Annotated in this window: 92 protein-coding genes and 3 tRNA genes; 24 read left to right on the forward strand and 71 right to left on the reverse strand. The window is 51.7% G+C overall.

Annotated elements, in window-relative coordinates:
* Positions 1 to 172 precede the first annotated feature (172 nt).
* The 4 genes from ACYVIY_RS26030 to parS all read right to left on the reverse strand — a co-directional run bounded on the left by ACYVIY_RS26030 (position 173) and on the right by parS (position 5,425).
* Entirely contained in the window at positions 173 to 1,642 is a 1,470-nt protein-coding gene (locus ACYVIY_RS26030) for a tetratricopeptide repeat protein (protein ID WP_460979487.1), read from the reverse strand.
* Between the two features lie 146 nt (positions 1,643 to 1,788).
* Positions 1,789 to 4,302 (reverse strand): DNA gyrase subunit A, encoded by a 2,514-nt coding sequence (gene gyrA, locus ACYVIY_RS26035; RefSeq protein ID WP_460979488.1) that lies wholly within the window; start codon positions 4,300 to 4,302, stop codon positions 1,789 to 1,791.
* A gap of 263 nt (positions 4,303 to 4,565) precedes the next feature.
* Complete coding sequence (locus ACYVIY_RS26040; protein WP_460979489.1) at positions 4,566 to 5,015, reverse strand: RES family NAD+ phosphorylase; 450 nt, start codon at positions 5,013 to 5,015, stop codon at positions 4,566 to 4,568.
* A gap of 29 nt (positions 5,016 to 5,044) precedes the next feature.
* Positions 5,045 to 5,425, reverse strand: a complete 381-nt coding sequence (gene parS / locus ACYVIY_RS26045; protein WP_460979490.1) for a type II RES/Xre toxin-antitoxin system antitoxin — start codon at positions 5,423 to 5,425, stop codon at positions 5,045 to 5,047.
* Positions 5,426 to 5,578: 153 nt separating this feature from the next.
* On the opposite strand from parS, the gene ACYVIY_RS26050 reads away from it, so the two are divergent.
* Entirely contained in the window at positions 5,579 to 5,935 is a 357-nt protein-coding gene (locus tag ACYVIY_RS26050; protein ID WP_460979491.1) for a hypothetical protein, read from the forward strand.
* A gap of 81 nt (positions 5,936 to 6,016) precedes the next feature.
* A complete protein-coding gene (locus tag ACYVIY_RS26055; RefSeq protein ID WP_460979492.1) occupies positions 6,017 to 6,592 on the forward strand; it encodes a DUF4142 domain-containing protein in 576 nt (191 codons plus the stop codon).
* A gap of 72 nt (positions 6,593 to 6,664) precedes the next feature.
* Here the strand turns inward: ACYVIY_RS26055 and ACYVIY_RS26060 are convergent, their stop codons facing one another.
* The 4 genes from ACYVIY_RS26060 to ACYVIY_RS26075 all read right to left on the reverse strand — a co-directional run bounded on the left by ACYVIY_RS26060 (position 6,665) and on the right by ACYVIY_RS26075 (position 11,908).
* The gene (locus ACYVIY_RS26060; protein ID WP_460979493.1) at positions 6,665 to 7,714 is read right to left on the reverse strand and encodes an SDR family NAD(P)-dependent oxidoreductase; all 1,050 of its coding nucleotides are present in this window, start codon (positions 7,712 to 7,714) and stop codon (positions 6,665 to 6,667) included.
* 56 nt (positions 7,715 to 7,770) lie between these two features.
* Positions 7,771 to 8,931 carry a zinc-dependent alcohol dehydrogenase gene (locus tag ACYVIY_RS26065; RefSeq protein ID WP_460979494.1) on the reverse strand — a complete coding sequence of 387 codons (1,161 nt, stop codon included), beginning with the start codon at positions 8,929 to 8,931 and terminating at the stop codon, positions 7,771 to 7,773.
* Between the two features lie 209 nt (positions 8,932 to 9,140).
* Entirely contained in the window at positions 9,141 to 11,069 is a 1,929-nt protein-coding gene (gene dnaK / locus ACYVIY_RS26070) for a molecular chaperone DnaK (RefSeq protein WP_460979495.1), read from the reverse strand.
* Positions 11,070 to 11,356: 287 nt separating this feature from the next.
* Positions 11,357 to 11,908 (reverse strand): hypothetical protein, encoded by a 552-nt coding sequence (locus ACYVIY_RS26075; RefSeq protein WP_460979496.1) that lies wholly within the window; start codon positions 11,906 to 11,908, stop codon positions 11,357 to 11,359.
* A 142-nt stretch (positions 11,909 to 12,050) separates the two neighbouring features.
* Here ACYVIY_RS26075 and ACYVIY_RS26080 point away from each other — a divergent pair, with 142 nt between their 5' ends.
* Positions 12,051 to 12,491, forward strand: a complete 441-nt coding sequence (locus tag ACYVIY_RS26080; RefSeq protein WP_460979497.1) for a nuclease A inhibitor family protein — start codon at positions 12,051 to 12,053, stop codon at positions 12,489 to 12,491.
* Between the two features lie 113 nt (positions 12,492 to 12,604).
* On the opposite strand, the gene rplT is transcribed toward ACYVIY_RS26080, so the two are convergent.
* The 8 genes from rplT to ACYVIY_RS26120 all read right to left on the reverse strand — a co-directional run bounded on the left by rplT (position 12,605) and on the right by ACYVIY_RS26120 (position 19,698).
* The gene (gene rplT / locus ACYVIY_RS26085; RefSeq protein WP_176567490.1) at positions 12,605 to 12,949 is read right to left on the reverse strand and encodes a 50S ribosomal protein L20; all 345 of its coding nucleotides are present in this window, start codon (positions 12,947 to 12,949) and stop codon (positions 12,605 to 12,607) included.
* 104 nt (positions 12,950 to 13,053) lie between these two features.
* Positions 13,054 to 13,248 (reverse strand): 50S ribosomal protein L35, encoded by a 195-nt coding sequence (gene rpmI / locus ACYVIY_RS26090; protein WP_381524364.1) that lies wholly within the window; start codon positions 13,246 to 13,248, stop codon positions 13,054 to 13,056.
* Between the two features lie 260 nt (positions 13,249 to 13,508).
* Positions 13,509 to 14,066: a translation initiation factor IF-3 gene (gene infC, locus ACYVIY_RS26095; protein ID WP_460979498.1), complete on the reverse strand. Its 558-nt coding sequence runs from the start codon at positions 14,064 to 14,066 to the stop codon at positions 13,509 to 13,511.
* A 194-nt stretch (positions 14,067 to 14,260) separates the two neighbouring features.
* Complete coding sequence (thrS, locus tag ACYVIY_RS26100) at positions 14,261 to 16,204, reverse strand: threonine--tRNA ligase (RefSeq protein ID WP_460979499.1); 1,944 nt, start codon at positions 16,202 to 16,204, stop codon at positions 14,261 to 14,263.
* 136 nt (positions 16,205 to 16,340) lie between these two features.
* Positions 16,341 to 17,660, reverse strand: a complete 1,320-nt coding sequence (locus ACYVIY_RS26105) for a tetratricopeptide repeat protein (RefSeq protein WP_460979501.1) — start codon at positions 17,658 to 17,660, stop codon at positions 16,341 to 16,343.
* 20 nt (positions 17,661 to 17,680) lie between these two features.
* Positions 17,681 to 18,577 carry a class I SAM-dependent methyltransferase gene (locus ACYVIY_RS26110; protein ID WP_460979503.1) on the reverse strand — a complete coding sequence of 299 codons (897 nt, stop codon included), beginning with the start codon at positions 18,575 to 18,577 and terminating at the stop codon, positions 17,681 to 17,683.
* A gap of 56 nt (positions 18,578 to 18,633) precedes the next feature.
* Positions 18,634 to 19,044 (reverse strand): EVE domain-containing protein, encoded by a 411-nt coding sequence (locus ACYVIY_RS26115; protein ID WP_460979504.1) that lies wholly within the window; start codon positions 19,042 to 19,044, stop codon positions 18,634 to 18,636.
* Between the two features lie 78 nt (positions 19,045 to 19,122).
* A complete protein-coding gene (locus ACYVIY_RS26120) occupies positions 19,123 to 19,698 on the reverse strand; it encodes a DinB family protein (protein WP_460979505.1) in 576 nt (191 codons plus the stop codon).
* A 528-nt stretch (positions 19,699 to 20,226) separates the two neighbouring features.
* On the opposite strand from ACYVIY_RS26120, the gene ACYVIY_RS26125 reads away from it, so the two are divergent.
* Positions 20,227 to 21,717, forward strand: coding sequence for a capsule assembly Wzi family protein (locus ACYVIY_RS26125; protein WP_460979506.1), 1,491 nt, complete (start codon positions 20,227 to 20,229; stop codon positions 21,715 to 21,717).
* A 302-nt stretch (positions 21,718 to 22,019) separates the two neighbouring features.
* Entirely contained in the window at positions 22,020 to 22,574 is a 555-nt protein-coding gene (locus tag ACYVIY_RS26130; protein ID WP_460979507.1) for an RNA polymerase sigma factor, read from the forward strand.
* 138 nt (positions 22,575 to 22,712) lie between these two features.
* Here the strand turns inward: ACYVIY_RS26130 and ACYVIY_RS26135 are convergent, their stop codons facing one another.
* From ACYVIY_RS26135 to ACYVIY_RS26175, 9 genes are all read right to left on the reverse strand, one after another.
* On the reverse strand, positions 22,713 to 23,312 hold the full coding sequence (locus tag ACYVIY_RS26135; RefSeq protein WP_460979509.1) for a CAP domain-containing protein: 600 nt from the start codon (positions 23,310 to 23,312) through the stop codon (positions 22,713 to 22,715).
* Between the two features lie 195 nt (positions 23,313 to 23,507).
* The gene (locus ACYVIY_RS26140; RefSeq protein WP_460979510.1) at positions 23,508 to 24,203 is read right to left on the reverse strand and encodes a SanA/YdcF family protein; all 696 of its coding nucleotides are present in this window, start codon (positions 24,201 to 24,203) and stop codon (positions 23,508 to 23,510) included.
* Between the two features lies 1 nt (position 24,204).
* On the reverse strand, positions 24,205 to 24,570 hold the full coding sequence (locus tag ACYVIY_RS26145) for a VOC family protein (RefSeq protein WP_460979511.1): 366 nt from the start codon (positions 24,568 to 24,570) through the stop codon (positions 24,205 to 24,207).
* A gap of 51 nt (positions 24,571 to 24,621) precedes the next feature.
* Positions 24,622 to 27,336: a DNA gyrase/topoisomerase IV subunit A gene (locus tag ACYVIY_RS26150; RefSeq protein WP_460979512.1), complete on the reverse strand. Its 2,715-nt coding sequence runs from the start codon at positions 27,334 to 27,336 to the stop codon at positions 24,622 to 24,624.
* Positions 27,337 to 27,482: 146 nt separating this feature from the next.
* Positions 27,483 to 28,415, reverse strand: a complete 933-nt coding sequence (locus tag ACYVIY_RS26155; protein WP_460979513.1) for a D-2-hydroxyacid dehydrogenase — start codon at positions 28,413 to 28,415, stop codon at positions 27,483 to 27,485.
* Positions 28,416 to 28,456: 41 nt separating this feature from the next.
* Positions 28,457 to 29,761 (reverse strand): acetylxylan esterase, encoded by a 1,305-nt coding sequence (locus ACYVIY_RS26160; RefSeq protein ID WP_460979514.1) that lies wholly within the window; start codon positions 29,759 to 29,761, stop codon positions 28,457 to 28,459.
* A gap of 73 nt (positions 29,762 to 29,834) precedes the next feature.
* Complete coding sequence (locus tag ACYVIY_RS26165) at positions 29,835 to 31,055, reverse strand: lipoprotein N-acyltransferase Lnb domain-containing protein (protein WP_460979515.1); 1,221 nt, start codon at positions 31,053 to 31,055, stop codon at positions 29,835 to 29,837.
* Entirely contained in the window at positions 31,042 to 31,764 is a 723-nt protein-coding gene (gene rsmI / locus ACYVIY_RS26170; RefSeq protein ID WP_460979516.1) for a 16S rRNA (cytidine(1402)-2'-O)-methyltransferase, read from the reverse strand. Before rsmI ends, ACYVIY_RS26165 begins: the two co-directional genes overlap by 14 nt.
* Positions 31,765 to 31,833: 69 nt before the next feature.
* Positions 31,834 to 32,085: a 4a-hydroxytetrahydrobiopterin dehydratase gene (locus tag ACYVIY_RS26175; protein WP_460979517.1), complete on the reverse strand. Its 252-nt coding sequence runs from the start codon at positions 32,083 to 32,085 to the stop codon at positions 31,834 to 31,836.
* A gap of 266 nt (positions 32,086 to 32,351) precedes the next feature.
* Between ACYVIY_RS26175 and ACYVIY_RS26180 the strand changes: the two genes are divergently transcribed.
* Complete coding sequence (locus ACYVIY_RS26180; RefSeq protein WP_460979519.1) at positions 32,352 to 33,581, forward strand: multidrug effflux MFS transporter; 1,230 nt, start codon at positions 32,352 to 32,354, stop codon at positions 33,579 to 33,581.
* A gap of 34 nt (positions 33,582 to 33,615) precedes the next feature.
* Here the strand turns inward: ACYVIY_RS26180 and ACYVIY_RS26185 are convergent, their stop codons facing one another.
* The 3 genes from ACYVIY_RS26185 to ACYVIY_RS26195 are packed head-to-tail and all read right to left on the reverse strand — an operon-like array spanning position 33,616 to position 35,846.
* Complete coding sequence (locus ACYVIY_RS26185) at positions 33,616 to 33,999, reverse strand: nuclear transport factor 2 family protein (RefSeq protein WP_460979521.1); 384 nt, start codon at positions 33,997 to 33,999, stop codon at positions 33,616 to 33,618.
* A gap of 10 nt (positions 34,000 to 34,009) precedes the next feature.
* The gene (locus tag ACYVIY_RS26190) at positions 34,010 to 34,600 is read right to left on the reverse strand and encodes a DUF1572 family protein (RefSeq protein ID WP_460979522.1); all 591 of its coding nucleotides are present in this window, start codon (positions 34,598 to 34,600) and stop codon (positions 34,010 to 34,012) included.
* 46 nt (positions 34,601 to 34,646) lie between these two features.
* Positions 34,647 to 35,846 (reverse strand): aminotransferase class V-fold PLP-dependent enzyme, encoded by a 1,200-nt coding sequence (locus tag ACYVIY_RS26195; protein ID WP_460979523.1) that lies wholly within the window; start codon positions 35,844 to 35,846, stop codon positions 34,647 to 34,649.
* A gap of 195 nt (positions 35,847 to 36,041) precedes the next feature.
* Between ACYVIY_RS26195 and ACYVIY_RS26200 the strand changes: the two genes are divergently transcribed.
* From ACYVIY_RS26200 to ACYVIY_RS26215, 4 genes are all read left to right on the forward strand, one after another.
* Positions 36,042 to 37,481 (forward strand): aminotransferase-like domain-containing protein, encoded by a 1,440-nt coding sequence (locus tag ACYVIY_RS26200; RefSeq protein ID WP_460979524.1) that lies wholly within the window; start codon positions 36,042 to 36,044, stop codon positions 37,479 to 37,481.
* On the forward strand, positions 37,478 to 39,376 hold the full coding sequence (locus ACYVIY_RS26205) for a CocE/NonD family hydrolase (RefSeq protein WP_460979525.1): 1,899 nt from the start codon (positions 37,478 to 37,480) through the stop codon (positions 39,374 to 39,376). Before ACYVIY_RS26200 ends, ACYVIY_RS26205 begins: the two co-directional genes overlap by 4 nt.
* Positions 39,377 to 39,458: 82 nt before the next feature.
* Positions 39,459 to 40,238 carry a class I SAM-dependent methyltransferase gene (locus ACYVIY_RS26210; protein WP_460979526.1) on the forward strand — a complete coding sequence of 260 codons (780 nt, stop codon included), beginning with the start codon at positions 39,459 to 39,461 and terminating at the stop codon, positions 40,236 to 40,238.
* Positions 40,239 to 40,333: 95 nt separating this feature from the next.
* Entirely contained in the window at positions 40,334 to 41,278 is a 945-nt protein-coding gene (locus ACYVIY_RS26215; protein WP_460979527.1) for a ketopantoate reductase family protein, read from the forward strand.
* Here ACYVIY_RS26215 and ACYVIY_RS26220 read toward each other — a convergent pair.
* A complete protein-coding gene (locus tag ACYVIY_RS26220) occupies positions 41,275 to 41,709 on the reverse strand; it encodes a response regulator (protein WP_460979528.1) in 435 nt (144 codons plus the stop codon). The genes ACYVIY_RS26215 and ACYVIY_RS26220 overlap by 4 nt on opposite strands.
* A gap of 105 nt (positions 41,710 to 41,814) precedes the next feature.
* Between ACYVIY_RS26220 and ACYVIY_RS26225 the strand changes: the two genes are divergently transcribed.
* Positions 41,815 to 42,270, forward strand: coding sequence for a response regulator (locus ACYVIY_RS26225; protein ID WP_460979529.1), 456 nt, complete (start codon positions 41,815 to 41,817; stop codon positions 42,268 to 42,270).
* A 237-nt stretch (positions 42,271 to 42,507) separates the two neighbouring features.
* On the opposite strand, the gene ACYVIY_RS26230 is transcribed toward ACYVIY_RS26225, so the two are convergent.
* The 8 genes from ACYVIY_RS26230 to ACYVIY_RS26265 form a co-directional block, all read right to left on the reverse strand.
* Positions 42,508 to 42,594 (reverse strand) — tRNA-Ser (locus ACYVIY_RS26230).
* Positions 42,595 to 42,688: 94 nt separating this feature from the next.
* A tRNA-Ser gene (locus tag ACYVIY_RS26235) sits at positions 42,689 to 42,775 on the reverse strand.
* 67 nt (positions 42,776 to 42,842) lie between these two features.
* Complete coding sequence (locus tag ACYVIY_RS26240) at positions 42,843 to 43,943, reverse strand: asparaginase (RefSeq protein ID WP_460979530.1); 1,101 nt, start codon at positions 43,941 to 43,943, stop codon at positions 42,843 to 42,845.
* A gap of 48 nt (positions 43,944 to 43,991) precedes the next feature.
* On the reverse strand, positions 43,992 to 44,798 hold the full coding sequence (locus ACYVIY_RS26245; RefSeq protein WP_460979531.1) for a TatD family hydrolase: 807 nt from the start codon (positions 44,796 to 44,798) through the stop codon (positions 43,992 to 43,994).
* 66 nt (positions 44,799 to 44,864) lie between these two features.
* A complete protein-coding gene (locus tag ACYVIY_RS26250) occupies positions 44,865 to 45,866 on the reverse strand; it encodes a glycosyltransferase (RefSeq protein ID WP_460979532.1) in 1,002 nt (333 codons plus the stop codon).
* Entirely contained in the window at positions 45,853 to 46,500 is a 648-nt protein-coding gene (locus ACYVIY_RS26255) for a polysaccharide deacetylase family protein (RefSeq protein ID WP_460979533.1), read from the reverse strand. The genes ACYVIY_RS26250 and ACYVIY_RS26255 overlap by 14 nt, the downstream gene beginning before the upstream one ends.
* Positions 46,501 to 46,577: 77 nt before the next feature.
* On the reverse strand, positions 46,578 to 47,699 hold the full coding sequence (locus ACYVIY_RS26260) for a glycosyltransferase (RefSeq protein WP_460979534.1): 1,122 nt from the start codon (positions 47,697 to 47,699) through the stop codon (positions 46,578 to 46,580).
* The gene (locus ACYVIY_RS26265; RefSeq protein ID WP_460979535.1) at positions 47,696 to 48,709 is read right to left on the reverse strand and encodes a lysylphosphatidylglycerol synthase domain-containing protein; all 1,014 of its coding nucleotides are present in this window, start codon (positions 48,707 to 48,709) and stop codon (positions 47,696 to 47,698) included. The genes ACYVIY_RS26260 and ACYVIY_RS26265 overlap by 4 nt, the downstream gene beginning before the upstream one ends.
* On the opposite strand from ACYVIY_RS26265, the gene ruvC reads away from it, so the two are divergent.
* The gene (ruvC, locus tag ACYVIY_RS26270; protein WP_460979536.1) at positions 48,708 to 49,298 is read left to right on the forward strand and encodes a crossover junction endodeoxyribonuclease RuvC; all 591 of its coding nucleotides are present in this window, start codon (positions 48,708 to 48,710) and stop codon (positions 49,296 to 49,298) included. The genes ACYVIY_RS26265 and ruvC overlap by 2 nt on opposite strands.
* Positions 49,299 to 49,370: 72 nt before the next feature.
* On the opposite strand, the gene ACYVIY_RS26275 is transcribed toward ruvC, so the two are convergent.
* Positions 49,371 to 50,201, reverse strand: coding sequence for a toxin-antitoxin system YwqK family antitoxin (locus ACYVIY_RS26275; RefSeq protein ID WP_460979538.1), 831 nt, complete (start codon positions 50,199 to 50,201; stop codon positions 49,371 to 49,373).
* A gap of 69 nt (positions 50,202 to 50,270) precedes the next feature.
* Here ACYVIY_RS26275 and ACYVIY_RS26280 point away from each other — a divergent pair, with 69 nt between their 5' ends.
* The gene (locus tag ACYVIY_RS26280) at positions 50,271 to 50,693 is read left to right on the forward strand and encodes a secondary thiamine-phosphate synthase enzyme YjbQ (protein ID WP_460979540.1); all 423 of its coding nucleotides are present in this window, start codon (positions 50,271 to 50,273) and stop codon (positions 50,691 to 50,693) included.
* A gap of 69 nt (positions 50,694 to 50,762) precedes the next feature.
* On the opposite strand, the gene ACYVIY_RS26285 is transcribed toward ACYVIY_RS26280, so the two are convergent.
* The 17 genes from ACYVIY_RS26285 to ACYVIY_RS26365 form a co-directional block, all read right to left on the reverse strand.
* Entirely contained in the window at positions 50,763 to 51,620 is an 858-nt protein-coding gene (locus ACYVIY_RS26285; protein ID WP_460979541.1) for a hypothetical protein, read from the reverse strand.
* Positions 51,621 to 51,833: 213 nt separating this feature from the next.
* Complete coding sequence (locus tag ACYVIY_RS26290; protein ID WP_460979542.1) at positions 51,834 to 53,993, reverse strand: thioredoxin domain-containing protein; 2,160 nt, start codon at positions 53,991 to 53,993, stop codon at positions 51,834 to 51,836.
* Positions 53,994 to 54,053: 60 nt separating this feature from the next.
* Positions 54,054 to 55,700, reverse strand: a complete 1,647-nt coding sequence (locus ACYVIY_RS26295; protein WP_460979543.1) for a T9SS type A sorting domain-containing protein — start codon at positions 55,698 to 55,700, stop codon at positions 54,054 to 54,056.
* Between the two features lie 228 nt (positions 55,701 to 55,928).
* Positions 55,929 to 56,324: a DUF983 domain-containing protein gene (locus ACYVIY_RS26300; protein ID WP_460979544.1), complete on the reverse strand. Its 396-nt coding sequence runs from the start codon at positions 56,322 to 56,324 to the stop codon at positions 55,929 to 55,931.
* Between the two features lie 291 nt (positions 56,325 to 56,615).
* Complete coding sequence (locus ACYVIY_RS26305; RefSeq protein WP_460979545.1) at positions 56,616 to 57,728, reverse strand: FAD-dependent monooxygenase; 1,113 nt, start codon at positions 57,726 to 57,728, stop codon at positions 56,616 to 56,618.
* Between the two features lie 78 nt (positions 57,729 to 57,806).
* Positions 57,807 to 58,646 carry an AraC family transcriptional regulator gene (locus ACYVIY_RS26310; protein ID WP_460979547.1) on the reverse strand — a complete coding sequence of 280 codons (840 nt, stop codon included), beginning with the start codon at positions 58,644 to 58,646 and terminating at the stop codon, positions 57,807 to 57,809.
* Positions 58,647 to 58,815: 169 nt separating this feature from the next.
* Positions 58,816 to 59,784: a nitrilase family protein gene (locus ACYVIY_RS26315; RefSeq protein ID WP_460979549.1), complete on the reverse strand. Its 969-nt coding sequence runs from the start codon at positions 59,782 to 59,784 to the stop codon at positions 58,816 to 58,818.
* An 83-nt stretch (positions 59,785 to 59,867) separates the two neighbouring features.
* Positions 59,868 to 60,674, reverse strand: a complete 807-nt coding sequence (locus ACYVIY_RS26320; protein ID WP_460979550.1) for an AraC family transcriptional regulator — start codon at positions 60,672 to 60,674, stop codon at positions 59,868 to 59,870.
* 161 nt (positions 60,675 to 60,835) lie between these two features.
* Complete coding sequence (locus ACYVIY_RS26325; RefSeq protein WP_460979551.1) at positions 60,836 to 61,372, reverse strand: GrpB family protein; 537 nt, start codon at positions 61,370 to 61,372, stop codon at positions 60,836 to 60,838.
* 175 nt (positions 61,373 to 61,547) lie between these two features.
* Positions 61,548 to 61,913, reverse strand: a complete 366-nt coding sequence (locus ACYVIY_RS26330) for a DUF4406 domain-containing protein (RefSeq protein WP_460979552.1) — start codon at positions 61,911 to 61,913, stop codon at positions 61,548 to 61,550.
* Between the two features lie 156 nt (positions 61,914 to 62,069).
* Complete coding sequence (locus ACYVIY_RS26335; protein ID WP_460979553.1) at positions 62,070 to 62,447, reverse strand: hypothetical protein; 378 nt, start codon at positions 62,445 to 62,447, stop codon at positions 62,070 to 62,072.
* 445 nt (positions 62,448 to 62,892) lie between these two features.
* Positions 62,893 to 63,450: a DinB family protein gene (locus ACYVIY_RS26340; protein WP_460979554.1), complete on the reverse strand. Its 558-nt coding sequence runs from the start codon at positions 63,448 to 63,450 to the stop codon at positions 62,893 to 62,895.
* Positions 63,437 to 63,871 (reverse strand): DUF4345 domain-containing protein, encoded by a 435-nt coding sequence (locus ACYVIY_RS26345; protein WP_460979556.1) that lies wholly within the window; start codon positions 63,869 to 63,871, stop codon positions 63,437 to 63,439. Before ACYVIY_RS26345 ends, ACYVIY_RS26340 begins: the two co-directional genes overlap by 14 nt.
* 71 nt (positions 63,872 to 63,942) lie before the next feature.
* Entirely contained in the window at positions 63,943 to 64,527 is a 585-nt protein-coding gene (locus tag ACYVIY_RS26350) for a Crp/Fnr family transcriptional regulator (protein WP_460979557.1), read from the reverse strand.
* A 221-nt stretch (positions 64,528 to 64,748) separates the two neighbouring features.
* Positions 64,749 to 65,150 (reverse strand): cupin domain-containing protein, encoded by a 402-nt coding sequence (locus ACYVIY_RS26355; RefSeq protein ID WP_460979558.1) that lies wholly within the window; start codon positions 65,148 to 65,150, stop codon positions 64,749 to 64,751.
* A gap of 84 nt (positions 65,151 to 65,234) precedes the next feature.
* A complete protein-coding gene (locus tag ACYVIY_RS26360) occupies positions 65,235 to 65,489 on the reverse strand; it encodes a cupin domain-containing protein (RefSeq protein ID WP_460979559.1) in 255 nt (84 codons plus the stop codon).
* A gap of 161 nt (positions 65,490 to 65,650) precedes the next feature.
* On the reverse strand, positions 65,651 to 66,184 hold the full coding sequence (locus ACYVIY_RS26365) for a Crp/Fnr family transcriptional regulator (protein ID WP_460979560.1): 534 nt from the start codon (positions 66,182 to 66,184) through the stop codon (positions 65,651 to 65,653).
* 786 nt (positions 66,185 to 66,970) lie between these two features.
* On the opposite strand from ACYVIY_RS26365, the gene ACYVIY_RS26370 reads away from it, so the two are divergent.
* From ACYVIY_RS26370 to ACYVIY_RS26385, 4 genes are all read left to right on the forward strand, one after another.
* Positions 66,971 to 67,423, forward strand: coding sequence for a hypothetical protein (locus ACYVIY_RS26370; protein ID WP_460979562.1), 453 nt, complete (start codon positions 66,971 to 66,973; stop codon positions 67,421 to 67,423).
* A 93-nt stretch (positions 67,424 to 67,516) separates the two neighbouring features.
* Positions 67,517 to 68,392, forward strand: coding sequence for an alpha/beta fold hydrolase (locus ACYVIY_RS26375; RefSeq protein WP_460979563.1), 876 nt, complete (start codon positions 67,517 to 67,519; stop codon positions 68,390 to 68,392).
* 84 nt (positions 68,393 to 68,476) lie between these two features.
* Complete coding sequence (locus ACYVIY_RS26380) at positions 68,477 to 69,787, forward strand: MFS transporter (protein WP_460979565.1); 1,311 nt, start codon at positions 68,477 to 68,479, stop codon at positions 69,785 to 69,787.
* Between the two features lie 17 nt (positions 69,788 to 69,804).
* Positions 69,805 to 69,879, forward strand: a tRNA-Val gene (locus ACYVIY_RS26385).
* Positions 69,880 to 69,944: 65 nt separating this feature from the next.
* Here the strand turns inward: ACYVIY_RS26385 and ACYVIY_RS26390 are convergent.
* The 5 genes from ACYVIY_RS26390 to ACYVIY_RS26410 form a co-directional block, all read right to left on the reverse strand.
* Positions 69,945 to 71,039, reverse strand: a complete 1,095-nt coding sequence (locus ACYVIY_RS26390; protein ID WP_460979567.1) for a lactonase family protein — start codon at positions 71,037 to 71,039, stop codon at positions 69,945 to 69,947.
* Positions 71,040 to 71,201: 162 nt separating this feature from the next.
* Positions 71,202 to 72,542 (reverse strand): transposase, encoded by a 1,341-nt coding sequence (locus tag ACYVIY_RS26395; protein ID WP_460979568.1) that lies wholly within the window; start codon positions 72,540 to 72,542, stop codon positions 71,202 to 71,204.
* Between the two features lie 125 nt (positions 72,543 to 72,667).
* Positions 72,668 to 74,575 (reverse strand): YgiQ family radical SAM protein, encoded by a 1,908-nt coding sequence (locus ACYVIY_RS26400; RefSeq protein ID WP_460979569.1) that lies wholly within the window; start codon positions 74,573 to 74,575, stop codon positions 72,668 to 72,670.
* 194 nt (positions 74,576 to 74,769) lie between these two features.
* Positions 74,770 to 75,489: an outer membrane lipoprotein-sorting protein gene (locus tag ACYVIY_RS26405; RefSeq protein WP_460979570.1), complete on the reverse strand. Its 720-nt coding sequence runs from the start codon at positions 75,487 to 75,489 to the stop codon at positions 74,770 to 74,772.
* A gap of 76 nt (positions 75,490 to 75,565) precedes the next feature.
* Complete coding sequence (locus ACYVIY_RS26410) at positions 75,566 to 78,133, reverse strand: TonB-dependent receptor (RefSeq protein ID WP_460979571.1); 2,568 nt, start codon at positions 78,131 to 78,133, stop codon at positions 75,566 to 75,568.
* 268 nt (positions 78,134 to 78,401) lie between these two features.
* On the opposite strand from ACYVIY_RS26410, the gene ACYVIY_RS26415 reads away from it, so the two are divergent.
* Positions 78,402 to 78,761 (forward strand): DUF4180 domain-containing protein, encoded by a 360-nt coding sequence (locus ACYVIY_RS26415; RefSeq protein ID WP_460979572.1) that lies wholly within the window; start codon positions 78,402 to 78,404, stop codon positions 78,759 to 78,761.
* Positions 78,762 to 78,871: 110 nt separating this feature from the next.
* Here ACYVIY_RS26415 and ACYVIY_RS26420 read toward each other — a convergent pair whose 3' ends face one another.
* The 6 genes from ACYVIY_RS26420 to ACYVIY_RS26445 all read right to left on the reverse strand — a co-directional run bounded on the left by ACYVIY_RS26420 (position 78,872) and on the right by ACYVIY_RS26445 (position 82,984).
* Positions 78,872 to 79,411, reverse strand: coding sequence for a dihydrofolate reductase family protein (locus ACYVIY_RS26420; protein WP_460979573.1), 540 nt, complete (start codon positions 79,409 to 79,411; stop codon positions 78,872 to 78,874).
* A gap of 64 nt (positions 79,412 to 79,475) precedes the next feature.
* Positions 79,476 to 79,925, reverse strand: coding sequence for an acetyltransferase (locus tag ACYVIY_RS26425; RefSeq protein ID WP_460979574.1), 450 nt, complete (start codon positions 79,923 to 79,925; stop codon positions 79,476 to 79,478).
* Between the two features lie 24 nt (positions 79,926 to 79,949).
* The gene (locus ACYVIY_RS26430; protein ID WP_460979576.1) at positions 79,950 to 80,747 is read right to left on the reverse strand and encodes an SDR family oxidoreductase; all 798 of its coding nucleotides are present in this window, start codon (positions 80,745 to 80,747) and stop codon (positions 79,950 to 79,952) included.
* Between the two features lie 262 nt (positions 80,748 to 81,009).
* Entirely contained in the window at positions 81,010 to 81,435 is a 426-nt protein-coding gene (locus ACYVIY_RS26435; RefSeq protein WP_460979578.1) for a hypothetical protein, read from the reverse strand.
* A 66-nt stretch (positions 81,436 to 81,501) separates the two neighbouring features.
* Positions 81,502 to 82,206: a GNAT family N-acetyltransferase gene (locus ACYVIY_RS26440; protein WP_460979579.1), complete on the reverse strand. Its 705-nt coding sequence runs from the start codon at positions 82,204 to 82,206 to the stop codon at positions 81,502 to 81,504.
* Between the two features lie 124 nt (positions 82,207 to 82,330).
* Positions 82,331 to 82,984 carry a deoxynucleoside kinase gene (locus ACYVIY_RS26445; protein ID WP_460979580.1) on the reverse strand — a complete coding sequence of 218 codons (654 nt, stop codon included), beginning with the start codon at positions 82,982 to 82,984 and terminating at the stop codon, positions 82,331 to 82,333.
* 159 nt (positions 82,985 to 83,143) lie between these two features.
* Here ACYVIY_RS26445 and trhO point away from each other — a divergent pair, with 159 nt between their 5' ends.
* Positions 83,144 to 84,130, forward strand: a complete 987-nt coding sequence (gene trhO / locus ACYVIY_RS26450; protein WP_460979581.1) for an oxygen-dependent tRNA uridine(34) hydroxylase TrhO — start codon at positions 83,144 to 83,146, stop codon at positions 84,128 to 84,130.
* Here trhO and ACYVIY_RS26455 read toward each other — a convergent pair.
* A complete protein-coding gene (locus tag ACYVIY_RS26455) occupies positions 84,127 to 85,326 on the reverse strand; it encodes a threonine synthase (RefSeq protein ID WP_460979582.1) in 1,200 nt (399 codons plus the stop codon). The genes trhO and ACYVIY_RS26455 overlap by 4 nt on opposite strands.
* Before the next feature lie 68 nt (positions 85,327 to 85,394).
* Positions 85,395 to 86,300 (reverse strand): LysR substrate-binding domain-containing protein, encoded by a 906-nt coding sequence (locus tag ACYVIY_RS26460; RefSeq protein WP_460979583.1) that lies wholly within the window; start codon positions 86,298 to 86,300, stop codon positions 85,395 to 85,397.
* Between ACYVIY_RS26460 and ACYVIY_RS26465 the strand changes: the two genes are divergently transcribed.
* From ACYVIY_RS26465 to ACYVIY_RS26475, 3 genes are all read left to right on the forward strand, one after another.
* Positions 86,291 to 86,509, forward strand: coding sequence for a hypothetical protein (locus tag ACYVIY_RS26465; RefSeq protein WP_460979585.1), 219 nt, complete (start codon positions 86,291 to 86,293; stop codon positions 86,507 to 86,509). The two genes, ACYVIY_RS26460 and ACYVIY_RS26465, sit on opposite strands and share 10 nt — an antisense overlap.
* A gap of 118 nt (positions 86,510 to 86,627) precedes the next feature.
* Positions 86,628 to 87,404 carry a 5'/3'-nucleotidase SurE gene (gene surE / locus ACYVIY_RS26470; protein WP_460979586.1) on the forward strand — a complete coding sequence of 259 codons (777 nt, stop codon included), beginning with the start codon at positions 86,628 to 86,630 and terminating at the stop codon, positions 87,402 to 87,404.
* Positions 87,405 to 87,507: 103 nt separating this feature from the next.
* Positions 87,508 to 89,073 (forward strand): GH3 auxin-responsive promoter family protein, encoded by a 1,566-nt coding sequence (locus tag ACYVIY_RS26475; protein ID WP_460979587.1) that lies wholly within the window; start codon positions 87,508 to 87,510, stop codon positions 89,071 to 89,073.
* A 77-nt stretch (positions 89,074 to 89,150) separates the two neighbouring features.
* On the opposite strand, the gene ACYVIY_RS26480 is transcribed toward ACYVIY_RS26475, so the two are convergent.
* On the reverse strand, positions 89,151 to 89,792 hold the full coding sequence (locus ACYVIY_RS26480) for a LysE family translocator (protein WP_460979588.1): 642 nt from the start codon (positions 89,790 to 89,792) through the stop codon (positions 89,151 to 89,153).
* Positions 89,793 to 89,921: 129 nt separating this feature from the next.
* Positions 89,922 to 90,470 (reverse strand): NUDIX domain-containing protein, encoded by a 549-nt coding sequence (locus ACYVIY_RS26485; RefSeq protein ID WP_460979590.1) that lies wholly within the window; start codon positions 90,468 to 90,470, stop codon positions 89,922 to 89,924.
* 184 nt (positions 90,471 to 90,654) lie between these two features.
* Here ACYVIY_RS26485 and ACYVIY_RS26490 point away from each other — a divergent pair, with 184 nt between their 5' ends.
* Entirely contained in the window at positions 90,655 to 91,671 is a 1,017-nt protein-coding gene (locus ACYVIY_RS26490; RefSeq protein ID WP_460979591.1) for a cation diffusion facilitator family transporter, read from the forward strand.
* 18 nt (positions 91,672 to 91,689) lie between these two features.
* On the opposite strand, the gene ACYVIY_RS26495 is transcribed toward ACYVIY_RS26490, so the two are convergent.
* Positions 91,690 to 95,193: a carboxypeptidase regulatory-like domain-containing protein gene (locus ACYVIY_RS26495; RefSeq protein WP_460979592.1), complete on the reverse strand. Its 3,504-nt coding sequence runs from the start codon at positions 95,191 to 95,193 to the stop codon at positions 91,690 to 91,692.
* A gap of 398 nt (positions 95,194 to 95,591) precedes the next feature.
* On the opposite strand from ACYVIY_RS26495, the gene ACYVIY_RS26500 reads away from it, so the two are divergent.
* Complete coding sequence (locus tag ACYVIY_RS26500; protein ID WP_460979593.1) at positions 95,592 to 97,769, forward strand: PAS domain-containing protein; 2,178 nt, start codon at positions 95,592 to 95,594, stop codon at positions 97,767 to 97,769.
* Positions 97,770 to 98,616 lie beyond the last annotated feature (847 nt).

Below are 98,616 nucleotides of genomic sequence, written 5' to 3' on the forward strand. Positions count from 1 at the left end.
GGAATAGAGCCGTTTTGTAATTTTTCCGGTTGTTGGTCAATCGACTCACTGCCATAACTTTACACAGTTGGTGTCAAGCTATTTCAGGGTGCTACAATTTGTTGTATAATTTATATTATGTTAAGTAAAGTTTTTAAGTAGAAGGCCGATGGTTTTCCACCGGCCCCTACTATTATGACTTAGGCTCTACGCAGACCACTTTGCGTTCTTCGTATTGCTTCAGAATGTTTTGCAGATTTGTCAGGTTCTCATTCAAATCCGCTTCATCTTTCACCGACTTCGCTTTGGTAAAATAAGGCAGCGACTGCTTGAACTTACCACAAACCTGTCCGTCCACTTCTTTTCCGCGCTTGTTGTATTCCGCCATATCCATTGCATCAACGGATTTCTTCATATCAACCGCTTCGTTGAAATAATAAACACCCAGGTTGAAGTTAGCGTCGTAATTGTTCGGATCAATGGCTAACGCTTTGTTCAGATAATCTTTCTCCTGAGTCTTTTGCGCTGCGTACTTCTCCTTCAATTCAGCTAACCGCTTTTCTTTGTCAGCATTCCCCGAAGCACTGGCCGCAGCTTCCTTGGCATCATTCTCGAGTTTAGCAATCGTCGCTTTCTGATCCGTAGCTTTTTTCTGAACGTCGGCGAGCTGGCGCTTCAAATCAGCATTTTTAGGCTGCTTCTTAATCAAACCACCTAACCGAGTTACTTCTCCGTTGTACGTATCCAGCAGACCTTTTGCATCGGCAAGTTGCTTCCCAGTACTGCTACCTTTTTTGGTCTCGGCTTCCAGTTTACGAAGTTCTTCCAGATCCTTCTGCGCGATGTTGTTATACACAATCGACAGGTTTACCAGATTCTGTACGTTGTTAGGATCTTTTTCGACCATCTGCTTCATACCAGCGATGGCCTCATCCATCCGGTTAGTACGTAGCATAATGTTGATCTTCTCATTGGACAGATCCTTGTTGCCCGGAGCTAGAGCAATACCTTTGTCCAGAGCGGCCAGTGCTTTGTCAACCTCATTGTCGGAGCTGTACAGCATAGCCAGCGATCCATAGATCGAAGCATCTTTACCACCCGCAGCGATATATTTTTCTAACTGGGTTTTCGCGGTCGGATTGTCTTTAACCTGCTGGGCAGCGATTGCCGTGTACAGAGGGGCTAACGTATCTTTCGGATTTATGTCACCCGCTATAGCCATTGACTTGATGGCATCCTGGTAGTTTTTGCTTTGGAATTTAGCCACCCCCTGTTGCATGAATGCGCCATACATGCCAGGACTCTTCAACGCTTCCTGCGCTTCCTTAGCCAATTTGCCAGGACCACCTTTTTTATCCTTATCTAATTCAATGACCTTATTATAGGCTTCGTACGCCGTCGTTGCGGCTGCCGAATCGAGCCGGATGGCCTGCGATGCAATATCCTGATAGGTTTTGGCCCGATCCATCCAGGTACTTGCTTTCGCTGACGCTTTGGCATCCGCAATATCCTTATCGCTCTTTTCTTTATTCTTCTTGTACCCCTCTATGATGAGTGCATCTGCTCCTCCAGCAGCTCCTGCCTGGCCTTGCCCCTGTTGGTTCTGAGCATGTGCACCCGCGGACAGGCAACATGCCACAAGAACTAAGAAAACTGGTTTCATGTGTTAAATGGGATTATGTTAATTATTTTCAAAAACGAAATTACGGAATCAATCCGTATAAGCATGACCGACCTTAAATTGTTTGAGCCGCCGGCCTGATTTGTAAAATCAGAACCAACGGCTCAAACTACTCATTGTCAACTAATTTATTCGGCAGCGGGTTCCTCCCCTACCAAGGTATCCTCTTCGCCTTCTTCGCGCTTAATCTTAGTTACTGACGAGATTTCATCCCCCTCGCGCAGGCTGATTAGCCGTACGCCCTGCGTATTACGTCCAATCACGTTGATGGCATCAACCGGGGTCCGGATAGCAATCCCCGATTTGTTGATGATCATCAGGTCGTCGTTGTCCGCAACGTCAAGCACGGCGACCAGTCGACCGACTTTCTCAGTCACTTTCAACGTACCGACGCCTTTTGCGCCCCGATTCGTGATCCGATAGCCATCGATGTCCGAACGTTTGCCGTATCCTTTCTCGGAGACTACCAGCAGTTGAGCATCGGCCGAGGCAATACACACCATACCGACTACGTGGTCGGTTGAATCGTCCTCATCCAGCGAGATACCCCGAACACCAGCTGCCGTACGTCCCATCGGCCGCACCCGGCTCTCATGGAACCGAACCGCTTTACCAGCGCTCGACGCAATCACAATATCGTTATCCCCGTTGGTCAGGCAAACGCCGATCAACTGATCGTCTTCGTCGATCGTAATGGCGATGATACCATTTTGCCGCGGCCGTGAGAACGCTTCCAGCATGGTTTTCTTGATCGTCCCCTGACGCGTACACATCACAATGTAGTTATTGTTGATGTAGTCCTCGTTCTTGAGGTCCGATACGTTGATAACCGCCCGGACTTTATCGTCCGACTCAATGTTGATGAAGTTGGCCAGCGGCCGACCTTTCGCCGTCCGTGATCCTTCGGGCAACTCATACACCGGCAACCAGTACAATCGTCCTTTTTGCGTGAAGGCCAGCAACGTATTGTGCATGGTCGCCGTAAAGAGGTGCTCGGTAAAGTCTTCCTCTTTGGTAGCGGCTGCTTTGGCCCCAACCCCTCCCCGACTCTGTGACCGGTATTCGGTGGTTGGTGTCCGTTTGATGTAGCCTTCGTGCGAAATGGTAATAACCATGTCCTCGTCGGCAATCAACGACAAATCACTGATGTTACCGTCCCCAAGAGCGTTGATCTGCGTCCGACGCGCATCCCCGTAACGCGCCCGAATATCGACCAGCTCGTCTTTGATTACCTGCCGCTTGCGGTCTTCGCTCGCCAGAATTTCCTTGTAATCAGCGATTTCACGCATCAGCTCGTCGTACTCGGCCTGCAGCTTATCCCGCTCCAGACCCGTCAGCCGTTGCAGACGCATCTCCAGAATAGCTTTAGCCTGGAGATCGCTCAGCGAAAACCGCTCCATTAAGCCGGTACGGGCAACTTCAGGATCGCGCGACGACCGGATCAGTTCAATCACGGCATCAATATTGTCAAGCGCAATCAGCAGTCCTTCTAAGATATGCGCCCGTTTCTCGGCTTCGCGAAGTTCATACTGCGTCCGACGGGTTACTACCTCGAACCGGTGCTCGACGTAGTACTTCATCATATCTTTCAGGTTCAGCAGCATCGGACGCCCTTTCACGAGCGCTACGTTGTTGATGCTGAACGACGACTGCAACGCCGTGTGCTTGTATAAATTATTGAGCACTACGTTCGCAATGGCATCTTTACGCAGATCGTACACCACCCGCAGGCCATCCCGGTCCGACTCGTCGCGGAAGGCCGTAATGCCTTCGATCTTCTTGTCGTTGATCAACTCGGCCGTCTTTTCAAGCATAACGGCTTTGTTCACCATGTACGGTACGTCCGTTACAATGATCTGCGTTTTTCCCCGGTTCTCTTCGATGGTCGCGTTGGCCCGCATCACCACCCGGCCACGACCAGTCTTGAACGCCGACTTAACGCCTTCCATGCCGTAGATGGTAGCCCCCGTAGGAAAGTCGGGTGCTTTCACGTACTGCATCAGTTCCTCTACCGTAATGTCGTTGTTGTCGAGATAAGCGATGATCCCGTCTACAACTTCGGTCAGGTTATGCGGAGCCATGTTGGTCGCCATACCGACCGCAATCCCCGACGAACCGTTTAACAGCAAGTTAGGAAGCTTGGCGGGCATCACGCTCGGCTCTTCAAGCGAGTCGTCAAAGTTGGGCTGGAAATCAACCGTTTCTTTGTAGATGTCGGTCAGCAGTTCCTCGGCAATCCGTTTCAGCCGGGCTTCCGTATACCGCATAGCCGCCGGCGAGTCGCCATCGATGGATCCGAAGTTTCCCTGCCCGTCCACCAGCGGATACCGCAGCGACCAGTCCTGAGCCATACGGACCATTGTATCGTAAACCGACGAGTCACCGTGAGGGTGGTATTTACCAAGTACCTCCCCAACGATACGGGCCGATTTTTTATGAGGTTTATTATAGTTAACCCCTAGTTCAGCCATTCCGAACAATACCCGCCGGTGCACTGGCTTAAGGCCGTCGCGGACGTCGGGCAAGGCGCGGGAGATAATAACCGACATTGAATAGTCAATGTAGGCACCGCGCATTTCGTCCTCAATGTTGATGGGAATAATGTTACTAGGAGTTTCGAGGTCGGGATTTTCTTCCGCCATGTGATAAGTGAGTTTCGCAGAAAATTACTATTCCGGCGCGCACAGTATGCGCAGATCGCCGTATAGACAAATATACAAAATTTTCAGGAGAAATAGAAATAATACCGTAAATACACGCGTACAAGGCGTAAAACGGGCTCTACATCCCTATTTATAGCAACGTCAGTAGCTGTCTGAATTCGCCCTATATCATCTAAATGAAATACAATTCTATTTCAAAAAAAATATACTCCTGAAACCGGGGTTAATTATCGGCGAAACGTTTAGGATTTAATGCGTGGGTCGAAGGTAAAGGGCTCATTTCCCTTGAGCCGGATACGTCCAAAATCCGGATGGGCCGGATTGAGTAAGAAATTCCATTCATGGCGGATAATGGCAGAAGGTACCCGAAGCACGGCCGTGCGACCAGTCCGCAGCCACTCCCCTCCTATCCGCTGGCAGACGTCGTACTGACGGAAATCAACCCAGTCGGCGGGTAACGAATCAGGCTCTATGGTTTCGAATCCAAGTTCATCAGGAACGTCAATAAGCATTACCCGGAACGTATCGAGCAACCCCTCCCCACTCCGGTGTACTACGTTCTCTAAACAGGCCAGCGCCCGCGTCGCGGCTGTATAAATCACAAACTGCCCCCGGCTATTCCAGCGCGCAGCACCGCCCGAAGCCACTAGTCGATCCGCGTAGATGGCCTTTGTAATCCGATAAACCAGCATGAAAATAAAGATTCCGTAGTAAGCGATTGCTAAGCCAGATCACCGTATTCGATCCGGGTGACCTCATCCATTACCAGGTCAATCCCGCCCGAGGTATGCAGCAGGTCAAACGGAATCTGATTGCCTAGTCCATACGCGGGTTTGTCCATCCAGCGCCGAAAGGCATCCGCCGAACCGAATACAAACTCACCCGTTCGGAATAGCGCCATGATCTTAAGCACTTTTTCACTATCCTGCGGATTCAGTTTTTTCTGTTCGCGCTCGTAGCGCTGAAAGGTCTTGAGCGACGTATCGAACACTTCGGCCAGCTGCTCACGCTTATAGCCGGTCAAGTCGGCGATATCAAAGAATGACGTGGCCGGAATCCCTTTAAGGGCGGAGAGAACGATAGCGGTACGGTCCTGAATCATAGCATCACAAACATACGACTTTTGTCTGTAATACAAAGAAATTTGTCTTATGGTTCAATCTGATTTCTCCTCCCGTTCTATCAGATTCTGTGATGATCACACCCCCTGTCGACTTTTGGTAGTTAGTGTAATTAAACTCAACGTCTATATACTATGAAACCAACAGTCTTTTTTCTGGTCACTTTTTTAGCCGCAGTAGTGTTTACCAACGTTCAGGCTCAGTCGACCACCGGCGGAAAAAGCGGTGGGTCTACAGCCTCAACGGGCTCAGGCTATTTAACCGGCGGTAAACGGAAAGCGGCCAGTAACCCCCAAAGCATGACCATTGCGGACGAAGGTGCTTCCCGCGATTACATGTACGTACCGCCAACACCTGCAAAGAACCGATCGGCTTCACCCGATGGCTCATCCACCCGAACCGAATCAAATTCCAGCACGACCTCAACCCGTTCCTCTTCGCAAAAAACCAGTCGTTCAGGGAAACGAACATCGACAAAAAGCAACTCGTAAGCCGGATTGTCGGCATCCGGTCTAAACCTTACCGACAGCTGATTGTTTAGTTAGTTATTGTTCAACCAGTTAATCTACGTTATGAAACGAATAACCTTAGCAATTTGCCTTGCCGTCAGCACATTAAGCTTTCAGGCCTGCAACGAAAACAAAAAAGCAAGCGACGACAGTGTCGAAAATGCCCATGATGCGAATGATCTGAAAGAGCAGGACGACACCGGTCAGGACGACGACACGAACGATTTTGCGGTAAAAGCCGCCAACGGGGGTATGCTTGAGATTGAACTGGCCCGGCTGGCCCGTGACAAAGCGCAAAGCAGTGAGGTGAAAGAGTTTGCGGCCATGATGATAGCCGATCACTCAAAAGCCAACGAGGAACTGAAAACGATTGCGGCCGGTAAAAACATCACCCTACCCACCACACTGGGTAAAGAAGGCCAGGAGCATGTCGATGAGTTAAGTAAACTATCCGGTGCTGAGTTCGACAAGAAGTACGTAGATATGATGGTCGATGACCACGAAGAAGACGTCAAACTATTTAAGGAAGCGGCCGACGATGCCGACGAGCCAGCCGTAAAAGCCTTTGCGGTGAAGACCCTGCCAACGCTGCAAAAGCATCTGGAACGGATCACCACCATTGATAAAAACATGAAATAAGCCAAGCGCTTATAGACAGCAAAGCCCCGGCGCGAGTCGGGGCTTTGTTGTGTCTGGAGTATTGATATTTGTTTACGTTAACGCCCCTTCAACGGTAGCTTTGGCGTCGTGATACGCCCCCTTGACCGAGTCAGTGACCGAAGCTAGTGCATGCTTCGCCGACATCCCGGCTTTGTGCGCCTTGTACCGGTATTTCACCTTGTCATACTTACTAACCGGGATGACCGACGAGCGATTGCGCGACAGCAGCCACAGCCCACCGAGTACGGCCGCCCCAACGGCAAGAGCCATGACCATGGTCTGCTTTTGTTGCCGTTCAGCCTCTTCTTTCGGAGTCATATCCTTCCGAACGTTGGCCGCAATCAGCGGATCAGGCAACACGTGCGCCATGGCCACGGTCAGCTTATTTTTCCAGCCCGCTACTACATGGTCTTTGCCACTCATTAAGGCCTGATACCCTTCTTTTGCCACCGCTGCCGGATCGGCCGTTTTGTTGGGGTCCGCTCCTTTTGCCTCCGTGGCTCCGGCGACTTTAAAGAAATTCGTGTTGGTAGCCCCCGGCATCAGAACCGTAATGGTAATATTCGTTCCCTTCAGCTCATTACGTATAGCCTCCGAAAACGATTTTATAAATGCTTTCGTGGCTCCGTAAACGGCCATCATGGGGTTAGGTGCAACGGATACTTCGGAACCGAGCATCAGGATTTTCCCTTCGTTGCGGCTGGTCATGTCTTTCAGATACAGCTTGGTCAGGTGCATGAGCGCTACGGCATTTACCTGCACAATATCCAGTTCCTTCTGCAGATCGGTTTCGGTGGCAAACATGCCGTACTCTCCAAATCCCGCATCGTTCACCAGCACATCAATCTGTATGCCCTGCTGGCTGGTCTCGGCGTAGATTTCGTCGGGCGCTTTCGGGTCCGACAGGTCTTTGCCGATGATCGTTGTCTGAGTACCGTACTGATTCTGAAAATTATAAGCCGACTGTTGCAGGGCTTCTTCATCGCGCCCCACCAGCACCAAGTTATAGCCGTCTTTGGCGAATAGCCGGGTAAGCTCACGACCAATGCCGCTGCTGGCTCCGGTAATCAAGGCCGTTTTTCCATTCTGTTTGGTTTCCATAGTTGAGTTGTTTAATTCATTCGTTAGGTCAGATCAAACCGGGCAATTGAGATGATCTAAAATGGTTTCAGGATCACTTTTGTACAGTCGTCTTCTTTCTTCTTGAAAATATCGTAGGCCCGCGAGATTTCTTCCAGAGGTAATACGTGCGAAATAATATCGTCAAGCACAACTTTGCCGTCAACGACCAGGTTCAGCAGGTGATCAATATTTTTGTGTACCTGCGACTGCCCGTAGCGCACGGTCAGCCCTTTGTCGAAGATCCGGCCAATTGGGTAGTTGTCGGTGGGGGCACCGTACACTCCGACAACGGACACAATACCGCCCCGACGCACCGCCCGGAAACATTGTTCGAGTACGCTGGTCGTTCCTTTTTCCAGATTGATAACGGCTTTGGCTTTATCGAGAACGGACCGGTGGGCTTCCATACCCACAGCATCCACGCAGAGGTCAGCACCCCGGCCTTCAGTCATGCTCCGGATCACCTCCACTACGTCTACCTCATTGGGGTTGAGCGTTTCCACATTGTTGACCCGCTTGGCCCGCTCCAACCGATAATTAACCGGATCAATGGCGATCACGCGTCCGGCTCCCTGCAGCCAGGCCGATTTCTGCGCCATCAGGCCAACCGGCCCTGACCCAAAAATGGCTACGGTCTCGCCCCCGCGCAGTTCACCCCACTCGATGGAACTCCAGCCGGTCGGGAAGATGTCTGACAGAAACAGCACCTGCTCGTCTTTGAGTTGCTCGGGTACGTGCCGAAGGCCGTAATCGGCAAACGGCACCCGGGCGTACTGCGCCTGTCCGCCATTGTAGCCGCCGTACAGGTCAGAGTAGCCAAACAGCCCCCCTCCTTTTTCGGAGAGCAAGCCGCCATCGGGTCCGTATGCTTCAGGGTTTGAATTTTCGCAGTGCATCTGCAGCTGATGCTGGCAGAAATAGCACTTGCCACAGGCAATGGTAAAGGGCACAACGACCCGGTCTCCTTTTTTGAGATTGGTTACCTCCGAGCCGACCTCCTCTACGATGCCCATAAACTCGTGGCCAAGCACCTCGTTACGTAACTGGGGTAAGAAGCCGTCGTAAATGTGCAGGTCGGAGCCGCAGATGGCGGTAGACGTAACGCGCAGGATCACATCCCGCGACTGTTCAATTTTGGGGTCATCCATTGTTTCGTAACGGATGTCGCCAACTTTGTGAAACACTGCTGCTTTCATACGAAGCGATGAAGAAGTTGCGTGAACTGGTCTGTCAAGGATACCTCAGGACATGCTACCAGCATCTATCCGTAACTCCACTCGCTTCGCTTGGTTTAATTTACCAACTATGTGGGATACATAGAGGTATTGTTATTAATGCGATTTCTACGCAAAAGCAAAAAGCCCCCGCCGTTACCAGCAGGGGCTTTCGTATAGAATCTATTCGATTACTTCACTTCTTCGTAGGGAACGTCGGATACGTTATCGCCGGTTGGCTGGCCCTGGTTAGGGTTCGTATTGCCACCGTCGAAACCGGCCGCGCCATCCGCTGGGTTCGCACCCGCGCCGTTTGTCGCGTTATACAGTTCCTGCGAAGCCGTAGCCCAGGCCGCGTTCAGACCTTCGAGGGCTGAATCGATAGCCGCTACGTCACGCGAACCGTGCGCCGTACGTAATTGACCAAGCGCGGCTTCGATCGCCGACTTGTTGCCTTCCGACAGTTTGTCGCCGTAATCTTTCAGCTGCTTCTCCGTCTGGAAGATCATCGAGTCCGCCTGGTTCACTTTCTCGATTTTTTCGCGTTCGGCTTTATCGGCGGCTTCGTTCGCTTTGGCTTCTTCACGCATTCGGTTGATTTCCGTTTCGGTCAGGCCGCTCGACGCTTCAATCCGGATCTTCTGCTCTTTACCGGTCCCCTTATCTTTAGCCGTTACGTTCAGAATACCGTTGGCATCCACGTCGAAGGTTACTTCAATTTGTGGAACACCGCGTGGTGCTGGTGGAATATCGGACAGGATAAACCGGCCTAGCTGACGGTTCTGAGCCGCCATCGGCCGCTCCCCTTGCAGGATGTTGATCTCTACACTCGGCTGGTTGTCCGAAGCCGTCGAGTACACTTCCACTTTCTTGCTCGGGATGGTCGTATTCGCTTCGACCATTTTGGTGAACACGCCACCCATCGTTTCGATACCCAGCGAGAGCGGGATCACGTCGAGTAGCAATACGTCCTTCACTTCACCGGTCAACACGCCCCCTTGCACAGCAGCCCCAATGGCTACGGCTTCGTCGGGGTTAACGGCTTTCGATGGCTTCCGACCAAACAGTTTTTCAACCTCTTCCTGCACTTTCGGAATCCGGGTCGAACCACCCACCAGAATCACCTCATCGATTTGGCTGGCCGACAAACCTGCATTTTTAAGGGCACGGCGGCAAGGCTCCAGACTGCGCTGAATCAGCGAATCGGCCAGTTGCTCAAACTTCGCCCGACTCAGGGTACGTACCAAGTGCTTCGGGATACCGTTCACCGGCATGATGTACGGCAGGTTGACCTCCGTCGAGTTCGAGCTCGACAGCTCAATCTTTGCTTTTTCGGCGGCTTCTTTCAGGCGTTGCAGAGCCATTGGGTCCTGACGCAGATCGATGGCTTCATCTTTTTTAAACTCGTCGGCGAGCCAGTCAATGATTACCTGGTCAAAGTCATCACCACCGAGGTGCGTATCGCCATCGGTCGATTTCACTTCGAATACGCCATCACCCAGTTCCAGAATCGAAATATCGAACGTACCGCCACCAAGGTCGAATACGGCGATTTTCTGATCGTTATTTGTTTTGTCTAAACCGTAGGCCAGCGCGGCTGCGGTCGGTTCGTTGATGATCCGTTTTACGTCGAGACCCGCAATCTGACCAGCCTCTTTGGTGGCCTGACGCTCGGCATCGTTGAAGTAAGCCGGTACCGTAATAACAGCTTCGGTTACGGTTTGGCCCAGGTAGTCTTCGGCTGTCTGCTTCATTTTTTGCAGAATCAGGGCCGAAATTTCCTGAGGAGTATATTGACGGTCGCCAATGCGCACGCGGGGCGTAGCGTTCGGGCCGTTCTCTACGTCATAAGCGACGTTTTTAGTCTCGTTCGTTACTTCATTAAAGCGTTTACCCATGAAACGCTTGATCGAAGAAATCGTGTTTTTCGGGTTGGTGATGGCCTGGCGTTTTGCTGGAGCACCCACTTTACGTTCGCCGTTGCCATTATCCATAAATGCCACGACCGACGGGGTCGTCCGGGCACCTTCACTGTTTGGAATAACGACCGGCTCGTTCCCTTCCATGACGGCCACGCACGAGTTCGTGGTTCCTAAGTCAATACCAATAATCTTTCCCATAGTTACTAATTCTATAGTGGTTTAGCTTCTTGTTGCAGCGGTTGTTAACTGACAGACATCACCTATCTATCAATACAAATGCCAGCAACCTAATTTGTTTGATTTGCTGTCAGATTGGCAGAATAACCTGACTGGATGGGCCATAATGACGTTTAGAGACATAATCAAGTCCTAATACGTGGCAGAAAACATGTACCGATAACCCCAATTCCCTCAAAAGCAGAACTCCCGCTGAGTCGGGCCCAACGGGAGTCTGTTCACTGCGTACTGGTAACTATCTTTATGGGTTATCGACCACCGAACAGACCGCCCAGCATACCACCAAGGCCACCGCCAGACTGTTGGTTGCCGCCACCACCTATTGTCCGCATTAAATCATTCATGTCCAGTTTTCCATCGGCCATCGCCGACGAGGCCATGCCCATCCAGTCGGTACCCTGCTGACCGGTTGCGGCACTCATGATGCTATTTCCGTCTACGCTGTTGTCGTTCGGGTCAGACGCTTTGTGCATGAGTTTGCTCAACACGATCGGCACCACTGCAGAAGCTATCGACATAGCCACCTGGGGCGAAATACCCAGCTTCTGCATCAGGTTTTGTTCGACATGCTGCTGAACACCACTTGTCACTGGACTCTCGTGCACGTTACTGCCTCCATTGACAACCATACCGAGCAAATTACCCAGGCCGCCCCCCTGCGCCTGCTGACCCAGGCCGCTCAGGATGCTGCTGGTCACGGTTTGCATTACGTTATCGTTTTGTTCGTTCGGAATGGCCGGATTATTAACGACCGCCTGGCCCGCATTCTGCTTCACCAGGTTCATAAGGGTTTCAAACATAATCGTACTGTTTTTATTAAGTTAAGTAGAAAGCAAACCGAATTGTTTAATCATCCAGAGATTAAGCGTCGTTAACAACGCTGTTGGACGAAATTGATAAGTTTGCAGTCAACTGGCCTTTCTTGCCATCTAAAGCCACCCTATGACGAACGAAGCCGACGAACGTACCGATCAACCCGAAACCAATCAGCCGTTCGAGGAGCAGGTCGCCCCGTTGCTGGTTGATCTGTATTACCCCAGTGAATCGGATGAGCCGGTTGACGTAGTGACGTGCTACCTGCAACAACCCGAACCTTTAACGATCAGCCAGATCAAAGACTGGCAGATGCTGCCCCCGTCGATTTATGTAGAAGAAATACCGGAAGCGGAGTTCTGGGAGCCGGTTATCACCGACGAAGACTGGTATGGCGACGAAGAAAAAGCGCGCACGGCTACCTTTCAGCAGCTAAAACAGGTTGTGGAAAGACAATTGAGCGTTCGACAGGTTTTTCGCGTTGGCGAAACAGAGATCGACCTGTATCTGCTCGGCCGACAAGCCAACGGTGAGCGGGTCGGTCTTAAAACCCGGATTGTGCAGACGTAGGCTAGGCATAAAAAAAAGGAGCGAGGAGTTGGAAGTGAGAACGGCTGGCGCATCTTTGCAGATACCGGCCGTCTTCTCACTTCCAACTCCTCGCTCCTAATTACTTGTTCTGTTTACTTTACTTGTTCCACAACGGCGGCAAATGCTTCCGGGTGGTTCATAGCCAGATCGGCCAGGACTTTGCGGTTGAGTTCGATGCCTGATTTGTTCAGCGCACCCATCAGAGCCGAATACGACATGCCGTTGATCCGGGCACCTGCGTTGATCCGTTGAATCCAGAGACCCCGGAAATCCCGCTTCTTGGCCCGACGGTCGCGGTACGCGTATCCTAAGCCTTTTTCGACGGCGTTCTTAGCAACCGTCCAAACATTTTTACGCCGACCAAAATACCCTTTGGCCAGCTTCATAACTTTTTTCCGACGCGCCCGTGAGGCAACGTGATTGACGGAACGTGGCATACATTAATTGTTTTTTGACGACTGGCGACCGGTTGACAGGTGCTTACAAGCCAGTAATCGGGTGAAACGTGAAACCAAGACGCAACCGCGTCTTTTCTTTGTCCTTAGACGTTCAGCAACGCTTTGATGCGACGCTCGTCAGAACCATTAACCAGCGTATCGTGCACAAGATTGCGCTTCTGCTTGGTCGTTTTTTTCGTCAGGATGTGACTATGGAAGGCGTGCTTCCGCTTAATTTTTCCGGTGCCGGTCAGCTTAAAACGCTTCTTGGCAGCCGAGTTGGTTTTTACTTTAGGCATTATCGTAACCCGCTTTTGTGAAAAATTTAAGTAAACAGGCCGCAAAGATACGAAAAAACAGCAGAAAAACGGTACGTCATCCGGCCTTCTTCGCACGAATAAAGGGCTTACGTCAACTGTTCGCAAACGGACCAGTTGACGTAACAGCAAATCCCAGCCCGAACAACTTTGATAGCTATTCAGGCTGGGATTTACTACGTTATGCTATACGGATAAGGACACAGAAGTAGACTGCTGCCAGCGCTGCCAAGAAAAGAAGCTTATTTCTTTGCCGTAACGACCTTCGGCGTTAAAAATATCGTCATCCGTTTGCCTTCCAGCTTCGGCTCCGCTTCAATTTTACCATATTCTTCCAGTCCCTTCGAGAACCGCTCCAACAGTTGAAATCCGCGGTCTTTGAATACAATGGCCCGGCCTACGAACTGTACATATGCTTTCACCTTAGCCCCTTCTTTCAGGAAGTTGATGGCGTGCTTTAGCTTGAACTCGAAATCGTGGTCATCGGTATTCGGTCCGAATCGGATTTCCTTGATGACAACCTTGGTGGCGTTCGCCTTGATTTCTTTCTGTTTCTTTTTCTGCTCGTATTTGAACTTCGAATAATCGACAATACGGCAGACGGGCGGCACGGCGTTGGGCGATACCTCGACGAGGTCGAGATTCTGCGCCTTAGCCAGGGCCTGCGCCTTGTTAATGTCGTAGATTCCCTGCTCTACATTTTCACCGACCACCCGCACTTCGCGGGCCAGGATGCGCTCATTGACTTTGTAAGGTTCTTCAACCACGCGACGGGGTGGTCTGCGCTGGGGTAATGCCATAGATTATGTTTAGTGTAACTGAAAATCGCTTGGATAACGTACAGGCTGTTAAAAAGTTCGGGAAGCTATTGAAAATACAGATTCAGTGCAAGTTTGCCTGCGGTTTACCAGCAGGATTCTAGTTCAGATGGGCTGACACCCGGATCTTGCCGTTGCGTCAGCCCATCCTGCACCAAAAATGTGATCCCTATCTATTATATCTTCACTTCGGCCTGGAAGGTTTTAACAAACTCCTCAACGCTCATACTGCCCAGGTCCCCCTGGCCTTTGCGCCGAACAGAAACCTTGCCTTCGGCGGCTTCTTTTTCGCCCACGATGAGCATATACGGTACTTTGTTGACCTCAGCATCGCGGATCTTGCGGCCGATTTTTTCGTCGCGCAGATCGACCAGCCCACGAATGTCGTGCTCCTGTAAGGTGAAAAACAAATCGTTGGCGTAGGCTTCGTATTTCTCTGAAATTGGCAAAATCGCGATCTGTTCGGGCGACAGCCAAAGCGGGAAATTACCGGCCGTGTTCTCGATCAGAATCGCAATAAACCGCTCCATCGACCCGAAGGGCGCCCGGTGAATCATTACAGGGCGGTGCTTCTGGTTGTCAGCGCCAATGTATTCAAGCTCAAACCGATTCGGTAAGTTATAATCGACCTGAATGGTACCGAGCTGCCACTTCCTGCCCAGCGCATCGCGAACCATAAAGTCGAGCTTAGGCCCGTAGAAAGCCGCTTCACCCAACTCGGTTACCGTACGGAGCCCTTTCTCGGCGGCCGCTTCCACAATGGCCGATTCTGCTTTTTCCCACAGATCGTCGGAGCCAATGTACTTGGTTTTATTTTCCGGATCACGTAACGATACCTGTGCGCTATAATCACTGAAACCAAGCGACTTAAATACGTATAGCACGAGGTCGATCACCTTCATAAACTCGTCTTTCACCTGGTCGGGCCGGCAGAAGATGTGCGCATCGTCCTGCGTAAACCCACGTACCCTCGTCAGGCCGTGCAGCTCGCCCGACTGTTCGTAGCGATATACCGTACCGAACTCGGCCAGCCGAAGCGGCAGATCCCGGTACGAACGGGGCTTAGTCTTGTAAATTTCGCAGTGATGCGGGCAGTTCATGGGCTTAAGGAGGAACTCCTCGTTCGGGTCGGGCGTCTTGATCGGCTGGAACGAATCCTCTCCGTATTTCTCCCAGTGACCCGACGTTACGTACAACTGCTTGCTACCGATATGAGGTGTCACGACCGGTGAGTACCCTGCCCGAACCTGGGCGCGTCGTAAGAAATTCTCCAGCCGTTCGCGCAGCATGGTTCCTTTAGGCAGCCAAAGAGGCAACCCCTGCCCTACCCGCTCCGAAAACGCGAACAGTTCCAGTTCCTTACCGAGCTTGCGGTGGTCCCGTTTTTTGGCTTCCTCGAGCAGATACAGGTACTCGTCGAGTTCTTTCTGCTTCGGATACGTAACGGCGTAAATCCGCGTAAGCTGTTTATTTTTTTCGTTGCCGCGCCAGTAGGCTCCGGCTACGTTCATGATCTTGGCCGCTTTAATAAACCCCGTATTCGGAATATGGGGACCCCGACACAGGTCCGTGAAATCGCCCTGGGTATAAAACGTAATCGTCCCATCTTCGAGTCCTTCGAGCAGGTCGAGCTTGTATGGATCGTCTTTTTGTTCAAAATAAGCGACGGCGTCAGCCTTGCTCATTGGTTTCCGGACATACTGCTGTTTCTGGCGAGCCAACTCCAGCATTTTGTCTTCCACTTTTTTGAAGTCTTCCTGCGAGAACGATTGGCCATTCAGATCGACGTCGTAATAGAAACCCGTTTCAATCGCCGGACCGATACCAAACTTAACGCCCGGATACAGGGCTTCGAGCGCTTCGGCCAGCAAGTGCGCCGACGAGTGCCAGAACGTGGCCTTCCCCTCGGCATCGTTCCATGTCAGAAGTTGCACATTGGCATCTTCCTCGATCGGCAACGTAGCATCCTGTACCTTACCGTTTACTTTTGCAGCCAGCACATTACGCGCCAGACCTTCACTGATTTGGGTGGCAATATCGATCCCGGTACTTCCTTTGGGATATTGCCGCACGCTCCCGTCGGGCAGCGTTACGCGGATTTGTTCGTCCTGCGCAATCATTTGTGTATTGGTTATTTGTGGGCACCCGCAGCTTACCTACAACTGTAAGCTACTTTATTTACGAGTTACGATGCGCTGATTTTGGGATAAAGCCACTGCCTTTCCCGCGAGAAGCCCTGATCGTATACATCACAAATCAGTTTATTGGTTTAATGGTTCGACGTAATGAATCGCTCTCGCTGGTCACGACGCGCGTTTTGGGTTGAATGGTTGAGATTCGCACCCGGGTGGTATCAAGAACCGGTCGACTCGCCGTTGAGGGCAGTGGCTGAACGGACTCATTCGGCAAAAATAAGGGGTTATACGAATTTTGAGCATACTGCCGTCGCTGCGAACGCCATAAGCCCGCCGTGGCCTGCCGGTCGGCCGCGTTTTGCTGGCTGGCTTTGGTATAGGCTGCAATCGCTAAGTCGAACTGCCCCATCTGCTCGTGGCAGTAGCCAATGTACGTATCGATACGCGGAAACTGCGGCCGTAGCTGCTGCACCCGCTGGTAATTAATGAGGGCTGCGTAATAATTCCGGTATTTCTGATTGATCAGCCCGGCCTGGAAATATGCCTGGTAATACGTCGGCTGCCGCTTAATGGTTTGCTGGTAGCACGTCATAGCGCTATCGAGCTGCCCCCAGGCATGATAGATTAAGCCCCGGCCGAAATAAAGCTTTGCGTTGTTCGGAAAATAAGCCAGCGCCTGCCCGTTATACGTCATTGCCGCGTTCAGATCACCCAGCGATCGGTAGATCGACGCCAATTGGTTATAGGTTTCCAGGTAGCGGGGTTTGAGCCGTAACGATTGCTGGTAGAGCGTTAAGGCCTGCGCCGTATCGCCTTGCCGGGCGGCCATCAGTCCGTTGAAAAAATACGCTTCTCCGTCATAAGGGGCCATTTGCAGAGCCTTGGCGACGTACAGCCGCGCTTTGTCGAACTGGTTCTGCTGTTGGAGTAAATCCCCTAGTAAGGTATACAGCTCCGGCGTTTCAACCCCCAATATCTCAGCGCGCTGGGCATTTTCAAGCGCTTTGGCGGGCTGCTGCAAGGCGCGCAGGATTTGCGCGCGGGTTAAATAATACGAACCGGCGTTGTCGTTCCGGTCGATGGCTTCTTCGATGTCGGCCAGTGCTTCGGCGTACCGACCCATGGTCAGTAAGAGTATAGCTCGCTTGGCGTAGGCCGACGCGGGCGACGACTGATTGATGGCCTGCGTTAAGGCCCGCAAAGCGCCCTCCGTGCGGCTGCTGTCGCCGGGCTTGGGAAAATCCGGAATCCGCGCGGTTTGCCGATTGTCGTCTCCGCAACTCGACAAGAAAAACAAAATAAAGAGTGAAACAGTGAATCGGAACGCCGAATCGGAGCGAAAGATCGATATCATCAGGTTTACACCAATCCGGTGCCCGGACTCAATCTTTCGCTCCGATTCGGCGTTCCGATTCACTGTTTCAGCCTTGCGCTCGTTCATATACTCACAAAGATACGGTTTCAAGCCGATGCAAACCGATAAAATACGCCCAGGGGCAAGCGTTTTCGCGCCGAATCGTTCATGACCAATTCGCCCCACTCCGCGTTTGGCACGTGACCGAAGGTTTGCTGCATCAGGTTTTCCAGGATAAGCGACGAGAAACCCAGCGAATACAGATTGATTACGAAGAAGAAGTGATCCTGTTCCAGGATATCCGCGCAGGATTTCAGCAGATCGTTCAGGTGTTCATCGAGCACCCACTTTTCCCCGTCCGGCCCCCGGCCATAGGCGGGCGGGTCGAGAATGAGGCCGTTGTAGCGATTGCCCCGGCGCACCTCCCGCCGAACGAACTTCACCGCATCTTCCACCATCCAGCGAATGTTGTCCAACTTACTCTGCTCCATGTTTTCCCGCGCCCAGCTGATCACGGGTTTCACCGCATCGACGTGCGTTACGTCCGCTCCGGCCTGACGAGCGGCCAGCGAGGCTCCCCCGGTATAGGCGAATAAGTTCAGCACTTTCGGCCGCGGCAGATGGGCCTTGATGGCGTTAATTTTCTCGTCGATATACATCCAGTTGTTGGCTTGTTCGGGAAACAGGCCAACGTGTTTGAACGTGGTCAGCGCAAGCTTGAACGTCAGGTTTAAGTTACCCTGCTGAAACGATACAAACCACGGATCACGCATGGTTGGCTTGGTTTGCCAGTCACCCCGCTCGGGCGACTGGCGGTCGCGCCGGAAGATGGCGTGTGCCTGCCGCTCCCACTCCTGTTCGGGTAACGACTTATCCCAGATTGCCTGGGGTTCCGGCCGGGACAATACGTACTCGCCGAACCGCTCCAGTTTCTGGAAACCACCCGTATCAATCAGCTCGTACTGGGTCCAGGGAGCAGGGGTAATCAATTGAATGTCAGTCATAAGTAAAACGCTAAAGCCTCCCCGCATGAGGAGGCTTTAGCCCAATAAAAATACGATTAATCCTGCCCCATTTGCAGGATCAACTCAAATTCAAGGGGGCGAACCGGCATTACCGATAAACGCGATTGTTTGATCAGGCCGATACTAGCCAACATCGGCTCCGCTTTGATTTTAGCTAACGCAACCGGATTCGGCAGAGCCAGAACCGGTTCGAGTTCGACCACAACCCAACGGGCATCATCGGGTACGGTAGGGTCCTGGTAGGCTTCCCGCACAACGGTAGCCAGGCCCACCACGGCCGGGTTTGTTACGCTATGATAGAACAAAACCTGGTCGCCAGCCTGCATAGCCTTCAGGTTATTACGTGCCTGGTAGTTGCGAACGCCATCCCAGACCGCCCGGCCCTGTTTCACAAAATGATGCCACCCGTATGCGTCGGGTTCGGATTTAACCAGCCAATAGTTCATCGTCATTCAATACGTGTCCTACAAGAAAGAGTCAGTCTGTCTGCCTGAGTCTTGCCGACACGTATCTCCCTGATTTGCTCAATAATAATCGTCGTGTTCCTGGCTGCTTCCGAACGGCGAACCGTATTGGTCCTCGTCATCTTCGGCATAGCGGGAACCGGCCCGGTTGAAGGTCAGCGCTTTTTTGATTAGCATAATCTGCCCGGTATGATACAGGTCGTGATTAATGATCCCGTGGAGCATGTCGTAGTACGTGTAGTCGCGCCCCGGTACAATGTCTTCCAGGAATTCGTCGTCGTCTCGTTTGTCGAGTTCATTAATCAGTTCTTCCTGACTCAGACTAAGCTCCATCTCCAGAGCCTCCCACTCAAAATCGTCGATCTTATCCGGGAGTGCACCAAAGTTTTTCTCGGGCGTTGTAATATCGAACGTAGCGTCGCCCTGCATCTTTTTGACACAAAAAATCCGCCAGCTCGTCATATGAAAAACTAGTTCGGCAATTGTATGGGTATTTGGCGTGATCCGGCGTCCGGCCATGTCGGGCGTAACGCCCCGTAACGCTTCCACCACCGAGGGACCGTGCCAGGCCTCCTCGCTTTCATAGGTCGTGTTGAGCAGATCGATGATGCGTATTAGCTCGTCGTTAGAAATCATAGTCAATGAATTAGTCATACAGCCCTGACGTTCCAGGCGAAGGAACTACGTAGCTTACAGGACTATACGGTTTATACGTTTAAACAGAAGACTGGTTAGCGGTTAATCTCCCATCTGGCCTTGATTCGGTTACAGCTTTACCCGTAATGAACCGCCAGACCCGTTTATACTCATGCTACTGCGAAAATTTACGGAACAGCCCCATCCCGTTACCAGAAATCCTTCGCAAAGTTACGGTTTATAATTAATGAGGCTCCCAAAAATTTATCGGCCTGGCTTGTCGACGAGCCGGTATGAATTGCTGGCACATTATTAGCAGTCATCCCCAGCCGGTTCAGTTTTAAAAAAGTGAGAGACAGGCATACCGGTATTTTGTCCACTTCGGTGGTATATCTACCTAATTTTATCGGCGTGGCATATTTTATGCAGTGAATTCCAGTTACTTCTCTTTGCGGTAGGAAGTAACAAAATTCCCGGTTTAACGACTCAGGTAGTACATCCATGTGTACTACTTCCCCACTCGATCTCATGCGGCTGTTGCTTTTATACGTATTGCTGGCATCCACCTGCTTCGGACAGACGCTCAAGCCTCTTCGGTACCAGACCGAAGTTGGCAGTTACTTTTCAACTTCCGGGCAAACGCCGTTCTGGCTCCGGGCAAATCAGTACGGTATAGTCCCGCACGAACACGCGATCATGACCCTCCGGCACGCCATGCGCGTAGATTACCACGATACACCGGTTAGCAAACTCGATAGCTTACGGGCCGCAAACCGGCGGGTTGACTGGGGCTGGGGTGCCGAAGCGGTACTCAATGCGGGCTATACGTATCGCCTGCTCATTCCGGAGGCTTACGTTAAAGTGAAACTAGGGTCGGTAGAAATCTGGACTGGGCGTCGGCGGGAAATAGCGGGCCTGGTGGATACGAGTCTTACGTCGGGAGCGTACGCCATGTCGGGCAACGCCTTACCCCTGCTTAAATTTCAGGTAGCCATTCCCGAGTTTACGCCCCGCTTAGGCTTGTTCAGCTTCAAAGGATTTTACGCGCATGGCTGGTTTGAGTCGGATCAGTTTGTAAAAAACACCATGCTGCATCAAAAAGCGTTGTACATACGGATAGGTAAGCCTAAGTGGCGGGCAAAGTTTTACGGCGGCATTAACCACCAGGTCATGTGGGGCGGCAATACCGAACGCCTGCCAGGTTCGCTCATTAAAAATAACCAGCTACCCGCCACTTTTCAGGATTACCTCGACATCGTGATGGGCAATACGCTGGGCGACCGAAGCGATGTCGATACCAATCGGGTAAGCAAATTTGACCGGGAGAACCGAATCGGTAACCACCTCGGCTCCGTTGACCTCGCTTTTGAGTATACCGCCCGCTCATTTTCAATTCTCGCCTACCGGCAAAGCGTTTACGACGACGGTTCCCTGTTTTACCTGACGAATATACAGGATGGTCTGAATGGCCTGCGCATCCGTAACCGTCGGCCGATCAACCCCAACGGCTTACAGATTCAGAACGTACTCATCGAATATTTATATACGAAAAGCCAGGGCGGGAGTTTATTTCTGGATGATCAGGCGCACCGGGGCCGGGACAATTACTTTAATCATTCACAGTACCAGGATGGCTGGTCCCGCTACGGTATGACCATTGGTACCCCATTCATTACGCCTTCCAGCGACAGTCGGAGTGATTTGCCCCGTTATGCGTTTACGAATAACAATCGGGTAGCGGTGTTACACCTGGGGCTGTCGGGGCACCTTTACGATTTCTTCCGTTTTCAGCTTAAAGCCTCATATAGCGAAAACTTTGGCACCTACGAAAAACCGTTCCCCACGGCGGTTCCCCAATTTTCATCCAGCTTCAGGATGTCGGCTCCTCTCTCTATTCTCAACGGCGTTACCGGCAGTCTGGCCGTAGCTACCGATTTCGGGCAGCTGTACACGAACAGTATTGGATTTTTTGTAGGAATCCGCAAAGAAGGACAAAGCCGCAAGCGAACACTAGATTGACTTCACAACAATTCCAATAGTGTTTAGTCTCTTTAGCGTTTGTCCCCTTCTTAAGTTGTACTATCTAGTCTATAAAGAAAAGCTACCGAATAGTAAATCCTCAAAAATTGTTTTTTTTGAGTAACTGCTATTTTACTTACTCTTAGTATTTTTCCATCTACGTAATAGTTCTAGATCGTAACATAATCAACTATTAGCTTTGGTAACATTTGATTTTTGCATATTAAAATCTAGTAATAATTACTTACCAATGCCTTTGTTTTAGCCTCAATAACCTCAACTATAAATAGTACTTAACTTATATGGCTACCCATCCCCAACTGAAAGATGAAGAATTAATTCGTATGCATTTGCGCAGCGAACAGAACAACTATTTTGAAACGCTGTACAACCGTTACGTCAGCAAAGTGTACCGCCGGTGTCTGTCGCTGACCAAGGATTCGGCCCAGGCCGAAGATTTCACGCACGACATCTTTCTGCGGGTACACGGGAATCTAGGAAACTTCAAAGAGAATTCGGCGTTTTCGACCTGGTTGTATTCGATCTCTTACAACTACTGCATGGATCAGCTTCGGTACGCGAATCGAACCAGTACCGTTTCCATTGAGCAGGATCAGGAATACAACTGGAGTGATTCTTCGGAACAGGAAACCACAGAATTTCGGCTGCAGCACCTCGCGCAAGTTATGGGTACTATATCGCCCGAAGAAACGCTTATGCTCCGGCTAAAATACGAGCAAGGTCTGGATATCAGAGAGATCGCCGAGCAGTTCGGACTCAAAGACAGCGCGGTGAAAATGCGGTTGAAACGCACCCGCGACAAGATCCGCCGAATGTATGGTGAACAATCTTATTAACTAATTACCCTATCGATCAATTCTACGTTTTTACCTATTCTAATCTATCTTTAACTAGTCATCTAAGGCTAATAGTCCATAGCTATACACTGAATCGGGCCGGTTTCATAACCGGCCCGATTCAGTGTATACAGGGAATTACCGTCGGGTGCCGAAGTCGGTTACCCAGTAGTGTTTGTAGGTGCTGCTGCCCCCATAGGCATAACCGACACCTACATGTTTGAAGTTGGCACTCATAATATTTGCGCAGTGGCCAGGCGATTTAAGCCAGCCATCCACAACAGCGCGGGTGGTTGTATAGCCAGCGGCAATGTTCTCTCCAGCGGCCCGCCAGCTGTACCCTTCCCGCGTCATCCGATCCCAGGGCTGTGAACCGTCGCGACCCGTATGACTAAAATAATTATACGTAGCCATATCCTGAGCGTGTTTATCCGAGGCAGCGTTCAATTGCGTGTCGAGCGTAAGCGCGGGTACTGCCGGATACGTTGTGGTTCCGCACTGGCAGAGCTTCGACCGGGCCTGGTTCAGATACGTTAAGACTTCCTGCTGCTGAGCGGTAGTCGCGGCTGCGGCTCGGGCACCGGCTAAATTCGGCTGGGTGGTTGTCTCTTTTCCTGCCCCACCATCCTTGTAAATGGATGACATTACCGGCGCGGGCGTTTGCGATTCCCGATCGGATTGACAGGCAGCAGTTGCCCATAATAGAGCAGATACACCCAGGAGATACGTAGATTTCATCAGTTGATATGGCTATGTTTGTTGATTAAACGGTATATTTAATATGATTATTATACACAAAGACAATAACGGCAACATTAAATTTACGTATTAATATAGCTGGTAATAAATAGTACGAGCTATGCTATAAAGACATAGCTGTATGTCCAAACAGGCATTTGAACTACTTACTACTTACCGGGAAACAAGCTGCTTTTATTTGCGCTGAAAGTTGCCTTTTTCGGGCTGTGGACGAATGATGTACACGTCGAGTAACGCATACGGGCGCGCTAAATATTCGCGGATAAGCGTGCGGAATGAATAGCCATCGGGCACATCCTGAGCTGCGAAGGCAATCGCTTCAATGCCCTCGTGATTGCCAATGTATAAGGCGCGGGCATTGTGAAAGTTTTGGGAGATAATCGTAATCTTTTCCTGGTTAAATACGTCTTTGCAACGTACCACGGAATCAAACGTCCGGTAGCCGGCGTAATCCAGCGTCATTACCGATTGGGGTACGCCTAGTTTAATTAAAGCCCGTTGCATATCGACGGGTTCGTTGTAGTATTCGGAATCGTTATTTCCGCTTAAGATCAGATATTTTACCTTACCTTCTTTCCAAAGCCGGGCGGTAGCCTCCATCCTGTACCGGAAAAATAAGTTCTCTTTTCCCGTCCGGACAAACTTGCTGGTACCCAGCACGAGCCCGACATCGTTCGTCGGTAATTCCTGAATGTCAAAGTAAATCTGGTCGCGGGTGTTGTAAACCACCCACCAGTTGCAGATCAGGATCACTACCGAGGCCGTAAACACCGCAGCCACCACGAATTTTATGGACCACTTGACCACACGAACCGCCACCGTCTCCGGAGGCATATCACTATTGTATTCGGTGGCCAATAGGGTATTCATGTCATAAACTGAAATGCGGATTTTCAATTAAACCAATTACGTTGCCAAACGGGTCATTGACGGCGGCTGTTTTTATACCTTCGCCCACATCCTGAATGTCTTCGTGCGTTGTAGCCCCTAATCTAAGCAGACGGTCCAGTGCCGTCTGAATGTCAGCAACGCCCCAATACGTAATGGTGCTTCCGGCAACCGGCTCCCGGTCAGGGTCGAGACCAAGCTCGTAGCCACCTACCGAATAGCCAACGTAAAAGGGCTCGTCAAAGTACGGCGTAACGCCAAATGCGCTGGTGTACCAGGCTTTGGCTTCGGAAAGAGCGGGCGCTGCATAAATTACTGTTCGCAACCCCAAAAAAGGTTTTTCCAGCATGATTTTAGGTACCCTTGCAGAACATTAGCTGACGTTCCGCAAGGGCTCTATTTATGAAAACAATCCCAACTGCATGGGTTCTGCTGACTCAGCCTCAGCCGCTTCAACGGCAACCTGATCAACGGCCTCCGTTTGTTTTACGGTTTCTCTGACCGCTCTGGGGGCCAGCAGCTTTACATCTTTCACTTTAGCGAAAGGCAAGGGCTTTCCTAATGCCTTCCAGCCCCGAATATCAATAAATCCTTCGGGTTCCAACACCATCTTCTCAACGGGACCACGCTCTTTAACCTGATGGACAACTTCGATACGTGGATATTTATCAGCCGTAACAATTAACGACTTCGATCCTTTGGCATCTCCAATAAAGCTAAATTTCTTATCCAACGTGGTGGTTTCAACTTTAAACCGTTTTACGTACCACGACTTCTGATTCGCTTCGTAATACACGGAGGACAAAACCGTCTCGGGATCAAACTTGGTCAGGATGGCCACTTCGTTCGGTTCGTATCGGTTGGTCAGATCAAAACTAGTCAGTTCATATTGACCCTCTTTGTAAACAACGAGAATACTATCCTTAGCGTCGAAGTTACCGAGCAGTCTGCCCCGCTCATCGCGGTTGAGCCGTCCCAGATGCTCGTCGTACCAGATGTCTACCCCGCCGAGCGTCGACACCCCACCGGTTTTCTGAGTGATCTTCCGTACCGGATACTTCGTCAGGATATTGCCCTGGGCCGACCGGTTCTTAATACCAACCGAAGCAAAGTCATAATCAAACTGCTTGATCTTGGCTGAGCTCTGGGCGGTCAGATTCACCGTAATCACTTCGGCCTCGCCGTTATCGTTGGCGCTGAAGTAGGTAATCTTCGACTTCGGATTGCCCATCGTCAGGTCGTACTCCCGATCGCGGGTAACGCCGGTAACCGGGAATCGCTTCGCCATTGAAATACCCGACTTGGCGTCTAAGTACACCAGGTTATAGATCTTGCGTTCGTCGTTTTTCTTGAAAACCGATACGTACAGAATATCCTTGCCGACAAAGACTTTCTCCTGAATTTTGGTGACCAGGCATTTGCCGTCGCGCCGAAACACAATAATGTCGTCAATGTCCGAACAGTCGCTTACGTACTCGTCTTTCTTCAGGCCATACCCAATAAAACCACCTTCCCGATCAACGTACAGTTTCTGGTTGGCGGCTGCCACTACACTCGCGGCAATGGTATTGAACGCCCGGATTTCGGTTTTACGCTCGCGGCCTTTGCCGTATTTCTTTTGCAGATCCTTGTAATACGCAATGGCATAGCGGGTGATGTTGGCCAGGTGATCTTCCGTTTCAGCGAGCTCCTGTTCCAGGCGTCGCATCAGTTCATCCGCCTTAAAGCCATCGTACTTCGAGATCCGTTTGATTTTTATCTCGGTGAGACGAATCAAATCATCTTCATTGATCTCCCGATAGAACTGCTTCTTAAAGGGTTTCAGCGCTTTGTCGATCGTCGTCAGCACCGCTTCGAACGTTTCGCACTCCTCGATTTTCCGATAAATTCGGTTCTCTATAAAAATCTTTTCGAGTGAGCTGTACAGCAGCCGCTCCAGTAGCTCACTACGCCGAATCTCCAGTTCGCGTTGCAGGAGCTGAACGGTCTGGTGCGTATTTACCCGCAGGATGTCAGTTACACTAACGAAATGGGGTTTGTCGCCAATGATGACACAGGCGTTCGGCGAAATCGACACTTCGCAGTCGGTAAAGGCGTAGAGCGCATCGATGGTCACATCCGGCGACACGCCCGGCTGCAGGTGCACCAGAATCTCAACGTCTCTGGCGGTGTTGTCAACGACAGCTGCTACGTTGCGGCTCGGGGCTTTAATCCGAATCTTGCCGAGTTCGGCGGCTTTGACAATGGAGTCGATCAGCTGCGAGGTGGTTACCCCAAACGGTACATCCCGAATGGCCAGGGTCTTTTTATCAACTTCTTCGATGCGAGCGCGTACCCGAACTTTGCCGCCCCTGTGGCCATCGTTGTAGTTGCTGACATCAATCAGCCCACCGGTCTGGAAATCGGGGAACAACTGAACCGGCTTGTCTTTCAGAATCTGAATCGACGCTTCGACCAGTTCGTTGAAGTTGTGGGGCAGAATCTTGGTTGACAGCCCGACGGCAATCCCCTCAACGCCCTGCGCCAGCAGCAGTGGGAATTTTACGGGCAAGGTTACCGGCTCTTTTTTACGACCATCGTACGACAGTTGCCACTCAGTGGTTTTGTCGTTGTAAATAGTGTCAATGGCAAACTTCGAGAGCCGGACTTCAATGTAACGGGGCGCAGCCGCGCCATCGCCCGTGCGGACATCGCCCCAGCTTCCCTGCGTATCGAAGAGCAGTTCTTTCTGGCCGATATTGACCAGCGCTTCGCCGATGGAGGCATCGCCGTGCGGGTGGAACTGCATGGTCTGCCCAATTACGTTCGCCACCTTGTTGAAGCGCCCATCGTCCATTTCTTTGAGGGCGTGCAGAATCCGGCGCTGAACCGGCTTCAGCCCATCTTCTACGGCCGGAACCGCCCGTTCGAGAATAACGTAGGATGCGTAATCGAGAAAATAGTTTTCGTAAAGTCCTGACACAACCGTCTGGTCGTGCAGCACATCGGCACCTGTATCAATGGGTTGTTCATTAGCTCCGCTGGCATCGCTTAGCTCCGCTTCGTCCGCCGAAAACTCTGACGGGAGCGGCTGCGTATCATCGGCCATCGGTTCCTGATCTTCGTTGTCTATCATGAATTGGTCTGGAACTATTTCAGTTGAAAATTGGCGGGCAATTCCGAGCGGTCATGTGCCGTTCGGCTCCTTAAATATACGAAGAAAAATCGAGGAAATAGCCTTAATCTGCCTAAAAAGGCAATTTAAGGCGCTTCCCCAACGGGTTAATAACCCCGCCCAAGTTCTACCTTATTCTCTACGCTGTCGCCCTTAAGGTAGCGTTGGAGGTTCTCTAAAAACAAGGCAACTTTACCCGCATCCTCAGTCGGTTGTCCCCCGCCCGTATGCTGAGTCAGCAAAACGTTTGGCAACGTCCACAGCGGACTGTTGGCAGGCAAAGGTTCCGTTCCGGTTACGTCGAGCACCGCGCCCCCCAGCGCCCCAGCCTGGAGGGCTTCGATTAAGGCGGGTTCATCGGTCGTGCTGCCCCGGCCCACATTAGCGTACAGGCTCCCGGGTTTCATTGCCGCGATCAGTTCGGCCGAAAAGAATCCGACCGCCGTACCGGGCAGGCAATTGACCACAATGTCGGTTTGCGGTAGAACAGCTTTCAACTCATCGACCGAATGCAGTTCAGCCTGTGGGTCAGTGCGGGCCAGCATCTTGATCCCGCAGTCAAAGCCGGTTAACATTTGCCGCACGGCCTGCCCGATCGTTCCCGTCCCAAGAATAACCACCTGTTTCGCACGGAGCAATCCCGTCCGGGCCCGGATGGGAGCACCGATCCATTCGCTCCGGCTCTGCAGCAAGGCCAATTCCGGAATACGCCGGTACAACCCCAGAATACCCGCTACCATGGTCTCGGCGCAGGGCCAGGCGAAGTAGTCGCCCATATTCGCTACGACAGCATCAAGTTGGGTGGCCCGGTATCCGTCAAAGCCAGCCGAGTCGAGTTGCCAGAATTTCAGATTGGGCAAGGGTTCCGTGAACCAGGCGGCCGGGGGATTACCAAGCAGGAAATCCGCCGACTGCAGAGACGTCTGCTGTTCGGATTGAGGCAAATCATGCCGGAACCGGACAGTAATATCCTGGGGCAGTTCACGCAGGAGTGTTTCTTTAAGCGCAGTGTCGAGGGCGGTGTTTACAAAAAGTATCATACTAGTTCTACGAAAATTCCGCCTAAATGGTTGCGCATTGGCTATCGCTTCCCGACTTCACCGCCGGTCAGCTGACTCAATAGCCAATTTGTCATTTTTTCGGTTTGTTCAGGAAAGGTCCAATGGCCGGTTTCTTTATACAGTTCCAGTTGCTTGGTGCCGGGGATCACGTTGTAAGCCGCATACATGGACGTAGGCGGGCAGGTTTCGTCATTGAATCCCCAGGAATAATAGCCGGGTACGTTCACCAGGCGGGCAAAGTTAACGACGTCGTAATAGCCGGTGGTTTTAATGCGGTCAGGTTTGTTGTTGTACGCGAGATTATCGCCCGTGAACAGATGCGGCCAGCCGCCCGCCCGGCCGTGCAGATAGCCCGTTACGTCGCTCAGGGCCGGATAATACGCACCCAACCACTTTATCCGGGAGTCAAGACCGGCCGTAACAATCGATAACGCGCCACCCTGGCTACCGCCCGTTACGGCCAGGTTCTGCCCATCGTACTGGGGTAAACTCGTCAGGAAATCGACGGCACGCACGCAGCCTAAATACACCCGCTTGTAGTAGTACCGATCGCGATCGTCGAGGTTCGCTGCCTGGTACCCACTGAGCGGTCCCCGGCTCAGATTATCATACACACTAGGGTCCATGGTGACCGGTACGCCGTGGATACCAACTTCCAACGTAATGAAGCCTTTTTCGGCTTCGGCAATCATACCGTTGTAGGGACGCACACCAGCACCGGGTACACGCAGAATAGCCGGATATTTCCCTTCTTTCTTGGGCACGCACAAAATTCCGTAGAAGCGCGAATTATTGATATTCTGCAGGTTGAGCTGATACACATTGGTCCGCTCCGTACAGCGTTCGGGCAGCAGGGTCATCCGGGCATCGATGGGTACCTTAGCCAGATCCGCTTTCGCCTTGTCCCAGAACGCCCGGAAGTCGGTGGGATTCTCGACCGTCGGCTTGATCGCCTGGGGTTCGAAGCCCACCGTGGTCAGGCCCCGGTATTCTTTTCCATCCAGCTCAACCGTGGCGGTACAGCGCAGAAAGCCAGCGGTACGCAGGGTACCCCCATCCAGGGTAAGGGTTCCGTCTTTCAACGTAACAGTCTGCTTTTTAACGGGCTCCATCTTTTCCGGGCCGACCTCATAGCGGAGCGTTGCAGCCTTGAGCGGTACATTGTCCCGGTAAACAGCGATGGTAAACGAAACGGGTTCGCCAATCTTATAAAGCCAGTCGGCATGATTGGGCGTAACGATGACTTTAACGAGCCGTTCGGCGGGCTGGGCCAGGGCCGTGCTGACCCAGATCAGGAATAAACCAGAAAGTAAACGCGTTTTCATGAAATTCGGAATGAATACAGAGTCCTATCATCCTGACAAAGCAGCTACGTTCCGAATTATAACTGAAAACCGGTCAGGCCACCCGCATTGGCGTTTGCTTTCCGCGCCGAACGGGCTGAACATTGACCAGGCAACGCACTAACAGCATCAGCGGATACACGACATCGACCCCACCCGGCACATTGGACAAGATCATGCCGAGCAAGATCAGGACGGCCGTCAGACCGAAATACGTAGTCCGGCGACGCGAAGTCGAATTGCGGCCAGTAGCCCAGTAGATTAGGGGCAGATGCAGCGGCATCAGGTAAAGCAGCGTAGGATTCCAGGCCGTAACGCCATGATCGGTGCCGACCCATAGCAGAAACAGAAACCAGCCCAGAAAACCGGAAACGCCAAATAGCAGCCGATCGAGCCACCGATCAACCCGCCCCTGCTGGTACCGGCGAACAGTAACCAACACAACGACGACGCCCAGGATAGTAAAAACCACGTTGGGGTCGAAAAAGAAAGGAATCTGCTGCCGGATTGTTGTCGTCGCCGTATACAGAGCCTGATCCCGGGTCACCAGGGGTCTGATCTGGCCGGTCGGACTACGAAGCATTGCCTGAGCCATCTGATCGTGGACGTTGCCAGGCAGGTACATGGCGTGCCAGCCGTCGGTTTGTTCGTCGGCGGGCTGACCAATGGCCAGGTTCATGCCCAGTTTAGCCCAGGGTTTCTCGCCCAGATGATCATTCATCCAGTCGCGGTACGACTTACCGGTCTTCTTTAATCTGGTAGGTACGTTCAGGCTATCGCCACAGGCCCTGGCGATCACATCACGCGGCCGGGTCGCACAATTGTCGTAGAAAAATTTGTATTGATACGTCCGGTTTTCGGGCCGGTAATTTTCCTGAATCTGGCTCCACAACCGATTTTTCTGCGCACTGGTTAGATTCAGGAGTTGCTCGCGGACGGTTCGGTTATCGGCCTGGTAGGCATACAGAAACGGATACATATCGTACCCATCGATGTAGTACGGCAGCGTACCCCGTAAAAACTTGACGTAAAAATTATCTTCGGAAAACCGGAAGCCCCCCCAGCCGTAGGTCACATCCATATTTTGCGACGGATCGTAGATCCGAATGGCCGTGTGCCCGAATACGGAGTACAGTTCTTCCCCCGGCCCCACCGTCAGCAAACTAATCTGGGCGGATGGCGAAAGTTGCTGACCGCTGGCCGTTGGTAGCAGGCCGCTTAGGGCGAGAAACAGGCTAACTACCCATTTGGCGAGCGCCCCCTTACTCGTCCTCATCGTCTTCATCGCGGCTGTACTTGCGGGTTTTCTCCCGGCTTGGCTCTTTTCCCTGAACGCAGATAACAAGCTCACCTTTTACTGTTTTTTCGGCAAAGTACGTAATAAGTTCGGACAACGGCCCGCGCTTGTTTTCTTCGAACAGCTTCGTCAGTTCGCGCGATACGCTGGCCGACCGATCAGCGCCAAACACTTCGGCAAACTGCTGCAGCGTTTTCACCAGCCGGTGGGGCGACTCGTAGAACACCATCGTTCGGGATTCAACCGCCAGTTCGCTCAGGCGCGTCTGACGCCCTTTTTTGTGGGGCAAAAATCCTTCGAACGTAAAGCGGTCGTTGGGCAGGCCCGAGTTGACCAGCGCGGGCACGAAGGCCGTTGGCCCCGGCAGGCACTCCACCGGTATATCGTTCTGAATGCAGGCCCGAACCAGCAGAAACCCAGGATCAGAGATGCCCGGCGTACCCGCATCGGTCACCAGCGCAAAGGTTTTGCCTTCTTTCAACTGATTCACCAGCCGCTGTACGGTCTGATGTTCGTTAAAAATATGGTAGCTCTGGAGCGGTTTACTGATGTTCAGGTGACGTAGCAAGACGCCCGACGTACGGGTATCTTCGGCCAGAATCACGTCGGCCGCCTGTAGCGTTTTGATGGCCCGCAACGTAATATCGTCAAGATTGCCAATGGGCGTTGGCACGAGAAATAGTTTCATAGAGAGGGAATGGAGTGAAATAATGAACTAATGGGGCTGTGGCGGCTGAAATGCGGCACTAGCGCTCATTCACTCTTTCGCTCTCTCACTCATTTGTAACCGGTCGATGGCAGCGGCTAACTGGCGATCTTTTTGGGTAACGACATTACCCGCATCGTGCGTTGTCAGCTTTATGGTCACCTGATTATAGACATTAGACCACCAGGGGTGATGGTCCATCTTTTCGGCAAGCAGGGCCACACGCGTCATAAACGAAAAGGCTTCGCTAAAATCAGTAAATGTAAACTCGCGGATGAGTTGATTATCCTGTTCCTGCCACATAGACGGGTTGATTTGACGTTTAACCCTACAACCGACGCCTGGGTGCCGAGGTTCATTCCAACCGGCGCGAGTTGTATGAACAGGTGTTGACCATTCACTCTACCCAAAGCCTAAACCAGTTTATCCAGCTCGCCGACTCACCGAGCTTTTTCCGTTTTCTGAAATTATTGACGCTGAACTTGTGTATACATAGCAAGCTTTACGTGGTTCGGTGGCGGCTATACCTTTGGCAGCGTCCGTCATCGCGCTCACCTCATTCATTTCTGATGTCTAAAAAGACGTATTTCTTTCTTATCCTGATTCTGGGAAGTTTAACGGCGCTGGGGCCGTTTTCCATTGACATGTATCTACCGGGTTTCCCGGCCATAGCCAACGATCTGCACACGACCGCGGCCAACGTCTCCTTGTCTTTATCCGGTTTTTTCATCGGCATTTCGATAGGGCAGCTACTTTACGGTCCCCTGCTGGATAAGTTTGGCCGAAAAAACCCGCTCTACGTCGGGCTCGTTATCTACGTACTGGCTTCGATAGGCTGCGCGTTTACAGTGAGCATCAACGGACTGATCGTCATGCGTGTTATCCAGGCCATCGGCAGTTGCGCGGCAGCGGTCGCTTCGATGGCCATGGTGCGTGATTTGTTTCCGGTGAAAGACAATGCAAAAGTTTTCTCGCTGCTATTGCTGGTGGTGGGTGCGTCGCCGATGATCGCCCCAACAATTGGGGGGTACGTGACCGCAGCATTAGGCTGGCAGGCGGTATTTGTCATTCTGGCGGGAATGGGAATTGCTATTCTGGGCGCCGTTTTCTTCTGGCTGCCCACAAAATATACACCCGACAGGTCGATTTCCTTAAAGCCAAAGCCGATCTTACACAATTTCTGGCATGTGCTGCGTGAGCCTCAGTTTTACACCTATGCCTTCACAGGTGCCATCGCCTTCTCCGGACTTTTCGCCTATGTTTCCGGCTCGCCAATCCTGTTCATGGAAGTATTTCATACCGATGAAAAAGTTTATGGTTGGATTTTTGCCTTTCTTTCAGTTGGCTTCATCGGATCAGGTCAGGTAAACACCCTGCTCCTGCGAACCTACAAGAGCGAGCAAATTGTCCCGGTCGCGCTGATCTGTCAGGTTCTCATTAGCGTAACGTTTCTGGCGGTCGCGCTGAATGGCTGGCTGACGCTGCCAATCACCCTTGTTTTTCTGTTCCTGTTCCTTTGCTGCATCGGTTTCACAAACCCCAATGCGTCCGCTCTATCGCTGGCTCCGTTTGCCAAAAATGCCGGTAGCGCTTCGGCCCTGATGGGTGCTCTACAAATGGGTATGGGTACGTTGATTTCGGTGTATATGAGTTTATTCGAAATCCCTTCGGCTATCCCGATGGTTTTGGGTATGACTGGCTCGTCCACACTGGCCCTACTGGTCTTACTGACGGGACGCAGGCGGATACGTACTCAGATCGACGTTCAACAGGACGCCGAGGCAGCTGTATTTCACTAATGGGCGCTTACTATAAGTCCGTTTAGCAGTGCACTCACTCCGCCTGTTGAGGAACCGATTCACGCCCGGCATAGTGACAAAACACTTGGCTGGCTTTTCCCATTTCATTGAGGTGAAAGACTTCGCTGGCGAGTTGATTATTCACCGACGTATAGTGAATAACTAACGTATCGATTCCCACAAAAACGGTATGCAACGTGAAGTGCAGGTCGGGATAGGTGTTCAGACCTACCCGAAAGTAGCGCTCCAGATCGCGCTTGCTGGTGATGCAGCCTGACGTATTGAACTTCAGCCGCTGAACAAAGGGTGAATAGAATTCCAGTTCGTCGGCGTAATGGGTCAAAATGGCGTCAAGGTCGTGCGCGTTAAAAGCCTCGATCCATTCATCGGCAAATCGAAGCGCTTCTTGTTGGGTCATGGTATCTGGCTTAGTTTGACGTGGTTTCTCCGTTCGGTTGGGTTGGTTTCAGGTACGCATCGGTGAAATATTCCCGGTGTTTTGGTAACGCGAATTTATCGGCGTTAAACTGGCTGGACGCTCCTTTTGGGATCGAGAGCGACGTCCAGTCTTTCGTCAGCATTTTCCCCAGAAATACCAGTTGCCCGATATGATACGCATAATGAGCTAGCTGCCGGTTTATCGCTTCCACGACCGAATGGCCCTGGTTTCGGATATAGATGATCCGCGTCAGGTCTTCCTCCCGCAGCGATTGAAGGGTTTCTAAAAGAACACGCCAACCCTCGTCCCATTTTTGGAGTAATTCATTTCGGGATTGAGAATCAGATGTAAACTCATCTTCCCGATCGCGCCATTCTTTTTCGCCATCGGTGGTAAGAAAATCAGTCCAGCGACTAAGCATGTTGCCCCACAGGTGTTTAATCAGGATGGCAACGCTGTTGCTTTGCTCGTTGTACTGCCAGAACAAGGCATCGTCGGGCAGTTGGTCCAGCGTCTTTTCGCCCAGCCATTTATAATACTCGAATTGGCTGATCACGCTTCTTAAGTAATCGGTTGACATACGGCAAGTCGGTTTATAGCTAGATTCAGGGTGAATCAGAGAAGGGTCACGCTAAAAAATTGGCGATTACGTCGATCACATCATCCATTTCTTCCAACGTATTAAAATAGTGAGGAGAAAGCCGGACTAGCCAGTCTACACCCTTTCGTTGAAAATCGATCAGTGCGGAATTTGCATACTGCACCGTGTAGACCACTTGCCCACATCGAAGAGCCGCTTCCAGAGCAGGGAGCGAATGGCGGGGCGTGTGAAAGCTCAGGATGTTGCTTTGCCGGGAGCCCCAATCCAGTACGGTAATCCCATCGAGCTGTTGTAAACCTACCCGCAGCCGGTGCATTAGGCGTTGGTTCTGTTGGGCAATGGCCTCCAGGCCGACCTGATTGGCGTACCAAACGGCTTGCGCCAATCCGACGCTGAGCAGCGAGATTTCCTGGGGCTCAAACCGGCGGGCGCTGCCCGGCACAGTATAGCTGTCCGGCCCGGTCCAGCTGGCCGCCCGTCTATCGATAAACAGCGGAGACAGACCGGCCTCCAGCACCTGATCAGATACGTACAGAAATCCCGTATTGCGCGGGCCGCGCAGGAACTTACGACCCGTTGCCACCAGAAAGTCGGGTTGAAGGCGAGCCACATCGAGTGGTAACTGCCCCACCGATTGGGCCGCATCGAGCAGATACCAGACGCCGTAATGTCGGCAAAGGCTACCCATCTCTTCGGCTGGCAGCACCAGCCCTGAATTCGTCGGTACGTGCGTCATGACGACGAGTACCGGCCGGTGTACCCGAATCAACTCCTCGGCATGGGTCAGATCAAGGTCGCCGTTGGGCAGGTCGTTGATCCGGATCAACCGAATTCCTACCCGCTGCTGCATGGACAGAAACGCCAGTTGGTTGGAAACGTAATCGTTGGTGGTGGTCAGAATCGTATCGCCCGTCTGAAACGGAATGGCCGATAGGGCCTGGATGCAGGCATCGGTAGCACTGTACGCATAGGCGATATTGCCCGGCTGGGTATTCAGTAACCGGGCCGTTTCCTGGTAAAACTGGGCGATCTGGTCTGCCCGTAACCGTTCTACTTCGTATCCACCGAGCTGGGTTTCCTGCTGAAGATAATCCAGCATAGCCATCACTACCGCCTGAGGCATCAGCGAAGCCCCAGCGCTGTTCATAAACAGACGATCAAGGCAGCCCGGCGTATCAGCCCGCAGTCGGGCAACATCAACTAAAGGAATTGTTTGGGATTGCATACGGCAAAAGAAGAGAACCCGCGTGTATTGAACCAGACACACTTTAGCGATTTGGAAACCGTACAGATTAGTTTGACGAAGATTAACTGACACCCCAAACTGTACGGTTCACTTCGACGAATTCTGTATGGTAATCCAGACAGATTAGGCTGCTACTTTTGCCGGATAAAGCAAGATTTCTTACTCAGGAAGCGTATGGCTCAATCGACGCCCAGGTATCAGCAGATTGCCCGTCAGCTCGGGGATAAACTGCGGTTTGGTATGCTCACCGAGGGCGATAAACTTCCGTCCGTGCGCATGCTCAGCCAGGAGCTTGGCGTCAGCATCAACACCGTGCAGCAAGCCTACTATTGCCTGGAAGCGGAAGGGTTGGTGGAAGCCCGGCCTCAGTCAGGGTATTACGTCCGAACCATGAGCGAACGGATGGGGCAAGTACCCCGCCGGTCGGCACCCCAGGCATCGGCTCATCAAGTCCCGCCGTCCGATCAGGAGTCGGTGCTGCTGAGACTGATGCGTCAGCAGCGACAGGCCGACTGGCTGCCGTTCTCGTTGAGTGTACCCGCTCCTTCGCTGCTCCCAGTCGATAAGTTGACCAGGGCTCTTCAGCAGGCCCAGCGTGAATTGCCGCATGGTGGTATTGAGTATGAACTCATGGCCGGCAACACAGCTTTACGTCGGCAAATTGCCCGCTACGCCCTGTTCTGGGGTAGTCGGCTCACCGATGAAGAGATTATCACGACTGAAGGCTGCACGGGCGCGCTGACCCTGTGCCTGAAGGCGGCTACTAAACCGGGCGATACGGTTGCCGTAGAAAGCCCTATCTATTTCGGTATCCTTCAGACCATTCTGTCGCTCGGCCTGAAGGTGCTTGAACTGCCCACCGACCCACTGACAGGTGTTGACCTGGACGTACTGGAAGGCCATTTGCGGGCGGGACGGGTACAGACTTGTTTGCTGGTGCCTAACTTCAGCAATCCGCTCGGCTGCTGCATGCCGAATGCCCACAAACAACGGCTGGTGCAGTTGATGGAAACGTACCAAATTCCACTGATTGAAGATGACCTCTACGGCGATCTGCATTTCGCCCCCGACCGGCCGCTTCCCTGCAAGGCATTCGACCGGCAGGGGCTCGTATTATGGTGTGGCTCCGTCAGCAAAACGCTGGCCCCTGGCTACCGGGTAGGCTGGGTAGCTCCGGGGCGCTATTATGACGTGCTGCTTCAGATTAAGCGGTACCAGGCCGGTTTCTCACCGGGCATCACCCAACAGGCTGTGGCCACATTTCTGGCTAACGACCGGTATGAGCTGCACCTGCGCCGACTGCGGCAGCGGCTAAAAAGTAACTGTCAGCGCTACCAGCAAACCATTCGCACCTGTTTTCCCGACGGTACGCGCATCAGTGAGCCCCAGGGCGGATTTACCTTGTGGGTGGAAGTTGATACCCGGATCGATACGCTGGCCCTGGTCGACCAGCTGGCTCCGCATAAGATTAGCATTATGCCCGGCAGTTTATTTAGTCTTCAGCCGCAGTACGCCAACTGCATGCGGCTTAGCTACGGCCTCCCATTCGACGAACACGTAGCCTGGGGGCTGCAAACCATCGGTCGGCTTATTCACCAGCAGTTAGCGCTATGACACACGTACGGGCAACCTTCCTGGCTTTATTCTCTGCTTGTTTGCTGTCTATTTTCCTTGTCCAGTCTGTATGCGGGGCAGATGAGGTACGTAATCAGTATCGGAAGCTGGAGTACCGGATTCCGATGCGCGACGGGGTTCTGCTTTATGCCGCCGTTTACGTACCCCGCGACGCGTCACCCGCGAAAACGTATCCCGTTCTCCTGCAGCGGACCTGCTTTGGAACACCTCCGTATGGTCACGACCAGTATAAAACCGCTCTGGGCCCTTCGCCCGCACTCCAGGCGGATGGCTATATTTTCGTGTATCAGGATGTGCGGGGGCGCTGGGCTTCGGAAGGCCGCTGGACCAACATGACTCCGATGGTCAGCAACCAGCGAAACCCGACATCCGCCCGGTCGGTTGACGAAAGCACGGATACGTATGACACCATTGACTGGCTGCTCCGGCACGTACCCCATCACAATGGTCGGGTGGGTCTGTGGGGTATGAGCTACGCCGGTTTTTACGCCGTGGCGGGTTCGATCAATGCGCACCCGGCGCTAAAAGCGGCCTCCCCGCAAGCGCCGATTGCCGACTTATTTCGGGAAGACATTCACCACAACGGTGCCTTCACGCAGTTGGCTTTACTGGCCTACCCTGTGTTCGACAATCGCCCAACGGGTCCGACAACGAAGCCCTGGTTTCTGAGCGACTGGATTCAAACGGGAACCCAAACGGAATATGCCTGGCACATTGGACTGGGTCCGTTGGCCAACGCCCAGTCGTATCTGGCCCGGAATGAGTTCTGGCGGCAAACGGTGGACCACCCCAATTACGATAGGTTCTGGCAGGAACGTAACATCCTCCCCCATCTGCGGAAAATCCGGCCTGCCATGCTGGTAGTTGGAGGCTGGTTCGATGCCGAAGACCTGTATGGTCCTTTGAGCATTTACAAAACACTTGACCAGCACAGTCCTCAATCGCGCCCAATGCTGGTTATGGGACCATTTGGCCACCGGGGCTGGTCGGAAGAAACCGGCCCTACGCTCCACCATGATCTGTATTTTGGCGACAGTCTGGCTACGTATTACCAGCGCACGCTGGAAGCCCCTTTCTTTCACCACTACCTGAAAGGCGCGGGCGATGGCAAGACCAGCCTGCCTAAAATCTGTCTGTTTGATACTGGCTTAAAGACTTGGCGAACGTTCACGCACTGGCCCCTGTCTACCCGCAATCGCCTGAGCTGGTATTTGACCCCGACTGGCCAGCTAAGCGCACAGGCGGCTAACCCATCGGGGTTTCGCGAGTATATCAGCGATCCAGCCCAGCCTGTCCCCTACAGTGAAGCAACGCTGACCGCCGAACCAGATTTCAGCGCGTTGTTCAGCTATATGTCGGCCGATCAGCGATTTGCCTCCAGGCGGCCTGATGTACTCACCTTTCAGACCGATGTTTTAAGACAAAACATGACGGTAGGTGGAGAAATTTCGGTTCGGTTGAAGGTCAGCACGACTGGCACCGACGCCGATTGGGTGGTTAAGCTCATTGACGTGTACCCGCCCGATGAGCCGAATCACCCTTACCTGACTGACCCTCATACGCAACTAGCCAATTACCAGCAACTGGTCAGGGCGGATGTGATGCGCGGCCGATTTCGGACTAGTTTCGAGAAGCCTCAACCCTTCACCCCGAATCAAATCACGGAGGTGTCCTTTCAATTGCCCGACGTACTGCACACCTTCAAAAAAGGTCATCGGATCATGATCCAGGTACAAAGCAGTTGGTTTCCCTTAATCGACCGAAATCCGCAAACGTTCGTCAGCACGATCTACGCGGCAAAAGCTGCCGATTTTCAAGCCGCTCATCATCGCCTTTATGGCGACTCTGTCATTAAGGTAGCTACGTTACCCTGAATAAGCCATGGTCACGAACATGATAGCCCCTCTACGTACATCGGTTTCGTAAGTGTATTCAATTAATGCCAACCCCTTGTTTATGAATCCATCTGATCGCTCCTGGGATGCTGACCTTTACCAGCAAAAGCACGCGTTTGTGTTTCGATATGGCGCTGACGTATTGAGTTTGCTCGAGCCGAAGCCTGGCGAACGTATCCTGGACCTGGGCTGTGGTACGGGTGAACTGACGGCCCAGATCGCCCAACGGGGTGCCGAAGTCGTTGGCCTTGATGCCTCGGCGTCCATGATTGCGAACGCCCGGAAATCGTTTCCGCAACTTAGCTTTCAACAGGGCGATGCCCGGCAGTTCGTTGCTGACCAACCCTTCGACGCGGTATTCAGCAACGCTACGTTGCACTGGATTGCCGAGCCGGAACAACGAAACGTGTTGACGAATGTCTTTGATGCGCTCAAAGCGGGTGGGCGCTTCGTGGCCGAGATGGGCGGACGAGGGAATGTCGAACGGATTCTAAGCGCGTTTACGCATGCGCTGAACGAACTGGGCATTCACCAGGCGTCCAATCTGAATTACTTCCCAAGCCTGGGCCAGTACGTGCTACTGGTCGAAACGGCGGGCTTCACCGTTACGTGGGCACAGTTTTTCGATCGCGACACACCGCTGGTGGATTCGTCAACCGGTCTGACCGACTGGCTTATGATGTTCCGGGGAGACATTCTAAATGACCTTTCCGAAAGAGACCGACAAACCGTTTTGGAAGCAGTCCATGAAAAGCTCGGGGCAACCAATTTTCGCGACGGCTCCTGGTTCGCGGATTATAAGCGCCTGCGCTTTATAGCCATAAAACCGCTTAAACCCTAGAGTCTCCGGCATATGACCGCTCTCCAGTCAACGAAGTAGCTAGGCTAGTCACTTGCTCTTCAATCTAAGAATGGATTCACGTTTAGGCCTTTTTTATGCAAAACCAGATCTATATAATTGGAGTTGGTGCCATTGGCATGACCTTAGCCGTTATGCTGAAGCAGTCGGGCAAAGATGTTGTGCTGCTGCACGCCCGTCGGGGCGGTTCGCCGGAACCAGCGGATGTTTGCATTACGGTTGAATGTAGTAATGGACTTACCCTAACAGCTTCCATTCCCATCCGCGATCTGGAACAGCTGGAGCCTTTAAACGGCATTGTGTTGCTGACTAGCAAATCGTTTGGCAATCAGGAGATAGCCCACCGATTGCGGGGGAAAATAGGTCAGTCTCCGCTGGTCCTATTGCAAAACGGGTTGGGAATCGAAGAGCCGTTTTTGAAAGCCGGTTTCAACCAGATTTACCGATGCGTATTACTCGCCACTAGTCAGGTGCGAACTCTGCACACGGTTAGCTATAAACCCGTTGCCCCATCGCCCATTGGGGTGATTCGTGGCCCTGAATCAGGCGTATCAGAGCTTGTAGCGCAGCTGAGTACCCCTCCGTTTCCGTTCCGGTCTGAGCCTGCGATTCAACAGATGATCTGGGAGAAAGTTATTACCAACTGCGTCTTCAATGCCATCTGTCCATTACTCGGAATAGACAATGGCATTTTTCACCGCAATACGTCGGCACTGGCTTTAGCGCACAGAATCATCGACGAATGTGTGGCTGTGGCGAAAGAAGTAGGAATTGTGTTGAACCAGCAGGAAGTAGAGCAACGCCTGCTGCAAATCAGCCAGCGTTCCGATGGACAACTAATTTCGACGCTGGTCGATATTAACGAGGGCCGCCAAACCGAAATTGATACGCTGAACCTTGCCGTAGCCCGTCTGGCTGAGGGGCTAGGTAAACCCCAACTGGCTAACCAGACCCGGCTCCTGGGCGAACTGGTTCGCTTAAAGGCCGATCATGGCTTGCGTTTGGCGCCATGCGAATGCTAATCGGTAAGTAGAGTTGGTAAACGAGCCGTATTGAACCAATAATCTTTCATCACGTTCACGTAGCGTTTCCAGTCCTGGAGCGTATCCGGTTTTTGAGTATAGGCTACGGCTCCCCGCTTATAAGCCTGATCAACAATAGGCCCATCTCGTAAACTGCTGAGCACCACAACGGGTACTGACCCCCTAAAGCGGGAGAACAATTGCGGCAACAAATCCAGTCCACTGACGGACTCCTTTAGATCAATGTCCAGCAAGATCAAGTGAGGCAACTTATCAGCCTGATGGTCTAAATACATAAGGGTTTCCTGCGCTGAACTAGTGTTTATAATCGTAGCTTCAGGGAACACTTTTTCCGAAACCCTGGTCAGCAAATCAGCAACAGGTGGCTCATCGTCCACGACTAAAATATGAAAAGATTCCTGTTGTTGCATGGTACGACCTGATTTACTGAAGCAAGATAATCATTTTTACGAAGTTGTAGTTTTAATTGGTTTATTTACAACCTAGTCAATTTCTGCTAGACGCTAATTCCCGCTATGCTCACTAGATTTCGCATATTAGTGGTAGATGACGATCCAACTGTCGCGGATCTTTTGAACCGAGCGGCTGTCAACGTCTTCCCTCAGGCCCAGTTTGAACACGCCGTTAGCTTTTCGCAGGCAGTTGACTACTTCACAGGCTTGAACGGGTATGCCCCTAACCTAGTCTTGCTGGACATTAATTTAGAGGCCGAAAAAGATGGGTATGACCTGCTGTCGTTAATACGCGCGCATCCACAGGGCTGCCTTCTACCAACAGTTGTATTAACCGGGAACCATCTGGAAGAAACGGGCCGTCAGGCTTATCAGCGGGGGGCGTCAGCGTATACTCGAAAACCGTTCAGTTTTGAGGGCTGGATCGCTTATGTCAAGAATCTGCATGACTACTGGTACAAGACGGCAACTGTACCAAAGCTTATGTTTGAGGATGAATGGAATAGGGCTATATCGTAAATACCGTATTTAGAAATCACGGGGCAGAAACCAATATTTATTAACTACTCTTTTGGATGGTTGCGCTTTCGCGGCTGTACAACCTGACAGTATCTTCCAGTAGGTAGGCAATAAATTGCTGGTGCCGCCAATCTTATCATCAGCAGGCGAAAAACGGACTGGATGGGCAAGAAATGGACATAAAAAAGCCCGACACGGCTTCGTATCGGGCACCTTGATAGTAAAAACTGAACTTTGCAGAGAGGAAGGGATTCGAACCCTCGATACGGTTGCCCGCATACACACTTTCCAGGCGTGCTCCTTCAACCACTCGGACACCTCTCTGTATATTTTCTTCGTGTCGGTGCCTAGTTCAGCCACGCGGACACCTCTCTAAAACAAGCGCACCAAGGTACCTTGGTGCGCTCTTGGCCTTCGGCAGAGAGCGAGGGATTCGAACCCCCGGTACCCTTGCGAGTACTTCTGATTTCGAATCAGACCCGTTCGACCACTCCGGCAGCTCTCTTCGGCATTTGGGAGTGCAAATATGCAGGATTGCCCCTAATGAAGCAACACCTACCCACAAAAAATCATTACGTATGCAGTTCCGGAGGGCTCATTTCACCACGAATAGGCTGGGTAAGCCCTGTTCTGAGCCGGGCAACAGCCTCAGCGTCCCGGCTACGTTCCCGGCCAAGCAGGATCATTAGTTTCGTAACGGCGGCTTCGGTGGTGATGTCGGCTCCGCTTACGACGCCAATCTTCTGAAGCAGTTTACTCGTTTGATAGCGCCCCTGCGTAACCCGCCCCCCTTCGCACTGCGATACGTTAAATAAGACTACGCCCTGGTCGATAGTCTCCCGGAGTGTATCCAGAAACCACCCATCCGTCGGTGCGTTCCCGGCTCCGAAGGTTTCCAGCACAATACCGCGCAAATTACGAATATTCGCGATCGACTCAACTACGGGCTGCGTTATCCCGGGAAATAGCTTTAAAATTGTTACGTTCGGGTCCAGTACGGTGTGAATCGTTAACGATTGCTCCGGCTGGTAGGGCAGGATAAACGGTCGATTGTAGTCGATGCTGACACCGGCCGTGGCCAGGTGTGGATAGTTTTCGGAAGCAAAGGCGTTGAACTGCACGCTTTCCTGCTTGGTAGACCGGTTTCCGCGCAGCAGCCGCGAGTTAAAGTACACGCACACCTCGGGCACAATCGGACGGCCATCTTCTTCGGCTGCGGCAATCTCAAGGGCGGTAATGAAATTTTCACGGGCGTCGGTACGGGCGGCACCGATGGGCAACTGAGCCCCGGTCAGTATAACCGGTTTATTCAGCCCCTCCAGCATAAAACTCAGAGCCGAAGCCGTGTACGACATGGTATCGGTACCGTGCAGAATCACGAAGCTATCGTACTGGTTATAATTTTTCTGGATAATTCGCGCCAGTTCCGCCCACACCGCCGGTTTCATATTCGCCGAATCGATAATGTCGTGCAGGGTAATGAGGGTAATCTCAAAATCGAGTCGGTTCAGCTCGGGCAGGCGATCCAGCACCCGCTCAAAGTCAAACGGGATGAGCTGGTCAGCCCGCTGGTCATACACCATACCGAACGTACCACCGGTATAAATCACCAGAACGGACTGACGAGGGCGTTTCGGCAAAACCGGATTTATATAAACTGTTTTATAAGACATGATACCAAAATTAAACGTCTTTGCGCCCGGAACTGTACGGGCGTTTGACTAGTCGGGCAGCAGGTTCGCGTACAGGGCAGGCAGCAGCGACAAGGCGTTAGCGGTTGTATGGCGCGCTACGTCGTCAAGGCTAATCTGTTTCAGATCAGCCACACGCTGGGCAATAAGCCGGAGATACGCCGACTCATTCCGCTTCCCCCGATGGGGTACCGGAGCCAGATAAGGCGCGTCGGTTTCCAGCACCAGGTGCTCCAGGCCAATCGAAGGCAAAACCTTATCCAGGCCGCCGTTTTTAAACGTACTAACGCCCCCAATACCCAGTTTGAAGCCGAGTTCAATGGCTCGCTCAGCCTCGTCAAGTGTGCCGACAAAACAATGGAAGATACCGGTCAGACCCGGTAGGGCCAGTTTCTCGATCAGATCAGCGGCTTCTGCGAAGGCGTTGCGGTCGTGACCCGAGCGCGTATGCATCGATACGGGTAGCTTCTGCTCGGCAGCCCAGCGAAGCTGTGTTTCAAAGGCCATAAACTGCTGATCCACAAAGGTCATGTCCCAGTAAAAGTCCAGGCCAATTTCCCCCACACCCAGAAACGCATGTCGATTTAAGGCATCTTCCACAGCAGCCAGTTCTTCGGCTACGGTTTCCGTTACGTAAGCGGGGTGCAAGCCCATCATAGGCAGGCAACGATCGGGATACTGCTCGGCAAGAGCCATCATACCCGCCACAGTTTCCTGGGCGCAGTTAGGCATCCAGATCTGACTAATTTGGTGGGCCTTGGCCCGACTGAGCATCGCATCCCGGTCCTCGTCGAACTGAGAATCGTAGATGTGCGCGTGTGTATCAATAAGTTGCATTCGGTTTAATGATCGGTATCGGATATCCCCGGGCTTATAAGGAAGACTACCTTACCGAAGGATTAGTTAGTACGTTCTGCCTTTCCACTCAACCTGGTTGTTTAACCAGTAAGAAACGAGCAGAAAAGGGCCGATAATGAGCTGGTACCCTTCATAAACTAACGTATACGGCCACAGCTTCGTTTGTCGGAACTTTATTAAGACGCCCACAATACCCAACGTTTGTCCCAGCAGTTTAAGCACATACAACCCTAATGCCAGTGCAGGGGATATCAGCGCCAGGGGTAGCAGCAACGGAATGGTCAGGTAATTCAGGTGCAATATGATAACCAGCCAGAGTGGTAGTTTCATGGCTCCCCGCATCCACCGTTTACGCTGGTTGATCAATTGGCGCAGAGTCTCGACCGGCTCCGTATACGCCAGCACGGATTCGCTGATGAGGTTCCGAAAGCCAAACCCTTTCTGCGTAATAGCCACAAACAGAGCGTGGTCTTCAGTTACCGAAAAGGGTAAAGACTCGTACCCACCTATGGCGTCGTAGGCCACCCGGCTGACGGCCATGTTGTTTCCCATAGCTGAAACGGGAATCGACAGGCGGCTTAGTATGTGGATGACCAGAATACTATAGAGCCAGTCAATGGCTTGCAACTTATCAAATGGGCGTAGGCCTCGGGTCGACGTAACGCCGGTGACAACGCCCATGTTGGGAAGAAAGTGTTGGTTCATTCCCCTAATCCAGGTCGGAAGTACCTGCGTATCAGCGTCGGTAAAAAACAGATACTCCCCCCGGGCTTCGTGGGCTAGCTGGGCCAGTACGTTGGCTTTGCCGGTTAACAAATTAAGGGGCTCGGTAATATCGAACAGCCGGAAGTTCGGCTTGTCAGCAATGAACTCAGCAACAAGGTCATGCGTACGATCCGTAGAATTGTCGTTGCCGACCAGTATGTCCATAGCCTCGGGCGGATAATCCAGTTGGGCAACGGCCCGCAGACAGGCCAGTATGTTTGCTTCTTCGTTGCGGGCGGCAATCAGAATACTAACAACAGGCGGGCGATTAGTAGCCAGCATAAACGGGTTGAGGAACGGCACGGAACGAATAATCGCGCTCCGAAAAATGGGCTAGCATTCGGGGGAGCACGTACCGTAGGGTTGGCCAGGCTTTTAAACTATCGTGAAATACGACAATGGAGCCAGGTTCGGTATATTGAATAGTTTTTCGCAGGCACAGGTCGGCCGGTAACTTGGGATCGAAATCGCCGGTCAGGACATCCCACATTACCACCGAATAATGTTCCATCACCTGAGCAACCTGGGTCTTTTTGATACGTCCGTATGGCGGCCGGAACAAAGCGGTATCAATGCCTAACTGCTGCTGGCATTTTTGCACATTTTCCAGATACAGTTCATCGTCCGTTTTCCAGCCGTTCAGGTGATTGTAGGTATGGTTACCAACCATGTGGCCCGCTTCGAGCACCTGATAGAGCACATCCCGATGCTTGCGTACGTTATCGCCAATGCAGAAAAACGTAGCCTGAGCCGCGTATTTATCCAGTTGTTCCAGCACAAACTCCGTTACGTCCGGAATTGGGCCATCGTCAAACGTCAGATAAATTGTCGGTTCGGCGTCATCTTCGATCTTCCACCAAAACTCTGGGTATACCGTTCGAAGCAAAAAGTTTGACTTATGTAGAAAGAAAGACAAAGCGAGTTACGAGTTATGACGTACCATTAACAAATCACCGGGTTAGGTCTACTGCGTGACCAGGTCAGGCTGATCAATCAGTTCAGCTTACGCCCTTTCCACGTGTAGCCTTTTCCCTGCGCGGCCAAGCCGAAGAATACGACGTAGAACGGATACAATAACTGTGTCAGTGGGATAAAGTTCACGGACGATTTTTTTTGTAAAAAAACAAGAACCTGACGTAAAAACAAAAACTCGGTAACAACCTTCAAGCCAACAACGATAAGAACCGCATTACCGTGTATCAGACCCAATCCCCACCCACCAACTGCTGCGACCGGCGCGGCATTACTTAAAAACACAAATACGGCCAGCAGCGAAGGCATCCAGCTCGAATAGGCCCGCCATTTACTGGCCCAGCGCTTCCGCTGGTTATAAAATGCCCGCCATGACCGGTGCGGCTGGGTTCGTACGATCGCATCCCGGCTTTTCAGGAACCGAACCCCGTCCCGATAGTGGGCGGCTACTTTGTGCATTAGAAATTCGTCATCGCCCGAAGCCAGTTGATCGACCCCGGCAAATCCGCCCACTTCCGTGAATACCTCCTTTACGTAACACAGGTTCGCTCCGTTGCACATCGTTGGCCGACCCAGCGCCAGCGTGCAGGCCCCCGATCCGATCAGGCTGGAAAATTCCACCGTTTGCAAGGAGTCAAAAACCGAGGTTTCGGTTGTAAACGTAACTGGCCCCGTGATCATTTTTGCGTTCGTTGCCCGATAGAAAGCCGCAAACGCCCGAATCCAGTCTGGCCCGACCCGGCAATCGCCATCGGTAGTAATAATCAATTCTCCCCTGGCCAGGGAAATGCTTTGGCTGATTGCCCGCTTCTTGGGCGACGCACTACGTTCATCCGTCAGGGGTAAAGGCCGAAGGGTATAGGGAACCCGGCTTACCTGCGCCTGGATTAAGGCCAGGGTGTTGTCCGTAGACGAATCGTCGGCCACGATAACCTCAAAGTTGGAATAGGTTTGTCGACTCAGATCAGCCAGCAACTGACCGATGTACTCGGCTTCGTTCCGTACCGGGATAATGACCGTGATAAACGGACCATTTATGACGTTCTCATCGGCCTTAACCAATGGCATCCGGAGCCACGTAACCCAGAGGAGTAGCGCGAACAAGGCGTAGAGACCGCTAATCACCACCAGAAAAATCGTCATTCGGCGGTTAGTTTAAGTTTCCAGACCCAGAACAACCCGGCCAGCACGGGGGTCAGCACATTCGCGAGCCAGAGCGTGAGTGTCGCTGTCAGCAGGATGGGAGCCGGTACAGCCGTAGGCGCAAATACCCACAACGCGGCCGCTTCCCGCACGCCCAGGTCGCTCAGCAGATTAAAGGCCGGAGTCAGCGTCTTGACCAGAAACACCAGTCCGATACCCGAGGCCGATACGTCGGCGGGCAGGTATACGCCAACCAGCCGCATGGACAGGTAAAACTGGGTAGAGAAAATCAGGTAGCGAAGCGCTGCGGCTCCGAGCGCTAAGCCAATTTCGACATCGGTGTACTGTGTTGCTACGTTCCAGTAGCGCGTGAACCGGCTCAGCGCCGAACGCCTTTCGAACCAGCGTAACAGCGGCCGACGAACCAGCGCGAACACGATGCCCAGGCCCGACAAACCCGCGAGTACGCCCAGCAGCCACCACCCGGCCGTGGTGTTTCGTTCCGGCGTCGTAACCAGGTGATGCGCCCAGGCAAGTGTTCCAAAGATTAACGCTACGTAAAACTGCATGCCACCCGATACCAGCGAGGCTCCGACGGCGGCTCCACGGTCGGCGCTTCGCAGCGACAGCACCCGGCCGGCTGTATCGCCTAACTGCGCCGGTAAAGCAAAGCCTAATGATACGCCGGCTAATACCCCTCGATAAGCGCTCCAGAACTGAGTCGTCTCAACGCGCTGGAGCAGAATATACCATTTGAGCGATTCGAATCCCCAGTTAACGGGAGTCAGCAGAAGCAGCGCACCTGCCCATAGTTCGGGATGGTCAACGGTTCGCATCTGCTGGCGTACGCTATGCCAATCGACCGGTTGCTGCCCGACAACGTAGCTGATGTAAGCGACGAGTCCGGCAAAAACGACGATTTTACCCCAAAACGCGATTTTTTTAGTTTGTTTACGCGACAAAACGTATGAGAAAACGTTACTTTGCAAAAAGCTTAAACGCCCAATCATGATTATCTCCCCCAAACCTGTCGTTACGTCCGAGAAAATAATTCTTGGTGTAGACCCCGGCACCCAGGTAGCCGGTTACGGCATTATCTCGGTCAGCGGAGGAGTTATGCGCATGATTCAGTACGGCGTTGTTCAACTGAGCAAATATAGCACCTACCAGCTGAAGCTTCAGAAACTTCACGAAACCATTATCCGGCTCATCGAGGAATACAAGCCCGACGAGATGGCCATTGAAGATCCTTTTTTTGGGAAGAACGTGCAGGCTATGCTCAAACTGGGCCGGGCGCAGGGTGTGGTGATGGCCGCAGCTTTGTCGCGCAATATTCCGATTGTTGAGTACGCGCCCCGGCGTATAAAGCAGTCCGTTACGGGCAATGGCAATGCGTCCAAAGATCAGGTGTCGCACATGGTGAGTCACCTGCTGAAAGAAGACCTGGATCCGCAGTTCTTCGACGCGACCGACGCCCTGGCCATTGCGGTATGTCACCACTTTCACGAAAACGCCCTGCCGACGGTTTCAAACAAAAAAACGAAGAAAGGAGCCTGGGGGGCCTTCGTGAGCGAGAACTCGGGCCGCGTGAGCGGGTAAGTCTCGCCAAATCTTCAATAGCCCCAAGTCACGTATCGTCGGCAACCCGCTTCTGGTTACCAATACCGCCCCTTATAACCTGTAGGTTAAGTTGTAACGGATACTGCCCCGGTAGCGGTAAATTAACACCATGCAGATGGAGGGAATCGGTGTGCCATCGTTCAAGGCCGGTTTCCAGTTCAACTGATTGGGCGTCCACTCGGGCATGTTTCGCATCGTTTGCTGAACGTAACCGGATACAGTAGCCGGTTTCGGCTCAACGCCTAACCCCGCATTCACCACTGACGTAACGTTGATGATCTGCCCAATCTCGTTGATGGTCAACGTAGCGGTGATGGTTCTGACCCGTTGGCTGTCAACTATAGCCTCGAATTTCTGCTTGAGATAGTTCGACAAATCACTGGTGTTACCGATAAACTGGGCGGGCTGATAAAATAGCTCGCACGCCTTGACGCTCCCGTCCGGGGTATAGCATTGGCTTTTTTTGAGGTGGCCGTGGCGATAATAATCCCGGCGTTTGATGGTCCCATCGGTATAGAAAACCATAAAGGGGCCGGTAAGCAGATCATCTTTATAGTCACAGGTTAGATACACCTGTCCTGTCAGATACATAATCTTCGTCGGCCCGTACCGGACAATTCGACTCAGGCTGTCGAGTTGGAAGCCATTCGACAGCGTTTTTGGTAAAATGGTGTACGTATCGAGTCGGTAGAGCGTACCGTTTTTAAGCAGCGTCCGAACGGTAAAATACTGATTTCGTCGGCCGAAGTAGTTGATCTCCTGGTCATAATCCAGGTACTCTCGCCGAATAGCAGACTTTGATCCGGCAGTTGTCAAACCAGATTGTGCCAATGCGGGTTGACAGATCAGAACGCAGCACACGAAGAGATAAAGCGCAGGCATACAATGTCCGGTTCAAAGCAGCTACCCGGAATAAACCGCGCAGTTGACTTTATTCAGCCAATATACACAATGGCCTTTTTCCAGAAAACGATTCATTTACCGGCTTATCCACGGGGCTTTCATTTAATCACGCGCGTGATCGAGCGAGAATTTACCGATCTCCAGCAAATACGTATCGGCTTGCTGCATGTGTTTATTCAGCATACCTCCGCCAGCCTCACCATTAACGAGAACGCTGACCCTACCGTGCGGGGCGACTTCGAGCGTTACTTTAACAAGACGGTGCCCGAAAACGCGCCCTATTACCAGCACGATTATGAAGGATCAGATGACATGCCCGCGCACCTGAAAGCGGCTATGCTCGGCCACTCGGTCAGCATTCCGATTACGGGCGGACGACTAAATCTAGGCACCTGGCAAGGTATTTATCTGGGCGAACACCGGAACCAGGGCGGTTCCCGAACGCTGGTACTGACGGCCTGGGGTGAGTGAATTTCCGGCTGTTACGATCCCCTTCGGGTATACATTGAACAGCCGGAAATTCGGTGGGTAGCGTTAACCTTAATACGTTTCGTAGTCGAAGCGCAGGGTCTCAACCGTGTTGCCGCTCACCTGGGTGATCCGGCTGGTTGGTAGATTGCTGCTGTTATAGGTGTAGGTATACGTTCTGGTCCCGTCGGAAAGCACATTGTTCTGGCTTAGATTGAGCAGGTTATCAATGCCTCCATAGTACGTGTAGTACGGGCCAAATGAACCCGAAACGGGTGAAGGGGCAAATGCCCCCGGTGCCGGAATAATGAATGTTCCGTAGAACGGGTTTATCTTGTCGTCGTAGGTATAGGTCGTATTTGTCGTTCGAACGAAAACGGGTACGTTAGGGCCACCCCCGCGCCCTACCCTGAATTCCTCCGTAGCAAACGTTACGTTATTTCCCGTAAAGGTTAAAGCCCCACCGCCACTGGACGTCAGACCGCTCACCCCTATTGATTTGTTGTAAAACGACACCTGGTTAGCGGCCGAATAGCTGGGTCGTATACTGAATGTCGATGGCATGTGACCTAAAAAAGATACCTGACCAGCCGCGTTGTATTCAAAAGTGTAGCTCTCCGAATACGTTCCTCGTCTGACCAACGTGCGCTGGGCCTTCGTAAGCCGATTCTGGCCATCATACTCATACACCGTATTTTCTACCGGCGCTACGCTGCTATCGGGCAGTTGATAGCCAACAATTAGGCTCAGCCGGCCCTGGCCATCGTAGCGGAAGGCACTAACTCTGGTCGGGGCGTTGGGATTTTCCTGCGTGATAGTTTTGACGCGAAGTCGCTGCGAGGTTGAACCGGGCGGCACGGTGGACATCCGGTGATCAGTACAGGACAGCAGCCAGCTGACTGCTAATAAACAAACAACAGAACGGAGCATACAGGCGTAGATCATGATACATGTGCGTTAATTAAGCATAGTTATTCTATACTTAATGCAATTTTATCAAGAAACGCTAGCCTATCATAATTACGCAACGAGTATATACGTCTGTGATTTATTTATCGGCAACAATTTTCCATATACAGTTTAACGCCCTCATTGTGAGTTTACTAATACAAACAAGATGTTTACACAGTCGACTTTTTACACTCAACGTAACAGCCGCCACACTTCATCGACGCTCGTAACGGGCAACTGACACGCCCGGTTGTAACAGACATAGACCGTCGTTTGTCCGTTGATGGCATTACGTTGCTGAAGCAGCGGGATACTGTCCCGATTGGCTTCGGTTGTATCCGTCGTCCCACATAACACTTTGTTGGGGTAAAATTCCGCGTCGATCTGCGCCCGGAACTGCTCGGCTTCGGGACCAACAATAGCTATTTCAGCCGTGGGGCGGGTCCGTATGGCAAACACGGCCGCCCAGTTGGTGAGGTAATCGGCGTTTTGCTGCACCAGTGGCTGTATTCGCCCCAGCATTCGATCGGCTCGTTCGGCGTAGTCGGGTCGTTCCAGCAACAAGCTTAGCGCATACAGATTTTCGGCCATCATCGAGTTGGATGCCGGTATTACGTTATCAAACAATTCCTTGCGTCGGGCAATCAGCTCTTCGCTGTTTTTGTCGGTAAAGAAAAGCATTGGATCGGTACCGTTTTCCGAATCGACATTATCGACAAAATTGGTGAGTACGTACTGCATCAGTTGATCGGCTTCGTGTAGCCAGCTTTCGGTGAACGTGGCCTGATACAGTGCCAGCAAGCCATCGATCACGGCCGCGTAATCGTCCAGAAAACCGGCCTGTTTGGCTCTCCCCTGCCCGCCGGGGGTAGTTTTATACGTGTGCCAAAGCCGACCGTTACGGCTGTCCCGCATTTTTTTCAGCAGAAAAAACGCATTGCGCAAGGCCAGCGTCAGAAATTCGGGTTCGCCAAACACACGGTAAGCCGTAGCCAATCCTTTTAGCATCAGTCCATTCCAGGAGCACAGAATTTTATCGTCCAGGCCCGGCCGGATCCGTTCATTACGTACGCGCATCAGGCGGGTATGCGTAGCATCCAGCCGAACGTTCAGATCAGCCAGTGTCCAGCCCATCCGTTCGATAAACGATTCGTCGCTCTCGGTCCGGTGCAGAATATTACGGCCGTGCTCCCAGTTGGCGGGGGCCTCTCCCTCACCCCCGGCCCCTCTCCCCAAGGGAGAGGGGAGCGACCCGGATTTATTACTCCCCTCACTCTCGGGGAGAGGGGCCGGGGGTGAGGGCAAATGATACAGCTTGGCGAACCAGTCGTAATCATCACCCAGTATCTCCTGCAACTCCCGCGTAGTGAAGGTATAAAACTTGCCTTCTACGCCCTCGCTGTCAGCATCGAGGGCCGAATAGAAGCCACCTTCCGAACTTAGCAATTCACGCTGCGCAAACGCAATGGTCTGGTAAACAACGTGCTTATACAACGGGCTTTTGGTGAGACTATAAGCTTCGGCGTACAAAGTCAACAGTTGGCCGTTGTCGTAGAGCATCTTCTCGAAGTGGGGCGCGAACCAGTCGGCATCGGTCGAATAACGGGCAAAGCCCCCTCCCAGCTGGTCGTAAATACCACCCAGGGCCATACGGTCGAGCGTTAACGTTACCTGATGCAGGGCAGCCTCATTACCCGTAGTGTCGTAGTAACGGAGCAGGAACCGCCAGATGCTGGGCATCGGAAACTTGGGCGCCCGGCGCATACCACCTTTATCATCATCCGCTTTTACGGCGACTTTTCGGTATAGTACATCCAGCGTTTCGGGCGCAAACAACGGGTCGTTCTGGGTCAGGCCATACCGCTCGGTGTCGGTCAGATTCAATTCAATGGCGAACCCTTCCGCCGATTTTGCCAGATCGTCGCGGTGTTCGGTAAATGCGTCCCGGACGCTGCTGAGCAGGTTGATCCAGTTGGCCTTAGGCAGGTACGTAACGCCATAGAAGGGCTTGGCATCCGGCATTAGAAAGACGTTTAACGGCCAGCCACCCTGCACGCCCATCGCCTGAACGGCTTCCATATAAATCGTATCGACATCCGGTCGTTCTTCCCGGTCGACTTTAATGCAAACAAAATGCTCGTTCATGACCCGCGCTACGTCTTCTTTCTCGAACGATTCGCGCTCCATGACGTGGCACCAGTGGCAGGCCGAGTAGCCAATACTGACCAGAATTGGCTTATCTTCGGTGATGGCCTTTGTCAGCGCTTCTTCTCCCCACGGATACCAGTCGACAGGATTTTCGGCATGCTGGAGTAGATAGGGACTGGTTTCGTAAATCAGTTGATTAGGCATACGCTCGCTACGTGTCGATGGTTGTTTTGCGGCCGGTTAGCCGCTGTAGACCCGAATGGATCAGTTATGGATAACAATTTTTTTGGTTTGCTGCCCCGTGTCGGTACGAATACGCAGCCAGTAAATTCCGGGGGCCAGGTTAGCCGTGTTCAGCACTTCCTTAACACTGTTAACCTCCTTTTTTAACCTGATTTGGCCTTGTATGTTCAGAAGCGTCAGTTCGGTTTCGCGACCCGGCAGACGCTGAAACTCGACGGTAATAGCCGTTGTAGCAGGGTTCGGATACACCGTAACATCACCTAGCACCGGCTCGACAGCCGTTACGGCGCTCATATCGAAGCGGCATAAATACACCTCCCGGCCAGTCAGTTCAATGACCTGTTGCCATGCTTTATAACGTACCGTAACCGTTGTTTTCTGGGTTTCGCTGGCGTACGGATTTTGGGCCGCAATTAGAATGTTGTTGTTTTTGACGACACCCCGCCAAACGGGCAGTTGCTTGTCCATCAGATCACGGGCGGGCGTTTCGATCACCAGCTCGTGGGGTCCCTGAAACATATCGGCAAAGCGCGAAAGCCGGTATAAGCCATGCGTAAAGTGCTCGTAAGCAGTATACACATCCGTGCGGCTCCGGTCCAGTCCAGGCTCTTCCCATAACCACAAGCCAGCGGCTCCGGAAAAAAACGGGAAGATCGCGGTAGCCTCGGCCATGAACGGTTGAATGAACGTCGGATAGCTGCTCGACGAGTTGTGGTAACGCAGCCAAACCCAGGGAACCACCGGCTTGCTGCTCCACGCCCGGTTTACTTCAACCTGAAACAGCAGGTAGGCCAGGTAATCCCTCGCCAGCGGATTCGGATAATCATAGAAGTAGTAAGCCGAGGGCGACAAGACGTCTAACTGCTCATAGTACGGTCCTCCAACCCTCCGCTCGGTTGAATCTTTGACCAGATAATTAACCTGAGCCAGATTCGTAGTCCAGTCAGACCAGGAGTAGGTTGGTACGTTCAGATACGTATTCAGCACGGGCGTATCGGCATAGCTGCTGATCGTTATACCGGTCAGGTCAGCCCGCTGGCGGATATACTGCAGCCCTTCGGCGTACAGATTCCGAATGGCTTTTTTGTAAGCCGCAATAAAATCGGCATCCGGCAGTCGACGGTACGTATCAGGCACCTGCGCATCCTGCTTCAGCCGTAGGATGCGGCTGTCAGTTTCCTGAATTCGCTCAATATCGAGCACCAGTCGACTGCGTTGGAGAACGTACTGGCCCGCTGCATTTTTCTGCCCACCCGACACTTCGCGCAGAAACTGCTCCCATTTAGCCCGGTACGCCGTCAGGTCGTTCGCCCAGGGACTCTCGATTGTCTCCCAGGGCTGATTTAACCCCGTAGCGAAGCCGTAATACACTAAAGCTAATTGTGCTGGTTTAACCAGTGTGCCAAATTCGCTGTCTTTAACTTCCGCTAGATGGCTAAAGCCGTGTTTGAGCGGGCTGGCCTGCACATCGTCAAAGCGAGGCCCGTTGTAGATAACCGGGAACGGCAGGCTGAACTCCGGAAATTTATTCCACTCGATGCGGTTCGGCTGGCTAACGGGCGTGAACGTCAGCCGGTCAGCGCACTGCTGCTGAGCGACTCCCGACCAACCATTCGCTAGTATAAACACGAGCAAGCACACCCAGAAAATGCCAGAATGAACCCTCATTACTTATTTTTTGGCCAAAGTTAAGTGATCGACAACATAAGAAAATGCACCTTTCGTTTTTGCTGACTGTCCTAAGACAGATAGCGAAAGTGTCATTTTCGTCTGTTTCTGGCAATTATTTCGACAGTAATGGTTTAGTACTGTTTACGACGGCTATGCAATCACGACACTCCTTGACTCCTCGCGTTCTGAGTCAAACTGGTTGTGCTAATAATTAACTTTTTTCTATCATGGACAGTGAGTGGACTTTTGCGCATCATAGCGAATAAAGAAGTTTATCCACGTTAAGCGAGCCAGTCGGAAGACCACCGGCGTCAACACCACAATTAAGCTGATCAAGACAATTAAGAATTGAGTCAGGTCCCAGTTTAGCATGACTTCAAACAGGATAAAACAACCCACGATCAAGGCAGTATAATAGGCATAACTCACGTACAGAGCCCCGGTGTAGTAGCCCGGCTCTCGCTCAAAGCGTTCATCGCAACAGCTACAGCGCAGGTTCATCTGGTCAAATTGCCTAAGGTTATAGGGATTATCAACGGCAAAGAATTTCCCCCGCTGACAACGAGGACAGGTGTTAAGAAGAATGCTATAGAGTTTAGTGCCTTTGCCCAAGGTAATCATGAGACGGAGCCGTCTAGAGTCATAGTATGATGAACTAAGCCCTTAGACGAGTTAGTGTGTTATGATTACTATTAAACTAGCCCCGTTGTTTGCTCCTGTCAAGCGTGGATAATACGGGGAACACATCTTGTCTCGGCTGCACACCGATCTGCTTATAGCCATTTGAGAGAAGTTATTTTTTGAGCCCGATGGGTATTTTATTTCGCTGGCCATTCCGTCTGGACTGATATGCAACCGGCGAAGTGACCATTACTTAAACTTCCGTGGTCGAATTTGCAGGTGTGGTAATTTCTAAAAAGGGCGTGGGTGCAGGTTATTTTTTCTAATAACGTCTTCGGTTCTGGGCAGAAAAACCGTCCTCAAATTTTGCTCGGCTTCCGCTTGTACCTGTTCTATAAACGGACGAAAGTTAGTATGATACGCTAAAAAGGCGTTCCCAACATTACCGTTCTGCTCGTACAAGGCACCGGCCATGGCTGCTGCTCCACTTATCGCCAGAGAGCCACCCATACCCGCAGCCGGAGACGCACAATAGGCGGCATCGCCGACTAAGGCCACACGACCTTTCGTCCAGGATGGCATTTTGATTTGATAAAATTCGACAAAGTAAAAATTATCCGATCGTTGCATTTCCTCCAGCAGCTCGGCAGTTCGCCAGCTTTGTCCGGCAAACTGCTCTAGAATCAGCTGTCTTTGCTGCTCCTTGTTGCGATAATCGTATGGAATTTCGGTATCTGAAACAAAACTGAAAATAATATCCGTCTTATTGTTGTACGCGTTGAGTGCAATTGACTTGCCAGGTAGTCTGTACATCTGCATGCTCTTTGGTTTGATCAGCAGTTTATTCAAAATGGTAAGTGAGCCATAGGCCTGCAAAAAATGAGCGTAGGCAGCCTCCTCACCAAACCAAAGCTTTCGTACCCCCGAATGGATACCATCGCAGCCAATCACCAGCTGAAAAGAGCGTTGTGGGCCATTTTTGAAATTGACGACGATTACCTCATCGGTCTCACAAAGGGCCGTGATGTTGTCGCTGAATAGGAACGTTACGTCGTTTTGCAAACTCTGAAACAGAATATCAATAAAGGCATGCCGTTCGATCTCGATTTCGTCAGAAGCTCCGTCCTCCAGTTGAATCGAGCCTTCCGTCACATCGTCAGCATTCTTGAACTCTACCAAATCAACGTGTAAGCGGTGTTGTTTCAATTGGTCATACAGGCCCATGCGTTTCACTACGTCAATGGCATCGCCCTTTACATCAACGGCGGCTCCATTGATGCGGGGTTCGCTGGCTAGTTCAACAACCGTTACGGTATACCCGAGCCGATTCATCCACCAGGCGGTGCAAAGTCCGGCTATGCTTGCCCCAGAAATGAGCACCTCTTTTCCTTTTACTGCGTCCATTGTGTTAACGATTTTTGATGACACAAAGGAACTCAGCCTAACAGGGGCCCGAAATGACAAGTCAAAGTAAGTATTGGACTAATCGCGGTTTTTAATTCGGAAGGCCAAAGCCGTCATGCCCGTTGTTTTGGTAAAGAGCCGCGAAAAATATGGATAATCGTCGTACCCTAATCCGGCGGCAATTTCTTTTACCGATTGATCGGAGTGATAAAGCAACCGCTTAGCTTCCAGAATGATACGTTGCTGAATGTGATGCGAAACTGAACGACCAGTCGTTTTTTTAACGCACTCATTCAGGTAAGCAGTCGATACGTTTAGTTGCTGGGCGTATCCTGCCGGGCGTTTGATGGTCGTATAGTTACGTTCCAGTAGGTGTCTGAACGCTTTGGTCACCAGGTCAAACCGAGAAAATTTATCGGGTGATTTCGCTTGTTCTAAATAGGCTGAAAGAACCAAAGCAACCAACGTATTACAAGCATCTTTCAACAACGAGTGGCTTAGTCGGTTGCTTCTGCGTTCCGACAACTTCAGGCAAAGTGAGGAGGCTTCGGCTAGTAAGTCGAATGTTTCGGGCGATAGCGACAAAGGTTCTGTAGGAACAAGGTCTTCCAGTAATTTCAGATACTCAGGGTTCAGATTTTCATTCGTAATGGCCAAACTAACAACGGTTACCTGCTCAAACGCAGTTGTACGGTGTACCTGATCAGGGTGAATGTAGATGACTGACGAGGGCTTTATTATAAACTGCTGAAAATCGATGTCAATATGAACGGTTCCTTTTTCGAGCAGGTGAAATGTATGAGTGTTGTGCCGATGTACTTGCCGATCTTCTCCAACGGTATCAGATTTATCCGAGGGGGGTAGATGCTGGAAAGCTATTTTTTCTATAGCCATTCCAGCATCCAGATCGTCAGTCATGGTATTGACCGGTATGGATTTTATTTGTTTAGCCACTAGTTTTAGTCTCAGTACAGAGAATCACAGGCTTCTATGCCCCTGGAAGAACTCGCAGGAATACGTAGCTGCTGATCCAATTATCAACTGTAAAGTGAAAGTGTATCTGAAAGCTACCTTAGGTCTTGCCTTTTTAGGAGTTGGCTTCAGGATCAGCTGGATGTAGCCAGGCTATTTGCTGATGAGAATCGTGTGCCTGCCCTAAAATATCTTTATATAACTCAGGCCGCCGGGCATTTCGATAGCGGTGGCCCCCAGCCTGGGATAGCTTCTCAGGCGTGCAAGTCGTTACGACTACCTCATCATCTAACTGACGACATTCAGCTAAAATATCTCCGAATGGGTCAATGATCATCGAGCAGCCGTTCTTAAGTTGGTCGTCATCCAGGCCGATTGGATTCGAAAACACTACGTACATTCCATTGTCGTAGGCACGGGCAGGTAACCATTTCATCAACCAGGCCCGGCCTTTCAAGCCATCAAACTCCAGCCGTAGTGAGGTCGGATCATTCTCCCGGTTGTACCACAGCTTAGGATCAGCGAAACCCGCACCCGGTCGGGATGAAGGCGTCATCATCGTTACGTGCGGCATGAACAGAATATCGGCCCCCAGTAACGTAGTGGCTCGTACGTTCTCAATAATGTTGTTATCGTAGCAAACCAGAATCCCGCATTTCCAGCCAAACAAGTCAAACACGACGTATTCGTCGCCGGGTAGCAAGTGTGGATTAATAAAGGGATGCAGCTTGCGATACTTGGCGACTAACCCATGCTTATCCACACAGACATGGGCCTTAAAGAGTCTATCTTGCTCGTCTTTCTCGAATAAACCGGCCAGAATAACAAGGTCATACTCCCGCGCTATTTGAATCAAAGCTTGTAGACTGGGGCCTTCAGGAATCCGTTCGGCGAGCGATACGAGTTGCTCTCTCGAAAGGTGACGGGCAAACGTATACCCCGTAACGGAGCATTCGTGAAAAGCGATGACTTGGGCCCCCAGCCCGGCGGCTTGGGCGGCTAACTGACGAATTTTAGCCAGGTTATAGGCTTTGTCTCCACTGGCGTTTTCGAACTGAGCGGTTGCGATACGAATCGGTTGCATACGGATTTTCTGTTGATGAGCCAAAACTAGCAGGTCATCAGCGGAGCGAATTGTACAAAACCGACAAATTGGCAAACAACGGCCTAAGCAGGAAGTGGCATCAGATTGACGGCCAGCCGCGCTGGACTAGTGTCATATTGTTTCGGCGTTACACCGGCCAGTTGGGTAAACTCCCGGATGAAATGAGCCTGATCGTAATAACCGGCCGCATAAGCCAACTCGGTTAGACTCAAAGCGGGTTGCTGCCGCTGAATTTTAAGGCAATGCTGTAGCCGTATAATTCGGGAGAATTGTTTGGGTCCAATACCCATAACCTGCACAAAACGCCGTTCCAGACTGCGTTCGGTGGTGGCTAGCTGCTGGAGTAACTGCCCAATCGGCAATTGCCCATTGGTTTGCTGAATCCGCTGAACCGCCATCTGCAACAACGATTCATCCGGGGAAGGAACTAGCTTGCGCTTCCGCAAAAAGTCTTCGATAAAACTGATTCGCTCCGATAGGGTGAAACAATCCAACAACTGTGCTTGTAAGGCACTGGCAGACGGCCCGAATAGATGTTCTAAACGGACTTGCAAGTTGGTTGTTTCCTGACCCGGCACCCCCGAAATAGTGTGTAGCCCCCAGGGCTGAAAGACGACGATCAATAAACCAATTGTTTTTCCCGCCTTTAGGTCATGGTACTGATTGGCGTGTCCATAAACAAAGTCGACCAGGGCGTTCGTTGCGGCCTGCTGACGTTTGTGTTCAAGGAGCGGATCGGCATACGAGAAGACTAAACCAGGATTGCCATCGGGAAAAAAGCGATAGATGCCTTCACTAGCCGCCTGATGATCAATGATCAGGTAGTGCTTCACCAGACGGCAAAGGTCAGCAGAAGGAGCTATTTGCATAAGCTTACTAGCTAAACGCCTGTTATGTTATTACGTTACAAGTCGCATCATTCGTCAACAGTCTACACCTGCTTCAGCAACCAATCGAGGGGGATATTGGGGCTAAAATTGACTCAGCTACACGGCTTACTACTAGAAAGTCTTAATTCTTCATATAGGGGTCAAGTCATACGGCTCTGGTTGAACCAGCTAAGTGCTTTAGCCTCATGCCTGAGGACCCAATCTGCCTTCTCTTGATTATAGGCCAGCGAATCGAAGGGATGAAGTTTAGCCGCACGAAGTTTTTCTTCCTGGTAAGCTTGCGCTACGGTCGGGTGAGATCTTAAATAATCACGAAACGCTACATGCCGGTCTATGTCAACCGACGTACTCGGAAAAATATGAAGGTGGACGGCTGAGGTTCCCGATGGACCAGGTAAGATGCAGAATCGTCGCTGGGAAATGCCATGTTCTCCGTACCATTCGTACCCAAACCCCTCAAGAATTGGGCGCTGTTGATCCAACAAGTCCAATTGATTAACAATAGGCATCAAATCAATAATTGGCTTAGCCGCCAGGCCCGGTATCGCCGTTGAGCCGATGTGTTCGACGGTCAATAGATTTGAGCGTAGCGCTTCCGACAATCGACCCGTTTCCCATTGAGCCCGTTTTGGCCAGTCAGGATTATACGGTTCGATCGTGACGGGATGAATTGGCATAGATTTCAAGTTTAGTCTCCTGAACTACCTAGTTGGTCGGGGCCGACGTATTAAGTCATCGATTCGAAAGGCAATTGACATTCAAATTGCTAGTCAGCTCTTTGTAAATTCCTTATATAAAGCGAGGCTTATTAGGGCCGGAATCTACATTCAGACCCGAATAGAGCCATCTCCGTTAACGACAACCGGGTACGTCAGCTAACTTATAATAAATGGTAAGCCCCAGTTCTTTCGCTAACCGTACGTCTTCATCGGCCCCTTTTGATTCACCAGGCAAACGTAAGATGGCATCGCAACGAGCAATAAGTCTTTGGGCAACTGGATACAGAATTTCTTCCCACGCTTCGTCGCCTGGTCGTTGGCCACCCGCTAAACGTAGCAATGGTAGAGCTACCCACTCACCAATCATAGGTGTATGCCCTGCTCGAAATAAAGTTAACGTAACGGACTCCAGCTTACGAAGGTTTTCTGCCATCAAGGCAGGATCGTCATTGGTTCCAGACCGGTAAGGACCAGCGACTAGAATAAGTAATGATTCCATTGTCTGCAAATTAGTAATGTGTATGGTTTGACTGGAGCTTGCTTCTGTTTTGCATCGTAGGTGCGCAAGCCGGTTATACCGCTGGATTGAATAGCGTGAGCCTTAAATACGTTTATCTCCAATCCATATACGTTTTTTGGTTAATAGTTCTCGTAGTTATTGGCTAATGCTTCGCAGTTTTGTGTGTTCCTCTAGATACTGCTCCACGGCCTTACTGTTTCTAGGGTCAATGGCCCTGGTCTTTAAGGCATTGATGACTGTTGAGGTTGGCTCAACCAGAATAATCTTCACATCCACCTTGCTGTTGGTCAAATGGTCTGGTTTCGCTACGTCAGTCACGAACTGCCCTCTTAGAATGACCTGATCCTTTAACGTAGTGGCGGTGAACTCAACGGGCCAGGTCTTATGGGTTTGGGGATCAACGTAGGCAATCCCCTGAAACGTAGTTAACGTCCAGCTCTCGGGATAAATAGTGTTTCGTAAAAATACCATCACCAGGCCGTTCTCAACAATCTGGTTGTAGTTAGCGGTCAAAAACGTTTTAACACCCAGGTAGGTGTAGCGCGTAGCGACCGAATCGTAGCTAGTATAGCTCCCCGGCGCTGTTAACGAAACCTGTTGAGCTGAGTAGATGAGCTGTACGCATTTACTGACCCTGGCGTACCTGGCACCCCCGGCTTACCGTTAGGGCCTTGCGGCCCCTGACTGCCAATATCTCCTTTAGGGCCCTGAGGCCACGGTGTTTCCGTTCGCTGACAGGCCATCAGCGTTAGAAAAATGAAAGAAAAAAGGAGTAGGTAAGCTTGACTTGTTTTCATGACTCGTTCATTAGCCGATCCAGTTAACCGGTTAACTGAAGCGGTGAGTAACAAAAGAAATGAATTCGAAACGTGCACGTTTACCGGCTTTTGTAAGGTGCTTTTTGACAGATTGGCCAATGTAGAATGAGCTTTAATCCGCGATGCTAGTTACGGGCTGATCAAACCAACAGTAAATTCCGATTGGCCTGGGCGATATGCCGTTCGGTATGAGCGACCAAAAATTGCAGTACATCACCGACAGGCAAGTGCATCCAGGGAGCCACCGATACCGGTATGTGAACGTCGTTTACATCTACATCCGCTGCTTGTCTCAGCAGTAAAAGCAGTTGCTCCTGCTGGTCAATAAACTCAGCGACTACCTTATGAGCCAGCAAAGCTCCGGTGGGTTGATGTCGTTTCACGGCTTTGAACTTTCTCTTTCCCGTTCCAGGATCCATCAACCGGGTCAAAAAGGTACCTAACCAGAAGCTTTTAAAGTGATTGGTTGGCGGCTTGTTTTGTTGAGTGATCAAGCCTTTTGTTAAATGGGGCAAGTAATAGTGTCCGTAGCTGTTTACATGCTCTAAACATTGAACGATACTCCAGCCACCGCTCTGAGATGGTTTGCTAAGAATAACCTCGTCCATATTCTGAAAACACTCAACAGCCCGCTGAATATACCCCTCCACCTGATGTTCCAGCGCCAATAGCCAGGCCGCTTTGTCAGTGGACTTCATGATAAAGTTTTTCCGGAGAAACGGTCGCTTTTCGAGTGACCCACAACAGCGTCAGCGCCAGCACGAAGAAACCACTTTCAATCAGCAGCCATTGTCGGCCAAACGCGCCCAGAGGCCCCTCTGAAAATACTGTAATGGTCCTCGACAGGGCATAAAACCCCCACAATAAGCTTAGAAAGACTAATCCCTTGCGAAAATCCTGTAGCATCAGATAGAGCAGGCTGATGAATAAGGTAAGCCCTACTCCACCGTAGACCCCTCGGATTGAGCTAAAAGCGTCGGTGTTGTTGAGCTGTACCCGCACCAGGTCCATCACCGATTGAGGATTGGAAAAAGCCATGATACTGACCGACAACAGAGCAAGAGCGGATAAGAGGATAAACCCCTGGGCAGCCCGTTTAAAAATGGTTTGTGTTTGCATGTTCTTGATTGTTTATTACGGCACAAAATTGCGCCCCCGCCACCAACCAAGTGTTGGTATTTACCAAGATTTCAGGTCTTAATGGTATTAATGAGCTTACTGAAATTAGTTGGGTCAACTCCAATGTAGTTGGCCAGATATTTATGGGGAACTAGCTGTAAGATATGAGGACTGCGCCGGAGCAGTTTGGTGAATTTATCGGCCGAGGAGTAGCATTGCAGTTCCACTACCCGTTCCAGTACGCCCGATAGGGCTCCGGTAATTCCCAGCCGAACCATGGTTTCTACCGCCGGGTTACGGTTCATAACCGCATTGAGGTCCCCAAACGAGGCACGCAAAAAACGCGAAGGTGTTAGCGTTTCGTAATAATACCGGGAAGGTTGTTGCAACATAAACGAATCAAGGACGCCCCCGAACGATGGTTCATAGGAAAAGACCAGGGTCGCTTCCCGATTTTGCTCATCGAAATAATAAACGCGTTGCACCCCCTCCAGCACAAAATACAAATGGGTTTCGGACTCCCCTGCCACCGTTAGCATCTGCTTTCGTCTGGCGGAGAAGGGTCGCCAAATATGGGCGAACTCAATCCATTCCGGCTCGGGGAGCGCGTGGATTGACTCGGTGAGGTGCTTTAAACGGAGTAACGATTCGGGCATACCTGGTAGAAGTGAAACCTTATTAATTCGACGAGTCAGCCTGAACTGCTCACTCTCCTTTACGTCATTAATGTATGACCTTGCAATGGCCCAACAAAACCGATTTAACCAGCGATTGATGGTCGGCCGTCTATTCCCGCTTTAGTTAAAAGCATACCGCCCTGAGCAGGAAACAGCCTTTCGGCCAGCAGATGAGTTATTCTTTAAAGGACTTCATTGCGTCACTTTATATGTACTTCGATCATCTGGATAGGTTTGCTACCCGTATTGATCGGCTCGTGTGTGACAGGAGCAGACCGGTAATAGACACTATCCGTAATGGCGGTCAGGTGCGTTGTGGTTCCATCGGCATTGTTGACGACAACGCTTCCCCCGGCTAAGATCACATCCACGTGGGGGTACTGATGCGTGTGTCTACCCGGGGCTTGATCACCCGGTATCAACGTGTAGTCAATAACCTGTACCCGTTCATTATTAATCAGCGTTTTACGTCTACTTTTAGATTGCTTCGTTGGGCTATGGCTTGGCGTCTGAGGGGAAGCTTCACTAGTGGCCTTAGTAAAAATATAGACGAGGAAGATACCGACAAGTAATCCGGTAATAAAGGCAATAGTTTTATTCATAATAATAAGGATTAGTGGCCAATGGAAACGGGCTACCTCTCATGGACCAGCCAACAACTCGTCTAGCTGCTTGAATCCTAGGCGTTATTTAATCAGTTGGATCAGGTCTTCATCGGCTTCCTTTAAATAGAAAGCAATAAAGGTTAGGGGGTGCTGGGATGAGTCATTGTCAAAGTGCAGGATCACCTTGTCTTTAGGCTCATAGAAGGCTTCCCCCTGCTGGATGATTCGTTTCTCTTCTCCTTCGATCTGGAGCAACACGCGTCCGGAGGCAACGTAGCCCACTACTGAGCAGGGATGACTGTGCTTGGGAGCCGCTTGACCTGCAGGTATAGTCACTTCTTTTATTTCAATCTGAGACACAAATTGCCTGGTCAGCAAAACATGCAGTAATTCTTTTCAAGAGGGTTGAGTTTGAGCCATACTTGCCGAGTAAGTCATCAAAAAAAGGAGAGAGCTGATGAATGATTGATGTGCGTTCATGGCTCAAAAGTAGGCGGCTAGGTATGTGCTTTCCCTTGATGTAGATCAAGACTTTTCAACCGGGATAAGGTTTCAGGCCGTACGTTTAGAAAGGAGGCAATCAGATACTGAGGAAATTGTTGTTCAATATGGGGATACGTAGCTACCAGATTGGCGTAACGCTGGGCTGCCGTATCCGTCAGTAAGGAAGTTGTTTTCTGACATTTTCGAATAAATAGCACTTCACTGATGTATTTGAAAACCTTTACCCAGTCGAGCGACTGGTCTAGGGCACAATAGGTTTGATAAGAAATTGCGTACAGTGTCGACGGGCTATAAGCCTGAATACTACCCGGTGATGGACACCTGGTCAGAAAACTTCGATAAGAGGCAACAAATGAATCGGCCAAAAAGAAGTCGTCAACGGATTCATCGCCTGTATCTGATTGCATAGAGGAAAACAGGCTGCCTTCTTTTACCAACCCAATGCAGTTACATACTTGTCCCTGTTTGACAAAATACCCCTGTTTAGGCAGGTTAATGATTTCGACACGGCTTAGAAAGTCAGCCATGAACCCTGGTGATAGGTTTAGCTGTTGGGTGAGTTTCTCAATAATATTTATAGTGTGCCGTGTTGACGATTGCTCCATTATGGTTCGGTTAAAAATACAAGTATGAATCGTTTACGGGGTGAAAACCATTCTGTCTGCATTCATTAAGTTAATCTAGTATCTGAGTACAAAGCAACTTTTCTAGTAGTGTGGTTTAATTTGGTCAGGCCTAAATGGGGTTGTAACAGCGTACATACCAACCTCTTAAAACGACAATAAAGAAACAAGCTATCTGCAAACTACAAATTCCAAATCCGGATTTAACCCAGTTCGGTGCGTTAATTGGCGAATGGAAAGCAGGTAGTGACGATGCGACGAGCGGAAGATTTCGTGAAAGTATCAGGTCTTTGTTGATGATAACGTAATGATATGGCGTAAGGTAACCCAGGCTGCCTTGCTAGCTATCCCATTTTTCACAAGTAAAGAAATGAGAGAAACAGGGATCGAGTGAATAAATTGACAATACAACAAGAATTTAAGGTGAATTCCAGACAGCTAGATAACCCTTCAGTCGGATTTGTTTTTTGTACTTATCTTGCAGCACCCGATAGATTTCGTACCGAAAATCGCAACCTATTGATTCCTAGCCGCATAAATATCATCACTTGTTTTTTGATTAAATCTCAAAGAATTTTGCCCGAGACGATACAGCCTGGCCGGATTGATCGGTAAACGATTCGCTGGTTTCTGTTCGTTACTAGTCCGATACGTATCACTGATCATCTCCTGCCAATTGATTCTCTTGTTATGAACACAATTCGATTCCTGGTTGCCTTCTTATTTATTGCTGGTGCGCTAACCAGTTGCAAAAAAGACGAAGGTGCAACGCCCACGACCTCCTCGCAAACAGACCTACTGGTAGCCAACAACTGGCGGACCGTTCGGGTAACCAATCCAGACGGGCAGGAAATTAGCTCCAGTCGGCTGAACTTAACAACGCAGGTGTTGTATCAACTGGTCATGCAGTTCCGCAACGATGGCACCGTTCGCGCACTGGACCCGAATCAGTCGAATAAAGTGATTAACGGGGGGTCCTGGAAACTAGCAGCCGACAACCAATCCATTGATGTCGACGTAACGGGCTTTAAAGGCAACTTCCCCATTGTGCAGCTCAACCGGACTAAACTCATTCTCCGCCAGCGCGCTCCGGTCGATGGCAAAGATGCCGACATCAACCTCGAGTTTGACCCAACGCTATAACCATTGAGTGAATGAGCGAATTAGCGATTGAGTGAGTATCGGATACCTGTATTATTCACGCAATCACTAATTCGCTCATTCACTCATTAAATTATGCTTCGCTTCGAAACTGAGCCAGGCTTTTTTGTTGCCGCCGATGCCTGGGGCGATCCTACTCATAAACCGGTCCTGTTGCTGCACGGTGGTGGGCAGACTCGTCACTCGTGGGGTGATACGGCCCGATTGCTGGCCGAAGCGGGTTGGTATGCCATTGCGCTGGATGCCCGTGGTCATGGCGATAGTGACTGGTCGCCGGAAGGGCATTATGAGCTGGATGATCTGGCAAAAGACGTACGGGCCGTTATTGGTCAGCTTTCTCGGAAACCTGCCCTCGTGGGTGCTTCGATGGGGGGCATGACCGCGCTGATTGCCGAAGGAGAACGGCCTGCGGGTACCCCATCGATCTGTACCGCTATTGTGCTGGTCGACATTGCCCCGCGTGCCGAACAGAAAGGCATTGAGCGCATATTTGCCTTTATGAGTGGTAATCAGCACGGGTTCGCAAGCCTGGACGAAGCGGCCGAAGCGGTAGCCGCTTATCTTCCCCACCGCCCCCGGCCATCGGACCACAGCCGACTGGAGAAAAACCTGCGCTTCCGCAACGGCCGCTACTACTGGCACTGGGACCCGAAGATGCTGACTTTATGGCGACAGCACACCCTGCCCGATAGCAACGGCCGGACGCCCCACCTGCTGTACGAAGAGCGGTTATACAAAGCCGCCCGCGCCCTGACCGTGCCGACGCTTATTGTGCGCGGGGGCATCAGCGACGTAGTGAGCGAAAAAGTGATGACCGAATTTTTGGATGCGGTGCCCCACGTACAGAGCGTCAGCGTTGCCGAGGCAGGCCATATGGTTGCCGGTGACTCAAATCATGCCTTCACAAGGGCAGTTATTCAATTTTTATTGAGTGAATTAGCGATTGAGTGAATACCTTCGATTCAGCGTATGCCTCATTACTTGAGTAATCCAACACTCCGGCAGCTCACTCAATCGCTCATTCACTAATTGAGTATGAAAAATTCCCCCCGTATCCTGACCGCCTGGACTTTTTACGACTGGGCCAATTCGGTGCACTCGCTGGTAATTGTCTCCAGTATCTTTCCCGTCTATTTCTCGGCAACGGCCCTTAACGAAGCCGGTGGGCCGGTGATCAACTTCCTCGGGGTTCCGGTTAAGAACTCGGTCCTGTTTTCCTACACGATTTCGGCAGCTTTTCTGTTTACGGCCTTGCTTTCGCCGTTGTGCAGCGCCATTGCTGACTACAGCGGACGCAAGAAAGCGTTTATGAAAGCCTTCTGCTACACAGGAGCCATCAGTTGCAGCCTGCTGTATTTCTTTACGCAGGAAACGACCACGTTTGCGGTGATCTGCTTCTGGCTCAGCCTGATCGGCTGGAGCGGCAGCATCGTATTTTACAACTCCTACCTGCCCGACATCGCGACCGAAGATCAGGTAGACCGGGTCAGCGCGCGGGGTTTCTCGATGGGCTACATCGGCAGCGTACTACTCATGGTGTTCAACCTGCTGGTCATCCTCAAGCGGGATTGGTTCGGCAATATTTCTGAAGCGATGGCCTCGCGGCTGGCTTTCCTGACCGTTGGACTGTGGTGGATTGGGTTCGCCCAGATTCCGTTCAGCCGCCTGCCCGATGGCACCCGGAAAGCGGCTGCCCCCGGCAATTACCTGCTCAACGGCTTCAAAGAGCTACGTAACGTCTGGGCTCAGATGCAGGAACGCCCGCTGATCAAGCGGTTTCTGGTCTCGTTTTTTGTGTACAACATGGGGGTGCAAACGGTCATGTACGTAGCCACCATCTTCGGCAGTGACGAACTGAAACTGAAAGGTCAGAGCTTAATCATCATCATCTTATTGATTCAACTGGTGGCCATTCCGGGCGCTTTTGGCTTCTCCCGATTATCGGAACGCATCGGCAATACGTATGCGTTGATGGTAGCGGTGGTGATCTGGATTGGGGTCTGTGCATCCGCCTATTTCATCCAAACGGAAGGTCAGTTTTTTGCCTTAGCGGCCGTTGTTGGGCTGGTTATGGGCGGTATTCAATCGCTCTCACGCTCAACTTATTCCAAGCTTATTCCAGCCACGACCGATACGGCCTCGTACTTCAGTTTCTACGACGTAACGGAAAAAACGTCCATTGTGATTGGTACATTGGCCTACGGCTTAATCGAGCAATTGACGGGTAGTATGCGGAACAGCGTTCTGGCCTTACTGGTGTTTTTTGTGATCAGTTTCCTACTGCTGTGGCGCATTCCATCGCAAAAAATCTATTCGGCAGATTTGCAAACGGAAGAGGTTTTGTAGTATGTTTGCAACCACAAAGGAGGTTAGCTCAGTTGGTTCAGAGCGCTGCTTTGACAGAGCAGAGGTCAGCGGTTCGAGCCCGCTACTTCCTACCCAAAGCCCCAAATCGATTCGATTTGGGGCTTTTTCATTTATATAATGGTTGACGCTTAGCCCGCTACGGCAACCGATGCATAACCAGGCAAACGGGCGATGGAATAGACATCTCGTTGCCAGTAGCGGTCAATTCGCCAGTAGCTGCGTCATGCCGAAAAATAGTAATGTTGTCGCTTTCCTGATGCCCAACCCATACGTACTGTCCTTGCCCGTCGACCAGGAAACTTCGGGGTTGATCACCGCCTGTATACTGCAGACTCTGATGAGTTAGCTTACCCTCATCGTTGATGGAAAAAACGGCCAGGGTGTTGTTACCCCGATTCGTTACGTATAGATATCGTCCCGTCGGACCGACATGAATGTCGCCACCCGATCGCTCGCCAGCGTAATCTTCGGGCAGAAAGGTCACATCGTCTGCAACCAGTTCGAACGTATCAGTCTGGACGTTACGTCGGAGAATGGCCACAGTTGAACTCATTTCTTTAACGCTGTAGGCAAATTGATCCTTGGGATGTACCGCGACCAACCTCGGTCCCGAACCAGCCGCGACCGATACGTAGGGCGTTTCGTGAGGAGATAGTTTACCTTGTTCTTTATCGAGGGCATAGATGTGAATCTTATCGGTACCCAAGTCCGATACGTACAAAAACCGGCCGTCAACCGAGCGAATGGCCGAATGCACGTGGGGTGCATCCTGTCGATCTTCGTCAATCCCTTTGCCCGTGTGTTTAAAGAGTTGTGAGACCTCTCCCAACGAGCCATCGCCCAGAATTGGCAGCACCGTCAGGCTACCCCCGCCGTAGTTTGACACGAACGCCAGTCTGCCGCTTTGGTGAACACTGATGTGGCAAGGAGCCTGCCCCTGCGTGAGCTGTTGATTGATAAACGTCAGTTCACCGGATCGCTGATCGATGGCGTAGGCAGTAACCGTTCCCGAATGGTCATCGCCCTGGTCATCTTTTTCATTGACCGCATACAAAAACCGACCCGAAGGGTGAATAGCCAGGAACGAAGGACTGTTCGGATTGTCGACGGTTTGACGGAGGCTAAACGTACCAGTTGAGCGATCAAACGCGAAAACGTAGATGCCTTTGCTGCCTCGAACCGAATACGTACCAACGTATAAAATTTCCGTGGAAGATGGAGTTTGTGCCATACCTGTTGAGTGAAACGGGAAATCAGCGCTTTGTTACGCAACCCAATTCCCGGCGGCAGGTTTGGATAGATGAGCAAAGGAGTCTTGATTCAGACGGCTATTGCTAAGCCCTCCAATAATCGATGGTTGCTGGCAACGTCTTTCACTCCTGACAAACATGAGTCATCCCGAATTTTGAGTGATGGCAAAAGCGACCATCAAGGCGATGGCTAGGCGTAGTCTGTAGATCGGCACCGAAGCCTTTCGGTGCCGATTGCCTGTGCGGGGAACCCATCGCTTCAAGAAGAGCGGGACCCAACCGGGCCACTTACCTAGTAAGGACAAGAGAAAGTCATACACCAAAGCCACTATCCCCAGCAGTTTGAGTCGGTTCTCCCAGAACCATAACCGGGGCGACTCCATGCCTAACTCGGCTTTGCCGACTCGAAAAGCCTGTTCAATCTGCCAGCGATGCATATAACTGTGAACCAGCTCCCAGGCCTGGAACAAATCCCGGATCGGTACCGAAGTCAGCAGATACATTGGCGGTTGGTGATGCTTGCGATCCCGCACCACCAGCAGCCACAATGGCCTTTGTGCATAGTCGGGATGGCTAACGGCCAGCCAGCCCACGCTGACGTGTTTGGTGAGCTTGCGCTCCTTGTCGCGTAAGAGTTTACGGCCCTGGGCCACACAACTGCGGGCCAGCAGATGAGTCTGTTTGGTGCCTTTTTGGGCCTGAGTTAACGGATGATTCTTTTTCCAGCGCACCAAAAAGTCCTGGGCAAAGTGGCTCATCCACTCAATCGTCCAGCTATTGGCATAGCCCCGGTCAAGTACGTGCAAGACCGAAGTCGACAAGCTCGCCTGGAGCTGTCTGAGCAGGCGAAACATGATGTTGCTGCCGATATCTTTGTGCTTGCCCCGGGTGGTCCACCAGCTCATCTGGCACACACTGGGTACTTCGCCCAGGGCCGCCAGCAGTACCCCCGTCCAGTGGAAGCCCGGTACGCAGATGCGGGCCGAGGGCGGCTTATAAAACCCCTTTTTGACCTTGGTGAGTCGCTTGCCCTTACTACTTTCCACTGAGCAAAGCCCTTCCATAAACCAGCTTTCGGGCTTCTCCAGCCGACTATCATCCCACAGTAGCAGGGGTCGTTTGCCCACCTCCCTTAGTTGATCAATGCGTCGTTGGGTGTTAGCCAAGAAAAACTCCTCGAAAAGGGTGGCTTTCCAGTGGGGGCATCGCAAGAGGTTGCTAATGCGCTTAGTGCCTGCCGGAGCGTGGGCATGTCCGGCGATATAACCGCCTAACTCGCTCAGCAGCAAGGCCATCCTGGTGTTACGAAACAACAGAGCACTCTTGAACAGGGCGGCAAAGGTAGCTACCAACCTCTTGTCGATTTGTTGAGCGAGAGGGTCTTGGATGGGCTGGAGATAGAGCTGGATTTTGGCTTGTAGAAAGTCGTTGGCGGTTGACTTTATGGGAGTCGTGGCCTTATTTTGCGAGCATGGCGTTGCCATAAAAAACCTCCTTTCTGGCTTTGGCGTTGTGGTGATGCTCAAAGCTAAGGAAGGAGGCTCTTTTTTGAGTCATTCCCTAAAATTCGGGATGACTCATGTTTGTGGTACGTAGTTACGAATAAACGTTACCGTCTTTTTTTATTGGAGCGGTTGCCAGAAAAACCTGGTTTACCAGCCTTACCAATAGAATCTTTTTTCGGGCTGCCCAACAGCTTTTCCGCCAGGTCGGGGCGGTTCAGCTTGCTCAGCCGGTTGCGAATCCAGTCTTTATACTCGGGTTTGTACCAGAAGAAATAGCGGTTCTGCGCCTGCTTCTCATCGCGGGTTTTCGCCGTTTTAACGGGCTTCAGCGTGTACGGGTGAACACCGGAGTAGTAGATCACTTCGGCTACCGTCATGGGCGTGGGCGTAAAATCCTGCACCTGTTCGAGCTGGAAACCCATGTCCTTCGTCTCAGCCGCCAGATTCGCCATGTCCTGCTCTTCGCAGCCGGGGTGCGACGAAATGAAGTACGGAATTAGCGGTTGTTTCAAGTTGTGCTTGTCCTGAATCCTATCGTACTTCTTCTTGAACAGCTTGAAATACTTGAACGATGGCTTCCGCATGATCCGCAACGTATCGTCGGCGGTATGTTCAGGAGCGACTTTTAACCGACCCGATACGTGGCGCGTGACGAGTTGCTCCATGTACTCATCGTGGTTGCCGTCTTCATTATTCTTGTTGAAATCATCGACCAGCAAATCGTAGCGCACGCCCGAACCGACGAACGCCTTTTTGATGTTCGGATTCGCGTCGACCTTGCGGTACAGCTCCGTCAGAGGCTTGTGCGACGTATCGAGGTTCGAGCAGATGACCGGGTGAATACAGCTTGGACTCTGGCAGCGGGCGCAGATGGATTCATCTTTGCCCTTCATCTTGTACATATTGGCCGATGGGCCGCCAAGGTCCGAAATGTAGCCTTTGAACTCAGGATGCTTCGTAATCTCGTCTACTTCTTTTAGCACCGACTTCTCGCTGCGCGACGCAATGAACTTGCCCTGGTGGGCGGAAATGGTGCAGAAGCTACAGCCGCCGAAACAGCCCCGGTGCATGTTCACCGAGAACTTGATCATTTCGTAGGCCGGAATCGGACCGCGTTTTTTGTACTTGGGATGCGGCAGGCGCGTATACGGCAGATCGAACGACTTGTCGATTTCGGTCTCATCCATCGTTTTGAACGGCGGATTAATCACCAGCACCTGGCTGCCCACCTTTTGCGTGATCCGGTTGGCCTGCCACTTATTTGACTCGACTTCAACAATTTTGAAGTTAGCCGCATACTTGATTTTGTCCTGCAGGCACACTTCGTGGCTGGCTAGTTCAACGGTGTTCCACCCATTATAATCACGTAGATCGCCGGTATACGTATCGTGCATGAACGCCACCTGGTTGATGTTCCGCATTGAGGAGAACGGTACCCCTTTCTGAGCCAGTTTCAGAATCTCGCGCAGGGGTTGCTCACCCATGCCATACACGAGCATATCGGCGCCCGAATCGGCCAGAATGGACGGCATCAGTCTATCCTGCCAATAGTCGTAGTGCGTGACCCGACGTAACGAAGCCTCAATTCCACCGAGCAAAACGGGCACATCGGGGTATAGCTCCTTTAAAATCTTTGTATATACGATGGTAGCGTAATCGGGCCGGAACCCCGCTTCCCCACCGGGGGTGTAAGAGTCGTTGGAGCGCAGGCGTTTGTTGGCCGTGTAATGGTTCACCATCGAATCCATGCAGCCCGCTGTAACGCCAAAGAAGTATTTAGGGCGACCAAACTTTTTGAAGTCGCGCAGGTCGTCTTTCCAATTGGGTTGAGCAATAATCGCCACGCGAAAGCCTTCGCTTTCCATGATACGCCCAATCACAGCGGTTCCGAAGGCTGGGTGGTCTACGTAGGCATCGCCCGACACCAGCACAATATCCACCTCATCCCAGCCCCGTTTTTCAACTTCCTGTTTTGTCAGCGGCAACCAATCTGTAAGGGGTCTTTCAATCATGAGTCTGTGCAATTAGCTATCTGGAAAACGTTGAATTTGGGAAATAATTCACCCAAACGCCAACAAATCGTATACACACCGAAGCCAGCGGCAAAGCTCAAACCTGTGCCAACCGGGTAGTCACTTAGCGGGTAAACGAATGCGGGGTATACGCACGTTCTCGCGCATATACCCCGCAGTTACTTTGTGTTTGGTTATTTCTTGGCTGGTTTTTTGAAGACTGACTCGTCGACAGGCCCGTTGATGGTGATCTTTTCGGTGTTGAACGAGATCGTTCCGGCCTGGGGCGACTCCATTTGCATGGTATTGGCGAACTTTATCCCGTCTTTATCTTTGTAATTCGAGAAAAGTACTTCGCCCGGCTGCCCGTTCACCATCATGCTCACTTTACTCACCATATACGTGGCCGCATCCAGGTACTCGTCCATAGTCTGGCCTTCCTTCGTGGTGATTTTCAGGTGATACGCATCTTTGCCGTCTACTTTTTCCTTGCCGACCAGTTCAACCTTATTCCCTTTTGCTTTGTAGTTGACCAGGGGACCAAACGGATCGAGTTGACTCAGTTGCTGCTTCACCTGATCGGCGGGCATATCTTCGGGCTCTCCCGTACCGCCCATCATGGTCGGGCGAATCATCCAGCCCGACGTACCGTCAACGACCTGCACCATGGAGTTCCCCATAACTGACGATTCGGTACGCATGGCTTTGCCAACAACAACCGTTGACTTGCTCGGAATTTCCATCCCCTGCACCGATAGTGAACGTTCGGTATATACCGATTGAACGCTGCTTAGTTTGTCCATACCGCCCATCGCAGCGACGTGCTTGTCGACGATTTCGTCTACGGTCTGGGCTTGCGCACCGATGGAGAAGCAAACGGCCAGGGCCGCAGACAGAATAAAGTTGGTTTTCATGATTGAATGCGTTTTGGTTGGGTGATACGTTTTGAAAAGGGTAACAAGATACTTCAAATTTAGCAGATCAGCTTACCTATGGACGAGATTGGCCTCCGGCGGGGGAGCCACCACCCTGCGTTTGTCCGCTGCCGTCACTTTTTACGTCGTCGTTATTAACGGACTTAGCCTTACGGCGGGGGGCGTCCATCGTCATCTTGCCAATTTTGAGCGTAAAGGTCAGGCGGACACCACGGTTGTACAGATATACGTCGTTGACCTGGTTGAACAGTGGAGAGTTCAGGACGGTGTGAATATTAAACCGGCTGTTCAGGAAGTTTTCGGCCGCTAAGCCCAGGCTGGCTTTTTTGTTATGAAACTCTTTCTTGACCCCCACGGTATAGAAGCCAAAGCCACCCTGCCGCCCTTGCAGCAGCACCTGAGAGCCCTGCAAAAAGCCAAATGCCTGCGCACCCCAGCCGTTTCTGAACGTAGCGTTCATAAAGGTACCTCCGCTTACGTTGAAGCCGCTGTTCGTCAGGCTAGCTGATACGCCATCTAGGCCCATTGCCTGACCAGTTAAGCTCGAATAGAAAGCGTTCAGGAACAACCCAACGTTAATTTTTGACGTAGCCGCTACGTTCGCGAACAGGTTAGTGCCATAGGCGTGCTGACGGCCAATGTTCTGATACGTTGTTACAACGGCACCGGCCAGCGTATCGGATGGCTGCGTAACCTGGGTGATGGCGTTGTTGGTGATCCGGCCAAAGAATGTCGCATTAATGAACGTCTTACCAATGGTTTTGCTCACGGCCAGTTCCATGTTGTTGGTCAGTTCAGGCCGTAACCGGGGGTTACCAATCGTAATGTTCTGCGGATTGGCCGCGTTGAAGTTCGGGTTTAACTGCTGCAGACCGGGCCGCTGAATCCGGCGGTTGAAACCCAGTTTCAGCGTGGTTCCTTTGATGGTTTTGGAGGCATTGATGCTCGGCACTAACACGCCGTAATCACCCACGCCCAGGTTACCACCTTCCCGCGTGCTGGCGTCGATAAAGGTGTGCTCATACCGCAGTCCGCCTTTGAACGTGTAACGGTTTTTGGTGGTGTAGGTGTACGACGAGTACCCGGCGGCAATATTCTGGTGGTACGTTAACTCACCCAGCGTATTATTGGCTTCGGTGGTAAACTGACCCGATGGACCAGCCAGCAGGTATTTATAATCGCTGTTCACCTCCCGAAAAATGGCTTTCCCGCCAAACTCCAGCAACTGGTTTTTCCGAATCGGCGTCTGATAATCGGTTTGCAGGGTAAATTCCTGGTTGACGTTCTTGTTCAGGTTACGTTGCCGGCCCGTCAGTTCGCCCCCACCCGTTAGCAGGTCAGCGTCGAAGTTATTGGTCAGGTCGTTACGGCTGTACAAGGTCGAAATGCTCCACTCCTGCTGCGGTTTGAACGTATGCAGATAATCGATATTCGCGTCCACCGTTCCCGATAGGTTCTTAGCATCGACGTTCCGGTTTACGGTTGATCCTAACGTTCCGTTGGTGAATAACTGGGTAATCAGGTCCTGCTGATTCTGCATGTTCCGTACGCCATAGCGAACACCCGCGGTCAGGCTCTGATTTTTGGCGAGGTCGTAATCGAAACCCAGATTATACTGCCCGAACAGACCTGAACTGTGTCCATTCCCGGCCTGGCGGGTCAGCGTCGTTACGTCCCCTACCCGACTTGTTTGATCGAGATTGGTTTTGGTAATGGTATTGTACATGGCCCGGCCAAAACCACCCAGCGTGAATCCGGTCTTCCCTTTGCGGTAGTTCCCGTTCAGCGACAGCATCGAGCCCCGGTTCCCCACGCCCGAGTCGACGTTCAGGTTAAGGCCCTGTAAGCTGTTCTTTTTGGTAACGATATTGATAATACCACCCGACCCTTCGGCATCGTACTTCGCCGAGGGCGAGGTAATCACTTCCACTGTTTTGATCTGATCGGCGGGGATTTGCTTCAGCGCATCCGCTACGCTGCTGGCTACGATGGTCGAGGGTTTGTTGTTGATCAGGACCCGAATGTTCTGGCTGCCCCGTAGCGATACGTTCCCATCCAGATCTACCGTCAGCATAGGCACTTTACGCAGAATATCCGTAGCGTCGCCACCTTTAGCCGTAATGTCTTTTTCGGCATTGTACACCAGCCGGTCTACTTTTTCTTCGATCAATGCGCCTTGGCCGACCACCGTCACTTCCTGAAGGGTTTTAACACTGGACGCCAGTTTGACCACGCCCAGATCGAGCGACTGGCCGTTGGTGAGCGTAATATCGGACAGAATTTTATCGCGAAAGCCGACGAAGCTAATGAGCATCCGGTATTGGCCAGCGACCAGCTTGGTGAGGGCGAATTTACCGTTTTCGTCGGCCACCGTACCGTCTATGGTTTTTCCGGTTGCCTTGTTGATGAGCGCAATACTGGCAAACTCAACGGCTTTCGCCTGGGTGGAATCGACAATGGAACCACTGATTTTGGCACTTCCCTTGGGAGTCTGGTCACCAGCCGTGCCGGGCAGTGCCTTGGTGGGAACAGCACCGCCCATAGACGGAAACTGTGCATTGGCCGGTAAACTTTGGGTAACTACGAGTAAAAAAATGACAATAAGTAAGCCGTTAGGTTTCATAAACTTGGGAGTTGACGATGTAAAGGTGTAATGGGAAGGCAAGCCGTGAAACCAAAAAGGGATGAGTGCGGGTTTTAGCCCGACAGATATATGTTTCTGGCTGACGAACGAACGTAGCACAGTACGTACGGTTCGTTTTTAGGGACTAGTCGATACGCTCCGCTTGTGGGAACAGTGCTTCGTATTCACTTTGTGTATAACTTACCCCCGCACCAGCCCATGCCCTCTGGGCAGACTTACTCAGTTGCCGACAAGCATACCGTGAATTATGGAAATAGACCTGCAAACGATACACGAAACTACAATTGCCGTAATTTTATCCAATGATGTGGTGATCAAGGACGCGCAGGACGCCTTAGACCTGCTGGCCAATTGCGCCTATCAGGGAGCCGAGAAAATCATTATTAATCAACAAAACCTTAGCCCCGATTTCTTTGAGTTACAAACCGGACTGGCTGGAGAGATCCTCCAGAAGTTTTCCAATTACCGGATGCAACTGGCGGTTGTCGGGGATTATTCCGAGTACACCAGCAAAAGCCTGCGTGATTTTATCCGGGAGAGCAACAAGATGGGACGAATCAGTTTTGTCGACTCGCTCGATGAGGCTAAAGAAAAATTGCTTGTGTAGACGTCTACTAAACGAATCGACCCATTTTCGAGCAGGTTTAAAAGCCGTTATTGGACCAAAGGCTTTGGTCCAATAACGGGTCCACCTAAAAGCACCAGCCTCGGCAAGGATTAATAGCGTATCTGATACGTTAGCAGCATGACGCCAGTGTCGTACCTTTTAGAGTCAAGCAAAGACAACTGAACCGATTTATCACTGTCAAACAGGGGAAGCCCTTTGCCGAAAACGACGGGATAAAGCTTAATTTTTAGCTCATCAATCAGTTCTTGTTCTAGCAAAAATCCCGCAAACTTGCTGCCGCCACACAGGTAGATGGATGTTCCTTCGCTGGATTTTAACTGCTTAATAAACTCAACCTCATTTTCCCGGACAACCTCAACCTGATCGCCGAACGCAGTCTCAACCTGTATTGTCTTTGAGAAGATATAATGTTTCATGTGCGGATAAGCAGGCTGGCCCGGTTGAAGACCAAATTGATAGCCGTATTCATACGTGGCTTTACCCATGATAACGGTATCGTAATCCAGTAAACTTTGCTGGTATTCGGTCACGTGTTCACCGTCATTGATGAAGCCTTCGGAGGCCGAACCGTCTTCATGACCAATAAAATTGTCCAGTGTAACGCCTACGTGATAAATCAGCTTTCTCATGGTGTTTAAAGCAATTGAAATCAGGTTAAATCTGTTAATGAGGGCCGAGCTGATTATCAGTCTGCTACAACTGCATGTGCAACAATGGATAGGGCTTTCCCAGCCCATCGACGGCTGAGCGGCCGACAATCTTGAACCCCATTTTCTGATAAAATCCAACCGCCTGTTCATTCTGCTCGTTGACATCGACCTGCGTTGCGCCGAGCACCTCAACCGCATACGCCAGTAACTGCTGGCCAATACGTTTCCCGCGCCAGGCCGGATCAATAAACAGCATCTCTATTTTGCCGGTATCTACGCCAATAAAACCAACGGCTTGCTGGTCAGCCGTGCGTTTGCAAAACACAGGCATGGCTGGAAGCGCCTGATCACGCACAATCTGTTTAAACAGCGCAACGTCAGCTTCCGTGATGAAGTGATGCGTGGCCCGAACCGAAGCTTCCCAGACGGCCAGTAAAGCAGGGTAATCGTCAGGATACGCCGGATCGATGCCGTCGAGGAGTGATTCGCTCATAGCAACTAAAAGATAGACCTAGCTTTACATCTTGTAGTGGTTACGAATCATTCGCTCGTACACGCTTGTGGGCAGAATCCGTTTGAGCAACACCGATAGCTTCTCTACTGGTTTACCAACGCGGTAAATCCGCTCCACCCGCGACGAGTTCAGTATTTTGTCGATCAGCGGGCCGAATACGCCGGGGTCCATGCCCTCGCTGACGCTCTGGTCGATGAGTTCGTACGTGCGGTCGAAGGTTTCTTTGTACACACTTCCGGTCGAAAGCGATACGCGCAACCGGTTTTTATTAATATCGGTACGCGTACCGCCCGGCTGGACAGAACAGGCCAGAACGCCAAATGGAGAAAGCTCTAGCCGGAGTGCTTCCGTCAGTCGCTCCACGGCAGCTTTGCTGGCGCTGTAGGCACCCCGATAGGGCAATCCGGCCTCAGCAGCAATCGAACTGATGTTGATTATATACCCAGATTTTTGCTGACGCATATAGGGCAGAACGGCCTGTATGGTTCGGATCACGCCAATTACATTCGTGTCCAGTACGTGCTGGACATCCATCAACGGAAGCTCTTCGATTGGGGCGGCAATACCTAAACCCGCGTTATTGATCAGCACATCGATACGTCCTTCCTGCTCCAGAATTCGCCCGACCGCCTGCTGAACGCTCTCCGCGCTCGTCACATCCATCGCCAGCATCCGAAAACTTTTGTCGGGCAACTGGGTCCGGGACGTACCGTAGACGATGTATCCTCGCTGTACGAGATAGCTAGCGATCGACTCACCTAAGCCAGTCGACGCGCCGGTAATTAAAACAACTTTAGCCATAGAGAGTAGCCGGGCGAGTGCCTGCCCGGTCGTTGACGGCCCAAATGTAGAGTGAGCAAAGCAATTTTTATCGGTTTTTAGCCCGTTTGCTTGTCGGGGCCCTATGACTTCATATTAGTACCGGCTGTATAAGTCGAGGAAGATGGTAGTTGGCAAGTTCATGTAGGGAGTTAATCGGTAGACCTTCGCCTGACTCTGTTTACTTGATTGCTCCTTACAAAATCGGGGTGCTACGTACTTTATAACAGACCCCTTGTCCTCATTACTGCACTTGCCTCTTCATGTTTATGAGAACCAATACAGAGCAAACTAAAAAAACAAAAAAGGGTATAACATAAGAATATACCCTGTCATTTATGTGGCCTGACATTATATACAGCTTGAATTTTCCATAGCCAGCATACAAAGCAACAAGATACAAGACAACAAAAGCGATAAGTGTCTTTGCGGTAATTAACAGGTCTTTAGAAAACGCCTTTACGTATAAATAAAGCCAACACAGCAGAATAAATCCACAAATCAACTGCTTTAACCACGTTTCCATAAACACACCAATCAAAATCCAAAGAAGGATTGGCAGATTCCACTTCCCATCATATTGATGAATAGCCAGAAAGGCTATTGCGCATACAATAAAAAGGGCCCTAAGCTTAACGTTAGGACTTGCATAGCCAACGAGCGTTTTCATACTCATAATCAAATACAGCTTGTAACTACCCATTACAGCGTCCTAGGCGAACACAACGTAACAGGCTCAATACTGCGATGCTGTCGACAAGGTAATCAGGGCTTTGTTGGCTTCCATGATACCCGCAGACTCAGCCGTTACGGCCTCCCACGAGAACGGAAGCCATACATCATCCAGGCTGTTGAAGACCTCCGTAGCCGACGGACAGGCAAACAGCTTATAATCAAATTTTGGGTATTTATGAACCAGATAGCCGGGGTAGTAATACGTCTTCCGATGCAACTGGGCATGCTTCATTTTTTGCAGGATGACGTATTTGCCGAGGCTGTATTTGCGGTAAGCCGGGTCGTAGAAGTTCATGATGCCCGCAATGCTGGTCGAGCCGTTATCGAAGATTCCCCCAGCAATTAAGCGTCCCTCGTCCCGAACTTCAACGATGTAGGTATCAAACACGCTGTGCAGCGCCCCACCCAGCAGGCACGATTCAACCGATTCGGGCGCATCAAACGTAATCGACTGCCGATACAGGCTGTACAGGCGTTCGATCTCGTCGGACAGGATGAACGGCTTTATCGTTACCGTAAATTTATCGTTGATTCGCAGGAGCCGAAGCTGATCTTTACCGTACGTAACGTTACGTATGGCAATGCGGAGCCAATGAGCCGAATAAAATAAGTCGTCGAACATGAGCAGCTGGCACGTAAACAGCCGCTGCTGCATCCGGAAGTAACCCCGGCTTAACCAAAAATCCAGTTCGTGTCCACTCATCATTGCGGTACTCGGCTCGTTCAGGCTACCAATATAAACGGGAATCGGGTATTATGAATCGATGCCGTCAACGATTTTTCAGCGTATTAGTAAACGCATTGATTATCAAGAATAACACAGAAATGAACTACCCTGAAATCGGCAAAGACGCCAGCCGCGTGTCGATCTGCTGCGTAATCCAGGCGAAATCAGCGGGGTTCGCGGCATAGTCCAGCTCGTTCACATCGACAATCAACAGCTCGCCGATCTGGTACGAGGCCACAAATTCTTCGTACAGTCTGTTCAGGCTGCTCAGGTACTCGTCGCTGATCGACTGCTCGAACGACCGGCCGCGTTTGTGAATCTGCTCACGAAGTTTAGGCAACCCCGCCCGGAGGTAGATCATCAGGTCCGGCGGACGAACCAGACTCATCATGTTATCGAACAGATCGCGGTACGTCTGGTAGTCGCGCTCTGCCATGTAGCCGCCCTGGTACAGGTTTCGGGCGAAAATAGCGGCATCTTCGTAGATGGTCCGGTCCTGCACTACAGTTCGGGCCTGTTGAGGTGTAGTCTGATTGGCCTGCTGAATGGCGATGATTTTTTTGATCTGAGCAAACCGGCTGTTGAGGAAATAGATCTGCAGGTTGAACGACCAGCGCGACATATCCTCGTAGAAATCGGCGAGGTACGGGTTGCCTTCAACGGCCTCATACAATACCTCCCAGCCGTAATGATGCGCCAGTTGCTCGGCCAGTGTGGTTTTTCCGGCCCCAATATTTCCTGTTATGGCAATGTGCATAGGGATGAGGGAGGAACGGGAGACGGAACGAACGGGAGCAGGACATTTGTTTTATTCCTCTAATGCCGTTCATCCAACTTCTCCCTCTCCTCCATTATTCCCATAATGAACGAACTTTGGCAAAATGGGTTTAATTTTGTTACTAATTACCCCATTAACATGAAACCGTACCGCGTTCTTCTTTACTACATTTATTCACCCATCGAGAATCCTGAGCAGTATCGCGAAGAGCACCATCTGCTGTGTCTGCAACTGAATCTGCTGGGGCGCATTATTGTAGCCCCGGAGGGACTGAACGGCACTGTATCGGGTCTGACGGCCGACTGCGAAGCGTACATGAACGTACTGCGGGCCGATCCGCGCTTTGCCGGTATCGAGTTCAAAATTGACGAGGCCGACGGGCACACCTTTCAGAAACTACACGTACGGGTGAAGCCCGAGATTGTTCATTCGGACCTGCCGGTTGATCCGCTCAAGCAAACGGGCATTCACCTCGAACCCGATGAGTTCCGCCAGTTGAAAAACGATCCCGACGTCGTGCTGGTCGATATGCGTTCGAACTACGAACATGCCGTTGGCAAGTTCAAAGGCGCCATTACGTTCGATATGGAAAACCTGCGCGAACTACCGGAGCACGTTCACGAGATCGAGCACCTTAAAGACAAAAAAGTCATTACGTACTGCACGGGCGGTATCAAGTGCGAAAAAGCCAGTGCGTATCTGCTCTCGCAGGGATTCCAGAATGTATACCAGCTCCACGGCGGCATCATTAAATACGGCATGGAAGCCGGTGGCGAAGACTTCGACGGTCAGTGCTACGTGTTCGACAACCGCGTAACGGTGCCCGTAAACCACGTTAATCCGGCCGTTATATCAACCTGCTACCGCTGCGGCACCTCAACCACGCGGATGATCAACTGCGCCAGCCCGGCCTGCAACAACCACGTAACGCTTTGTCAGGACTGTGGCGATGCGCACCAGGGCACCTGCACGGACGACTGCAAGAACGACCCGGACCTGCGCCCCTACAATGGCACTGGTTATTATGGAAAACAAACCCCGGACTACACACCCGTTCAGGGCTATAAAAGTCGGATGGGCCAGCGCGTCGAGTTTTCGATCTCCCCCAAAGAAACGATTGTTTAGCGGGACCAGTTGCCTTTGATGGCGTCGAGGTATTTCTGGCCCGAGCCCGTGTTCAGGAGCAGAATATGCTCGTCGGGTTGGAGCCAGCCCTGTTGCAGTAAGGTTTTCGTGGCCGCCCAGATGGCTCCGCCCTCGGGAGCTACGAACATGCCTTCGGAGCGGGCCAGCTCGCTGACGCCCTGCAACATAGCCTCTTCCGATACGGCAATGGCCGTTCCCTTCGATTCGCGCAGGACCTCCAGCATGAGCGGTTCGCCAATAGGCCGGGGTACAGCCAGTCCGTTGGCCAGCGTCGGTCTGCCGACGTACTGTTTACTGTTCGCCTGCTTGCCCTGATACGTATCCACAACGGGCGAACACTGCTCGGCCTGCACGGCCACCATCCGGGGCAGTCGTACATGGGCAGGTAGCCAGCCCAAGGCTTTCAGTTCATGGAACGCCTTCCAGATACCGATCAGGCCCGTGCCGCCACCGGTTGGGTACATGATTACGTCCGGTAATTGCCAGTAGAGCTGTTCGGCAATCTCATAGCCCATCGTCTTCTTGCCTTCCAGCCGATACGGTTCTTTGAGTGTCGATACGTCGAAGTAAGCGCCGTGCTGGTTGATTTCCTGCACCTTAGCTGCGCAGTCGTTTATTAAGCCATCGACCTCAATGAGCCGGGCCCCATAGCCGATGCACTCTTCCTTGAACGCGTCGGGCGTGTGGCGCGGCATAACCACCACCGCTTCTAGGCCAGTCCGCGCGCAGTAAGCGGCCATAGCGACCCCGGCATTTCCCGCCGTTGGAATAATGCAGGCTTGTTCGCCGTTTTCTTTGGCCTTCGATATGGCCATACTTAACCCCCGCGCTTTGAATGAACCCGTAGGGTTGAGGCTTTCGTCTTTTACCGTAAGCTGGCGCAGCCCGTACCGATCGGCAAGTCGATCTAGAGTCAGCAGGGGTGTAAATCCTTCGCCCAGCGTAATCTGGTTTTCGGATTGTAGAACTGGCAAAAGCTCCTCGTAGCGCCATAGTGATTTAGGGCGTGTGGCCAGATCAGCGGGAGTCAGACTATCGGGTTGAAGGTCGTACTGACACAGGAAAGGAGCCTGACAGCAGGTCGAAAGCGTTTGCCGAATGAACGCATCATCAGTTTTGCCGCAATTGGAACAACGCAGGTTTTGCAGGAGCGAAAGTGTAGTGGCGGTATGCATCGTTGCCTTTTATTTTTCCGAAAAGTCTCGGATAACGATGCATGAAGCAAATAGCGTTTTGGCATGAGTTATTCCAGAACGGAATAATGGCGCCGGGTAAACTGAATAAAAAGGTTTACAAAGCGGTTATTTTCGGTTCCCTTGCGCTGGATAAAGTAAAACGTCCGTTGTAGTACCAGGTCACGGACCGGAACCTCGACTAAATCGCCCGCGGCCAGTTCTTTCAGAATGGCCCTCCGGGGCAGGAACGCCAGGCACGTATCGGCCAGCACAAAATTCTTGAGGGCTTCGGTGCCGCCCAGCCGAATCAGCACCCGCAGCGACGCCAGGTTGAGTCCTTTCTTTTTTAGTTCATCTTCCACGACCGCCAGCGTACCGGAGCCATGTTCACGTACCGCCAGCGGAATATCGGGCAGTTCATCCACCGTCAGTGTGCGCTCCCGCAACGCACTTCGGGCCGAACAGACCGCCAGTACGTCGTCGGTCATAAACGGCGTATAGGTTAATGTATTGATCTGCGTCCGTCCTTCCACAATACCCACGTCGATCTCGTGTTCGAGCAGGGCATTCTGAATAATGTCGGAATTGCGGTTCAGGACGCTGAGTTGGATGGTCGGGTGCTGCCGCAGATACGCCGACAGCACGGGCGGCAGCACATACAACGTAATGGTCGTACTGGCTCCGATGGCTAACTTGGTGGGGGGCCGAAACTCCTCGTTAATCAATTGCAGCGCCTGGTGTAACTCATCCTGGAGCTGGTCGGCTTCCTGGAGTTTGGCATACAGCGTCTGTCCCGCCCTGGTCAGGCTAATGCTGTTGCCATGCCGTTCAAACAAGCCGGTTTTGTAAAAATATTCCAGCGATTTAATGTGCTTGCTGATGGCGGACTGGCTCAGAAACAGCGTCTGGCTCGCCTTGGTGAAGCTCAACTGACGAGCGACCTCCATAAAAACCAGGTGGCGGGATGAGAGCATTGTTCAGCAGGATTGATGAAGAGTCCGGCCAATTTACGGCAACGAGTCTGGAATTCGTGCTCGCCAGCCGGACGCTGGCGATTGGCAACGGTACGTATCAACTAGGAAACGTGCCTGGTATCCGGCAATCTGGCTCCGACAGTACGCTGGCCGAGCCTGTTTATTTAGTGTATGACGACCGCATCAACCGCGAATGCAACAAGGAATAGGCTGCATTTGCGTAGTTTTACGGCGCAGAATAGCGGTCAACGACGACTGGCTGGCGGTCTTTTCTGGACACAATCAGCGTATCGGGTCGTTCGTTCACAAACGTACTACAACTATACTATGGCGGAACAAAAAACCCTGATTTTAGTCACGAATGATGACGGCATTACGTCGCACGGCATTCGGACGCTTGTCCAGTTAATGAAAGAACTTGGTTCGGTAGTCGTTGTTGCCCCCAACAGCCCGCAGTCGGGCATGGGGCACGCCATTACCATCGCCAACCCCATACGACTTTACCCTTCCGACATTTTCGGCGACGTACCGGCTTATGAGTGCTCCGGCACGCCCGCCGATTGCGTCAAACTCGCCAAACACCACGTATTAAAAGACCGCTCGCCTGATCTGGTGGTCAGCGGCATCAACCACGGCAGCAATACGTCCATCAGCGTGTTGTATTCCGGCACAATGTCGGCGGCCATTGAAGCGGCCATTGAAGGCATTCCGGCCATTGGTTTTTCGCTGAGCGACTTCACCCGTCAGCCCGACTTCTCACATACGCACGAGCACGTACTGGCCATTGCCCGCGCGGTGCTGGAAAAAGGTATGGAGCGCGGCACGGCCCTGAACGTTAACTTCCCCGCCCGGACGGCCGAGGCCCTGAAAGGCATTCGGATCTGTCGGCAGGCCAACGCCAAGTGGCAGGAAGTATTCGACGAGCGCCGGGATCCGCACGGCCGCCGGTATTTTTGGCTGGCCGGTGATTTTGTTAACTTCGATACGCATGCCGAAGACACCGATGAATACGCGATTGCCCAGAACTATACATCGGTTGTGCCGTGTCAGTATGACCTGACGGCCTACAGCATGATGGACGCATTACGAAATTGGAATTTATAAAGTAGTTGTCATTCACTGTCATTTGTTCTCATTCATCGTCACTGGTTGTTGGTGATAGCAAAACAAAAATGACAACGAATGACAATAATGACGACTTCACAACATGGCCCTACTAGGCAGTATGCTAAAAAACGGCATTCGACTCACGAATGCCGTCCGGCTCCGGAAAGCCAACGCGCTAAAACAGCAGCGTAAAGTGTTCCGGAAGCTCGTCACCAAAGCCCGGTTTACGGAATTTGGCGCGACGTATCACTTTGAGGAACTGGTGAGTGCCGCTGAGTTTGGTACCAGCACCGAGTTCTACCAGAAGTTTAAGCAGTACGTGCCTATCCACGACTATAACAAAATGTTCGACGGCTGGTGGAAACGGTCGCTGGCTGGTGAAAAAAACATCGCCTGGCCTGGTCGGGTCAAGTACTTCGCGCTCAGTTCGGGCACCTCGGAGGCCGCGTCGAAGTACATTCCAGTCACCAAGTCCATGTCGAAAGCCATCCAGCGATCCAGTATTCGCCAGATTCTTACCCTGGGCCGTTACCAGAATCTACCCTCCACGCTCTACGAAAAAGGCTATCTGATGCTGGGCGGCAGCACAAACCTTAACCTGCGGGAAGGCCATTACGAGGGAGACCTGAGCGGCATCACGGCCAGCCAGATTCCGTTCTGGTTTCAGCGGTTTTATAAACCTGGCCGGGAGATTGCGCAGGAACGGGACTGGGCGCTTAAACTCGATGAGATTACCGAACAGGCAGGTGACTGGGACATTGGCTACGTAGTCGGCGTTCCGGCCTGGATTCAGCTACTGATGGAAAAGATCATTGCCCGCTACAACGTCAAAACCATTCATGATATATGGCCGAACCTGATGGTCTTTTGCCACGGTGGCGTATCGTTTGAGCCGTATCGGCAGGGTTTTGAGAAGCTCCTCGCCCACCCCATTACGTATATTGAAACCTACCTGGCTTCCGAAGGCTTCATCGCCTACCAGAGCCATCCCAATGCCGAGGGTATGCAACTGGTGCTCAACAATGGTTTGTTCTTCGAGTTCATCCCCTTCAATGAGCAAAACTTCTCGTCCGACGGCGAACTGGTTGAGCAGCCCGAAACGCTGATGATCGACGAGGTTGAAGAAGGCAAAGAGTATGCCCTGCTGCTCTCGACCTGCTCGGGAGCCTGGCGTTACCTGATCGGCGACACGATCCGGTTTGTCTCGAAGCGTAAGGCTGAAATCGTGATAACCGGCCGTACCAAACACTTCCTGAGCCTGTGTGGCGAACACCTCTCCGTGGACAATATGAACAAAGCCATCGAGATGGTATCCGAAGAGTTGGGGATTTCGGTGCGGGAGTTTACCGTGGCTGGCGTAGCGCACGATACGTTGTTTGCCCACCACTGGTACATCGGTACCGACGATGCAGTTGATGCCGGAGCCGTTCGTGACCGGATCGACGCCAGGCTGAAAGAACTCAACGACGATTATGCCGTTGAACGAAAACACGCCTTAAAAGACGTAACGGTCACGGTGCTGCCTGCTGCTACGTTCTATCAATGGATGGAGGCTAAGGGCAAGATGGGCGGTCAGCATAAATTTCCGCGCGTCCTCAAAAAAGGCCTGATCGCCGACTGGCAGAACTTTTTGCAGAAAAATGGATTCGTTGACGCGGTGAAGTAATTGGCAAGTGTAGTGCAGTGAGTAGTTATCCTCCTGATTGTGTATCATGCTAACCTCACTGCACTTACTTCACTCTATCACCAACGCTCCATCAGCGCAATCAGGGGTTGATACAGGCGCGTGTAAAAAATCTGCGTGGCTACGGCCAGAAACACGAAGCCGGTTACCCGGTTGAAGATGGTGACGACCCGGGGCGTGAAGAGCCGCTTGAGCCGATTTGCATAATAAGCTAGGGCGGTTTCTGTCACAAAAACGCCAACTAAAGCGGCTCCCATAAATCCGTATTGTTCAGCCACCGTATAATGCAGGTGCGAGCGAATGTAGGCGACAATAGCCACCCACGACACGAAATTGACTGGATTCAGGGCATTTAAGAAGAAGCCCGTCGTGAAATAATAGATAAAGTTACCGAAACGGGTTTGTGGATAGGCCAGCCGGGGCGTGCCCTTCAGGATGTTCACCAGGCCCATGGCGATCAGAAACAACATCCCGACAATAGCCATTATGTGTTCAAAGCCCTGAACTTTAGGAATGAACGCCGTGCCAAGCAGCGCTGCCAGCACGAACAGAATATCGCCAACGATGACACCAAAGACAATTTTGAGCCCTGAACGGAATCCGTTGTCGACACTATTTTGAATCAGCGCAAAAAAAACGGTTCCGAACGTCAGGCAAAGCGCCACACCGACCAGAAACCCGTACAGAATAGGTAAAAACACAGGTAGTTACGTTGTAAAGTTATACAGTGCTCCAGTTATCAAGTTGCAAAAGTAGCCCGCATGAGCGCCGTTTATGACGAAATCAGCCTGCCGCAACTTTGTCTCTACAACTTGATAACGTCTCAACTGTTAGATACCCCGAAGCCGGGCCACCATTAAAAGGCCGCTAACGCTCAGCGAATCAGTGATCTGACTCGTCATGACCATCTCAATAGCCTGAGCCAGGGGAAGTTTCCAGATGCGGAGATCTTCGGTTTCTTCGGGTGCGTGTTCACCCTGCACCAGGTCTTCGGCAATGTACAGAAATCCTTCTTCGTCGGTGGCCGAATTGGAGGTGTGAATCCGCGCTATTTTTGTCCACTGGCCTGCTTCTAGGCCGGTTTCTTCTTTCAGTTCGCGTTTGGCGGATTCGAGCGGATCGGTACCGATGGGCGAGCCACCTTCGGGAATCTCCCAGGAATATTCATTGAGTGGGTAGCGATATTGACCAACCAGGTACGTATTGCCTTCGGCATCAATCGGAATAACGCCTACCGCTTTGTTCTTGAAACTCACCACCCCGTATATACCCGGTGTACCGGCGGGAGTTACCACGTCTTCGTGCCGGATCGACAACCAGTTATTATCATATTTGACCGACGAATTCAGCGTCTGCCAGGGATTTTCAGTCCTATTCATGCGAACGAAAATACGGACTTTACCTTCAGGAATCGTTATCTTTGTTGAATCTGTATGGCTCCGCAGCCCGATCGTTACAGACATTCGCTGACTGCGATGTCGGTTAGCACGGCTGCTCTAGCGCCAATAAACCCAGGTTACTCCTTAAATCTATCCCGTTTGTAGACGTCATTTCCTGAACTTGATGAGAGCCAGTCAAAAAACAAAATACCGCTGGATGGGCGTTTCGCTGGGGTTGAGCATCGTCCTGCTGGTTCTCAAATTCACGGCCTATTTTCTTACGTCGTCAACGGCCATCCTGACCGATGCCGTCGAATCCATCGTCAACGTAATAGCCAGTGGTTTTGCCTTTTACAGCATTTACCTGGCCGGGCAACCCGCCGATCAGAATCACCCGTACGGACACGGCAAAGTCGAATTTTTGTCGTCCGGCTTTGAGGGTGCCATGATTTTGTCAGCCGGGCTGGTTATCCTCTGGCAGGCTGTCCTCAGCTTTTACGAGCCTAAGGTGCTTAGTAATCTCGATGTGGGGTTGGCGCTGATTGGTGGAACGGCAGCGGCCAACGCCTTCGTAGGCTGGATGCTGGTGCGCACGGGCCGCACAACCGATTCGCTGGCTTTAACCGCCGACGGCCGACACCTGCTGACCGATACGTTCAGTAGTGTGGTGGTTATGGTGGGCGTAGCAATTGTGGCCCTGACGGGTCAGCAGTGGGTTGACAGCGTGCTGTCGCTGGTGCTGTCGTTTGTGATCATTTATAATGGCTTTCAGTTGATTCGGCAGTCGGTGGCCCGCCTGATGGACGAAACGGACCTGCCAACGCTTGACCGGGTGGTTTCGCTGCTGAACGTCCACAAAGACCGGAACTGGATTGACGTGCATAACCTGCGCGTTCAGAAGTACGGGGCCGATCTACACGTCGACTGCCACCTGACACTACCTTATTACTGGGAGCTGAATCAGGTGCACGACGAAGTCCATCATTTTGAGGACACGATAAAAGCGGGCTTCAACAACGAGGTGGAAATCTTCGTGCATACTGACCCCTGCGAACAGGCCTGCTGCCACTACTGCCGCGTGGCCGACTGCCCCGTGCGGGGTTTCGCCTTCGTCCGGGACGTGGACTGGACGGCCGAAAATCTGCCCCTGAATCAAAAGCATTTTGTGCCGCTCACCTTGCCGGGTATGACACAAGGCTGATGAACGGCTGAATACCTGCTAGCGTACGGGTAATATCCAGACAAACGAAAACGGTGCCCCTTCGTTGGTCAGCCCCTGCATCACAATACGTACCCGCTGAGCGGTGTCGTTGAGTGGCACCATCAGTCTCGCCAGGCCATCGGCATCGGTATAGCCAATCGGATTCCAGTATAAAACGTCGCGGTGATCGGGCTGGGAAGCTGTCTGGTCTGCCTTATATCGGGGAACGTAAAACTCACGCGGACTGGCTAGTCCCCATACCATGGTTTCAGCACTAATGGGTGGTGCTTCCGGCGTTTCTTTGCCGCTGCGGCTGTATATGGCAATCACCCCCGAACCAGCCCTGGCTCCGTAAATACCGGCGGTACCGGCGTTTTTTAATAACTCAACGCGGCTGATGGTCCTGGGGTCAACATTTCTGATCATCTCGTAATTGGTATATACCCCATCGAGCAAATACAAAGGGGAGTTGTTGCCGAAGCTTCCTAATCCGCGAATAGTGACAGAGTACTCACCATTCACCTCCACAATGTTCACGCCGGGCAATCGTCCTCGCATCAACTCGAACAGATTAGTAAAGTTGTTATTGTCATCCACGGTTAAGATTGCATCAGCGTCTCCGTGCATACTGAACTGCTTATCGGCCAACCGGTCAGTTGAAGGCTTGTTAGCTCGCACGATAACTTCGGCCAGTTGCCGGGCACTGGAATCGCGGTAATATGCAGGATCATCCGTCTGCCGGATACGGGCCTTATTCAGGTAGGTAAGAAGAGCCTGTTCGTTGAGAACAGGCGCAGCAGGGCTGGCAAATGGTCGTCCCGGCGAATCGAAGGTAATGGTCGCTTTGGGCAGGTCAGGCACCCAGGCTTTCAGTTGAACTTTGCCTGGAATCAGCAGGCCATTCATCCGAAACTCACCCTGCTCATTAGTTGGTATGCCACGTACCAGTTTCTGTCCGTTAAACTCGAACGATAGCATTACCGTTTTTTGGCTGACTACGTTACCACGGGCATCGCGAACCCGTCCACTTACCGCCCAGCCCGCTGTAGAGTCAGCCAGTTGAGGAGCCGGTAGCCGACGCCAGCCCTGGGTGAGCAGCAAGTCATCGACATCGCTTAGGTGTTCGTTATCCAGGTAATACGTTGGTGACTCGATTGGGCCGCGCAGCCCGCTTGTCAGTAAGAGGTAGGTCCGGAAATCCGTCGTTGTGCTGTCGTCGGGGAGTTGATCGGCGTCCGTAACCGATGCCGACCAGGTTGCCACAACGGGATAATTATCGGCATCGCGCAGTTGTAATCCAACGGCCATAGTATCCCGACTGGCGTACCGCGACTTGCCTTTTACTACGCGCATTTGCAAAGGGCTGTTCCGCTCGGGGACAAACACCAATCGCTCAGCCAAAGGCTGCCCCGAAGCATTCGACAAGGTGAGTCGACTAACGCCGGGCAACAGGGCCGTTGCCGGTAAGGCAAACTGAAGTTCTCCTTTACGTACCTGCCAGGTTTCGCGGTAAACGAGCAACTCTTGGTTATATAGGGCAATAGACACGGGTTGTTCGGCAAAGCGACCCGTTGCCCGAACGCTTACCCACAAGCGGCTACTATCGGACAGGATGTCGGCCGAAAGAGCTATGCCTTCCGTTTCGGCAGGAGGTAAGGCAGTCCGATGTTGGACACCCATTGGTGACTCGAACACAGCGACATAGCTACGACCCGGCTGCGGACTGAGCGACACGTGCCCCATCCCCAATCGATTTGTGGTAAAGCGGGTTACTTCGGCACCGGTATCATCAACGATTCGACCGCTTAGGACAAAACCACGTCCGTCAGGTTTAAGGGCTTTTATGCCGAACCGACCAGGTACACCTACCAACCAGCGTCCGCCCTCCGCTAAGAACTGCACATCGGGCTGTTGACTCGCCAGACCAGGTGATGCAGCAGGTGACGTTGGATTCTCAGCTCTGGCTGGTTGCTCGTTATGTGAACCAGACTGGCGGCTGCTCAGAATCGATATTATCCCCTCAAAACCGGGTCCGCTCGTCAGCGAGTCGGCATCGGTATAGGCCCGTAATCGATACGTACCCGAGCGGAGTGTGTCGGACAGCCAGAGCTCGCTGCCCACCCGTCCGTCGGTTAAGGGTAGCCATTGATGAACAATCGAGCGCCCATCAGGGGCAATCAATTCAACGTGCATGGGCTTACCACTACGTCCTAACATGGGCAGATACCTGACCGGATCGAGCACGTAGGCACTTAACCACAGATGATCGCCGGTAGCGTACAGTGATTTATCGGTATGCACGTACACCAGCGGTGCCGTCCGACTACGTTGCCGACGACGTTCAGCCCGTAACGAATCGGCTTGACCGTCCGTTTTTACGGGTCGTCCGGCTTTTATATCGATAGCGACCAGTGTTTCTTTATCGGCAGGCATCCAGTCGGCAGGGAGCAGAGTGGCCAGTCGGTCATTGCCCAGGTAACCGCGTACGTCCAGCCCTTTAGGCTGAGTTATAGCTCCCGTGGTGGTCACAGAAAATTCTTTATCGGGCAGCAACAGCACCGAATAAGCCGCTGGAGAATCGCCATAGGGCGAGTTACGCGTATAAATCCGGTCGTAATACACCTCGATAGCGTCTTCGGAGACGAACCGACGCTCAAAGGCCAGTTCACCGGGCCTGAACAAAGCCGACGCCTGCTGAGGACTGATACGCTGCCGATCAACCGTCCGGACTCGGGGCAGTATCGCATCCATCTGGTCGTTTTGGATCAGCAACGGTGTTTTATAAATTACGTATCCATCCTGCTCATGCGTACCGGATAGCAAGCTGCTCATCAGGTGACGTAACGAGCCTTCGTACGCCTTAAGCCGATTTGCCCGCCATTTGGCCTGCTGCCGCGCGTCTGTGGTCGGTATTTCTTCAAAACGAGCCGCTCCGGCGAAGTGCATCCGGTTACGGTAGACATCGAAATGCAGCAGATCATAAAACAGCCGGTAGCCAAGGGCCAGGTTCTCGATAACCAACGGCTCGGCAGCCTGTGCGGTCAAGCGACCTTTTTCTTCGGTGAACGACAGCACATTTTCGTTGGTAATTCGGCACTCGCGGGCCATCGGTCGACTGCCCAGCAACTCCCGGCTGAACTGGCGAAACTGCCGAATCCATACCCGACTATGCCGGGCTGTAACCGTAACCGCCGACAGCGCATTGCCGGTCGGATCAAGCACAAGGTCAATCGTACGGGTTCGGGTACTAATTAATCGCAATCCCTGGCGGGCAGCCTTATACCCTAACGCCGACGCCACGATTTCCACATCCCCCAGCGGTACGTTAGTTAGGTGGTAGACACCGTTTGAGTCGGCCGTAGTACCCCGCGTACTGTTGTTTATATACACGGTGCTGAATGGGACGGGTTTGCGACTGGCCGCATCGAATACGTGTCCCGTCAGCGAGACTACCGACTGCTGAGCCGGTGCCTCCATAACAAACCAGAAGCAGGCAAATAACAAGCACCGGAACGATCGCATGGCAAAAATCGGGTTAGGAACCGTTAAGTTAGAAAGAACCAGCCAATCCGCGGCTACGTATGTAATGCGTAACCCGTGTGCTGATCAGCGATTTCAGAAACCGGTAACACACGTAGAGAAAACGACGACGTCCAAGTCAGCAATTCCCTCCTCCAGTCCGGGAGTTGAGTTACCCTTTGCAGGGTAGCCAGAACCGCTCGGGTGGACGAATGCGAGCGCAGGACGTATACACCTTCTCCGAAGACTCAGGGCTGTTTCTGCTTTCGATTTGTCACCGTTACCCCTTATGTTTGTGTGTAACGGAGTTTACTTTTTGTAAGCGTTAACTTTATTATTGTTTATCTGTGCACAACACGTCGCCAACAAACCACTACCCATTCCTACAGGGCGGTGGCGAGATGGGTCAACTCACCCGGCAGTATGATTGGACAAGTACTTCGCTGGGTACCCCGGACCAATGGCCCCAAAGTTTACGGACTACGCTGAGTATTCTTCTCAACTCCCGGTTTCCCATGTTTCTTTTCTGGGGAGACGAATTGCTTTGTTTTTATAACGACGCCTACCGGCCCAGTCTGGGCAATACGGGCAAACACCCCTGGGCTTTGGGTCAGCCGGGAGCCGAGGTTTGGCCCGAAGTCTGGCCCCAGATCAAACCACTAATCGATCAGGTGTTAGCGGGTCAGGGTGCTACCTGGAGCGAAGATCAGTTATTGCCGATTTATCGGAATGGTCGGCTCGAAGATGTCTTTTGGACGTTCAGCTACAGCCCGGTCAGCGATGAGTCGGGTCAGCCAGCGGGTGTATTTGTTACCTGCAACGAAACGACTGACAAAGTCCTGCCCCTAAAGCAGCTAAGATTGTCGCGGCAGCGCTTCGAGAATCTGGTGCGGGAAATTCCGGTGGGTATTGTGGTGGTCCTCGGTAAGGAGATGCGGGTTAGCATCGTCAACGAGGCCTTTGGGCGTTTGGTTAGTCGAACGGTGGCGGAGTTGCAGGATCAGCCCCTGTTCGATATCATGCCCGAAGCCGCCGACCCATTTCAGAACATCATCAGCACGGTCCGTTTGTCGGGTGAGCCGGTTTATCTGTATGACCAGCCTTACATTGTGTACGCGAACGGCGAGCGGCAGGAAGGTTACCTCAATCTGGTCTATCAGCCTTACAAAGAAGTAGACGAGACAATCACCGGGGTCATGGTCGTTTGTCAGGATGTATCCCTGCAGGTGCTGGCACGTAAGAAGATCGAGCAGAGTGAAGCCAAGTTCCGCACCCTCATCGAAGAGGCCCCCGTAGCCACGTGTTTATTCGTTGGCCCTCAGATGCGCATTGATCTGGCCAACGATACCATGATCAACTATTTCGGCAAAGGGCCTTCCATTCACGGCAAACCCATCCGCGAGGTGTTAACCGAACCAAAGGACCAGCAAGCCATCGACTTGTTAGACCAGGTATTCTCGAGCGGACAAGCGTTTGAAGCGAAGTCGGCTCCGGCTGATTTGACCATCAATAACGTAGCAGGTACCTATTATTTTGACTTCAGCTTAAAGCCCCTGCTGAACGCCGATGGCGAGGTGTACGCCATAATCGAGATGGCGATTGACGTAACGGAGCAGGTGCGGGCCTGGCAACAACTCGAAGAAAGCGAAGCGCGATACCGAAACGCGTCCACCGAACTAGAGCAGCAGGTGCAGCAGCGCACCGCGGAACTAGCCAGCCTGAACGAAGAATTAGCCGCTATCAACGAAGAGTTGATGGCCACTAATGAAGAGCTGGCATCGGCCAACCGGGAATACGTCACCATCAACGAAGAGTTGGCGGCTACGACCCAGGAACTAACCGAATCCAATGCCCTGCTGCTGCGCTCGAACGAAAACCTGCAACGGTTTGCCTACGTAGCTTCGCACGATTTGCAGGAGCCACTCCGAAAAATTCAGCAGTTTGGCGATCTGTTGAAAACCCGCTACGAAGTATCTTCCGGCGATGAGATCGACTACCTCGAACGAATGCAGTCGGCCGCCCGGCGGATGTCAGTGCTGATCCGAGACTTACTAACGTTTTCCCGCATATCGACCCAGCGCGAAGCAGGCGATCTGGTACCGCTGAACCAGGTAGTTAATTCGGTTTTGACGGATTTAGACCTGATTATTGAAGAAACTGGGGCAAATGTGCTCATCGACCCTTTGCCGACCATTGTGGGCGATGCCTCCCAGTTAGGCCAGCTGTTCAGCAATCTGCTGAGCAATGCCCTGAAATTTCGCCGGGCCGGGGTACCACCCGTCATTCAGATCCGGGCGGGCGTAATCACAGCCGATCAGCTACCACCTGCCATTAAACCCGGCCGCGGTGCTACTCTATATCACCGTATTGAGGTAGCCGATAATGGGATCGGGTTCGAGGAAAAGTACCTGGATCGCATGTTTCAGGTCTTTCAGCGGCTTCATGGACGTAGTGAGTATGCCGGTACGGGGATTGGCCTGGCCATCTGCGAAAAAGTAGTTACCAACCACGGGGGTGCCATTACGGCTATCAGCCAACCTGGTCAGGGGGCCACTTTCCATATTTACTTACCCGCCTGATTGCTTTGATACGTAGTGTATGCTGCTTCAGCTTTTTGTGAGCGCACAGCTGGTTTAACTTAGGGCAAATTCCATTGCTACTCTGGCAGTACGTAGCGCACGGTAAATACTGGTATTTATTTTATCAGAATAGTTGTATTAAATCTTTTTATTTGCCAATTTTGACTCATTCGCTTTTTCGACAGACTAGTGGAGACATTGCTTTTTTCAATTCAGGTTGTATTCAATGACTAGCAAAAAGTGCCCTTTCCATGTGAATAAGGGCACTTTTTCTTTCGTATACTTCCTTTCCCCTCCCACCCCTTCTTTTTTACCGCCATCCGACGATTCACTAGGCAGTTGTTTTTATACGTTACTCCACCCGATTTTCGCTTAGCGTAAAAGCCCCTCACCACTGGCGAGAGGCTTACTGCGGCAACGAACGTCTACTAGGTAGCCACTTCTTTAAGTAGAGAAACAGACTATTTTTTACTACGAAAATTACCCTTCTTCATATATCGGGATTGTCTTAGCTTGACTTCAGCCTTATGCTGCCCAAGCTACAGTCAAGCTAAGCAGTTGCTGAAAAAAAGAGCATCCTACAGTTAGTGTAAATGAACCAGTTCGGCGGAAATCTGACAGCTATCCCTCATCAGTTTAGCGAAAGGCAAATTGCCTTTTGGTGCCATCAGGTAAAGTTGACCTACCCGAACGGCGGCAAGTTGGCTTAATAGTTTTAGTTTGGATATCAGTGGACTTATCTCGTCGGTTTGTAGCGTCCTAAAATAAGTTTACATTTTTGAAGTGAATTTATTAGTTCATGCTTATAGTCCTACTATCCATTTACAGTATCTCAACTAAAAATTAG

Source organism: Spirosoma knui (assembly GCF_054780635.1).

What these genes read in the sequence shown, in the direction of transcription:
- ACYVIY_RS26225 (WP_460979529.1), top strand. Translation starts at nt 41,815, where the DNA reads ATGCTCACTAGATTTCGCATATTAGTGGTAGATGACGATCCAACTGTC.
- ACYVIY_RS26280 (WP_460979540.1), top strand. Translation starts at nt 50,271, where the DNA reads ATGGCCTTTTTCCAGAAAACGATTCATTTACCGGCTTATCCACGGGGC.
- ACYVIY_RS26400 (WP_460979569.1), bottom strand. Translation starts at nt 74,575, where the DNA reads ATGATTGAAAGACCCCTTACAGATTGGTTGCCGCTGACAAAACAGGAA.
- ACYVIY_RS26310 (WP_460979547.1), bottom strand. Translation starts at nt 58,646, where the DNA reads ATGACTGACGATCTGGATGCTGGAATGGCTATAGAAAAAATAGCTTTC.
- surE (WP_460979586.1), top strand. Translation starts at nt 86,628, where the DNA reads ATGGCGGAACAAAAAACCCTGATTTTAGTCACGAATGATGACGGCATT.
- ACYVIY_RS26350 (WP_460979557.1), bottom strand. Translation starts at nt 64,527, where the DNA reads ATGCCCGAATCGTTACTCCGTTTAAAGCACCTCACCGAGTCAATCCAC.
- ACYVIY_RS26190 (WP_460979522.1), bottom strand. Translation starts at nt 34,600, where the DNA reads ATGTCAACCGATTACTTAAGAAGCGTGATCAGCCAATTCGAGTATTAT.
- ACYVIY_RS26065 (WP_460979494.1), bottom strand. Translation starts at nt 8,931, where the DNA reads ATGAAAGCAGCAGTGTTTCACAAAGTTGGCGACATCCGTTACGAAACA.
- ACYVIY_RS26485 (WP_460979590.1), bottom strand. Translation starts at nt 90,470, where the DNA reads ATGAATAGGACTGAAAATCCCTGGCAGACGCTGAATTCGTCGGTCAAA.
- ACYVIY_RS26260 (WP_460979534.1), bottom strand. Translation starts at nt 47,699, where the DNA reads ATGACGATTTTTCTGGTGGTGATTAGCGGTCTCTACGCCTTGTTCGCG.
- ACYVIY_RS26275 (WP_460979538.1), bottom strand. Translation starts at nt 50,201, where the DNA reads ATGCCTGCGCTTTATCTCTTCGTGTGCTGCGTTCTGATCTGTCAACCC.
- ACYVIY_RS26040 (WP_460979489.1), bottom strand. Translation starts at nt 5,015, where the DNA reads ATGCTGGTTTATCGGATTACAAAGGCCATCTACGCGGATCGACTAGTG.
- ACYVIY_RS26135 (WP_460979509.1), bottom strand. Translation starts at nt 23,312, where the DNA reads ATGAAATCTACGTATCTCCTGGGTGTATCTGCTCTATTATGGGCAACT.
- gyrA (WP_460979488.1), bottom strand. Translation starts at nt 4,302, where the DNA reads ATGGCGGAAGAAAATCCCGACCTCGAAACTCCTAGTAACATTATTCCC.
- ACYVIY_RS26290 (WP_460979542.1), bottom strand. Translation starts at nt 53,993, where the DNA reads ATGCCTAATCAACTGATTTACGAAACCAGTCCCTATCTACTCCAGCAT.
- ACYVIY_RS26415 (WP_460979572.1), top strand. Translation starts at nt 78,402, where the DNA reads ATGGAAATAGACCTGCAAACGATACACGAAACTACAATTGCCGTAATT.
- ACYVIY_RS26420 (WP_460979573.1), bottom strand. Translation starts at nt 79,411, where the DNA reads ATGAGAAAGCTGATTTATCACGTAGGCGTTACACTGGACAATTTTATT.
- ACYVIY_RS26240 (WP_460979530.1), bottom strand. Translation starts at nt 43,943, where the DNA reads ATGTCTTATAAAACAGTTTATATAAATCCGGTTTTGCCGAAACGCCCT.
- ACYVIY_RS26500 (WP_460979593.1), top strand. Translation starts at nt 95,592, where the DNA reads ATGGGTCAACTCACCCGGCAGTATGATTGGACAAGTACTTCGCTGGGT.
- ACYVIY_RS26345 (WP_460979556.1), bottom strand. Translation starts at nt 63,871, where the DNA reads ATGCAAACACAAACCATTTTTAAACGGGCTGCCCAGGGGTTTATCCTC.
- ACYVIY_RS26305 (WP_460979545.1), bottom strand. Translation starts at nt 57,728, where the DNA reads ATGGACGCAGTAAAAGGAAAAGAGGTGCTCATTTCTGGGGCAAGCATA.
- ACYVIY_RS26315 (WP_460979549.1), bottom strand. Translation starts at nt 59,784, where the DNA reads ATGCAACCGATTCGTATCGCAACCGCTCAGTTCGAAAACGCCAGTGGA.
- rsmI (WP_460979516.1), bottom strand. Translation starts at nt 31,764, where the DNA reads ATGAAACTATTTCTCGTGCCAACGCCCATTGGCAATCTTGACGATATT.
- ACYVIY_RS26080 (WP_460979497.1), top strand. Translation starts at nt 12,051, where the DNA reads ATGACGAACGAAGCCGACGAACGTACCGATCAACCCGAAACCAATCAG.
- ACYVIY_RS26410 (WP_460979571.1), bottom strand. Translation starts at nt 78,133, where the DNA reads ATGAAACCTAACGGCTTACTTATTGTCATTTTTTTACTCGTAGTTACC.
- ACYVIY_RS26050 (WP_460979491.1), top strand. Translation starts at nt 5,579, where the DNA reads ATGAAACCAACAGTCTTTTTTCTGGTCACTTTTTTAGCCGCAGTAGTG.
- ACYVIY_RS26375 (WP_460979563.1), top strand. Translation starts at nt 67,517, where the DNA reads ATGCTTCGCTTCGAAACTGAGCCAGGCTTTTTTGTTGCCGCCGATGCC.
- dnaK (WP_460979495.1), bottom strand. Translation starts at nt 11,069, where the DNA reads ATGGGAAAGATTATTGGTATTGACTTAGGAACCACGAACTCGTGCGTG.
- ACYVIY_RS26430 (WP_460979576.1), bottom strand. Translation starts at nt 80,747, where the DNA reads ATGGCTAAAGTTGTTTTAATTACCGGCGCGTCGACTGGCTTAGGTGAG.
- ACYVIY_RS26245 (WP_460979531.1), bottom strand. Translation starts at nt 44,798, where the DNA reads ATGCAACTTATTGATACACACGCGCACATCTACGATTCTCAGTTCGAC.
- ACYVIY_RS26200 (WP_460979524.1), top strand. Translation starts at nt 36,042, where the DNA reads ATGGCTCAATCGACGCCCAGGTATCAGCAGATTGCCCGTCAGCTCGGG.
- ACYVIY_RS26075 (WP_460979496.1), bottom strand. Translation starts at nt 11,908, where the DNA reads ATGTTTGAAACCCTTATGAACCTGGTGAAGCAGAATGCGGGCCAGGCG.
- ACYVIY_RS26490 (WP_460979591.1), top strand. Translation starts at nt 90,655, where the DNA reads ATGAGAGCCAGTCAAAAAACAAAATACCGCTGGATGGGCGTTTCGCTG.
- ACYVIY_RS26210 (WP_460979526.1), top strand. Translation starts at nt 39,459, where the DNA reads ATGAATCCATCTGATCGCTCCTGGGATGCTGACCTTTACCAGCAAAAG.
- ACYVIY_RS26435 (WP_460979578.1), bottom strand. Translation starts at nt 81,435, where the DNA reads ATGAAAACGCTCGTTGGCTATGCAAGTCCTAACGTTAAGCTTAGGGCC.
- ACYVIY_RS26160 (WP_460979514.1), bottom strand. Translation starts at nt 29,761, where the DNA reads ATGAAAACGCGTTTACTTTCTGGTTTATTCCTGATCTGGGTCAGCACG.
- ACYVIY_RS26465 (WP_460979585.1), top strand. Translation starts at nt 86,291, where the DNA reads ATGAGAGCATTGTTCAGCAGGATTGATGAAGAGTCCGGCCAATTTACG.
- ACYVIY_RS26440 (WP_460979579.1), bottom strand. Translation starts at nt 82,206, where the DNA reads ATGATGAGTGGACACGAACTGGATTTTTGGTTAAGCCGGGGTTACTTC.
- ACYVIY_RS26495 (WP_460979592.1), bottom strand. Translation starts at nt 95,193, where the DNA reads ATGCGATCGTTCCGGTGCTTGTTATTTGCCTGCTTCTGGTTTGTTATG.
- ACYVIY_RS26320 (WP_460979550.1), bottom strand. Translation starts at nt 60,674, where the DNA reads ATGCAAATAGCTCCTTCTGCTGACCTTTGCCGTCTGGTGAAGCACTAC.
- trhO (WP_460979581.1), top strand. Translation starts at nt 83,144, where the DNA reads ATGAAACCGTACCGCGTTCTTCTTTACTACATTTATTCACCCATCGAG.
- ACYVIY_RS26265 (WP_460979535.1), bottom strand. Translation starts at nt 48,709, where the DNA reads ATGATTGGGCGTTTAAGCTTTTTGCAAAGTAACGTTTTCTCATACGTT.
- ACYVIY_RS26295 (WP_460979543.1), bottom strand. Translation starts at nt 55,700, where the DNA reads ATGAGGGTTCATTCTGGCATTTTCTGGGTGTGCTTGCTCGTGTTTATA.
- ACYVIY_RS26330 (WP_460979552.1), bottom strand. Translation starts at nt 61,913, where the DNA reads ATGGAATCATTACTTATTCTAGTCGCTGGTCCTTACCGGTCTGGAACC.
- ACYVIY_RS26395 (WP_460979568.1), bottom strand. Translation starts at nt 72,542, where the DNA reads ATGGCAACGCCATGCTCGCAAAATAAGGCCACGACTCCCATAAAGTCA.
- ACYVIY_RS26110 (WP_460979503.1), bottom strand. Translation starts at nt 18,577, where the DNA reads ATGACTGACATTCAATTGATTACCCCTGCTCCCTGGACCCAGTACGAG.
- ACYVIY_RS26130 (WP_460979507.1), top strand. Translation starts at nt 22,020, where the DNA reads ATGGCTACCCATCCCCAACTGAAAGATGAAGAATTAATTCGTATGCAT.
- ACYVIY_RS26365 (WP_460979560.1), bottom strand. Translation starts at nt 66,184, where the DNA reads ATGGCTGACTTTCTAAGCCGTGTCGAAATCATTAACCTGCCTAAACAG.
- rpmI (WP_381524364.1), bottom strand. Translation starts at nt 13,248, where the DNA reads ATGCCTAAAGTAAAAACCAACTCGGCTGCCAAGAAGCGTTTTAAGCTG.
- thrS (WP_460979499.1), bottom strand. Translation starts at nt 16,204, where the DNA reads ATGATTGCGCAGGACGAACAAATCCGCGTAACGCTGCCCGACGGGAGC.
- ACYVIY_RS26185 (WP_460979521.1), bottom strand. Translation starts at nt 33,999, where the DNA reads ATGACCCAACAAGAAGCGCTTCGATTTGCCGATGAATGGATCGAGGCT.
- ACYVIY_RS26060 (WP_460979493.1), bottom strand. Translation starts at nt 7,714, where the DNA reads ATGGAAACCAAACAGAATGGAAAAACGGCCTTGATTACCGGAGCCAGC.
- ACYVIY_RS26460 (WP_460979583.1), bottom strand. Translation starts at nt 86,300, where the DNA reads ATGCTCTCATCCCGCCACCTGGTTTTTATGGAGGTCGCTCGTCAGTTG.
- parS (WP_460979490.1), bottom strand. Translation starts at nt 5,425, where the DNA reads ATGATTCAGGACCGTACCGCTATCGTTCTCTCCGCCCTTAAAGGGATT.
- ACYVIY_RS26140 (WP_460979510.1), bottom strand. Translation starts at nt 24,203, where the DNA reads ATGAATACCCTATTGGCCACCGAATACAATAGTGATATGCCTCCGGAG.
- ACYVIY_RS26120 (WP_460979505.1), bottom strand. Translation starts at nt 19,698, where the DNA reads ATGATTTCTAACGACGAGCTAATACGCATCATCGATCTGCTCAACACG.
- ACYVIY_RS26355 (WP_460979558.1), bottom strand. Translation starts at nt 65,150, where the DNA reads ATGAATAAAACTATTGCCTTTATTACCGGATTACTTGTCGGTATCTTC.
- ACYVIY_RS26300 (WP_460979544.1), bottom strand. Translation starts at nt 56,324, where the DNA reads ATGATTACCTTGGGCAAAGGCACTAAACTCTATAGCATTCTTCTTAAC.
- ACYVIY_RS26055 (WP_460979492.1), top strand. Translation starts at nt 6,017, where the DNA reads ATGAAACGAATAACCTTAGCAATTTGCCTTGCCGTCAGCACATTAAGC.
- ACYVIY_RS26220 (WP_460979528.1), bottom strand. Translation starts at nt 41,709, where the DNA reads ATGCAACAACAGGAATCTTTTCATATTTTAGTCGTGGACGATGAGCCA.
- ACYVIY_RS26205 (WP_460979525.1), top strand. Translation starts at nt 37,478, where the DNA reads ATGACACACGTACGGGCAACCTTCCTGGCTTTATTCTCTGCTTGTTTG.
- ACYVIY_RS26115 (WP_460979504.1), bottom strand. Translation starts at nt 19,044, where the DNA reads ATGAACTATTGGCTGGTTAAATCCGAACCCGACGCATACGGGTGGCAT.
- ACYVIY_RS26250 (WP_460979532.1), bottom strand. Translation starts at nt 45,866, where the DNA reads ATGCTGGCTACTAATCGCCCGCCTGTTGTTAGTATTCTGATTGCCGCC.
- ACYVIY_RS26125 (WP_460979506.1), top strand. Translation starts at nt 20,227, where the DNA reads ATGCGGCTGTTGCTTTTATACGTATTGCTGGCATCCACCTGCTTCGGA.
- infC (WP_460979498.1), bottom strand. Translation starts at nt 14,066, where the DNA reads ATGGCATTACCCCAGCGCAGACCACCCCGTCGCGTGGTTGAAGAACCT.
- ACYVIY_RS26150 (WP_460979512.1), bottom strand. Translation starts at nt 27,336, where the DNA reads ATGATAGACAACGAAGATCAGGAACCGATGGCCGATGATACGCAGCCG.
- ACYVIY_RS26145 (WP_460979511.1), bottom strand. Translation starts at nt 24,570, where the DNA reads ATGCTGGAAAAACCTTTTTTGGGGTTGCGAACAGTAATTTATGCAGCG.
- ACYVIY_RS26285 (WP_460979541.1), bottom strand. Translation starts at nt 51,620, where the DNA reads ATGCTCCGTTCTGTTGTTTGTTTATTAGCAGTCAGCTGGCTGCTGTCC.
- ACYVIY_RS26425 (WP_460979574.1), bottom strand. Translation starts at nt 79,925, where the DNA reads ATGAGCGAATCACTCCTCGACGGCATCGATCCGGCGTATCCTGACGAT.
- ACYVIY_RS26455 (WP_460979582.1), bottom strand. Translation starts at nt 85,326, where the DNA reads ATGCATACCGCCACTACACTTTCGCTCCTGCAAAACCTGCGTTGTTCC.
- ruvC (WP_460979536.1), top strand. Translation starts at nt 48,708, where the DNA reads ATGATTATCTCCCCCAAACCTGTCGTTACGTCCGAGAAAATAATTCTT.
- ACYVIY_RS26030 (WP_460979487.1), bottom strand. Translation starts at nt 1,642, where the DNA reads ATGAAACCAGTTTTCTTAGTTCTTGTGGCATGTTGCCTGTCCGCGGGT.
- ACYVIY_RS26475 (WP_460979587.1), top strand. Translation starts at nt 87,508, where the DNA reads ATGGCCCTACTAGGCAGTATGCTAAAAAACGGCATTCGACTCACGAAT.
- ACYVIY_RS26165 (WP_460979515.1), bottom strand. Translation starts at nt 31,055, where the DNA reads ATGAGGACGAGTAAGGGGGCGCTCGCCAAATGGGTAGTTAGCCTGTTT.
- ACYVIY_RS26105 (WP_460979501.1), bottom strand. Translation starts at nt 17,660, where the DNA reads ATGAACGAGCGCAAGGCTGAAACAGTGAATCGGAACGCCGAATCGGAG.
- ACYVIY_RS26380 (WP_460979565.1), top strand. Translation starts at nt 68,477, where the DNA reads ATGAAAAATTCCCCCCGTATCCTGACCGCCTGGACTTTTTACGACTGG.
- ACYVIY_RS26340 (WP_460979554.1), bottom strand. Translation starts at nt 63,450, where the DNA reads ATGAAGTCCACTGACAAAGCGGCCTGGCTATTGGCGCTGGAACATCAG.
- ACYVIY_RS26155 (WP_460979513.1), bottom strand. Translation starts at nt 28,415, where the DNA reads ATGATACTTTTTGTAAACACCGCCCTCGACACTGCGCTTAAAGAAACA.
- ACYVIY_RS26175 (WP_460979517.1), bottom strand. Translation starts at nt 32,085, where the DNA reads ATGTGGCAGGAACAGGATAATCAACTCATCCGCGAGTTTACATTTACT.
- ACYVIY_RS26215 (WP_460979527.1), top strand. Translation starts at nt 40,334, where the DNA reads ATGCAAAACCAGATCTATATAATTGGAGTTGGTGCCATTGGCATGACC.
- ACYVIY_RS26445 (WP_460979580.1), bottom strand. Translation starts at nt 82,984, where the DNA reads ATGCACATTGCCATAACAGGAAATATTGGGGCCGGAAAAACCACACTG.
- rplT (WP_176567490.1), bottom strand. Translation starts at nt 12,949, where the DNA reads ATGCCACGTTCCGTCAATCACGTTGCCTCACGGGCGCGTCGGAAAAAA.
- ACYVIY_RS26405 (WP_460979570.1), bottom strand. Translation starts at nt 75,489, where the DNA reads ATGAAAACCAACTTTATTCTGTCTGCGGCCCTGGCCGTTTGCTTCTCC.
- ACYVIY_RS26180 (WP_460979519.1), top strand. Translation starts at nt 32,352, where the DNA reads ATGTCTAAAAAGACGTATTTCTTTCTTATCCTGATTCTGGGAAGTTTA.
- ACYVIY_RS26195 (WP_460979523.1), bottom strand. Translation starts at nt 35,846, where the DNA reads ATGCAATCCCAAACAATTCCTTTAGTTGATGTTGCCCGACTGCGGGCT.
- ACYVIY_RS26390 (WP_460979567.1), bottom strand. Translation starts at nt 71,039, where the DNA reads ATGGCACAAACTCCATCTTCCACGGAAATTTTATACGTTGGTACGTAT.
- ACYVIY_RS26370 (WP_460979562.1), top strand. Translation starts at nt 66,971, where the DNA reads ATGAACACAATTCGATTCCTGGTTGCCTTCTTATTTATTGCTGGTGCG.
- ACYVIY_RS26325 (WP_460979551.1), bottom strand. Translation starts at nt 61,372, where the DNA reads ATGCCAATTCATCCCGTCACGATCGAACCGTATAATCCTGACTGGCCA.